The sequence below is a fragment of the Desulfoluna sp. CYM3A genome (genome assembly GCF_056829965.1).
The window spans coordinates 4,498,810-4,609,078 of the sequence record NZ_CP186556.1 but is presented as its reverse complement, the minus strand read 5'-3'; the positions used below and the strand labels follow the sequence as shown (position 1 = coordinate 4,609,078).

The 110,269-nt window shown below is 59.8% G+C and carries 110 protein-coding genes, 1 tRNA gene, 1 other RNA gene and 5 pseudogenes (2 of these 117 running past the window's edge); 55 read left to right on the top strand and 62 right to left on the bottom strand.

The window, feature by feature from the left end; all coding sequences use genetic code 11:
• From cbiM to ACOYW1_RS23350, 5 genes are all read left to right on the top strand, one after another.
• Window positions 1–40, top strand: partial view of a cobalt transporter CbiM gene (gene cbiM / locus ACOYW1_RS23370; protein WP_482419954.1) — the final stretch only. Its footprint begins 593 nt before the window's first position; only the last 40 of its 633 coding nucleotides appear in the window; the start codon falls outside the window, past its left edge; its stop codon occupies window positions 38–40.
• The gene (locus ACOYW1_RS23365) at window positions 37–258 is read left to right on the top strand and encodes a hypothetical protein (protein ID WP_482419953.1); all 222 of its coding nucleotides are present in this window, start codon (window positions 37–39) and stop codon (window positions 256–258) included. Before cbiM ends, ACOYW1_RS23365 begins: the two co-directional genes overlap by 4 nt.
• A gap of 27 nt (window positions 259–285) precedes the next feature.
• Entirely contained in the window at window positions 286–582 is a 297-nt protein-coding gene (locus ACOYW1_RS23360) for a hypothetical protein (protein ID WP_482419952.1), read from the top strand.
• On the top strand, window positions 579–1,349 hold the full coding sequence (locus ACOYW1_RS23355; protein ID WP_482419951.1) for an energy-coupling factor transporter transmembrane component T family protein: 771 nt from the start codon (window positions 579–581) through the stop codon (window positions 1,347–1,349). The genes ACOYW1_RS23360 and ACOYW1_RS23355 overlap by 4 nt, the downstream gene beginning before the upstream one ends.
• A 191-nt stretch (window positions 1,350–1,540) precedes the next feature.
• Window positions 1,541–2,266 (top strand): energy-coupling factor ABC transporter ATP-binding protein, encoded by a 726-nt coding sequence (locus tag ACOYW1_RS23350; protein WP_482419950.1) that lies wholly within the window; start codon window positions 1,541–1,543, stop codon window positions 2,264–2,266.
• Here ACOYW1_RS23350 and ACOYW1_RS23345 read toward each other — a convergent pair.
• Both ACOYW1_RS23345 and ACOYW1_RS23340 read right to left on the bottom strand, forming a co-directional pair.
• Window positions 2,190–2,699, bottom strand: a complete 510-nt coding sequence (locus ACOYW1_RS23345) for a TIGR04282 family arsenosugar biosynthesis glycosyltransferase (protein ID WP_482423804.1) — start codon at window positions 2,697–2,699, stop codon at window positions 2,190–2,192. The two genes, ACOYW1_RS23350 and ACOYW1_RS23345, sit on opposite strands and share 77 nt — an antisense overlap.
• Entirely contained in the window at window positions 2,635–2,916 is a 282-nt protein-coding gene (locus ACOYW1_RS23340) for a hypothetical protein (protein ID WP_482419949.1), read from the bottom strand. Before ACOYW1_RS23340 ends, ACOYW1_RS23345 begins: the two co-directional genes overlap by 65 nt.
• Before the next feature lie 587 nt (window positions 2,917–3,503).
• Between ACOYW1_RS23340 and ACOYW1_RS23335 the strand changes: the two genes are divergently transcribed.
• The 10 genes from ACOYW1_RS23335 (at window position 3,504) to nqrF (ending at window position 11,692) form a co-directional block, all read left to right on the top strand.
• Window positions 3,504–4,220 (top strand): DHH family phosphoesterase, encoded by a 717-nt coding sequence (locus ACOYW1_RS23335; protein ID WP_482419948.1) that lies wholly within the window; start codon window positions 3,504–3,506, stop codon window positions 4,218–4,220.
• Complete coding sequence (locus ACOYW1_RS23330; protein ID WP_482419947.1) at window positions 4,217–4,483, top strand: hypothetical protein; 267 nt, start codon at window positions 4,217–4,219, stop codon at window positions 4,481–4,483. The genes ACOYW1_RS23335 and ACOYW1_RS23330 overlap by 4 nt, the downstream gene beginning before the upstream one ends.
• Before the next feature lie 2 nt (window positions 4,484–4,485).
• The gene (locus ACOYW1_RS23325; RefSeq protein ID WP_482419946.1) at window positions 4,486–5,640 is read left to right on the top strand and encodes an FAD:protein FMN transferase; all 1,155 of its coding nucleotides are present in this window, start codon (window positions 4,486–4,488) and stop codon (window positions 5,638–5,640) included.
• A gap of 361 nt (window positions 5,641–6,001) precedes the next feature.
• Complete coding sequence (locus tag ACOYW1_RS23320; RefSeq protein WP_482419945.1) at window positions 6,002–6,286, top strand: hypothetical protein; 285 nt, start codon at window positions 6,002–6,004, stop codon at window positions 6,284–6,286.
• Window positions 6,205–7,344 (top strand): 4Fe-4S dicluster domain-containing protein, encoded by a 1,140-nt coding sequence (locus tag ACOYW1_RS23315; protein WP_482419944.1) that lies wholly within the window; start codon window positions 6,205–6,207, stop codon window positions 7,342–7,344. Before ACOYW1_RS23320 ends, ACOYW1_RS23315 begins: the two co-directional genes overlap by 82 nt.
• Entirely contained in the window at window positions 7,345–8,508 is a 1,164-nt protein-coding gene (locus ACOYW1_RS23310) for an NADH:ubiquinone reductase (Na(+)-transporting) subunit B (RefSeq protein ID WP_482419943.1), read from the top strand. It abuts the gene before it with no gap.
• Window positions 8,501–9,217 carry an FMN-binding protein gene (locus ACOYW1_RS23305; RefSeq protein WP_482418013.1) on the top strand — a complete coding sequence of 239 codons (717 nt, stop codon included), beginning with the start codon at window positions 8,501–8,503 and terminating at the stop codon, window positions 9,215–9,217. Before ACOYW1_RS23310 ends, ACOYW1_RS23305 begins: the two co-directional genes overlap by 8 nt.
• A gap of 2 nt (window positions 9,218–9,219) precedes the next feature.
• Window positions 9,220–9,843, top strand: coding sequence for an NADH:ubiquinone reductase (Na(+)-transporting) subunit D (locus tag ACOYW1_RS23300; protein ID WP_482418012.1), 624 nt, complete (start codon window positions 9,220–9,222; stop codon window positions 9,841–9,843).
• A complete protein-coding gene (nqrE, locus tag ACOYW1_RS23295; protein WP_482418011.1) occupies window positions 9,844–10,455 on the top strand; it encodes an NADH:ubiquinone reductase (Na(+)-transporting) subunit E in 612 nt (203 codons plus the stop codon).
• A gap of 16 nt (window positions 10,456–10,471) precedes the next feature.
• On the top strand, window positions 10,472–11,692 hold the full coding sequence (gene nqrF, locus ACOYW1_RS23290) for an NADH:ubiquinone reductase (Na(+)-transporting) subunit F (protein WP_482419942.1): 1,221 nt from the start codon (window positions 10,472–10,474) through the stop codon (window positions 11,690–11,692).
• A 469-nt stretch (window positions 11,693–12,161) separates the two neighbouring features.
• Here the strand turns inward: nqrF and fdhF are convergent, their stop codons facing one another.
• From fdhF to ACOYW1_RS23265, 5 genes are all read right to left on the bottom strand, one after another.
• Window positions 12,162–14,990 (bottom strand): formate dehydrogenase subunit alpha, encoded by a 2,829-nt coding sequence (fdhF, locus tag ACOYW1_RS23285; protein ID WP_482419941.1) that lies wholly within the window; start codon window positions 14,988–14,990, stop codon window positions 12,162–12,164.
• Window positions 14,991–15,236: 246 nt separating this feature from the next.
• A complete protein-coding gene (locus ACOYW1_RS23280) occupies window positions 15,237–16,034 on the bottom strand; it encodes a thioesterase family protein (protein ID WP_482419940.1) in 798 nt (265 codons plus the stop codon).
• Between the two features lie 69 nt (window positions 16,035–16,103).
• Window positions 16,104–16,688: a YceI family protein gene (locus ACOYW1_RS23275; protein WP_482419939.1), complete on the bottom strand. Its 585-nt coding sequence runs from the start codon at window positions 16,686–16,688 to the stop codon at window positions 16,104–16,106.
• 38 nt (window positions 16,689–16,726) lie between these two features.
• Window positions 16,727–18,067: a ferredoxin reductase family protein gene (locus ACOYW1_RS23270; RefSeq protein ID WP_482419938.1), complete on the bottom strand. Its 1,341-nt coding sequence runs from the start codon at window positions 18,065–18,067 to the stop codon at window positions 16,727–16,729.
• Window positions 18,064–18,504, bottom strand: coding sequence for a hypothetical protein (locus ACOYW1_RS23265; protein ID WP_482419937.1), 441 nt, complete (start codon window positions 18,502–18,504; stop codon window positions 18,064–18,066). The genes ACOYW1_RS23270 and ACOYW1_RS23265 overlap by 4 nt, the downstream gene beginning before the upstream one ends.
• Before the next feature lie 567 nt (window positions 18,505–19,071).
• Here ACOYW1_RS23265 and ACOYW1_RS23260 point away from each other — a divergent pair.
• The 5 genes from ACOYW1_RS23260 (at window position 19,072) to ACOYW1_RS23240 (ending at window position 22,688) form a co-directional block, all read left to right on the top strand.
• Window positions 19,072–19,629 (top strand): hypothetical protein, encoded by a 558-nt coding sequence (locus ACOYW1_RS23260; protein ID WP_482419936.1) that lies wholly within the window; start codon window positions 19,072–19,074, stop codon window positions 19,627–19,629.
• Between the two features lie 142 nt (window positions 19,630–19,771).
• Complete coding sequence (locus ACOYW1_RS23255) at window positions 19,772–20,215, top strand: YqaA family protein (RefSeq protein WP_482419935.1); 444 nt, start codon at window positions 19,772–19,774, stop codon at window positions 20,213–20,215.
• A gap of 458 nt (window positions 20,216–20,673) precedes the next feature.
• Window positions 20,674–20,988, top strand: coding sequence for a hypothetical protein (locus ACOYW1_RS23250; protein ID WP_180142858.1), 315 nt, complete (start codon window positions 20,674–20,676; stop codon window positions 20,986–20,988).
• 331 nt (window positions 20,989–21,319) lie between these two features.
• Window positions 21,320–21,982, top strand: coding sequence for a TetR/AcrR family transcriptional regulator (locus ACOYW1_RS23245; RefSeq protein ID WP_482419934.1), 663 nt, complete (start codon window positions 21,320–21,322; stop codon window positions 21,980–21,982).
• Between the two features lie 397 nt (window positions 21,983–22,379).
• Window positions 22,380–22,688, top strand: coding sequence for a hypothetical protein (locus ACOYW1_RS23240; protein ID WP_180142862.1), 309 nt, complete (start codon window positions 22,380–22,382; stop codon window positions 22,686–22,688).
• Between the two features lie 33 nt (window positions 22,689–22,721).
• Here the strand turns inward: ACOYW1_RS23240 and ACOYW1_RS23235 are convergent, their stop codons facing one another.
• On the bottom strand, window positions 22,722–23,201 hold the full coding sequence (locus ACOYW1_RS23235; protein ID WP_482418001.1) for a PACE efflux transporter: 480 nt from the start codon (window positions 23,199–23,201) through the stop codon (window positions 22,722–22,724).
• A 218-nt stretch (window positions 23,202–23,419) separates the two neighbouring features.
• On the opposite strand from ACOYW1_RS23235, the gene ACOYW1_RS23230 reads away from it, so the two are divergent.
• The 3 genes from ACOYW1_RS23230 to ACOYW1_RS23220 all read left to right on the top strand — a co-directional run bounded on the left by ACOYW1_RS23230 (window position 23,420) and on the right by ACOYW1_RS23220 (window position 26,425).
• Window positions 23,420–24,319 carry a LysR family transcriptional regulator gene (locus tag ACOYW1_RS23230; RefSeq protein ID WP_482419933.1) on the top strand — a complete coding sequence of 300 codons (900 nt, stop codon included), beginning with the start codon at window positions 23,420–23,422 and terminating at the stop codon, window positions 24,317–24,319.
• Window positions 24,320–24,444: 125 nt separating this feature from the next.
• A complete protein-coding gene (locus tag ACOYW1_RS23225) occupies window positions 24,445–25,767 on the top strand; it encodes an acyl-CoA dehydrogenase family protein (protein ID WP_482417999.1) in 1,323 nt (440 codons plus the stop codon).
• Window positions 25,768–25,828: 61 nt separating this feature from the next.
• Window positions 25,829–26,425, top strand: coding sequence for an N-acetylmuramoyl-L-alanine amidase (locus tag ACOYW1_RS23220; protein WP_482419932.1), 597 nt, complete (start codon window positions 25,829–25,831; stop codon window positions 26,423–26,425).
• Window positions 26,426–26,439: 14 nt separating this feature from the next.
• On the opposite strand, the gene ACOYW1_RS23215 is transcribed toward ACOYW1_RS23220, so the two are convergent.
• On the bottom strand, window positions 26,440–27,438 hold the full coding sequence (locus ACOYW1_RS23215) for a sulfite exporter TauE/SafE family protein (RefSeq protein WP_482417997.1): 999 nt from the start codon (window positions 27,436–27,438) through the stop codon (window positions 26,440–26,442).
• 301 nt (window positions 27,439–27,739) lie between these two features.
• Here ACOYW1_RS23215 and ACOYW1_RS23210 point away from each other — a divergent pair, with 301 nt between their 5' ends.
• From ACOYW1_RS23210 to ACOYW1_RS23190, 5 genes and pseudogenes are all read left to right on the top strand, one after another.
• Window positions 27,740–29,344, top strand: coding sequence for an RNA-binding domain-containing protein (locus tag ACOYW1_RS23210; RefSeq protein ID WP_482419931.1), 1,605 nt, complete (start codon window positions 27,740–27,742; stop codon window positions 29,342–29,344).
• Window positions 29,345–29,347: 3 nt separating this feature from the next.
• Entirely contained in the window at window positions 29,348–29,773 is a 426-nt protein-coding gene (locus ACOYW1_RS23205; RefSeq protein ID WP_482419930.1) for a GNAT family N-acetyltransferase, read from the top strand.
• 139 nt (window positions 29,774–29,912) lie between these two features.
• Entirely contained in the window at window positions 29,913–30,269 is a 357-nt protein-coding gene (locus ACOYW1_RS23200) for an ArsR/SmtB family transcription factor (RefSeq protein WP_482417994.1), read from the top strand.
• A gap of 91 nt (window positions 30,270–30,360) precedes the next feature.
• Window positions 30,361–30,720: pseudogene (locus ACOYW1_RS23195) on the top strand (permease); the annotation flags it as partial.
• Window positions 30,721–30,815: 95 nt separating this feature from the next.
• Entirely contained in the window at window positions 30,816–31,451 is a 636-nt protein-coding gene (locus ACOYW1_RS23190; RefSeq protein ID WP_482419929.1) for a permease, read from the top strand.
• Window positions 31,452–31,462: 11 nt separating this feature from the next.
• Here the strand turns inward: ACOYW1_RS23190 and ACOYW1_RS23185 are convergent, their stop codons facing one another.
• Window positions 31,463–31,933 carry a superoxide dismutase [Ni] gene (locus ACOYW1_RS23185; protein WP_482419928.1) on the bottom strand — a complete coding sequence of 157 codons (471 nt, stop codon included), beginning with the start codon at window positions 31,931–31,933 and terminating at the stop codon, window positions 31,463–31,465.
• Between the two features lie 711 nt (window positions 31,934–32,644).
• On the opposite strand from ACOYW1_RS23185, the gene gcvA reads away from it, so the two are divergent.
• Window positions 32,645–33,541, top strand: coding sequence for a transcriptional regulator GcvA (gene gcvA, locus ACOYW1_RS23180; protein WP_482417991.1), 897 nt, complete (start codon window positions 32,645–32,647; stop codon window positions 33,539–33,541).
• 430 nt (window positions 33,542–33,971) lie between these two features.
• Here the strand turns inward: gcvA and ACOYW1_RS23175 are convergent, their stop codons facing one another.
• The 7 genes and pseudogenes from ACOYW1_RS23175 to ACOYW1_RS23145 form a co-directional block, all read right to left on the bottom strand.
• On the bottom strand, window positions 33,972–34,862 hold the full coding sequence (locus ACOYW1_RS23175) for a hypothetical protein (RefSeq protein WP_482419927.1): 891 nt from the start codon (window positions 34,860–34,862) through the stop codon (window positions 33,972–33,974).
• A gap of 2 nt (window positions 34,863–34,864) precedes the next feature.
• Window positions 34,865–35,200, bottom strand: coding sequence for a hypothetical protein (locus ACOYW1_RS23170; RefSeq protein ID WP_482419926.1), 336 nt, complete (start codon window positions 35,198–35,200; stop codon window positions 34,865–34,867).
• Entirely contained in the window at window positions 35,197–36,045 is an 849-nt protein-coding gene (locus tag ACOYW1_RS23165; RefSeq protein WP_482419925.1) for an outer membrane lipoprotein-sorting protein, read from the bottom strand. Before ACOYW1_RS23165 ends, ACOYW1_RS23170 begins: the two co-directional genes overlap by 4 nt.
• A 284-nt stretch (window positions 36,046–36,329) precedes the next feature.
• A complete protein-coding gene (locus ACOYW1_RS23160; RefSeq protein ID WP_482419924.1) occupies window positions 36,330–37,049 on the bottom strand; it encodes an MMPL family transporter in 720 nt (239 codons plus the stop codon).
• 896 nt (window positions 37,050–37,945) lie between these two features.
• Window positions 37,946–38,548: pseudogene (locus ACOYW1_RS23155) on the bottom strand (RND transporter); the annotation flags it as partial.
• Window positions 38,549–39,382: 834 nt separating this feature from the next.
• The gene (locus ACOYW1_RS23150; protein WP_482419923.1) at window positions 39,383–39,877 is read right to left on the bottom strand and encodes a MarR family winged helix-turn-helix transcriptional regulator; all 495 of its coding nucleotides are present in this window, start codon (window positions 39,875–39,877) and stop codon (window positions 39,383–39,385) included.
• Between the two features lie 187 nt (window positions 39,878–40,064).
• Entirely contained in the window at window positions 40,065–40,532 is a 468-nt protein-coding gene (locus ACOYW1_RS23145) for a hypothetical protein (protein WP_482417986.1), read from the bottom strand.
• Window positions 40,533–40,794: 262 nt separating this feature from the next.
• Between ACOYW1_RS23145 and ACOYW1_RS23140 the strand changes: the two genes are divergently transcribed.
• Both ACOYW1_RS23140 and ACOYW1_RS23135 read left to right on the top strand, forming a co-directional pair.
• On the top strand, window positions 40,795–41,988 hold the full coding sequence (locus ACOYW1_RS23140; protein WP_482417985.1) for a GGDEF domain-containing protein: 1,194 nt from the start codon (window positions 40,795–40,797) through the stop codon (window positions 41,986–41,988).
• A gap of 182 nt (window positions 41,989–42,170) precedes the next feature.
• Window positions 42,171–42,992 (top strand): radical SAM protein, encoded by an 822-nt coding sequence (locus ACOYW1_RS23135; RefSeq protein ID WP_482419922.1) that lies wholly within the window; start codon window positions 42,171–42,173, stop codon window positions 42,990–42,992.
• Window positions 42,993–43,291: 299 nt separating this feature from the next.
• Here the strand turns inward: ACOYW1_RS23135 and ACOYW1_RS23130 are convergent, their stop codons facing one another.
• The 6 genes from ACOYW1_RS23130 to ACOYW1_RS23105 form a co-directional block, all read right to left on the bottom strand.
• A complete protein-coding gene (locus ACOYW1_RS23130; RefSeq protein WP_482419921.1) occupies window positions 43,292–43,999 on the bottom strand; it encodes an ABC transporter ATP-binding protein in 708 nt (235 codons plus the stop codon).
• Window positions 43,996–44,799, bottom strand: coding sequence for an ABC transporter permease (locus ACOYW1_RS23125; protein WP_482417982.1), 804 nt, complete (start codon window positions 44,797–44,799; stop codon window positions 43,996–43,998). The genes ACOYW1_RS23130 and ACOYW1_RS23125 overlap by 4 nt, the downstream gene beginning before the upstream one ends.
• 9 nt (window positions 44,800–44,808) lie before the next feature.
• Window positions 44,809–45,780 (bottom strand): tungstate ABC transporter substrate-binding protein WtpA, encoded by a 972-nt coding sequence (gene wtpA, locus ACOYW1_RS23120; RefSeq protein ID WP_482419920.1) that lies wholly within the window; start codon window positions 45,778–45,780, stop codon window positions 44,809–44,811.
• 235 nt (window positions 45,781–46,015) lie between these two features.
• Entirely contained in the window at window positions 46,016–46,564 is a 549-nt protein-coding gene (locus ACOYW1_RS23115; protein ID WP_482419919.1) for a hypothetical protein, read from the bottom strand.
• Window positions 46,565–47,301: 737 nt separating this feature from the next.
• Window positions 47,302–48,183 (bottom strand): HD-GYP domain-containing protein, encoded by an 882-nt coding sequence (locus ACOYW1_RS23110; protein ID WP_482419918.1) that lies wholly within the window; start codon window positions 48,181–48,183, stop codon window positions 47,302–47,304.
• The gene (locus tag ACOYW1_RS23105) at window positions 48,171–48,371 is read right to left on the bottom strand and encodes a response regulator (protein WP_482419917.1); all 201 of its coding nucleotides are present in this window, start codon (window positions 48,369–48,371) and stop codon (window positions 48,171–48,173) included. Before ACOYW1_RS23105 ends, ACOYW1_RS23110 begins: the two co-directional genes overlap by 13 nt.
• A 656-nt stretch (window positions 48,372–49,027) precedes the next feature.
• On the opposite strand from ACOYW1_RS23105, the gene ACOYW1_RS23100 reads away from it, so the two are divergent.
• From ACOYW1_RS23100 to ACOYW1_RS23080, 5 genes are all read left to right on the top strand, one after another.
• Entirely contained in the window at window positions 49,028–49,603 is a 576-nt protein-coding gene (locus tag ACOYW1_RS23100) for a TetR/AcrR family transcriptional regulator (protein WP_482419916.1), read from the top strand.
• A gap of 343 nt (window positions 49,604–49,946) precedes the next feature.
• Window positions 49,947–51,032, top strand: a complete 1,086-nt coding sequence (locus ACOYW1_RS23095) for a TolC family protein (protein ID WP_482423803.1) — start codon at window positions 49,947–49,949, stop codon at window positions 51,030–51,032.
• A complete protein-coding gene (locus tag ACOYW1_RS23090) occupies window positions 51,032–52,018 on the top strand; it encodes an HlyD family secretion protein (RefSeq protein WP_482419915.1) in 987 nt (328 codons plus the stop codon). The genes ACOYW1_RS23095 and ACOYW1_RS23090 overlap by 1 nt, the downstream gene beginning before the upstream one ends.
• 10 nt (window positions 52,019–52,028) lie before the next feature.
• On the top strand, window positions 52,029–53,201 hold the full coding sequence (locus ACOYW1_RS23085; protein WP_482419914.1) for an ABC transporter permease: 1,173 nt from the start codon (window positions 52,029–52,031) through the stop codon (window positions 53,199–53,201).
• On the top strand, window positions 53,198–54,346 hold the full coding sequence (locus tag ACOYW1_RS23080; RefSeq protein WP_482419913.1) for an ABC transporter permease: 1,149 nt from the start codon (window positions 53,198–53,200) through the stop codon (window positions 54,344–54,346). Before ACOYW1_RS23085 ends, ACOYW1_RS23080 begins: the two co-directional genes overlap by 4 nt.
• 70 nt (window positions 54,347–54,416) lie before the next feature.
• Here ACOYW1_RS23080 and ACOYW1_RS23075 read toward each other — a convergent pair.
• From ACOYW1_RS23075 to proC, 5 genes are all read right to left on the bottom strand, one after another.
• A tRNA-Ala gene (locus ACOYW1_RS23075) sits at window positions 54,417–54,492 on the bottom strand.
• Between the two features lie 229 nt (window positions 54,493–54,721).
• Window positions 54,722–55,720 (bottom strand): HDOD domain-containing protein, encoded by a 999-nt coding sequence (locus ACOYW1_RS23070; RefSeq protein WP_482419912.1) that lies wholly within the window; start codon window positions 55,718–55,720, stop codon window positions 54,722–54,724.
• Between the two features lie 138 nt (window positions 55,721–55,858).
• Window positions 55,859–56,617, bottom strand: coding sequence for an alpha/beta fold hydrolase (locus tag ACOYW1_RS23065; RefSeq protein WP_482419911.1), 759 nt, complete (start codon window positions 56,615–56,617; stop codon window positions 55,859–55,861).
• A gap of 109 nt (window positions 56,618–56,726) precedes the next feature.
• The gene (locus tag ACOYW1_RS23060; protein ID WP_482419910.1) at window positions 56,727–58,145 is read right to left on the bottom strand and encodes a sodium:solute symporter family protein; all 1,419 of its coding nucleotides are present in this window, start codon (window positions 58,143–58,145) and stop codon (window positions 56,727–56,729) included.
• Between the two features lie 308 nt (window positions 58,146–58,453).
• Complete coding sequence (gene proC / locus ACOYW1_RS23055; protein WP_482419909.1) at window positions 58,454–59,308, bottom strand: pyrroline-5-carboxylate reductase; 855 nt, start codon at window positions 59,306–59,308, stop codon at window positions 58,454–58,456.
• 231 nt (window positions 59,309–59,539) lie between these two features.
• Here proC and ACOYW1_RS23050 point away from each other — a divergent pair, with 231 nt between their 5' ends.
• From ACOYW1_RS23050 to ACOYW1_RS23030, 5 genes are all read left to right on the top strand, one after another.
• Window positions 59,540–59,836, top strand: coding sequence for a YggT family protein (locus ACOYW1_RS23050; RefSeq protein WP_482417968.1), 297 nt, complete (start codon window positions 59,540–59,542; stop codon window positions 59,834–59,836).
• Window positions 59,837–59,949: 113 nt separating this feature from the next.
• A complete protein-coding gene (locus ACOYW1_RS23045; RefSeq protein ID WP_482417967.1) occupies window positions 59,950–61,032 on the top strand; it encodes a type IV pilus twitching motility protein PilT in 1,083 nt (360 codons plus the stop codon).
• A gap of 129 nt (window positions 61,033–61,161) precedes the next feature.
• Window positions 61,162–62,331 carry a type IV pilus twitching motility protein PilT gene (locus ACOYW1_RS23040; protein ID WP_482417966.1) on the top strand — a complete coding sequence of 390 codons (1,170 nt, stop codon included), beginning with the start codon at window positions 61,162–61,164 and terminating at the stop codon, window positions 62,329–62,331.
• 21 nt (window positions 62,332–62,352) lie between these two features.
• Window positions 62,353–63,021: a zinc-ribbon domain-containing protein gene (locus tag ACOYW1_RS23035; protein ID WP_482419908.1), complete on the top strand. Its 669-nt coding sequence runs from the start codon at window positions 62,353–62,355 to the stop codon at window positions 63,019–63,021.
• Between the two features lie 5 nt (window positions 63,022–63,026).
• A complete protein-coding gene (locus tag ACOYW1_RS23030; RefSeq protein ID WP_482419907.1) occupies window positions 63,027–63,194 on the top strand; it encodes a hypothetical protein in 168 nt (55 codons plus the stop codon).
• A gap of 92 nt (window positions 63,195–63,286) precedes the next feature.
• Here ACOYW1_RS23030 and ACOYW1_RS23025 read toward each other — a convergent pair whose 3' ends face one another.
• The 7 genes from ACOYW1_RS23025 to tilS all read right to left on the bottom strand — a co-directional run bounded on the left by ACOYW1_RS23025 (window position 63,287) and on the right by tilS (window position 70,495).
• Window positions 63,287–63,874 (bottom strand): LURP-one-related family protein, encoded by a 588-nt coding sequence (locus ACOYW1_RS23025; protein ID WP_180142933.1) that lies wholly within the window; start codon window positions 63,872–63,874, stop codon window positions 63,287–63,289.
• Between the two features lie 226 nt (window positions 63,875–64,100).
• A complete protein-coding gene (locus ACOYW1_RS23020) occupies window positions 64,101–64,784 on the bottom strand; it encodes a type III pantothenate kinase (RefSeq protein ID WP_482419906.1) in 684 nt (227 codons plus the stop codon).
• A gap of 277 nt (window positions 64,785–65,061) precedes the next feature.
• Complete coding sequence (locus ACOYW1_RS23015) at window positions 65,062–65,244, bottom strand: hypothetical protein (RefSeq protein ID WP_482419905.1); 183 nt, start codon at window positions 65,242–65,244, stop codon at window positions 65,062–65,064.
• Window positions 65,216–66,010 carry a CdaR family protein gene (locus tag ACOYW1_RS23010; RefSeq protein ID WP_482419904.1) on the bottom strand — a complete coding sequence of 265 codons (795 nt, stop codon included), beginning with the start codon at window positions 66,008–66,010 and terminating at the stop codon, window positions 65,216–65,218. The genes ACOYW1_RS23015 and ACOYW1_RS23010 overlap by 29 nt, the downstream gene beginning before the upstream one ends.
• A gap of 62 nt (window positions 66,011–66,072) precedes the next feature.
• Window positions 66,073–66,933 (bottom strand): dihydropteroate synthase, encoded by an 861-nt coding sequence (gene folP / locus ACOYW1_RS23005; protein WP_482419903.1) that lies wholly within the window; start codon window positions 66,931–66,933, stop codon window positions 66,073–66,075.
• An 89-nt stretch (window positions 66,934–67,022) separates the two neighbouring features.
• A complete protein-coding gene (ftsH, locus tag ACOYW1_RS23000) occupies window positions 67,023–68,918 on the bottom strand; it encodes an ATP-dependent zinc metalloprotease FtsH (RefSeq protein WP_482419902.1) in 1,896 nt (631 codons plus the stop codon).
• A 119-nt stretch (window positions 68,919–69,037) separates the two neighbouring features.
• Complete coding sequence (gene tilS / locus ACOYW1_RS22995) at window positions 69,038–70,495, bottom strand: tRNA lysidine(34) synthetase TilS (RefSeq protein ID WP_482419901.1); 1,458 nt, start codon at window positions 70,493–70,495, stop codon at window positions 69,038–69,040.
• A gap of 290 nt (window positions 70,496–70,785) precedes the next feature.
• On the opposite strand from tilS, the gene ffs reads away from it, so the two are divergent.
• From ffs to dnaK, 3 genes are all read left to right on the top strand, one after another.
• Window positions 70,786–70,868: signal recognition particle sRNA small type (gene ffs / locus ACOYW1_RS22990), an RNA gene on the top strand.
• Window positions 70,869–71,266: 398 nt separating this feature from the next.
• Window positions 71,267–71,944, top strand: a complete 678-nt coding sequence (gene grpE, locus ACOYW1_RS22985) for a nucleotide exchange factor GrpE (protein WP_482419900.1) — start codon at window positions 71,267–71,269, stop codon at window positions 71,942–71,944.
• An 89-nt stretch (window positions 71,945–72,033) separates the two neighbouring features.
• Window positions 72,034–73,938, top strand: coding sequence for a molecular chaperone DnaK (gene dnaK, locus ACOYW1_RS22980; RefSeq protein ID WP_482417957.1), 1,905 nt, complete (start codon window positions 72,034–72,036; stop codon window positions 73,936–73,938).
• A gap of 120 nt (window positions 73,939–74,058) precedes the next feature.
• Here dnaK and ACOYW1_RS22975 read toward each other — a convergent pair whose 3' ends face one another.
• The 4 genes from ACOYW1_RS22975 to ACOYW1_RS22960 form a co-directional block, all read right to left on the bottom strand.
• Entirely contained in the window at window positions 74,059–74,760 is a 702-nt protein-coding gene (locus ACOYW1_RS22975) for a creatininase family protein (RefSeq protein ID WP_482419899.1), read from the bottom strand.
• Window positions 74,757–75,713 carry a GntR family transcriptional regulator gene (locus ACOYW1_RS22970; RefSeq protein ID WP_482419898.1) on the bottom strand — a complete coding sequence of 319 codons (957 nt, stop codon included), beginning with the start codon at window positions 75,711–75,713 and terminating at the stop codon, window positions 74,757–74,759. The genes ACOYW1_RS22975 and ACOYW1_RS22970 overlap by 4 nt, the downstream gene beginning before the upstream one ends.
• A gap of 101 nt (window positions 75,714–75,814) precedes the next feature.
• On the bottom strand, window positions 75,815–77,356 hold the full coding sequence (locus ACOYW1_RS22965; protein ID WP_482419897.1) for a sodium:solute symporter family transporter: 1,542 nt from the start codon (window positions 77,354–77,356) through the stop codon (window positions 75,815–75,817).
• A gap of 18 nt (window positions 77,357–77,374) precedes the next feature.
• A complete protein-coding gene (locus ACOYW1_RS22960; RefSeq protein WP_482417953.1) occupies window positions 77,375–77,626 on the bottom strand; it encodes a hypothetical protein in 252 nt (83 codons plus the stop codon).
• Between the two features lie 680 nt (window positions 77,627–78,306).
• Here ACOYW1_RS22960 and ACOYW1_RS22955 point away from each other — a divergent pair.
• Window positions 78,307–79,563, top strand: a complete 1,257-nt coding sequence (locus ACOYW1_RS22955; protein ID WP_482419896.1) for a DegT/DnrJ/EryC1/StrS family aminotransferase — start codon at window positions 78,307–78,309, stop codon at window positions 79,561–79,563.
• A 139-nt stretch (window positions 79,564–79,702) separates the two neighbouring features.
• Here the strand turns inward: ACOYW1_RS22955 and ACOYW1_RS22950 are convergent, their stop codons facing one another.
• Both ACOYW1_RS22950 and ACOYW1_RS22945 read right to left on the bottom strand, forming a co-directional pair.
• Window positions 79,703–80,182 carry a hypothetical protein gene (locus tag ACOYW1_RS22950; protein WP_482419895.1) on the bottom strand — a complete coding sequence of 160 codons (480 nt, stop codon included), beginning with the start codon at window positions 80,180–80,182 and terminating at the stop codon, window positions 79,703–79,705.
• A 42-nt stretch (window positions 80,183–80,224) separates the two neighbouring features.
• A complete protein-coding gene (locus ACOYW1_RS22945; protein ID WP_482419894.1) occupies window positions 80,225–80,803 on the bottom strand; it encodes a DUF922 domain-containing Zn-dependent protease in 579 nt (192 codons plus the stop codon).
• A 288-nt stretch (window positions 80,804–81,091) separates the two neighbouring features.
• On the opposite strand from ACOYW1_RS22945, the pseudogene ACOYW1_RS22940 reads away from it, so the two are divergent.
• The 3 genes and pseudogenes from ACOYW1_RS22940 to ACOYW1_RS22930 all read left to right on the top strand — a co-directional run.
• A pseudogene (locus ACOYW1_RS22940) lies at window positions 81,092–81,589 on the top strand (nitroreductase family protein); the annotation flags it as partial.
• Window positions 81,586–81,801 (top strand): type IV pilin protein, encoded by a 216-nt coding sequence (locus ACOYW1_RS22935; RefSeq protein ID WP_482419893.1) that lies wholly within the window; start codon window positions 81,586–81,588, stop codon window positions 81,799–81,801. The pseudogene ACOYW1_RS22940 and the gene ACOYW1_RS22935, both read left to right, overlap by 4 nt.
• Before the next feature lie 147 nt (window positions 81,802–81,948).
• Window positions 81,949–82,416 carry a DUF642 domain-containing protein gene (locus tag ACOYW1_RS22930; protein ID WP_482419892.1) on the top strand — a complete coding sequence of 156 codons (468 nt, stop codon included), beginning with the start codon at window positions 81,949–81,951 and terminating at the stop codon, window positions 82,414–82,416.
• A gap of 6 nt (window positions 82,417–82,422) precedes the next feature.
• Here ACOYW1_RS22930 and ACOYW1_RS22925 read toward each other — a convergent pair whose 3' ends face one another.
• The 6 genes from ACOYW1_RS22925 to ACOYW1_RS22900 all read right to left on the bottom strand — a co-directional run bounded on the left by ACOYW1_RS22925 (window position 82,423) and on the right by ACOYW1_RS22900 (window position 88,713).
• Window positions 82,423–82,734: a response regulator gene (locus ACOYW1_RS22925; RefSeq protein WP_482423802.1), complete on the bottom strand. Its 312-nt coding sequence runs from the start codon at window positions 82,732–82,734 to the stop codon at window positions 82,423–82,425.
• Between the two features lie 96 nt (window positions 82,735–82,830).
• Window positions 82,831–84,672 carry a GspE/PulE family protein gene (locus ACOYW1_RS22920; protein ID WP_482419891.1) on the bottom strand — a complete coding sequence of 614 codons (1,842 nt, stop codon included), beginning with the start codon at window positions 84,670–84,672 and terminating at the stop codon, window positions 82,831–82,833.
• 229 nt (window positions 84,673–84,901) lie between these two features.
• Complete coding sequence (locus tag ACOYW1_RS22915) at window positions 84,902–85,333, bottom strand: hypothetical protein (RefSeq protein ID WP_482417947.1); 432 nt, start codon at window positions 85,331–85,333, stop codon at window positions 84,902–84,904.
• 68 nt (window positions 85,334–85,401) lie between these two features.
• On the bottom strand, window positions 85,402–85,626 hold the full coding sequence (locus tag ACOYW1_RS22910; protein WP_482419890.1) for a hypothetical protein: 225 nt from the start codon (window positions 85,624–85,626) through the stop codon (window positions 85,402–85,404).
• Entirely contained in the window at window positions 85,623–86,516 is an 894-nt protein-coding gene (locus ACOYW1_RS22905; protein WP_482419889.1) for a tetratricopeptide repeat protein, read from the bottom strand. Before ACOYW1_RS22905 ends, ACOYW1_RS22910 begins: the two co-directional genes overlap by 4 nt.
• Window positions 86,401–88,713, bottom strand: a complete 2,313-nt coding sequence (locus tag ACOYW1_RS22900) for an AfsR/SARP family transcriptional regulator (RefSeq protein WP_482419888.1) — start codon at window positions 88,711–88,713, stop codon at window positions 86,401–86,403. The genes ACOYW1_RS22905 and ACOYW1_RS22900 overlap by 116 nt, the downstream gene beginning before the upstream one ends.
• Window positions 88,714–89,045: 332 nt before the next feature.
• Here ACOYW1_RS22900 and ACOYW1_RS22895 point away from each other — a divergent pair, with 332 nt between their 5' ends.
• The 4 genes and pseudogenes from ACOYW1_RS22895 (at window position 89,046) to ACOYW1_RS22880 (ending at window position 91,251) form a co-directional block, all read left to right on the top strand.
• Complete coding sequence (locus ACOYW1_RS22895; RefSeq protein ID WP_180142972.1) at window positions 89,046–89,459, top strand: EamA family transporter; 414 nt, start codon at window positions 89,046–89,048, stop codon at window positions 89,457–89,459.
• A gap of 299 nt (window positions 89,460–89,758) precedes the next feature.
• A pseudogene (locus ACOYW1_RS22890) lies at window positions 89,759–90,220 on the top strand (DUF169 domain-containing protein); the annotation flags it as partial.
• A gap of 58 nt (window positions 90,221–90,278) precedes the next feature.
• Window positions 90,279–90,560, top strand: a complete 282-nt coding sequence (locus ACOYW1_RS22885; RefSeq protein ID WP_482419887.1) for a DUF169 domain-containing protein — start codon at window positions 90,279–90,281, stop codon at window positions 90,558–90,560.
• 100 nt (window positions 90,561–90,660) lie between these two features.
• Complete coding sequence (locus tag ACOYW1_RS22880; RefSeq protein ID WP_482419886.1) at window positions 90,661–91,251, top strand: phage antirepressor N-terminal domain-containing protein; 591 nt, start codon at window positions 90,661–90,663, stop codon at window positions 91,249–91,251.
• A gap of 222 nt (window positions 91,252–91,473) precedes the next feature.
• Here ACOYW1_RS22880 and ACOYW1_RS22875 read toward each other — a convergent pair whose 3' ends face one another.
• The 12 genes and pseudogenes from ACOYW1_RS22875 to ACOYW1_RS22820 form a co-directional block, all read right to left on the bottom strand.
• Complete coding sequence (locus tag ACOYW1_RS22875) at window positions 91,474–92,541, bottom strand: radical SAM protein (protein WP_482419885.1); 1,068 nt, start codon at window positions 92,539–92,541, stop codon at window positions 91,474–91,476.
• A 79-nt stretch (window positions 92,542–92,620) separates the two neighbouring features.
• A complete protein-coding gene (locus ACOYW1_RS22870; RefSeq protein WP_482417940.1) occupies window positions 92,621–92,869 on the bottom strand; it encodes a hypothetical protein in 249 nt (82 codons plus the stop codon).
• A gap of 290 nt (window positions 92,870–93,159) precedes the next feature.
• Entirely contained in the window at window positions 93,160–94,443 is a 1,284-nt protein-coding gene (locus ACOYW1_RS22865) for an FAD-dependent oxidoreductase (protein ID WP_482419884.1), read from the bottom strand.
• A gap of 39 nt (window positions 94,444–94,482) precedes the next feature.
• Complete coding sequence (locus tag ACOYW1_RS22860; RefSeq protein ID WP_482419883.1) at window positions 94,483–95,796, bottom strand: FAD-dependent oxidoreductase; 1,314 nt, start codon at window positions 95,794–95,796, stop codon at window positions 94,483–94,485.
• A 465-nt stretch (window positions 95,797–96,261) separates the two neighbouring features.
• Window positions 96,262–97,080: an MFS transporter gene (locus ACOYW1_RS22855; RefSeq protein ID WP_482419882.1), complete on the bottom strand. Its 819-nt coding sequence runs from the start codon at window positions 97,078–97,080 to the stop codon at window positions 96,262–96,264.
• Window positions 97,081–97,126: 46 nt separating this feature from the next.
• Window positions 97,127–97,402: pseudogene (locus ACOYW1_RS22850) on the bottom strand (MFS transporter); the annotation flags it as partial.
• Window positions 97,403–97,478: 76 nt separating this feature from the next.
• A complete protein-coding gene (locus ACOYW1_RS22845; RefSeq protein ID WP_482419881.1) occupies window positions 97,479–98,558 on the bottom strand; it encodes an aminotransferase class III-fold pyridoxal phosphate-dependent enzyme in 1,080 nt (359 codons plus the stop codon).
• Window positions 98,559–99,072: 514 nt separating this feature from the next.
• On the bottom strand, window positions 99,073–100,215 hold the full coding sequence (locus ACOYW1_RS22840) for a (Fe-S)-binding protein (RefSeq protein ID WP_482419880.1): 1,143 nt from the start codon (window positions 100,213–100,215) through the stop codon (window positions 99,073–99,075).
• 172 nt (window positions 100,216–100,387) lie between these two features.
• Window positions 100,388–100,813 carry a hypothetical protein gene (locus ACOYW1_RS22835; RefSeq protein WP_482417934.1) on the bottom strand — a complete coding sequence of 142 codons (426 nt, stop codon included), beginning with the start codon at window positions 100,811–100,813 and terminating at the stop codon, window positions 100,388–100,390.
• Between the two features lie 122 nt (window positions 100,814–100,935).
• Window positions 100,936–101,772 carry a DUF3786 domain-containing protein gene (locus ACOYW1_RS22830; RefSeq protein ID WP_482419879.1) on the bottom strand — a complete coding sequence of 279 codons (837 nt, stop codon included), beginning with the start codon at window positions 101,770–101,772 and terminating at the stop codon, window positions 100,936–100,938.
• A gap of 12 nt (window positions 101,773–101,784) precedes the next feature.
• Window positions 101,785–101,982 carry a ferredoxin gene (locus tag ACOYW1_RS22825; RefSeq protein ID WP_180142996.1) on the bottom strand — a complete coding sequence of 66 codons (198 nt, stop codon included), beginning with the start codon at window positions 101,980–101,982 and terminating at the stop codon, window positions 101,785–101,787.
• A 156-nt stretch (window positions 101,983–102,138) separates the two neighbouring features.
• Entirely contained in the window at window positions 102,139–102,684 is a 546-nt protein-coding gene (locus ACOYW1_RS22820; RefSeq protein ID WP_180142998.1) for an NADH peroxidase, read from the bottom strand.
• Window positions 102,685–103,314: 630 nt separating this feature from the next.
• Here ACOYW1_RS22820 and ACOYW1_RS22815 point away from each other — a divergent pair.
• Window positions 103,315–104,226 carry a hypothetical protein gene (locus tag ACOYW1_RS22815; RefSeq protein ID WP_482419878.1) on the top strand — a complete coding sequence of 304 codons (912 nt, stop codon included), beginning with the start codon at window positions 103,315–103,317 and terminating at the stop codon, window positions 104,224–104,226.
• 308 nt (window positions 104,227–104,534) lie between these two features.
• Here ACOYW1_RS22815 and msrB read toward each other — a convergent pair whose 3' ends face one another.
• The 3 genes from msrB to lpdA form a co-directional block, all read right to left on the bottom strand.
• On the bottom strand, window positions 104,535–105,464 hold the full coding sequence (msrB, locus tag ACOYW1_RS22810) for a peptide-methionine (R)-S-oxide reductase MsrB (RefSeq protein WP_482419877.1): 930 nt from the start codon (window positions 105,462–105,464) through the stop codon (window positions 104,535–104,537).
• A 198-nt stretch (window positions 105,465–105,662) separates the two neighbouring features.
• Window positions 105,663–106,505 carry a DUF547 domain-containing protein gene (locus ACOYW1_RS22805; protein ID WP_482419876.1) on the bottom strand — a complete coding sequence of 281 codons (843 nt, stop codon included), beginning with the start codon at window positions 106,503–106,505 and terminating at the stop codon, window positions 105,663–105,665.
• A complete protein-coding gene (gene lpdA, locus ACOYW1_RS22800; RefSeq protein ID WP_482419875.1) occupies window positions 106,502–108,640 on the bottom strand; it encodes a dihydrolipoyl dehydrogenase in 2,139 nt (712 codons plus the stop codon). Before lpdA ends, ACOYW1_RS22805 begins: the two co-directional genes overlap by 4 nt.
• A gap of 379 nt (window positions 108,641–109,019) precedes the next feature.
• Between lpdA and ACOYW1_RS22795 the strand changes: the two genes are divergently transcribed.
• Window positions 109,020–109,334, top strand: a complete 315-nt coding sequence (locus tag ACOYW1_RS22795; protein WP_482419874.1) for a hypothetical protein — start codon at window positions 109,020–109,022, stop codon at window positions 109,332–109,334.
• A 189-nt stretch (window positions 109,335–109,523) separates the two neighbouring features.
• Window positions 109,524–110,269: the 5' portion of a YcaO-like family protein gene (locus tag ACOYW1_RS22790; protein WP_482419873.1), read on the top strand. 610 nt of this gene lie beyond the right edge of the window; the window shows 746 of its 1,356 coding nt (coding positions 1–746); its start codon is at window positions 109,524–109,526; its stop codon lies beyond the right edge, outside the window.

Sequence of the window (110,269 nt, the reverse complement as noted above, 5' to 3'; positions counted from 1 at the left end):
GCTCATGTCGCCTTCGGACGGGCGAAAGGAGGGGCGATGAATCCCCTGCGATGTCTCCTTGTTTTAAGTGTTCTCCTTCTGGCGGTCTCCCCGGCCCTGGCCCATCGCATCAACATCTTTGCCCTTGACGAAGGGGGGGAGATCTACACCGAAAGCACCTTTGCCGGAAAGCGCCCCGTGAAACACGGGGTGATCCGGGTCTACAACGCAGGCGGTACCGTGGTGTTCACCGGGGAAACAAATGACAAGGGGGATTGAGTCCGCCCCGAGCCCGGTGCCCTCACCGTGGAGGTGGACGCCGGCATGGGCCACAAGAGCAGCTGGGATCTGGAGCCGTCCGGCGCGGTTGAGGCCCCGGCCGGAGTGACCGGTGAGCCCGCCCCGCAGGCCCACCCCGTGGAGCCGGGTTTTGCGGACCGGGACTGGGAGCGCCTGGCGCAGGTGGTGGACACTGCCGTGGCCAAAGCCCTGCACAGGCAGCAGGAGGAGACGCGGGTTCGGGACGTCATCGGAGGGCTCGGCTACATCGTGGGCCTTCTGGGGATGGCTGCCTGGGTCCGAAGCCGAAAGGGGAGCATATGAACGAAGCCTTTGCGGACATCGACTCCCCCATCCACCACATAGCCCCCACCGTAAGAGTGGCGGCGGCCTTTGCCCTCTCGTTGGTGACAGCCCTTGCCGCGAGCCCAGCGGTGCCCGTGGCCGCCCTGGGGCTGGGAAGCTGCTTTGCCCTGCTGGCGCGGCTGCCCCTTGGCTCGGTTGCCAGGAGGCTTTTGCCCCTGTGCCTGTTCCTGCTGATTCTCTGGGTTGTCCTTCCCTTTACCGGAGAGGGACCGGTGCTTAAAGCCCTGGGGCCTCTGACCGTCAAAGGAGACGGACTGAACCTGGCCTTTTTGATCTCCCTGAAGTCTTTTTCCATCCTCCTGATCCTCATGGCCCTGGTCTCCACCATGCACACCTTTGATCTGGGCCATGCCTTGAATGCCCTGGGCATGCCCGTGAAGCTGGCCTTTCTCATCGTCATGAGCGCGCGGTACATCGCCGTCATCGAGCGGGAGTACCGCAAGCTGAGGAACGCGGCCCGCATGCGCGGGTTTCAGCCCGACACCTCCCTGCACAGCTACAGGACCTTTGCCCACATGGCCGCCATGCTTTTGGTCCGCTCCCACCTGCGGGCAAAGCGGGTGTACAGCGCCATGGTATTGAGGGGCTTTGACGGCCGGTTCAGCCTGCCCGCGGCACGACGTTCCCGGGGGCTGGCCGGTTGCCTTCCTCAGGCCGCCTGCATGGCAGGTTGCGTGGCGGCCCTTGTGGGACTTGACGTGGCCGTTCGGTGGGGGGCTTTTTGAAAAAAGCGAGTGTAACGATTCAGCTGGCCTCGCGGTTGCTCTTTGAAAAAAGCTCCGCAAAAAACGTTTCTAATGTGAAAAAGTGGACATTATTGCGGCGGAGCCTGGAAAGGCTTGCTTAAGACCTGTTTGTCAAACCCGGTTTTATTTTTATCCTGTCCATATATTCAAATACAGGAAGGCGGTATGCGATGGCTGAGCAGTTGATGCATCTTTCAGGATTGACCTACCGGTATCCCGGAGACCGGGAACCGGTGATCAACGGGCTGGACTTTGCCGTGGACAAAGGGGCCAGCATCGGACTCATCGCGCCCAACGGCAGCGGAAAGACCACCTTGTTCCACCTGATGATGGGGCTGCTGAAACCCGAGGCCGGGGTGATCAGGGCCTTTGGGCGGGAGGTTTCCGGCGAAAAGGGGTTCAAGGAGGTGAGGCGGCGGGTGGGGCTGTTGTTTCAGGATGCCGACGATCAGCTGTTCAGCCCAACGGTGCTGGAGGACGTGGCCTTTGGCCCCATGAACCTGGGCCTGGGGCGGCATGACGCCCTGGAAAAGGCCAGGGGCGTTCTTTCGGAGCTGGGGCTTTCCGGTTACGAAGAGCGCATCACCTTTCGGCTCTCCGGCGGGGAGAAGCGCATGGTGGCCCTGGCCACGGTGTTGGCCATGGACCCTGACCTGCTTCTTCTGGATGAGCCCACCACGGGCCTGGACCGTGACACCTTTGCGCGGCTGGTGGCCGTTCTTCAGGCCTCCAAGGTGGCTCGGGTGGTGATTTCCCACGATTTTGATTTTCTGGAGCAGGTGACCGACTCCCTGTGCAGCCTGGTAAGGGGCAAGGTGGTCACGGACGAAGGCCTTCACCTGCATCGTCACGCCCATGTCCATCGCCACGGGGACAGGCCCCATCACCATCATTAAGCAGCAGGCGTGCGGCGTCCCGGTAGAGCGCGGGCACCTCGTCCGTCTCTTCATGGCGCCGGACAAAGGCCAGGAAATCATCGGCCGTGTCGATGTCGTACCAGCCCTCAAGGCGTTTCAGGGGTATGCCGTGGGCCTCAGCCCGCTTGAGCGTCTCTGCCGTCACCGTATCGCAACTCCATCTCATTGTGTCGAAGACAGGCGCAAGAAGGGTTCCTTTGCGCGCCCCCACCAGGCAGTACCCTCCATCTGATACCGGAACCAGCACCATCTGGTGCCCCTCAAGGGCATGAAACGCCTCGCGGATGCGATCCGTGGGCAGATCCGGGATGTCCCCGCCGATGATGACGGCCCGGTGATGTCCGTCGTCAAAGGCCTCGGTGAGGGCGTTTTTCATACGGTCTCCCAGGTCGTCCCCCCGCTGGGGGCGCATGTCGGTATGGTCTGGAAGCCAGTCTTCCATGAGCGATTTTTTTGCTTTCCGGGGTGTAGGCAATGCGGATGGGCCCTAAAGGGGCCAGGCGCTTAAGGGTGGTTTCCACAAAGCGTCGGTAGAGGGCAAGGGCCGTGGCATGTCCCAGACGGGGCGCCAGACGGGTTTTGACCTTGCCGTGTTCCGGGGCTTTGACAAAGAGAATGATCAGGGGCATGGCATCTCCTTTCAACTTTCCACGGTATCATCCTTACCCGGATATATCACGGGCCGAGTGCCCTCGGTTTGCCCGAAGGGGGAGACGAATGAACAGAAAAGCGTGAATGACAATTTGGTCATTAAATCCAAATTGCTCGACAAACCAAGACGTTCTGGCGAGTCGATATATCTTTTGAAACCTGTCGGTCAAACCCAAACCATAAAATCAGGCAAAATCCTGGCCCCCGGCAAGGCCGCCCGGTGCAAAAAAACATATGAGCCGGGCCCGGGAGTGTCCACCTTTCTCCTTGCTTTTGACGGGGCAGGGGCTCCATAATAATTGGTTATGAAACCATCTGATAAAGATGAGGTCCTGTGCCATTGTTTCGGATTGACCCGCGGGGATATTTCCGATGACCTTGCGCGCCATGGAACCTCCACGCTGCTGACGAAAATCACCCGAGCCAAGCTTTCAGGTGAGTGCCGTTGTGCCGAGACCCATCCGGAGAAACGCTGATGCGTCGGCGATGTTCGCCGGGCGGTGAAAGCGGAAACCTTGAAGGCAACCACAAGAAAATCAGACACCTGATACCTGGAACGTGATTCATGAGCGTAAGGATTAAAGAGAAGCTGGCAGGTATTTACTCCCGGTTTAACCGGGACGATCAGGTGTTGATCCTAATCAATGCCGACCCCGATGCCATTGCCAGTGCCGTGGCTTTCAAGCGCCTTTTATGGCGGCGGGTGAGCCATGTGGTCATTGCCTCCATCAACGTCATCAAGCGGCCCGATAACCTGGCCCTGGTGCGTTACATGAAGGCCGACATCAAGCCGTGTTCCCACGCACTGATGCAGGGGTTCAACCGGTTCGTGCTGGTGGATTCCCAGCCCCACCACTCGGAAGTGTTTGAAAAAATCAACTTCGACGTGGTCATCGATCATCACCCCGACGGAGGGCGGCGGACGGAAGACGACATATCTGCTGATGGACGTGATGGTGTCGATGATGCCCACAAGAATTCCCAGGCCGACATCAAGCTGGTCGGTGGCGCGCGCCCAGCCGGCTTTTACGGGATCCTGAAGACCGACACCAGACTTTTTCAGCGCGGCAGAGTCCGTGGAAAGATGTGGCAGGGCCTTTCAATACCTTTACCGCCTCGGCAAGCGCGCAGTAACGCCCTCGAGAAGGCGGAACAGGCGGCAGCGAAAACCAAGTTCCTCAAGCACTCTTTCAGTCCTGCAAAACAGGACATCAAAAGGCGCAAGGCGGACGCATTCCCATGCGGACGCGCCCATGCCGATGCTGGTCCTGATCGCCGTTGAATTTTCATGCAGTGGATCTGGCGAGCTGGAGCATCGTCTCCGGGATCTACGGCAAAAAGCTGGTGGTGATTTTCCGCAACGACGGGGTGAGGAAAAACGCCGGGCGCCTGGCCGAGCAGAGCTTCGGGTGTTATGGGAGCGCCGGGGGCCATAAGGACATGGCCCGGGCCGAGATGGTGGTGGCCGAGTGCGGGATCGAGGCCGTCAGCGAAGACGATGAAAAAATGCAGCGCTGGATTATCAAGCGGATAGAGTCACGGTGACCATGAACACAGCCAACACGCGACACGCGTCAACAAAAATAAGCAGAAACAAGGTCCTTGGGGCCATTGTGGTGGCCTTCGGGGTGTTTGCCCTGGTGGTGGCCGCCGGGGTGACCACGGGGTTCAACACAAAGCAGGAGGTGGTGCTCTCCGGCCGGACCATGGGCACCACGTATCATATCAAGGCCGTGGTGTCTGGGAAGATGTCGGCGGATGCCTTAAGCCTGGCCGTAACCCGGCGCCTTGAGGCCCTCAACCGCAGCATGTCCGTCTACGACCCGGACAGCGAGATCTCCCGTTTCAACCGTGCGGGCAAAGGTGTGGCCGTGCCTGTTTCCGAGGACCTTCTCACGGTGTTTTCCGTGGGAACTCAAATCCATGGCCTTACCGACGGTGCCTGGGACGCCACCGTGGGGCCTCTGGTGACTCTCTGGGGGTTCGGACCTGGCAAAATCGAGGACCGTTTTCCCAGGAAGGACGAGGTGGCTCGCGCCCTGGCCCGGGTGGGCTTTACAGCTGTGTCACGCAAAGGTGACGGGGCCCTTGTCAAAGACCGTGATGGCCTCTTCCTGGACTTCGGGTCCATTGCCAAGGGCTACGGCGTGGATGCCGTGGCCGCTTTGTTGCGTGAGAAAAAGATCTCCCACTTTCTGGTGGAGATTGGCGGGGAGGTCTACTGCGAAGGCCATCGCCTGGACGGAAAACCCTGGCGCGTGGGGATCAACACCCCCCGGCGGGGAGCCATGGTGGGGGACCTTTTCCAGGTTCGGACCTTAAAGGGCCAGGCCCTTGCCACCAGCGGAGATTACCGCAACTACCGCAACGTGGGCGGGCGCATCTGGACCCATGTCATTGACCCCCGCACCGGGTATCCCGTGGAAAACGGCGTCACCAGTGCCTCGGTCCTGGCCGATTCCACGGTCTTTGCCGACGGGCTGGCCACGGCCCTCATGGTGATGGGCCCTGCCAAAGGGATCGCTCTGGTGGATCGGCTCGACAACGTGGAGTGCCTGCTCATCGTCCGTCCTAAACCCATCCACCCTGGAGGTCTCTGCCTCAGAGGGGTGGGTGGATCGGTCCCGCTAACCCGCATTCTCCTGCCTCGGACCTCCCTGAATCTGTCCGGGCCTTTCATTGTCCCCGCCCGGGACGGCTGAGCAGGCCCGGGCATTGAGCCCGTCTCCTTATTTAAACATGGGGTCTTCGTCGGCAACGCCATGCGCCATCGCCAATTTTATCTTATGTTTTGTTTTTGTTCCTTTGGTTGACACATTGTTTTTGCCTGGTGTACTCTGTCAGTCGGACAATGTGTGACTGTCCCATGCCATGGGCAACACCTGAACCTCCCGTTTTTATCTCTTCCCCATTGCCCGTCGCACTCCCTGAACCCATCGCACGCTAAGGGCCGCTTCCGGTCTGATTGCGTGATATCTCCATGGCTTCCATGCCCCTATAACCGACGCGTCTTCCCCTTGATGCCCCGGAGAAAGGCGCCGCATTCCCGAAAGCTGTGTCCCGATGATGAAAACCCTCACCCTTACCAACGGTTTTTCACTCAACATCTCCGGGCGGGTGGCCGAGTCTGTGACCGAGGCCCCGTCCCCGTCCACCGTGGCGTTGATGCCGGGGTGGATTCCCCATGTCAAGCCCCGGCTCCTGGTGAAAGAAGGCGATTTTGTTGGTAATGGGGGGAACACTGCTCCAGGAGAAGCTGAAACCCTGTGGTCACCTACCCGAGCCCGGGGGGCGGGGTGGTGTCGCGCATTGCCTTCGGGCCGCGTCGCCGCATTGACGAGGTGGTGATTACCCTTGACGCGGAAGAGGGGTGGGAGCGCTTCGAGCCCGTGTCGCCCCAGCGCATCGCGTCCACGGACGCCGATACACTTCGCCACATGCTTCTCAAAGGGGGGGCCTGGCCCCTGCTTCGGGAGCTGCCTTTTCGGGACCATGCCGATCCGTCCAGCCGTCCCGCCCACATTATCGTCACCCTGGGATGGGCCGGAGGGCACCTTGCCCTGCCCTCCCTGGCCCTGGCAGGGGAGGAGGCCGCTTTTCAGCACGGCCTGGACATCCTCGGAAATCGGTCCCGCCCATCGGTGCATGTCATCACCCCGGTCCACTCCGGCAAACTCCCGGAACCCATCTTGAAATCCGTCACCGCCCACATCCGCGGGGGCTACCCCGCCGGTGATCCCGGCCACTACCTGTACCGTATCCGCAAAGACCCCGCGGAGAACCACAGCTGGTACATTGAAGGCCAGGACCTGGTGGCCCTGGCCCGATTTGTCACCGAAGGACGGTTTTATCCCAAGCGGGTCGTGGCCGTGGGGGGCAACGGGGCCACCGTACGCCAACACATCCGGACCCGGGTGGGCGCCCCCGTCTCCACCCTGGATCCCCAGAAAGAGCGCAGGCGTCGCATCGGCGGGACCCCCTTTGCCGGGCTTTTTCTGCCGGCCACGGGCTACATGAATTTTTTCGACAAGGGGCTGACCCTGTTGCCCGTGGGCGACGAAGAGGACCTCTTCGGTTTTTTAAGGGCTGGGTATGCCCGGCCCAGCCAGTCCCGCACCTTTTTGTCCGTGTTCAACAAAAAGCCCCTGAACCTGGACTGCGGCATGCACGGCGAGGAACGGCCCTGCATTAACTGCAGTCGGTGTGCCCGGGTTTGCCCGGTGGGGATCCTGCCCCAGTACACCATGAAATGCATGGTGGCAGGAGAGGTGGAGGAGGCCCTGGCCCACGGGCTCCTGGACTGCATCGAGTGCGGGCTCTGCAGCTATGTCTGCCCGTCAAAGATCGAGCTGCTGGACACCCTGAAAACCGCCAAGGCCCAGTACCGGAAGGAGCGAGACGGATAGATGAAGAACGTCAAAGACGCCCTGGATCGTTTGGGCACCTATTTTCAGGAAGGCACGAAGCTCCACGCCCTGCATCCGGTCTACGATGCGATCCGTACCATTTTCTATCTCCCTGGGGAGGCCACGGTGCGCATGCCCGCGGTACGGGACAGCCTGGATTTGAAGCGATTCATGTCCCTGGTTATCGTTGCTCTGATTCCCCAGACTCTTTTCGGGATGTACAACACCGGCGCCATGGCCCTGCTGGCCGAAGGGGCGGACCCCACCTGGGGCCATGCCTTTTACCGGGGTGCCGAGGCCTTTTTGCCCATGCTGGTGGTCTCCTACGGGGTGGGCCTGACCTGGGAGGGGCTCTTTGCCGTGGTCCGGGGGCACAAAATCAGCGAGGGCTTTCTTGTGACCGGCCTTCTGTTCCCGTTGACCCTGCCCCCCAGCGTGCCCCTCTGGCAGGTGGCCGCCGGGATCTCCTTCGGGGTGGTTGTGGGAAAAGAGGTGTTCGGGGGCACCGGCCGGAACATCCTGAACCCGGCCCTGACCGCCCGGGCGTTTCTTTTTTTCTCCTACCCTGTCTCCATGAGCGGGGACTATGTGTGGGTGGCCACCAAGGCCGTGGACGCCGTTACAGCGGCCACCCCCCTCTCCCTGGCATTGGGGGCCAAAGGGGAGGCGGTGCCCGAGGCCCTGGTTCGCAACGGGTACACCTTCTGGACCATGTTCTCCGGCCAGATTCCCGGAAGCGTGGGGGAGACCTCGGCCCTGCTCTGCCTGGTGAGTGCCGTCTTCCTCTGCGTGGTTGGGGTGGCGAGCTTCCGCATTATTGTGGGGGGCGTGCTGGGGGTGTGCGCCATGGGCGCTGCCGTGGTGCTCCTCTCCTCGGAGCTCTCCCCCTGGCACTGGATCAACCCGGTGAACCACCTGATCATGGGGGGCTTTGCCTTCGGCATCACCTTCATGGCCACGGACCCGGTGTCCGCTCCAGGCACGGACGGGGCCCGCTGGGTCTACGGGTTTCTCATCGGGGTGCTGACGGTCATTGTCAGGGCCTACAACCTGGCCTACGCCGAAGGGGTGATGCTGGCCATCCTGTTTATGAACCTCTTTTCTCCCATGCTGGAGATTATTGAGATCAAACTCCGGACAGGAAAGCGGGTGCCCAATGTCTGATACGAAACAGGCCGTCGGGTTTGCCGTGATTGTAGCCCTTGTGTGTTGCCTCTGCATCACGGCGGCATCCACGGGCCTCAAGGCACGGCAACAGAACAACATGCGCATCGACCGCCAGAAGAACATCCTCAAGGCGGCCTCCATCGACTATGACCCGTCGACGGCGTCCCCCGCCGATATCGAAGAGCTTTTCAAATCCCACATCTTCCAGGTGTGGGCCGGCTCCGACGGAAAGCTGCACCCCGACCCCGCCGAGGGTGACGAGCAGAGACTGCCCCTCTACCTGACCCTGGACGACGGAGAGATTATCTCCTACATCCTGCCCGTGGACTCCCGGGGGCTTTGGGGGCGCATCAAGGGGTACATGGCCATCGAAGCCGACGGCACCACCATTAAGGGCTTTACCGTTTACTCCCACCAGGAGACCCCCGGCCTGGGCGGAGAGATCGAAAGCGACTGGTTCCAGAAGAACTTCGTGGGCAAGAGGATCGTGGGAAAATCCGGTGAATTCGCCGCCATCAAAATCGCCAAGGGCAAAGCCCTGGGAGACCCGGAAAACGAGGTGGACGGTATCAGCGGGGCCACCCTCACCGGGAAGTATCTCAGTGAGGGGCTGGCCACCAACCTGGCTACTTATGAGAGGGTTTCCCTGAGGTTTCGCCAGAACCTCATAAAAAAACACCTGGATAACCTGAAATCCCTGGAGTGATCATGGGCTTTACCCGAACTCGATGGTTTCGTACATTCAAGGCGGCCCTGTGGGACGACAACCCCATTTCCCGCCAGATCCTGGGGATCTGCTCGGCCCTTGCCGTGACGGTCCAGATGAAAACCGCCTTTGTCATGGCCCTGGCCCTGACCGGGGTACTGACCTCCTCCAACGTGATCATCTCCATCCTGCGCAACCACATTCCCCGCAACATCCGCATGATCGTGGAGCTGACGGTCATCGCCTCCCTGGTGGTGGTGGCCGATGAGATTCTGAAAGCCTACCTCTACGACATCAGCAAGCAGCTCTCCATCTTCGTGGGGCTGATCATCACCAACTGCATCATCATGGGGCGGGCCGAGTCCTTTGCCATGGCCAACCCCCCGCCCCTTGCCCTGGCCGACGGCCTGGGCAACGGCATGGGGTACGCCATCGTGCTGGTGGGGGTGGCCTTTCTGCGGGAGTTTCTGGGGGCGGGCAAGATCTTCGGTGTTCAGGTGGTGCCCCAGGCCCTGTACGACGCAGGATTTATGAACATGGGCCTCATGACCCTGGCGCCGGGGGCCTTTATCGTCATCGGGCTCCTGGTCTGGATCCAGGGTGGCATGCCGGAGGAGGAGGATTAGATGATGGGTGACCTGTTCGACCTGTTTTTCAACTCGGTGTTTGTGGGCAACATCCTGCTGGCCTATTTTTTGGGCATGTGCTCCTTTGTGGCGGTCTCCAAGACCCTGCGCACGGCCGTGGGGCTTGGGCTTGCCGTGGTGTTTGTCCTGACCATCACCTCCCCTGCCAACTGGTTGATTTACCATTTTCTCCTGGCCCCCGGGGCCCTTTCCTGGGCGGGCCTTCCCGACGTGGACCTCAATTTTCTGAAGTACATCACCTTCATTGCCACCATCGCCGCCATGGTGCAGGTGGTGGAGATGATCATCGACCGCTATTCTCCAACCCTCTACACCAATTTAGGTGTGTTTCTTCCCCTTATCGCCGTAAACTGCGCCATTTTGGGCACCTCCCTGTTCATGGTGGAGAGGCACTACACCTTCACGGAGTCCCTGGTTTTCGGCTTCGGGTCCGGCACCGGCTGGATGGTGGCCATCATCACCATGGCCGCCATCCGTTTCAAGATGCGGTATGCCCATGTGCCCCACGGGCTCGAAGGGTTCGGCATCACCATGATCGTCAGTGGCCTCATGGCCATGAGTTTCATGATCTTTTCGGGCATGGGGACGTAAACCCAAGGAGGCACCCTTGATTTACCTGGTGAGCTTGGCCGTGTTTGTCGGCATCATTCTTTTTCTGGTGATCGTGTTGATTATCGTGGAGCGGCTCGTCACGATTCAGGGAGAGCGGACCATCGTCATCAACGACGACACCGGCAACCCCATCCGGGTGGAGGGCACCCCCACACTGCTTTCGGCTCTTCTGGGAAGCGGGGTGCTGCTGCCGTCCGCCTGCGGGGGAAGCGGATCCTGCGGGATGTGCAAGTGCGTGGTGGACAAAGGGGGAGGGGAGCTTCTGCCCACGGAGCTCAGTCATGTTTCGCGAAAGGAGCGCATGTCCAACGTGCGCATGGCGTGCCAGCTCAAGGTGAAAGACGACCTGGAGATCCATGTGCCCGACGAGATCTTCAGCATCTGCAAATACGACGGCACTGTGGTCTCCAACGCCAATGTCTCTACCTTTATCAAGGAACTCATCATCGATCTCGATGAGGACAAGACCATGTCCTTCCAGGCGGGGTCCTATATCCAGATCGACATTCCCCCCTACGACATCCGGTTTACGGATTTTGACATCGAAGAAGAGTACCGGGAAGACTGGGATGCCCAGAACCTGTGGTCCCTCTCCCACAAAAACGAGGAAAATGCCTTCAGGGCCTACTCCATGGCCAATCCCCCGGCGGACAACCGACGCGTGATGCTTAACGTCCGCATCGCAACGCCCCCTCCCAACGTTCCGGACGCCCCCCCGGGGGTGGGAACCACCTACCTGTTTAACTTAAAGCCCGGAGACAAGGTGACCCTTTCCGGGCCCTACGGGGAGTTTTTCGTCAAAGAGACGGAGCGGGAGCTCTGCTTCATTGGCGGCGGGGCAGGCATGGCCCCCATGCGCAGCCATATCTTCCACCAGCTCCATGCCCTGGACTGCAAACGGACCATGAGCTTCTGGTACGGGGCGCGCTCCAAACGGGAGATGTTCTACGACGAGGAGTACAAGCAGCTGACCGAGGAACACACCAACTTCGACTACCATGTTGCCCTGTCCGCACCTCTTCCCGAAGACGACTGGGATGGTTTTCGCGGCTTCATCCACAGCTCGGTCTATGAAAACTTCCTGAAAGACCACCCCGACCCCGCCGAGATCGAGTACTACCTCTGCGGGCCTCCCCTTATGATCGACGCGATCCTTGCCATGCTCGAAAGCCTCGGCGTGGAAGAGGAGATGATCCTTTTCGATAAATTTTCGTGAGATGCAAGCCTGTCTCACCAGCCAAATTCGGATGCGCACGGGGCCGGAGCTAGAGAAAAACCAAAAAGATGCCTCCGGCGGCAAGGTGTGCCACCTTGAAATCACATCCGCCTTTCAAACAGACATAACCTGATCATCGTTTGGGCCATCGGCTTGTTTACATCCCCACCCTCCAATGCCCTTGTCCCCTGGAGCGCCGCACTCCAGTGCGGCTTGGGTAGCGACGGACTAAAAAGCCGCACCGGAGTGCGGCGCTCCGTTTCGGTCGATTTTTCAATGTTTTTTCGAAGGGCGTGGTCAAACGATAACCAGGATCTTAACTTCATTCAAGAACGCTTAAGGCTTGTTTATCAAACCCGCTTTAACCATAGAAGGCCAGCAGTACAGTTTGAAACAAAAAACCCTTTGCACGGATACGTGCAAAGGGTTTTTCAGGTTTAACGGTTCGGATGTGACCCCCGTAAAGGGATCAGGATCCGGCGGCGGCCGTGAGGCTTTCCGCGGTTTCTACGGACCCGTCAGCCGCAGGGGCGACTTTTTCCACCTGCACCGCACAGGCTTTGTATTCGGCGGTGAGGGTTTCCGGGTCGTAGGCCGGGTTGGTGAGCCAGTTGGCGTTGCCTTCCCGGAAGTGAAAGGCCATCCAGATCATGCCTTCGGGGATCTCCGGGGTCACCCGGGCCTTCACCGTGACGGCCCCGCGCTTGGAGGAGACCCGGACGGGCTCTGCCTGCCGGATGCCAAGGCGTCTGGCGTCAGCCGGTGAGATGTCGCAGGTCTCTTCGCCCAGGAGGTCGTTGAGTCCGTCGCATCGGCCGGTCTGGGTGCGGGTGTGGTAGTGGTAGAGGCGCCGCCCTGTGCTCAGGACAAAGGGGTAGTCCTCATCGGTTACCTCGGCGGGCGGGGTCCAGGCCGTGGGGTTGAAGATCCCCTTGCCGTGGGTGAATCGCCCGTCCTTGTGGAGGAAGGGGGTGCCGGGGTGGTCTGCACTCGGGCAGGGCCACTGGAGCCCGTCCCCTTCGATGCGGCCGTAGGTGATCCCCTTGAAGTTGGGGGCCAGGGCCGAGATCTCGTTGTCCCAGATCTCCCGGGCGCTTGCCGAGGGCCACTGGTGGCCGAAGCGCTTGGCGATTTCCCGGAAGATCCACCAGTTGGGCCGGGCCTCACCCGGTGGGGTGGAGGCCGTGCGGACGCGGTTGACCCGGCGCTCGCTGTTGGTGAAGGTGCCGTCGTTTTCGCTCCAGGCCGCTGCCGGAAGGACCACGTCGGCGAATTTTGTGGTTTCGTTGAGGAAGATATCCTGGCAGATGAGGAACTCGGCCGAGGCGAGCTCATGCTCGACTTTTCGGATATCGGGCTCGGTGTTGGCCAGGTTCTCCCCGAAGATCCAGAACGCCCGGACTTTTTTCTCCTCCAGGCCTTCCATCATGTGGGGGATCATGAGCCCCGGGGTCTCGGGAAGGCCCGTGACGTTCCAGGCTTCCTCGAATTTTGCCCGGGCCGCGGGGTCGGTGACCTTCTGGTAGCCGTGGAAAACCCCGGGAAGGGCGCCCATGTCGCAGGCTCCCTGGACGTTGTTCTGGCCGCGCAGGGGGTTGACGCCCCCGCACTCCACGCCCATGTTCCCCAAAAGCATCTGGAGGTTGGCCACGGACATGACGTTGTTTTTTCCGCAGGTGTGCTCGGTGATGCCCAGGGTGTAGCAGAGCATGGCCGGGCGCACCGAGGCAAGCATGCGGGCGGCCCGCCGGATGGTGTCGGCCTCAATGCCGCAGATGGGGGCCATGGCCTCGGGGGTGGCCTTGGAGACCTCGGCGGAGAGGGCCGCAAACCCTTCGGTGTTCTCTGTGACAAAGTCGGGGTCAAAGAGCTCTTCTTCGATGATCACATGCATCAAGGCGTTGATCAGGGCGATGTCGCTGCCCACCTTGAGCTGGAGGTGAAGGTCCGCGTAATCCACCAGCTTGTGGCGGCGCGGGTCCGCCACGATGAGTTTTGCGCCCTTTTTCACGGCGTTTTTCAGGAAGGTGGACGCAACAGGGTGGGCTTCCGTCATGTTGGAGCCGATAACAAAGAACATCTTGGCGCGATCAAACTCCCCGAAGGAGTTGGTCATGGCACCGGAACCAAAACTTGTCGCCAGACCGGCGACGGTGGGGGCATGTCAGGTGCGGGCGCAATGGTCTATGTTGTTTGTCTTGAACACCGACCGGAAGAGTTTCTGCATCTGGTAGGAGTCTTCGTTGATGCTCCGTGCGCAGCTGACCCCTGCCACGGCATCGGGTCGACTCCGATTTGGATCGATGGTTTTGAGCTTGTCGGTGACCAAATCCAGGGCTTCGTCCCAGGAGGCCTCCTGGAGCTCCCCGTTTTTCCGGATAAGGGGGGTCGTGAGCCGTTCGTCTGAGTAGATGAAGTCGTAGCCGAACCGCCCTTTCACGCAGAGGCGGCCCTTGTTGGGCAGGGCCTCCTCGTCTCCGGTGACTTTGACGATTTTTCCGTCCTTGACGTGGAGGGTCTGCTGACAGCCCACCCCGCAGTAGGGACAGGTGGTGCGGACGGTGGTCACATCCCACGGCCTCCAGACACCCTTGGATTTCTTTTCCACCAGGGCCCCGGTGGGGCAGGCCTGGACGCATTCACCGCAGAAGACACAGGCCGATTCGGACAGGGGCAGGTCCCCCAGGGCGACGATTTTGCTTTCGGCGCCCCTGTACCCGTAGCTGATGGCCTCGTTGACCTGGACTTCGTTGCAGGCCTGGACGCAGCGTCCGCAGAGAATACACCTGGAAAAATCGCGGATGATCAGCGGGTTTTTGAGTTCGGGGGGATAGGTGGGCGGGGTTTTCGGGTACGCGGTGCCCGTGGCTCCGTACTGAAGGGCGTACTCCTGGAGTTTGCAATCCCCCCAGGAGGGGCAGAGGTGCTCGGAGTGTCCGTCTGCTTCTGCCCTGGCATCGAAGAGGGCCTTGGCGTCTTTGAGGGACCCGTCGCTTAAGCAGTCATGGTTTCCCGACGTGAGGAGGAGTTCAAGGGTCATTTTTCGTGACCGGACGACCGTGGGGGACTCGGTCTGGATCTCCATTCCGTCTTCCGCCGGAGTGGAGCAGGACGCCAGAAGGTTCCTGGCTCCCTTGACCTCCACCACGCAGAGGCGACAGGCGCCGGTGGGTGTGGTGCCCTTTAAGTGGCAGAGGGTGGGAATGGGAATTCCCGCATCTTCCGCCGCCTCGAGAATGGTCTGGCCGGGTTTGAAGGGGTGGCTGTTGCCGTTGATCACAATGGTGCCGTCAGACATGGGATGAACCTCCGCTGGATGATCCGCTCGGCTGCGGGGCGCCCGCTGCAGATTCGGAGAATAGGGTTCTTCTGGGACGGATGTCTCTTTTCGAAACGCTCGTGTGTGGCGCGATGCATGGAGCGCCGGGACAAGGCCGGGTCCATGGTGCCGTAATTGTCATAACGGTTAATCGGATTATCACCAATTGTCAATATAAATATCCGGGATAAGTCCCAAATTTCAGGTTGATTCACGGGCCGGGGATCAACCAAACACCGTGACCACCTGCCTTGAGATTCCCGCCAGTTTTCCGTCGGGGGCCCAGAGCCTTGCCTCCTCGCCCACGTATCCGTGTTCCGCGGTGTCCACGCGGGTCTTAAATCGCCAGCTGTCGGTGGTGGCGAAATCGCAAGGGGCATCGCACATTTCCAGATGCCAGGTGAGGGTGCTGGCCGGTGCCACGGTGTCGAGCATGGACAGGGAGGGAGAGGGCCAGGCGTCCATGAAGGCGAGCAGATGGGCTTCGCGAGTTTTATGCGCCTCGCCCCGGCAGCTGATCCAGCCACCGTAGGATCCTTCGGAGCGCCCCTCAAAGGGGTAGGGCCCATCGGCCCAGTGGTAGCGGAAGTATCGGGTGAAGCTGGGTGTGAGCCCTTCCATGAAGGGGAGCTCGGTGAGGGCCTCCGGGGCCGGCCAGTCAGGCGCCGGGGGACCGGGGTGGCGGATGCGTGAGGGACGGCTTGTGCCGAAGCACCCGTGGAGGGTGGCACACGGCTCGTTGTCTGAGGTGAGCACCCGGGCCTGTACGTGGGTGACGGAGTTTCCCTGCCTGAGGAGGGACGCCTCGGCCCGGATGCCGTCGGTGCCCGTGGGGCCCACAAAGGCGGTGAGGAGGTTGCGCAAGGGAAGGTCCCCGGGCACCTTGCGGCGCATGGCGGCGAGCCCCGCTGCGGCAACGAGGCCGCCGAAGGCGGTTCGGCCCTGGAGCCAGGTGGAGGGGATGGTGAGGTGGACGCCGGTGTCGTCGGCTGTGAGGGCGTTGAAGAGGGCGTGGATATCCATGGGGTCTCCCTGGTGAGGTGTCTGTGGTGGCGAGTATCGGTGTCGGAGCCGCGGGCCCTGTTCAGCCTGTCACTTTAAGGCTTCAATGGAGATGGTGATGTCCACATCCTTATCTATGACGCCCATCTTGTAGAAGGTACCGTCGCCCACCTTGAAGTCGAGGCGGTTGATGGCAAATTCGGTGGTGAAGCCCGCCACCTGCTGGGACGGTTTGAAGGGGTTGGGCTTGATTCCGTGAAAGGTCATGGGGGCTGATATTGTTTTTGTGACACCCCGGATGGTGAGGTCCCCTTCAATGAGGTATTGGTTGTCCCCTTTGGGGATGACCCGGGTGCTCTGAAAGGTGAGGGTGGGGTACTCTCCTGTGTCCAGCAATTCATCGGACCGCAGGTGGGTATCCCGTTTGCGGTTGAAGGTGGTGATGCTTTTGGCTTTGACGGTGATGAGGCATTGGGAGTTTTCCATGGCCTCCGGGTCGATGGTGAGCGTGGCCGAGAAGTCTTCAAAATGGCCGCGAACCGTGGAGAAGATGTGTCGGGCGTCGAAATAGATTCCCGAGTGGGCGGTGTCCAGCTTCCAGTCACTCGGTTTGGCCTGGGCGGTTGCGGTGAGGCAAAGAAACAGTATGGGGATGACAAGGTGCCTGGTTTTCATGGTGATGGTCTCCTTTTAATATAGACTCGTGACATATATCAAAAACCGAAGGTTTCGGTATGGATTCGACTTGCCGGGATGCCCATCTCCCTGAGCATGGCCTCAACGGCAGTCATCATGGGGGGCGGACCGCAGACAAGGACCTGGGGCGCCTGGAGGTGGCCCATGAACGCGTGCAGGGTCTCTGGGGTGAGCCGCTCCTTTTCAGGGGCCCCTGTGAAGAGAAGGTGCACCGAAAGTGCCGGGTGGTTGCGCTTGATCCGGACCAGCTCCTCGGCGTTGAACAGGGAGTCCGGGGTGCGGTTGCTCCAGATCAGGATGACGGGCCGGTTGTCCCGGGTATCGTTCATGTATCGGAGCATGCTGAGCATGGGGGTGATGCCGATACCCCCGGCAATGAAGACCAGGGGGGCGTCGTCTGCACGCACCAGATGAGAGAAGCTGCCGTAGGGCCCGTCGATGAAGACAGGCTCCCCTTCCCTGACGCAATCCATGGCACGGGTCCAGTCTCCGCTCTTTCCGATGATGAACTCCAGGGCGTTGGGTTGGGTGGGGGACGAGGCGATGGTAAAGGGGTGCTCCTCGGGAGACACCACGGAAGAGGGAAAAGAGAGAAAGGCAAACTGTCCGGGAAGGTAACGAAAAGGGCGCTTTCCTTCGGGCTGCAGGTGGATGCGGGTGGCGCGCTTGCCGGCAGGGGCGACCTTCTCGACCCGCCAGGGGGAGAGGTGGCGCAGGGCAGGGAGGTGGCGACGGATGACCACCCCGAGGCAGAGGGTGCCGAAGAGCAGGCCAAGGGCTCGGGGAAGCCCCTCCTCAAAGGTTTCGCTGGAGAAGAGGAGGTGGACAAAGAGCAGGACCAGCACAAGGCCTCCGCCCAGCTGGTGGGCTCGCATCCAGAGGTGGAAGGGAAAGCCCAGGGCCTTTTTAAACAGGGCGGATGCGGTCTGGTAAAAGAGGCCCATGAGAAGACCGGCCCCCACGATTTCCGGCCAGTAGGCGGCCTTCAGGGGCAGGGAGGTTACCTCTTCGGGGCCGAAGACAAGGAGGGGGTGGGCCAGGGCGAGAAGGGCGATAAGCAGGCCGTTGGCCTTGTGCAGGGTCAAAAGCCGGTCCATGCCCACCAGGCGATTGAGCCATGTGAGGCGGGAGGCGAGGACCAGTTGCACCATCAACAGGAGGGCTGCTGCCATGCCCGCCAGCTTTCCTGCCCGGAGAAGGAGCTTGGCAAGGCCGAATTTGTATTTGATGGAAAAGGATTCAAAAAGAAAAGGGATGGCAAGGGCACCGCAGAAGAGGAGAAATAGAACGACCAGGCTCCCCATGATGATGCCGTACCGGGCACCCCGGGCTTGGATGGGAGCCGTGCGGATGGTCATGGGGCCTCCTGTTTCATGACCATGAAGATGGCCTGGGCCAGCGGGAGTTTTCCCAGGAGGATACAGACGGGGGCCAGGGTGGAGTGTGACAGGAGGGTCCCCGGGGTCAGGGGAACCGGAGGGTTGAGAAGGGAGAAGTACACCATGCCCACGACCCCTGCGGTGACGGCAAAGGCGTTCATCAGGACAGCCACGCCCACGGTGGCGGGCCGCAGGAAAAGGGGAGGCAAAAGCAGGAGGCTGAACACGCTGACAGGGGCGGCCCACCAGAAGAAGAGGCTCTTGACGGGCGGGTGAAGGCCGGCATGGAGGCAGAGGCCCCCGAAGCTGAGCAGCATGTGGGAACAGACAAGCATGTGGGCAGGCTTTTGCAACATGGCAAGACCCGGGCTGTTGGATGGTGTGAGGTTGGCACCGGCGAGATTGCGGAGCACCATTGCCGGAGCATCATGGGGCGTTGACGGGTGACCGCCGCGGTCGCCGTTTTGATGCCGGCGAAAAAAGGCGGCGATTTTTGTAATACGCTTATTTTTAACAGGTTATGCCCAGGGTGTAAAGGGCGCGCCAAGGCTCGGGGGCAGGGCGCTTTTTCTCGCGTGGACCCATTTCTCATCGCCGGGAAGAACAGGGACGGTGATTTCGGCGATGTGGTCTTTATATGGTGGAAAGACAGTGTGTTATTGTTGACAGGATGCGCGATTTGGGAGAAAATGAACCATCGTCAGGCTTACAGGATTTTTCATCATTAGTCACCCATCGTTACCCGCTTGTCTTTATTGCCTTCATTTCGTTACGTTGGTTCCCTCCGCTTTGTCCTGCTTGCCTTCCATCCCGGATTGCTGTGGACATCACAGGCTCCGGGTATCCCCATCATCATTGATTTCATGAATTCGGTCCACGGCGCCTCAGGAGTTGTCGGCGCCCGTGCCTTCCGCGTGTTGTCCTGAGGGTTTTTGTGTGTGCTCCCAGTGATTCGGCAGCCGGGTTTTGTTTGGGAGGACGCCATGAAGCGCATCCTTTTTTTCCGTTGGATCCCCTGGATCTGTCTCCTGGGGCTGTGTGCAGCGGTGGGCACGGCTTACGGGGACGTGGGTTCCATCGAGTTGTCGGGCGGGGTTCTGGCCCCCTATGACGTGTCCGAGGGCGATACCTCGGTGGGCTGGCAGATCGCCTATGCCGCCGGCGTGACAGATCATGTGGAGATTGGCGCCATATTTATGAAGACGGGCAACTTCGAAGCCGATAATGACATCACCGACGGAGAGGTGGAGATCTCCACCCTGATGCTCCAGACCCGCTGGCTGTTCAACCCGGAGAGCACCACCCGCGGTTTCATCGATCTTGCCGGCGGCATGATGGACGTGGACCCCAAAGGCACGGCCTATGCCTCCAGCCGCTCCGGCGGGGCCGCGAGGCTGGGGATCGGGTTCGACCAGGCCCTCAACCGCCACCTTGCCCTCCGGTTCAGTACCGGTTACACCACGGGGATCGGTCGCACCAGTGAGATCGATATCCTTGATGTCTCCGTCTCCCTGGTCTTCGGGGTGCGGCTGCTTGAGTGAGGATGGGGCCCTGCACGGGCCGCGTGAAAGCCTTTTGCGTTGTGGGACCGGGTGATGTATCTTGTGTCTCCGGCGCCGGTTCTGCGGCGAGAAACCAGCGCGCCCGTGCGCCCATCACACCAAGGAAAGGTCCCCATCCCACATGCTGGAATTTTTTGTCGAACACGGCGTCCTGTCTCTTTTTGCGGTGAGTTTTCTTGCGGCCACCGTGGTCCCTCTGGGGTCAGAGTGGCTGCTTGTGGCCCTGCTGGCGGAGGGTGGGCAGCCCGGGATGCTCCTGGCGTCGGCCACTGCGGGCAACGTACTGGGGGCCCTGACCACCTGGGGCATCGGGGTCTGGGGCGGTCCTTTTCTCATGGAGAGGGTGTTGCGCATCGATCCCGCTGCCCGGGGCCGGGCCCGGGCTCTGTACCGGCGGTGGGGAAGCTGGTCCCTTCTGCTCTCCTGGGTGCCCGTTGTGGGGGATCCCCTTTGCCTTGTGGGAGGGCTTTTTCGGGTGCCTTTTTTCCGGTTTGCTTTGCTTGTCTTTATCGGGAAGCTTGGTCGCTATGCCTTTGTTGTGGCCATGGTGGGAACCGTGATGTAAGTTTGCGATGGCTTTGCCTGGGAGGATAAACTGAAATCAGCATAATTGCCGTTAATTGCTGGTTTTTCTTGTTGACTTACTTTCGCGCCTGATGAAGAATAGAGGCAGATGTGACCGGCCGGGCAGCCATGCTCATCATTATCAATTTTTTCGGAGTGAACCCGCCTGCGGAGCCAACAGGCCCAGACCCCTGGCCTTGGCCCAGGAACGATCCTCGTATTTTAACGCCTCTTCCCATGCACCCTGCCGCAACCTCACGACGGCCCCTTATGCAACGCATCACCATGTCCCCTTATTCTCTCCTAAGGACCCGGGCACATCGCCAAAGAGGACGCACGCGAAAATCAAACGGGCGTTTTGTGTGACGGCCAGGCCGTCTGGCCTTCAGGGCCACACCGCGTCGGCAGGCACCATACGCGGGCGACGGTGACCTTGACGCTGAAAAACAAGGAGGGGCTATGGACACCAAGCAATACTGTGCCAACCTGAGTCTGGAACTTCAACGGTGGCGGGATGCCATCCACAAGGAAAACGAAATTATTTCCAAGATGTCCTCGGCGGACAAGCTGCCCATGCAGGCGTTTGTGGAGGACCTGAGGATGCTTGAGGCTGAGATGGACGAACGCATCACTCAGCTGAAAACCCAATGCCCCGCCTTCTGGGGGCCAGAAAACGCAGAGAGCGTCATGGAGCCCGGCGGTGTGCTCACCGGTTTTGATTACAACCCGGATGACAGCGACGGCATCATCGGGGGCGGAAACTTCGGCGGGTAGGAAAAAGGGGTGATGCTTCCGGGGAACAGGGGCATCACCCGTACTGAATTTTCAAGGGCCCGGCTGTACCGCCGCCATCAGCGAAAGCTGCGCAGATAAAGGCCCGTGGGGAAAACCGACCCGTGACGCGGGTCGGTTTTTTTTGCTCGCGCCGCAATGGCGGCGAGTTGCCCACGACCCTGGGTTGACATCTGAGGGTGAACGATGTTAACGTAAGAGAAATTCGATCAGCCGTTTTGTCAACCTGATGGTCGGATACCCGTTCTGCGATCTCCTCAGCCGTAACGCAGGGGCCTCCCTGCTTCCACAGATACGACGATGCCGTGTATTCATGCGCCCAAAAGGAGACCCATGGCCCAGCCTGTCCGAGCTGGAAGTAGTAGCGATTCGCGTCCAGAGTACGCATGCCGCCGTGCGAACCATCGCCGACAAAGGGAGCACCAACGTTCGCATGGACGATATCGCTCACCGTTCCGGCCTCTCAAAAGGAGGCATCGCCTACTACTTCTCCTCCAAAGAGTCCCTTATCAAGGCGGCGTTCACCGCATACTTCGATGCCGTCTTCGACGCCGTGCAGCGGGAGCTTGAGCAGGAACCTTCGGTCTTTTCCCGCCTTGCCCGTATCCACGTGCTGTTCGACAGGGAGCGGGAAGAGGTGGAAACGGGCTATCCCCTTGTGGCCGATTTCATGTACCAGGCCATGCACCACCCCGAGTACCGTCCCCTGTTCGCCCGCTGGGCGGAACGCTGCGTGGCGCTCCTGACCGGGACCCTGCAGGAGGGCATGGCCCGGGGGCTCTTTGTGGGGATGGAGCCCGAACCGGTGGCCCGCTCCATTGCCGCCATCTACCAGGGGGTGGGGCAGCGGTGGTTTCTGGCACCGGAGACCCACACCAGGGCCTGGGCCCTGACAACCCTGGAGTATGCGGTGGTGGGGGTACTGGTCCCCTTCCTTGCCCCCGGGGTGGAACTGACCCGGGAGCCGTCCGGATGACACAGGGCGCCTGTCGAGCCATGGATCAAAGAGATAGCAAAGGCCCGGTGTCCCCGGGCCTTTTTTCTCCTTACTTAAAATAGGGAGAAGGGAACACGGCCTGCCTTTGGGAGGAACGTGAAGATGTTTGGCAGACGGTGGCCTTCGGATATGGTAACGGTTGGGGATACTGCCTTTTTTCTTCTCTGAAAAGTCATCTTGTGCTATGTACCCATTTCCCTTGGTGGGGGGGACCGGGCACGACCGGGCACATGAGCAATGGATCGCCATTTTGCAGAAGGACCATTTCAGCGGCAAATCATCCGCCTCGTTATGGCGGCGATCTGTGCTTTTCTTGGGAACGTTGATTGGTGATCCTTCCCCACGCTCCGTAACCCGATACAATTGACGAGTGACGATGAAAAAATACCGTTTACTGATGAACGGCAGCAATTATCTGATGGCGGTGGATGGAAAAACCGTGCGGCAGGGCTTTTTCCAGAACATGATCATCAAAGCGGACAGCCCCAGGCAGGCCGAGCTCCAGGCCATCTCACGAATCTGGCACGACGGTGAGCTCCGGGCAAAGACCCTGAATACGCCCGAGAACCCCCAGAAGGTTGCCATGCATACCCTCTGGGAGCTGGACGTGACCTATGATGACTCGCGCATCGACATGGAACGGACCTTCTACCCTGAAAAGCGGTGGTGGGAGTTCTGGAAATAACCCCTCCGGCCGTCGGCCACCTTCCAAGCCATTTTATCCCCCAACCCCTGCCGGTTTTCCCGCCATCTTTCCGTCTTTGCCGGAAAGCCCACCCACCGGAAAGATCCGATCGTAGAGCCCGTTGTAAAGAATCGTGTAGACGGGCACCATCACCAGAAAAGCCAGGTCCAGCATCAGGGCCTTGAAAAAGGAGAGGTGGAGCCACCACATCACCAACGGGATGGTGGCGCACATCAGCCCGGCTTCGAAGAGCAGGGCGTGGGCCGTTCGCAGTCCCAGCCCACGGGGGTACAGGGGCCTGCCCGCCCGAAGCAGCGCATGGTCGAAGAGGATGTTGTAGAGGTAGTTCCAGGCCATGGCCATGAGGCTCATGGTGATGCTCAAGGCGCCCATTTTCTCCATGGGGGAGTGCATCACCCAGGAGAGAAGGGGGACGCAGATTATGAGCAGGGTGATTTCAAAGAGGAGGGCGTGCCGTAGCCTGTCCTTTGTGCTTCGCATGGTGGTGTTCATGGTTCTTCCTTCGGTTTAGTTGCCGTATGGGGTGGCGGCACCGCCGATGTGCGGTGCCTGTGTGGTCGTTTTGGGTGTTATATAATCGCATTTTCGGTTGGATAAAAGTTTGGTACTATCCGATATTCGGATAGATTGGTGACGGCAGGCGGTGGCAGGGCTTACGACAGCGCACTGGCCTTCAGTCCACGGGAAATACGCTTTCAATGGGAGACATCATGGGATTCAGCCTGGAGTATATAGACGCGTTCATCGCCGCGGTGGAGACCGGGTCGTTTTCAGCGGCGGCGCGGCGGCTTGGCAAGGCCCAGAGCCGTGTGAGCACGGCCATCGCCAACCTGGAGATCGATCTGGGGGTGGTGCTTTTCGATCGTTCGGGCAAGTACCCCTCCCTGACCCCTGAAGGGGAGTCTCTCCTGCGGGAGGCCCGGGAGATCCGTGAGCGATGCCGGGCTTTTTCAGAGCATGCCGACCGCCTGGCCGGCGGGGCCGAACCCATGATCCGTCTTGCCGTGGATGAGCTGGTGCCCTCCTCGATCCTCTCCGATCTTTTGGAAGGGTTCTCCGGCGCTTTCCCCGACACCGAGGTGGAGTTGCTTACCGGGGTGATGGGGGATGTGGGGGAGATGGTGGCCTCGGGACGGGTTGACGCAGGCATTGAGCTTCCCCTTACGGCTCCCGGTGATGCGTGTGACTGGCGCCTTCTGGGGCACATGGAATTTGCGGTGATGGCGGCTTCCCACCACCCTCTGGCCCGGTTGGAAAAGGTGACCCCCGGGGACATGGCTCCCCACAGGCAACTGGTGACGGTGAGCCGGAAAGGGGAGCGGGAGCCCGAGGCCTTTCGGTTCGGGCGGCGGATCTGGCAGTGCGAGAGCAGCCATGTGATCAGGGAGCTTGTTCTTAAAGGGCAGGGCTGGGCCGCCCTTGCGCGGCACCAGGTGGCCGAGGATGTCCGGGCAGGGCGTCTGGTGGAGCTCCCCGTGGTTTTTGGCGGGGGCAGCTTTCAAAGCGATATCTACTTTATCCGGGAAAAAGGGAGGCCCCTGACCCCTGCGGCGGAGTGGCTGGCCGATTCCCTTTCAGAGCTCCTCAGACGCTCCTTCCCCCAGGCCTGACAGGGGCGGGCTTTTTCCACGATTCCTTGCTCCCGGCTTTGCACAGGGTCTCTTGCCTGTGGTATACTTTTTTCATTTTTATCAGGCCCTTTTCCTCCCCTTCAACCCATGACAGGAGACGATTCATGCTCAATTTTCATCTGACGGACGCTCAGCTGGCCCTTCGGGAACGGGCCCGGAGATTTGCTGCGGACCATGTGCTGCCCGTGGCCTGGCATTACGATGAACAGGATGAGATACCGGTGAAGGTGCTGGAAAAGGCCCTGGACGCCGGGTTCATGAATGCGGATATCCCGTCCGAGTATGGGGGGCGTGGGTACGGCCTTGTGGACGCTGCCCTTGTCACCGAGGAGCTGGCCGCGGCATGCCCCGGTATTGCCACCAGTGTCTTCGACAGCTCCCTGGGGCTGGAGCCCCTGATCCTGTCGGACAACGAGGCATTGAAGAAAAAAATTTTCGCCCAGGTGCTGGTGGAGGGGGCCCGGGTGAGCTTTGCCACCTCGGAGCCCACCATGGGTTCGGATGTGTCGGCCATCAAGTGCCGGGCAACGGACGCCGGGGATCACTACCTGCTCACCGGTACCAAGTACTGGATCACCAACGGCGGCGTCTGCGATTTCATGTCGGTTTTTGCCACCGTGGACCCCAAGGCAAGCCATGAAGGGATCTGTGCCCTGTTCGTGGACATGCGGTGCAAGGGGATCACCGTGGGCAAGCCCATCCCCAAGATGGGGCAGCGATGCTCCAACACCGTGGGGGTCCGCTTCGACGGGGTCAAGGTGCCCAAGTCCAATGTGCTGGCAGACCCGGGCAAGGGCTTTGTGCTGGCCATGAAGACCTTTGCCCGCACCCGCCCCATGATCGGCGCCTTTGCCGTGGGCGCGGCCCGTTCCGCCATGGAGTTTGCCCTGGACTATGCCAAGAAGAGGCACGCCTTTGGCTCGCCCCTCTCCGGATTCCAGGCCGTGCAGTTTAAGCTCGCCGAGATGTACCAGAAGGTGGAGACTGCCCGGCTCCTGACCTGGAAAGCCGCCTGGAAGGCCGATGAGGGAAAAGACCCCACCATCGCCGCCTCCATTGCCAAATTTTACGCCACGGAGGCCGCCTGGGAGGTGGTGGACGAGGCCATGCAGATCCTGGGGGGATACGGATACACAAAAATGTTCCCCGTGGAAAAATTCATGCGGGATATCCGCCTGCTGAGGATTTATGAGGGCACCAGCGAAATCCAGCGCCTCATTGTTTCGGGCTGGCTCCTGTCCGGCTACAAGCCGGCCATGCCCCCCTTGGAGGACCTGCCTGTTCAGCGCGATACCGATCCCCTGGAAAACCCCGGCGGCAAAACCTTCAGGTGCCGAGTCTGCGGCTACGTCCACCAGGGAGACGAGCCCCCGGAGGCATGTCCCTACTGCTTTTTCCCGGCTTCTGCCTTTAAAGAAACCCCATAGTCGGAGAGTCAGTCTCTCATTTTGTAACACAACGGTTTTTCTGGTGGGAAGGGAGAGAAAGATGCTGATTTTGTTGGATGCGGGCCATGGCGGTGTGATTGATGGTGTCTACCAGACCTCGGGGAAGCGGTCGCCCCGATGGGAGGACGGGAGCCAGCTTTTTGAAGGGGAGTTCAACCGATGGATCGTCAACGGGCTGTCGGAGCGCCTGAGCCAGAGGCGCATTCCCTATGTCCTCATCGCCCCGGAGCAGCGGGACGTCACCCTCGGGACCCGGGTCTCACGGGCGAACCGCTACAGGGGCAAGTCCTCTCTGTATGTGAGCGTGCACGCCAACGCAGGGGGCGGCTCCGGGTTTGAAGTGTACTCGTCCAAAGGGACGACGAAAAGCGATGCGGCGGCCCATTGTTTTGCCGAGGAGTTTGTCCGCGAGTTCCCGGACAGGCCCCTGCGTGCGGACGTCAGGGACGGGGATTTTGACAAGGACAGGAATTTTTTCGTGTTGAAGCACACGGCCATGCCAGCCGTCCTCACGGAAAATTTTTTTATGGACAACGAAGAGGAGTGCCGTCAGATCCTGATGAGCCCGGAGGGGCGACGTCGCATCGTGGACTTTCATGAGAGGGCCATTGTGCGATGCGCGGAGGGGCATGTGTAGCCGCAGCGGGCCGGTTACGGTTCGTCGGGTTTGAACCCGCCGCAGCGCTGGTCAAGATCCTGATAGCTCAGCTTGAATATCTTGACGTGGATGACCAGAAGATAGGTGACCAGGACGTAGGTTAGGACCATTCGGATGGTCTGGCTCATGGGGATCGTGTCTTGAGTCCACAGGGCCATGAAAAAATCGGCGCTCATCAGAAAGGCAAAGAGCAGGAGGATGTTCTTGGGCCCGATTTTCACCGCAAAATACGATGCCAGAAACAACCCGGCGACGGTGACGCCCGGCACTGCAGCGTACCACAGGGAGAAGGGAACCTCGTAGAGGGCGATATTCAAAAGGGTGCCCACCGCCGAAAGGGCCGCCATCAGCGAGATGCTCGTGACAATGGCAACGGCGGGGTTCACCCTGAACAAAAAGGTCAGGATAAAGTAGAACAGGGTGTCGATGCCGAACCCGATCCAGCCTGAAATGAGGCCTCCGATGAGTGAAAAAATAAAAAGGATGGCCGAATTCAGTGCGGTCAGGTCAATGCTCAGGTTTGGGTAGTGGTGCTTGCGCAGGATGGAAAAGAAGATGATCTGGGTGAAGACAAACCCCATGGTATTGAAGATAAGGGTGAGCAGCTCGGGGTTTTTTATGGGGACCACCACAATGCTGGTGACAATGCCCAGGATACCTCCCAAAAGGCATAGCGGAATGACATTGGCGATGAACAGCCTCTTATTGACGCGGTACCACTTGAAGGTTCCAAGGCCCATGCCGTAGGCCTGGATAATGAGGCTGAACTGCACGGCGCTGGCCGGGGTGATGTGGAGCCGTGTGAGAACCGGAAAATAAACGATGCCCGCCGCTGCCGGGGTGGTGTTGGCAACCGTTGCTGCGATGACCCCCAGAAACGGCATGTAGTAGAATTTGTCGAGGAACTCTTTTTGGAAATGGGGGAACATGAAGAGCCACAGGCACAGAACCGTGAAAAGAATAGCATACAGCGGACGTTTGTTGGTACGCATGGGGGGCGACTGCTCCGTATAGGCCCCAAGCCCACCGTCGAATGGCCAACGGAGGTTGGGGGGAGGTTGATGCCCCGGGATTTTTGAGGATAACGGAGCGTTCAGCGAAATCGGCCGGTGACCTGGTCATGGGGGCCTGGTGGGTCTTCTCCAGCCTTGTGAGCTGGTCGTTTCCCTATCATATGAGGTGGTGGGAGGCAAGATCACCCCGGCGTGTGCCCGGTGAAAGGTTTTGAGTCCCGGATTTTTATGGCATACTGCCCCTTTTTGTATGCACTCGAAGGAGAGAAAAGGGTTTCTCATGATTAAAACATTGCTCAATCCTGCGGGGACACGGCAACGGCTGCTGCGCGACCTGATCGTGGTGATCCTTCTGACCACCGGGGCCATCACCGCGGTGACCCTGATCCAGGGGGCCAACATACGTAAGGAGATCGCCCAGGAGCATATCCGCCAGAACCTCCGGGCCACATCCGACGCCATCTTCCAGTTTTACGACCCGGTGCGGAGCAACGCTCTGCTGATCCAGAAATGGGGGGTTGCCGGGATCTGGCAGATGGACGACATCGCCTCCATCACCACAAAGCTCATTCCCATGATGGAGAACATGCCTCAGGTGGCGGCGGTGAAGTTCGGGGACACCGAGGGGCGCTCCTACCTGCTTACGGCCAACGAAAACATCTGGATCACCCGGACCGTTTCCCCCCATCGCCCCAAGGTCATCACCTGGAAGCAGTGGGTGAACGGCCAGCTCATCGATACCCGTGAGGAAGAGAAAACCTACGACGTGACGAACCGCTTCTGGTACAGGGAGGGCCTCTCCCTGACCTCGGATAAACAGGATGATGTCACCTGGCTGCCCCCCTACATGTTGGACTACAAGGAGGTCCCCGGTTTGTCGGCGGTCATGGCCTGGACCTCGGAGGGAAAGGACCCCCTTACGTCGGTGCTGGCCCTGGACGTGCCCGTCAATGACCTCTTCAACCGGATCACCGAGACCGATGTCGGCCCCAACGGCACGGCGTTTCTCTTTGACGGGGACGCCTCGGTCTATCACCCGGTGAGCGGAGAAGAACGTGCCGAGACCCATCAGTTTTTCCTGCATCATACCGCCGTGGAAGCCCCGGACGTCCGGGAGGCCATGGGGGCCTGGCACGCCAAGGGAAAGCCCACGGGGGCCTTTACCTTTACCATTGAGGGCCGAGCCTACTGGGCCGGTGTGCAGCCCATCACGGCAGATACCAAAGAGTTCTGGATCGGGGTTGTGGTGCCCCAGTCGGATTTTCTGCAGAAGGTTCTGGAGCGGCGGTGGGGCATCCTGTTCATTGGCTTGATTATCCTGGGGGCGGGGTTTGTCATGGCCGGGTTCCTGACCTGGAAATACCGGCACCAGCTCCGGGATATGCCGAACCGGGTGATCCGGGATGATCATTTTGAAGACGATGTTCGCCGCCTGATTACCCGCGGTGAGGGATCCTCCCTGGAGTTCAAGTCCACCATGCGCATGAACCTCAAGACGGAGAAGAACGATAAGCATATTGAGATCGCCTGGCTGAAAACCGTGGTGGCCTTCATGAACTCGGCCGGGGGGATCATCGTCATCGGCGTGGACGACGACGGACAGGTCGTGGGCACGGCACCGGACGGGTTCGAAAGCGAGGACAAGTGCCGGCTCCATTTCCGAAACCTGATGAACCAGCACATCGGCCTGGAGTTCACCCAGTACCTACACCTCTACATCGGTGTCATCGACGGTCACACCGTTCTGGTCATCGAATGCGAGCGGGCGGACCGGCCCGTGTTTCTCCTGAACAAAAAGGAAGAGTCCTTTTATGTGCGCAGCGGGCCTTCCAGCCTGAGCCTGACCATGCGCCAGATGCTGAAATACCTGGAGTCCGGGAAATAACCCATGAACGAAACGGTGTTTGACACCGGGGGCAAAGAGCTCCTGGGGCGGGTGGCTCCCCTGTGGGAGAAACTCAAGGCTCACCATGCAGCCCATTCCATCCATTTTTCTGAATTTCTTGCGGCACGGTCCTTTGCCGATCGCTCCGCAGATATCCTGTGCCACGGCGGCATGGTCCGGGTGGACCTTGCCGTCCGGGGGGCCGTGGACGTGGGGTACTGCGTCTGCACGATTTCACCCTCCGGAGCGGGGGAGATAGACTCCCTCTATGTGGATGTGGGCTGCAGGGGCTGCGGCCTGGGGGAAGCCCTGGCCCGCCGGGGGCTTTCCTGGATGGATGAAAAAGGTGGCCCGGCGTTCTCTTTCCGTTGTGTACGGCGACGGGGACGCTCCTGCTTTTTACCGTCGCCTGGGGTTTTATCCCCGTAACATCCAGTTGGACCAGCTGCCGCCTTCGGCGTAGGTGGCAGGGCGTTTTTTTTCGATATTTTCACGGCTATCCCCGGATTGTGTTGACAGGGGTGCGTAATGGAATATGTGAACATATATTCAAATGTAAGGAGCCTCAATGGACAACAGACCCGATGCCTGTCAGACTGAGTGCATGAATCCCGAAATCGCCGCTGCAGTGGGCGCCAGGATGGAGTCTGAAGAGACTCTGTTTCACCTGGCGGAGCTTTTCAAGGCGCTGGGGGACTCCACAAGGGTTCGGATCCTTCATGCCCTCTCCTTTTCAGAACTTTGCGTGTGTGCCCTGGCCGATATCCTGGACATGAGCTCATCGGCCGTGAGCCACCAGCTTCGGGTGCTTCGTTCCCACAAGCTGGTCAAGTACCGAAAAGATGGGAAAAACGCGATTTACAGCCTGGACGACATGCATGTGCATACCCTCTTTGAACAAGGGCTTCAGCATGTGAACGAATAGCAGGGACAGATCGAATGCGGGAGGGCTTTCTCCCGCTTTTTTTTAATACAACATGTGAACATGTGGTCACACATGAGTTAAAGGAAGCGATATGATCTTACTGGAACGGATTCTTTTCGAAAGCTGGACCGTCCTGTGCCTTTCAGCTCCTTATGTGCTGTTTGGATTTTTTGTTGCAGGCCTTCTCAAGGCCTTTATCCCGGATGATTTTGTGGCCCGCCACCTCGGGCGTGAGAACGGATCGAGCCTGTTGAAAGCCTCTCTTTTCGGGGTACCCATTCCCCTGTGCAGCTGCGGGGTGTTGCCTGCTGCTGCGGGTCTGCGCAGGCAGGGGGCCAGCAAAGGCGCCACCACCTCCTTTCTGATCTCCACGCCGGAAACCGGGGTGGACTCCATTGCCGTGACCTGGGCCCTTCTGGACCCCCTGATGGCACTGCTGAGGCCCCTTTCCGCCTTTCTGACCGCCATGGTCACCGGGCAGCTGGTACGTACCCTGGACCCGGACGTAAAGGAGACGACCGACCCAGCCCCCCGGCGGTATTTCCCATGGCCCAGACAAACGACGAGCCCGTGGCCTGCGGATGCGGGTGCAGCGCTCCGGCCAGCAAGCCCACGGTCATGGAGCGGCTGCGCACGGGCATGGGATTCGCCTTTGGAGATCTGTTTACCGATATTGCCGGATGGTTTTTTGTGGGGGTGGGCATTGCAGGGCTCATCACCGTCTTTGTATCGCCTGATCTTGTGGAGACCTACCTGGGGAGCCCCCTGGTGGCCATGTTGGTGATGCTGCTGATCAGTACCCCCCTGTACGTGTGTGCCACCGCCTCCACACCCATTGCCGCTGCCCTGGTTCTCAAGGGGTTCAGCCCCGGAGCTGCCCTGGTGTTCCTGCTGGCAGGACCCGCCACCAATGCCGCAGCACTTTCCGTGATCACACGCATTTTGGGGAAAAAGTCCATGATCCTTTATCTGGTGGGCATCATGGTCTCATCCCTTGCCCTTGGGTTTGCCGTGGACGCCATTTATGCGACTACCGGCCTCAGCGCCGGGTGGCAGGCAGGCGCCGAACATGCCGGGCGGACCTTTGTGGGCACGGTGAGCGCATTGGTCCTCTTCGGCCTCGTGCTTTTCGGCAGGGGGGGCCACGGGGGATGCTCTGATCCGGCCTGTGAGTGCGGGTAAGGCCCCTTGTGTCAATGGCCCGTCATGGTGCGGTAGAGTGCCCGGTAGGCCTCGGTGGTCTCCTTCAGGGACTTGACGTGGGCAAGATCCGTGGACTGTTTGGCCTTCATGGCAAAAAATACCAGCTGATGGACGTACTTCAGGCTCTCCACATAACCGGGCATCTCTTTGGTGTCCTTGGGGGGCTTGATCCGCTGGGCGAGAAAATACTGGGTGGCGATTTTCTGGATCTCTTCTGCATGGTGCTCTTTGTTTGAGACCCACCTGACGATCTGGTTGGTGTTGCCCTTGTCTGAGAGGGCGAGTTCGTTGATGGCCTTCATGCTTTTTTCGATGGTGGCGATGTGCTCGAAAATCATCTCAAAGCGCATCTCATCGTTGTAAATCCCGCAGGGAACCTGGCAGTGGGCGAAGGCGGACGGGGCCGAAAGGATAACGGCCCATGCCATGCACAGCCCGAAGATACCGGAAAAACGTTTCATGGTTTTCTCCTTGAAAATGCGTTGGGAGAACCCTGAGACGGGAAAGTGTGGGCTCGGGGGACGGGTCCTCACGGATGGTGGGTAAACGATGCCCGACAGGCTCTGGGAGCCTGTGGCTTTTATCGCTTTTTTCAGGGGGATATTATACCATAGCTGCCATGGTGGGAACCAGGGTGAAGGACGGGGACGACCTTGGTCGGCATGGTGCCTCCGGCGGGTCGCTTTTTTAAAAAAAAGCTCCGCAAAAACGTTCCGGTAAATAAAAAAAGAAGAGGGGCTATGCCTTGTAGGGACGCATCCTCAAAAAACAAAACCTGTTTGTCAAACTTTTCAAAAGATTGTCCCCCGGAAGGGCTGCCGGAGGCAAAAATTTAAATGCGTTAACCCTGGCCTCCGACGAAGTGAGTGTACACGGATCGCGTCCTGTTGTATGTTGCCACGATTTGCATGCCCTTCAGCGGTACCGAACGACATCTATGGGATAAAAGAGAGAAACATGAAGGGGCAGGGCAAAAAAAATTTCTGGCCGCCGCCGGCGTTGCCGGCGGCCAGAAATCTACTTAGGAGGAGAATCAATCCGTTCTTGACCCCTGCCGGCAAAAGGATGGCTGAAGCCGGCAGGGGGTGTTACATGTTGGAGTGACAAAAGAGATACCTCCCGGGCCGAAAATTCACAAACCATTAATACTTAACGAACTATTAGAAAAACTAATGCCTCACAACCTACCCCCCTTAAACGCCCTGGTCGTGTTTGAAACGGTGGCCAAACACCTGAGCTTTACCACCGCCGCAGGCGAGCTCTGCATCACCCAGGGAGCGGTAAGCCAGCAGATCCGAAAGCTGGAAGATTTTCTGGAGCTTCCTTTGTTCCGACGGGGACACCAGTCCCTGAGTCTGACCCAGGCCGGTGTGGATTACCTGCCGTCCGTCACCGAGGCCCTGGACAAGATCCGTATCTCCACGGCGTCACTTTCCCGAAAAGATGCCAGGGGCGTTTTGTCCGTGAACGTTTCCCCGAGCTTTGCCAACCAGTGGCTGCTCTCCCGGTTTCACCTGTTTTGCCAGGAGTATCCGGATATTGACCTGAAAATAAACGCCACCGCGGTGCGGACGGAGTTCGGCAAAGAGGATGTGGACGTGGCCATTCGCTACGGTGCCGGACCGTGGCCCGGGGTGCATTGCACCAAACTGTCCCACGGCAGGGTGTATGCGGTCTGCAGCCCGGAACTCCTGGAAGGGGCCCACGGCCTGACAACCATCCGGAACCTGAAGCACCACCTGCTGATTCGCAACAGCGAGCTCTGCCTTTGGCCCATGTGGCTTGAGAGCGTGGGCATGAATCTCATGGAGATGCGGCAGGGGCCCACCTTCAACCTTCTCTATATGGCCATCCAGGCCGCTGCCAACGGCCAGGGCGTGGCCCTGGGCAGCACCATCCAGATCCATGACCACGTCCAGTCCGGGACCCTGGTGGTCCCCTTTAAGGTGGGGGTCATCTCGCCCATCTCCTACTGGTTCCTCACCCCGGAGATTAAGGTTCAGGACGCCAAGGTCCTGGCCTTCAAGAAATGGATCACGTCCGAACTCCAGGCCCAGAATCAGATTTGACGGAACCCTTCCGTTACTATTCAGCCCCTATAAACCATCCATTTAGCCCGCGTAGAAGGCCCTTGCGCTTTGCCCTGAGGAACGAAGGGCAAAGCGCAAGGGCAATAAGCTTTCGAGGTGTTTTCGCTATTGTGGCTTCGCCACCCTCGCCGCCGGAGGCAGCCAGGTTAAAGACGCCTCCAGTGGCCCTGCCGGGGGCAAACTTTTACCAATTTAGATGCCTTGGGTTTCACAAACAGGTTTTGCTCAATTTGACGAAAATCTTCGCGGAAGCTCTTCCCCTGAGGAACGAAGGGGGAGGGCTTTCGCAACCTGGGGTCCAGGGGATTTATTCCCTGGCCGCCGGAGGCACGCTTTTTGAGCTCACTTTAACCATAGAAGGCTCGTTTTGTGACCTGACTTTGACCGGAATAGCTCCGGCGGCGTTGTTTCAATAGGCAAACCGGATTGAGGTGTAGATGTTGGTGTTGTCTTCCAGTTGCCCGAAAAACGTGGTGTTGCTGCGCCCCAGAAATACATTGGCCCCGGTGGTGACCTGCACGCGGTCCGACACCTTGTAGACAGCCAGGGGCCGGAGATAGGCGTCCTCATCCGTGGGGGACCAGTAACCGGAAAATCCAAGGCTCAGGGTCTGGTTGAAGAGCTGCTGCTCCATGCTGCAGGTGAGCACCTGGCGAAAGCGGTCTCGGGTGGCTCCGGGGGCGTTGGCGTATGCCCCGTGATCGAGGATCTCTTCCACGTAATACTGGAGGCTTATGGTCAGCTCTCGGCCCATGTCCCGGGCGTAACCCAGAAGGTAGCGCCGTTCCGAGTTGTTCACCAGGGGGTCGGTGCCCGAGCGGTCCTCCATGGAGCGGTACCAGGCCACCTCCAGGTTGGCGATGCCCGGGCCAAACTGGCCCCGGGCACTGGCGCCGTAGACCTCCAGGGCCGGGAAGCGGTCCACGCCTTCGGGCGTGGTGCCTGAGGGCTGTTTCCAGAATCCTTTGTAGCCGTAGGCCGCCACCTCCCAGGTTCCCACCCGCCTGTTGAGTCGCAGGGCGATTTCATCATCTCTGAACCAGCCATCGGGCGTGTCCACAGGGCTTGTGTTTCCTGGCGAAATATAGGTGCCGTCCGTGTAGCGGTCCGGGTCAAAGCGAGGGGTGTAGACCAGGTCGACACCGGCCAGGGGCGTGAAGATGCTCACCTTTGCCGCGTCTGACGGCGCCTTGAGGTAATCGCCGTCCCGCCCGATGAAAAAGGCCTGCCAGTCCTTGGGGAAGAGGTCGTTGAGAAAGACCAGATCCCCGGTGCCCCAGGTGAGGATCTGGCGTCCCACCGTCAGGTCGGTGGCGCCCCCCCTACCCTGGCCAACACCCAGGCCTCCCGCAGGTCATCTTCCACCGTTTCGGTGACCCCGTCCGCCCAGATATCCCCTTTCAGCTTCAGCTCAAACCCATCGTACATGGCCGAGAGGTCCCCTTGAAAACGGGCTTCCAGGGGAGACCACTCCGTCTCCTCCGGGCCTTTTTCAGGTCGCCAGCCCGCCCGGGCTTCGGCGTAGCCGTGGAACTCCACGGGGGCGAGCCAGGCAGGCAGGGCCTGTCCTGCGCGGGCCGTAACGGCCAGGCAAAGGAAGAGGAGGATTAAACCTGCGATGCTGCAGAATCCCTTCATCTCAGGAGCCTCCGCGGGGGGCGGCGGAGGTACCGCTCCGTGAAGAGGGTGTCGGACACCCCGGTGTTGAATCGGACGTTAGAGACCCTCATCTCCGTGACACTGCCCGAGGCGATGTTTGTGGCCACAGAGCAGGTGATGACGGGGTAGTGACGCTCCTGCCCGTTTTCTATGGCGGAAATGCTTTCCATCCGGGTGGCCTCAATGATCCGGGCCACGGCACCGGTTTTATCGAAGAACGCCTGTTTGACGGGGAGGAACGATTCTTTGTCGATGGTGGCGGTGTAGTGGGAAAAGGCGACGCTCTCAGGGCGCAGGGGGATGTTGTCGATGACATAGTACCGGTCGGTGACCTCCTTTAGCACGTGGCGGTCCTCGTGGATGTTTCGCCCGGAGATGTCTTCGTAGAGAAAGTCGGAGCCTGCAAAGCTGGTCCGCTTGTCCCCTGCGGCAATGCGTTTCACAAGGTCCAGGTTGGGCAGGTAGAGCCACCGGTCGTCGTCTTTGGCCGGGCTGTCGTGCTTGTGCACCAGAAAGGTCATCTTGCGCACGTCCGCCGGGGACTTGAAGCAGATGAGGTAGAACTGATCGCCGTTTTCGGCCGGGTGGTTCTTCCTCAGGGTGTTGAAGGCCCGCTTCCGGGTTCGGCCGAGCTTGTCCGTGATGACCATGCGGACGCTTGCACTGGTGTCGTCTCCGGGGTAAAGGGCGGCATGGTTTGCCCGCCGGACGATTTCATCGGCATTGGTGAGGTCATCCGCCAGGGCCGGGCCACAGGGGATGGTGAGGATCAGGATCCACAGGGCCAGGAAAACGGCCGGGATTGTCTTGCTGTGTGTGTTCATGGTGTCTCCTTCGTAAAAGATGCCTTGTCTGGTCAAGGTCGATTCAAAAAACAAGCCTTCTATGGTTAACGTGGGCTCAAAAAGCGTGCCTCCGGCGGCCAGGGGATTTTTAGCCTAAGTGGCTTCGCCACCCCTGGACCCCAGGTTGCGAAAGCCCTCCCCCTTCGTTCCTCAGGGGAAGAGCTTCCGCGAAGATTTTCGTGAAACCCAAGCAAAACCTGTTTGTCAAACCCAAGGCATCTAAATTGGCAAACGTTTGGCCCCCGGCAGGGTCGCCTTGAACGCTACTTGCGGGTGCACCCCGGATGCGCGTTTTTTTTCTTTATCTCCATTATGGGAGGCACCTTTCTGGGGTGAATCCGAGCCGAGGCACCGGAGTGGATCCTTTGTTTCCCGGGGAAGAACCGTTCTTCCCAGACGGTGAGGATCGCAGGCAGAACCACCAGGGTGATGAGGCCCGAGGCGGCCATGATGGCAAAGAGCATGGCTCCGGTGGTTTTGTAGGGCACCAGGGAGGCGACGAGCAGGGGCAGAAAGCCGAAGGCGACGACCAGGACGTTGCGGCTGATGGCCCGGGCGGGTTCGCCGAAGACGAGTGGCAGTGCCGCCTCCCAGCTGCCGGTGGCGGCAACGGCCTTTCGGCTGCGCTCCAGAAAATGGATGGCAAAGTCCACGGCCATGCCGATGGACAGGGCACTCATCACGGCAATGGGCAGATCGTAGTCTTTGCCCGCAAGGCCGGTGGCCCCGTAGATCAGGGGCAGGGTAATGGCCAGTGGGACCATGCACAGCATCGCCCATAAGGGGGATCGGAAGAGAAAGGCCATCATCACCAGCACCATGAGGAAGCTGCCGGCAAAGGAGCGAAGGAATCCCCCCACCAGTTTGATTTCCAGGACGCGGTTGATGTAGTGCAGGCCTGCCCACTCAAAGGAGAGGGGCACAGGGGGCGGGTGGATGGCCGTGTAGGCGTTGACGGCCTCCACGGCTTTGCGGGTCGCCATGCTGTCCCCGCAGTTGAAGTGCAGGCGGATGATGGCGTTTTTGTAGTCCGGGGTGACCAGGTGCCACAGATCGTTGGGCCGATGGCTCTGCTGGAATTGCAGGTAGCACTCGGCCACCTTGGGAAGGGTGTCCGGGAGGGTGAAGTCTTCGGGCGGCCCGTGGTGAGTTCCTGGTTGACCTTGCGGACCACATCGGCGGCAGACTCGGTTTTTCCGATATACGGCTTTGCGTCCATGGCGGCCTGGAGGTCCGCCACATAGGCCAGGAGATCGGGCCGCTTGAAAATCGCGTGGTTCTGGAGCTCGACCTCCAGAAAGGTCTGGATGTCGAGCCAGGCATCGTATTGGGCGTCGTTGGCCGCGGACGATGCCGTTTCAATGGACCCGACAATGCGTTCGGACAGCTCAGGGGCGGACGGGCTCCCGTGACCCAGTGCCGGGAGCTTTGACCTCATCTGTGTTGCCAGGGATCGGACCAGGGGATTTTCGTGTCCCTCTGCAAAGCGGCCCAACCGGTGTGCAAGGTCCTGGATATCCTGCTGGTCGAGGGCTTCGTTCCGGGTGTCGCCCAGGACCAGGTAGGCGGTGTAGGTGCCTGAAAAGTGCCGGTTCAAGGCGGTGTCTGCCTGGCGAATGGGGTGGCTGGTGTCAAAGCGTTTGGCGTAGTTGTCGTTGACCTGGATGCGGGTGATCCCCCAGACGGAGACGGCCACCACCAGGCAGAAACCGGCCAGGATGACCTTGGCGTGGGCAAAGGTGAAGCGGCCCAGGGCCGAAAGGAGGCGTGCCAGTCCCTTTGCTTCCCCGCCGGATTGGTGAGTATGGCCAAAGGATGCAAGGCGCCTTTCCGGTATCATCATGACGTACGCCGGGACAAAGAGAACCGTCAGCAGCCAGGCCACCATGACCCCGATGCAGAGAAAGCCCCCGAAGACCTTTGCCGGGGGGATGGGGGCCAGGGTCAGGGAGAGGAAACCGGCGGCCGTGGTGAGGGAGGTGTAGAGCATGGGGGCAAACAGGGTCTCCATGACGGACCGGATGGTGTGGGCCCGGCCGGCCCTGGGGGTGTATGTGTCGAAGAATTCGGACAAGACGTGCACCGAGTCCACCATGGCGATGGACATGAGGAAAATGGGCAGCATGGAGCTCAGGATATGGACGGGATACCCTGCACCGATCATCAGGCCCATGGTGATGACAATGGAGACCGTGGCGATGATCATGGGAAGGATGATGAGCTCCCATTTTCGGAAGAACAGGGCCAGAAGGCCCAGGATCACCACCATGGCCAGGGGGGAGGCTGTGCTCATCTGGGTGAACATCTCCACGCCCACGGCGCCTTCGGCAACGGGCAGGCCGGTGATGTGGAAGACGTCGCCTTCCGGGGAGGTGTTGATCTCGGCGATCTTTTCCCGGAGCGCCGTGTAAACCTTGTAGCTGATGAGTTTTTTGGTGAGGGGCAGGTAGAGGCTGATGGCGCGCCCGTCCTCAGAGACCATGCGGCCCTTGAGAAGGGGGTTGGAAAGGGCTTTGTCCCGGATGGCCCGTGCTGCCTCCCGGGTCGTGGGGGGCTCGGGCATCAGCCAGTCAAAGCGAAGGGAGCCCGGGGCGTCCTGGCTCATGTGGTCCACCAGGGAGGGGGCCACAAGGTCTGCTGCAATGACCCCGTGGGTTGTGGCCGGGTCCGATTCATCGGGCCACCTGAGGGTTTCTGCGAACCGGGTGAGGGTGTGAATCTTGGACAGGGTTGCGGGGTTGAAGACGCCGTCGGGGTCCTCCTCGTTGACGATGCCCACGATGACAATTTCACTTAAGGCGAAGTTCTTTTTGGTCTCATCGTTGAAAAGACGTGCCGGTTCGGTGGTCTTGAGCATGTTTTCCGGGTCGGTGTCCATGACCACCCGGGGGAAAAAGGCCGCCGCCGCAAGGGTGGCTGCCAGGATGAGCAGGGATACCTTTTTGGCGTGGATAATGGCCGCGTTGATCAGGAATCGTTTCAAGCCGTTCATGGGGATCTCCAAATCCTTGAGGGTAAAGGGTTCTGGTCTGGGGCAGCCCTGGATAAGGCTGCATCATGGAACTAAAAGGTTAATCTGCTTAACTAATAGGGTGCACCAATCGGGCGCAGGGGTACCGGGGTACCCGGCACGTTCGTGCCGACGGATGTTGGGGCTCAGAAAATCTGGCGCACTACTGTCAGGCTAAGCTGTCGGGTTGGGCCTGTGTGACGATCTATTTTGTTAATCTACTTAACTATTTTGTTGTAAAAAATACAAGGCGCATCCGCTCAAAGCCCCCTTCGGCTCAGGCGCTGGGGGCGCCGACGCAACGTGTTACGCTTTTTTGATGTCCGCCTGTTTGAGTCGTGCGTCCAGGGTTTTTTCGAACATCCCCAGGATCTGCGCCGTTTTTTTCAGGTCGGAAATAGGCACCCCCGAGAGGTGCTTGAAAAGAACCTCCCGGTCCTCACCGTGCATGCGTTCATGGGTGTGGTACGCGGCCCAGCCCTTGGGGGTCAGGTAGAGCCAGTACTCCTTGTTGGAGTGGGTCGACTGGCGACGCTCTACAAAACCTCTTTTTTCGAGTTTTGCGATCATCTGGGACGCCCCGCTTTTGGTGATGCCGAAGTGTCCGGCCACATCGGTGATGTTGATCTCCAGGTGATCGCCGATGACCTCGATGGTGTGAACCTCCTTGGTGGAGACGGTCAACGTGGCGCCTTCGCCTGCGTCGACCACAAGGGGAAGCTTTTCCATGCGCTCGTACTTGTGCAGGACCTGGGTGATCTTCTGGATCAGGTCCTTTATGGGGGGCTCTTGCTTTTTCATGGGATAATGGTAAAGCTGCTTAACTATTTTTGTCAAGAAAAAAAGCGACGATCCTTACTCATCGCTTTTGTTGGTCTAAGGCTTTGGCAAACCCTCGGGATTGCTGGGTCCCACGGTCAGGCCGAACCAACCATCATGAACCGGGTGGGGCAGGGTGCATCGGTGACTGGGCCGACATGGTTTACCATCAGCTGTTTTTCGGCCAGACAGGTTCGTCATTTTCGAACCTGTATCCGATTTCGATTTCCACCAGGGTGTCGGCATCGAACCAGAGAAAAAGGCTCTGGTCCACGTATTCCACCAAAAGGTAATCCGGGGCGTCGTCTTCGGTGTGAAGCTCTTCCTGGGGCGCTTCATTGATATGGCCTGCAAGGTGGGTGAGGACCTGCAGTTTGGTCAGGCCGAACAGGTCTTTGCCGAACAGGGTGTGGCCGGGCTCGCGAACGGCGATGGTGGAGAGGCGGAAGTCGTCGTCGGAGTCGAAGTTGAAGACAAGGCCGTCCCCATAGTACCCAAGGACTTTGGTGCCGTCGCCCAGGGCATCTTCGAATTCGATGTACTCCCGGGATTCGGGAAGGCCCAGGTGTTCGGTGACGCTCTCTTCTTCCTGGCCGAACCGTATAGGGCCGATGCCGATGCCGATATGTATGTCCATGATGCACTCCTTGGTTCTTCGGGGGGTATTTTCTTACCATACTCCAGCCCTCTTGTCCCTGCAATGCGAATCCGTGTCCGCCCGGTAATTCCCTGGAAAACCTGGGGCTGCATGGCGGGTTTCATTCGAAAGGTCATGGGATTGGGGGCTGCTGCCGAACCGGTGTATTTTTTGCGGGGGGCCATGGAAAAAACCTTCTTATGTTCCGTGAGCATTCATCCGATAGGGTTGACAATATCCGGTAAAAAGAAGGGGGAATGCCATGGGGTGCAACCTGAAAAGCAGCAAGGACATACCGCCGGGGGAGGTGCCCGGTTTCAATCGCCGCACGGCCAGAGACAACATTGTCCGGGAGCAGGTCATCGCCCTGCTGGTGCTGGGTCAGTACCTTCTCTCCCTGGTGTGGGTGGGGGGGACAGAGGACCTTGGGGCCCTTTTATCCGGGATGGTGCCCGCCATGCCCCGGGGCCTCTTTTTCGGGGCTGTTTTCCTGCCCCCCCTTTTAACTCTGGGGATTTCCTTTTATGCCCGGAGGTTCCTCGTCGGATCGATTCTGCTCTTTGGTTTTCATCGGGCGAACCTGATTCTTCTCCTGTTCGGGGCGGCCCTGGCAGCCATCCTGATGCAGACCCCCTTTGTGTTCGAATCGGTTCTTCTCCTGAGCTCCCTTCTTGTGGTGGTGACCCCTGTGTTTTCCCAGGGGCTTTACCTGGGGGCCCTGCTGTTTTTTTTCCTGGGATCTGCATGGGCAGGGGGGTGGCCGGGCTTTTCCTGGTTTGATATCGGGGATGTGGTACTGACGACCCTGGTGGGGCTGATCATGGTGCGATTTCGGTTTTCCGATCGCGTGGGACGGTATTTGACGAGTCGGACCATGGAAGAGCAGCACCGTCAGCTTAAAGAGACGAACCGGGAGCTTTTAAAGGCCAACGGCAGGCTCCAGGCCATTACGTATGTGGACGGCCTCACCGGAGTGAGCAACCGGCGTGCTTTTGACGAGGCCCTGGAGGGGGAGTGGCGTCGGGCCATGAGGGTGGGAGCGCCCGTTGGTCTGTTGATGCTGGATATCGATTTTTTCAAGGCCTATAACGACACCTACGGGCACCAGGCCGGAGACGATTGCCTGAAACAGGTGGCAGGGTCCCTGGGCGCCGGGGTACGGCGCCAGGGTGAGATGGTGGCTCGCTACGGTGGCGAGGAGTTTGCCGTGATCTTTCCCGGTGCGAATGCAGATGCCCTGGCTGTGCTGGGGGAGTCCCTGAGGCGGCGTGTGGGGGCTTTGGGGCTGATGCATCCCTCCCTGCCGTGGGGCCATGTGAGTATCAGCATCGGCGGGGCCGTGGTCTGCCCCCGACCGGGGGAGGACAGGGAGTCCCTGATCAGGCAAGCTGATAAAGCCCTCTACGCGGCAAAGGAGGCGGGGAGGAACCGCGTGGTGATTCGAAAGGCCCCTTGAGACGCGGCAGCGCCGGGGTGGGTGAATCGCTGCGTGCCAGATTGGTAAAGGGTGGCATGCGGCCGGGTAGTGTGGTATATCAGATATCAAAAAAGAGGAGGATGGTCGGGGTTGCCCGCCTCTTCCGGCATGATTGATTTTCCGGGCCCCGCAAAGGGCCTGCCATGTGTGAGGAATATCTCGTGTTTACCCAACGCTCTCAACTGTCCACCCTGAGCCACTCCCGGGCTTACGGCCATTTTACGTACATCTATCCTGTTATTTCCCGCCGATCCCACGGCCTTTCCATCGGGGTCAACCTGAGTCTGGACAACCGCTGCAACTACAACTGCCTCTACTGCGAGGTGGATCGAAGCGTGCCGGTTTCCCGTGTCCGGGTGGATCCGGAAGCCCTGGGCCAGGAGCTCTACCAGATGCTCTCCGACCTTTCTCCTCATTCCCCGGCCCTGCGGGACGTGACCTTTGCAGGCAACGGCGAGCCCATGGCCGTCGGCGTCCTGGACCGCTGCATCGATCTGGCTGCGGAAACCCTTGGTACCCTGGGCTTCACCGACGTTCCCGTGGTGGTCATCACCAACGGCACCTTTATCCACCGCCCCTGGGGGCAGCGGGCCCTGACCCGGCTGGCCGCCGCAGGGGGCGAGGTGTGGATCAAACTGGATGCCGGGGACCAGGAGACCATGTCCCGCATCAACAGCACCCTGTTTCCCCTTGAAAAGCTGGAAGAGAACATCTTTGACGCCAGCCGGATCCTTCCTGTCACCCTCCAGTCCATGTTCATGAAACGCTGGGGCAGGCCCCCGGCCACGGAAGCCGTGGACAGCTATATTGCGTGCCTGAAACGCCTGAGCCAAGCCGGGGCGGCCATTGATGGCGTCCAGGTCTACACCGTGGCAAGGCAACCCCGACTGTCCCATGTCACGGCCCTTGACGCTCCTTCCCTTGAAGCCATCGCCTCCCGCATCCGCACCGAAAGCGGCCTGCCCGCCACATCCTTTGCCTAACCCGGGTTCGCAAATGCTTGCCTCCGGCGGCCCTGCCGGGGGCCAAACTTTTAAAAAGTTTGACAAACAGGTCTTGCGAACGTCCCTGGCCGGTCGAAAGATATCAGCCAGCCGAGTGTTGTAAACATATCGGACATGCATCGTCTTCTGTCGTTCAGTCCAACGGTGCTGTACGGCCGAAGAAGACACGACCGGAACGGGCGCAGCCCGTCAGAAAATGTGACGTCCCTGAGGAACGAAGGGGCGGAGCATTTGCGAACCTGGGGTGCAGGGGATTTATCCCCTGCTCGCAGGAGGCATCACAGAGTAGCTTTGAGGAATCGGGCCACAAAGGGTGTTTCGGGGTGGTGGAAGAGGGTCTGGATCGGGCCGGACTGTTCGATGCGGCCGTCACGGATCACGGCCATGGACTGGCCGAGGTAGCGGGCCTCGTCAAAGTCGTGGGTGACCATGAGGCAGGTCATGGCCTCGTCCCGGTGAAGGGTTTTAAGAAGGGTTGAGATTTCGCTCCGCGTGGCCGGGTCCAGGGCGGAGAGGGGCTCGTCCAGAAGCAGGACGTCGGGTTTGACGGCCAAAGCCCTGGCCAGGGCCGTGCGTTGTTTTTCTCCCCCGCTTAACGTCGGGGGTTTTCGAGTCTTAAGGCGGGTAATGCCCAGGCGGTCCATGAGGTCATGGACCGTCTGCCGGGCGTTATCCGCCTTTTTGTTTTGATAGCGCAGGCCAAAGGCGATGTTCTCTTCCACGGTGAGGTGGGGAAACAGGGCGCCGTCCTGGTAGACGATGGCGAGGTGGCGTTTTTCCGGGGGCAGGTGGGTGATCTCCGTGCCGTTTAAGTGCAGGGTCCCGTGGGTGATGGGCGCCAGCCCTGCCAGGGCCTCTAGGATCAGGCTCTTCCCGGCGCCGGTGGGCCCTAAAAGAATGAAAAACTCCCCGGGGGCGACGGACAGGGAGACGTCCCGGACGGCAAAATCGGGCAGGTGGATGGAAAGGTTATCGATTTTTATCATTCCGGTGTTTCTCCGCGCTGGATAAGGACCCTCAAGGCCACAAAGAGAAGGAGGCTTGCCGCAATAAGCCAGAAGGCCACGGGCTGGGAGTAGGAGAGGCCGTAGGCGGTGAATCGCTCGTAGACCATGACTGGGGCGGTCATGGGGTGGTAGGCCACGATGATGACGGCGCCGAACTCGCTCAAGGCGCGGGCCGCGCTCATGATAAAGCCCACGAGGATGGAGCGCCAGCACAAGGGCAGGGTGACCCGCAGGAAGGTCTGGGGAAAGGAGGCGCCCAGACTCCGGGCCACGTTTTCCAGGCGCTGGGGAACCTTTTTGAACCCGCTCACCGCACTGCCGATGAAAAAGGGCAGGCCCACAAAGGTGAGGACCGCCACAATACCGGTGGTGGTCCCCATAATGCGGATGCCAAGGCCGTGCATCAGGTCGCCGATGACATGCCCTTTGCCGGCGATGCCCAGAAAGGCGATGCCGATGACCGGATGGGGGATCATGATGGGAAGATCCACGATGCTCTCCACCAGGTGTTTTCCCGGGAAGTGTTTCCGGGCCAGCAGGTAGGCAAAGGGGGTGCCGAAGACCAGGCAGATGGCGGCCGCCCCAAAGGACGTGGCCAGGCTCAGACCGATGGCCCCTCGCACGTCGGGGTCTTTCAACGCCTCTGCCAGGTTGGCAAGGGTGGGCCCGGTGATCATCTGGACCAGGGGCAACAGGATCATCAGGGCCACCAGCACGCTGGCAGAGACCATAAGCCAGAGTGCCGGCCCTGAATGAACGCGGGAAAAAGATCGCTTCACGAGCACCCCTTACATGCTGACTTCAACTCGTTTCTGAAGGACGGCGGGCAGCTTGCTCAAGGCGGCATCGGAGGCAACCCGGCAGGGGACAAAGGGAGGCTGGCCCATCTCTTTAAGGGTTTTCAGGCCCTCTTCGGGGTTCAGGAGGTAGTCGAGGAAGAGAACGGCCGCCTCTTTGTTGGGGGCGTCTTTGACCAGGGTGATGCCGTAGGTGCAGGATTTTCCCCTTCGGGTGATGAAGGTGCCGGGTTTTTTGCCGGAGACCTTGACCTCAGCGGTTTTGTAGGTGTCGTCGTAGCGGTAGTCCCCTAAGTTGACGGCGCTGGGGAGCTCCACGTATTTCAGGCCGTGCTGAACGGCCACGGAGAGGTACTCAAAGGCGTAGTCCATGTTGCCGGTGTTGAGCAGGGAGATGAGCTCCACGGATTTGGGGCGGATGTTCTTTTTGGGGCGATTGGCGACGAGGGCCTCAAAGAGCCCTTTTTCGCCGTAATGGGTTTCCGCAAGCTTAAGGGCCATGACGCTGCGGTAGCCGCAGGGGTCGAGGTTGGGGTCGGAGTGGCCCCACACCACGTCGGTGCGTTTTAAGATCTCATGCCAGTTGGTTCCGTTGATCTCGCCTGCGTAGCGGCTCTGCGGCGTGTAGCAGAGGACCAGGCGGTTGGTGGCAAAGCGGATGTTCCAGTCCGCATGGGCCGGGATAAGGCCCTTGTCGATGACGGCGTAATCGGCGGAGGCCATGATGTCGGCGGGCTTGCCCAGCTCCGAGATCATGCGGGCCATTTTGGTGCTGCCCCCGGCTTCCCGCTGGATGTCGATGTCGGGGTGGAGGGCTTCAAAGTCCTTTTCGATTTTTGCAAAGGGGACGGTGAGGCTGCCTGCGTGGAAGATGGTCACCTTGCCTTTGGGGGCGGCCCAAAGGGATGCCGGTAGAAAACAGATAAGTGCCGCAAGAAGGATCGGTCGAAAGAGTCGGTTCATGGGTGGGTGTCTCCGTTTGAATGGGGGGGTGAACATATGACGATTGGTGCGTGTAACGATAAACTCATATCTTTGGGAGATAGAAATATCAAGGGGGAATGGGGGCGGTGGCAGGGATGGGGGAATCTTGGAGACACCGGTAGGGGCGGTGTCTGCACCCGTGGCATGCACGGGTGCGTTTCACCTTGTTGGTGTTCTTACAAAAAACGGAGAGGTATCGCGGACGGTGGAACCGTTATACGTGAAGCTCGGAGTTCTTTCGAAGGTACGGCGAGGCCGCGTCGGGCGTCGTTGCCCGGGGTACTGCATCGGCCGTAATGTGGCGGGCCTTTTTCCGGGCCAGGAGTGCCTCGTGGAGAAATTCCAGGGTCCCGAAGAGGATCAGGCAGTAGCCCAGGAGTTCACAGCCCTCTTCCACGGCATTTTTCACCGAGCGCATGTAGCCTTCGTGCATCACCGCCTTCCAGAGTACCTGGCGGCCCATGAGGCGTGAGAATACCAGGACCGTGAGGGCCCCTGAGGCCATGACGCCGAAGCTGGGACGGCTGAGAAAGCTGAGGACCGCTGCGCCCAGTGTTTTGCCGGGGTATCCCAGGCAAGGGCCATGGTGAAGATGCCCACACCAGGGCCAGGGCCTGCCAGGCTCCGTCGAAGACATATTCGTCCAGGGCAAAATCAAATTCGCGGATAATGGCAATGCAGGCACCTCCACCAGGAGCGAGGTCAGGGGGGCGTCGGGTTTGTTGATGTGGCCTGCCAGGTAAGCCGATACCGCCATGAGCATCAGGAGAGTCACCTCAAGGCTTTCAAGGAGAGAATTTTCAGAGAAAAAAGTATCCGGAGTGTTGTTGGGCTTCCCTGGTCACCAGAAGGACCATGGTTCCAAGAAAAAGAATATAAAACGTAAAACGAAGGGCAGCACTTGCCATTGGGTTGAGTTGTTTAGGAGTCATGTTTTCAGTAGCCGGGGTTTGAGTTGTTTTCGAGTCTCTGCTGTCGATCGTTTATCCAGGGGGGACCAATTCGTTGATTTCGTTACTTATAAATGCACCCTCTTTTCGGCGGTGCATTGGATGGCTCATATACCAATCAAAAGCGCTGTGATTTGTAAACCATATAGTACAGCGGAGGATATGGGAACGCAAATGAATAGTTGGTATGTGGCTGTTTTTCAAGGGGGTTATGTTGGTAGTGTGTGATCCGGGATCGTTGATACGAACGGCGTTAACCGCCTGCCGGCACGGGGGCAGAGCAGTTGTTCGTACCATGGGGAGAGGAGATGATCGTATCGATGGAAGGGGCGGCGAATACACCCAAAGGCTTCCTCGCGGCTCACCACCCCCATGGGGGACCGGATCGTTCATGGGAAAACAGCCGGGATGAGATCCACATGATGCATTGCCGCCTGCCATTCACAGTTACCTGATTGATTTTGCCGCCCTTGGGGAGAGCCGAATTCACCCTGCCTTCTGCGCTCTGGTGCCTTCAATACGGGTGTACTCGGCTCGTGAAAAATCCGGTCTAACGCATCTCCGCTATATCCCGCTCGCTCAGGCGGAAGAGATCCGAGTCTCCGGGGTAGGGGTCGGTCTGGTTCAGGTTGGCCAGGGCGATGAAGTGGTCGAAGTTGTCCAGGATAAGGGTGGCCAGGGCGGGGTCGAAGTGTTCTTCGCGCTGTTTTTCAAAGAATTCGTAGACCACATGGGGCGGGTAGATGGATTTGTAGGGGCGTCGCGACGTGAGGGTGTCGAACACGTCGGCGGCGCAGACGATGCGGCCGGCCAGGGGGATGGCCTCGCCTTTGATGCCTCTGGGGTAGCCGGTGCCGTCCCAGCGTTCGTGGTGGGACAAGGCAATGTCCCGGCCGAGGCGGATGACCTCGGAACTGGAGTTGGCAAGGATCTTGGCGCCAATGGTGGTGTGGGTCTTTATAATATCGAACTCGTCGTCTGTGAGGCGACCGGGCTTGGACAAAATGGCGTCGGGGATCCCGATTTTCCCGATGTCATGCATGGGGGACGCGTAGCGCAACCGCTCGATGAAGTCATCGGAGAGGTCCATCAGGCTGGCCAGGAGAACGCAGTAGTCGCCCATGCGGACGATGTGGTCCCCGGTGCCCTCGTCTTTGTGCTCGGCTGCCACCACGAGGCGTCGTACCGTATCGAGGTAGGAGTGCTTGATGGTGGCGTGGGCCATCTCCAGCTCGCGCATGAGGCGCCGCTCCCGGATCACCCGTTGCAGTCTCAAGACCACCTCGTTGAGTTCCAGGGGTTTGACCAGGAAGTCCACGGCGCCCATGTGGATGATGGTGTCGTATCGAAACCCCTTGATGTCTCCGGTCATGACCACCACGTCCACCGGAATCTCTTCCTTGAGCTGCTTCAGGAAGCTCAGCCCTCCCATGCCCGCATGTAATATGAGGTGAGCACCAGGTCCATGGGCGTCGTGCGCATGACGGTAAGGGCCTCCTCCCCGGAGGTGGCCGTGAGGCACTGGGCGCCCTGTTTTTCAATGGTTTTTTTGAGAAGCAGGAGGGTTGCCGGGTCGTCGTCCACGACCAGGATTCGGGTGGTTTTGAGTTGCATCTCCATGGTGCGTTCCTTCAAAAGGCCTCAGGATTGTCGCGCGGCGTATGGCGGTGATGGCCTTGGGAAGCCTGAAGCGGTGTCTGTCGCTTCTCCGCTGGGTACGGTCACGAACGGCGAATAATCCACCAAGGTGCCCTTGAGGCATTTCGGGCACCGGCGTCGGGGAGACCGCATCTGAATCAGGCGCACCATTGTTGGGTGAAACCGTCGGGTTTCGTCCCTTCCGAAACCAAGGAGAGGGGGCGTGGCGCTTTCAGTAAAGGTACGATTTATCATACCACAGGCCGATGGATTACAAAATGGTTCCCCGTAGGGAGTGAAGAGAGAGAGAGGGGGACACGGATCAGGGAGCCGAGATCCAGAAAAAAAACGCCGTTCGCCCCTTTACAGGGGAAGTGGATGACCTTAGATTGAATCATGATTCAAAGTTCAATGACGCCTCCACAGCCTCAGTTATGGTGAAGACCATGGGGGCCATGGATCACGTTTGAACCTACAGAACCTTAATTATGTAATAAAATGGTGCGCCCTTGACAGGGCTTCATGGGGCCCTTACAGCCGAGCCCATTGGGGCGATGGGGGCGTGGTGCCAGCGATCTCTGGACAGCGACGGTTCAAAATTGGGGCCACACAGCCCCATCCGTCGGGAGGAGAGAAACGTGGCAGTCAGTGTCGACAAAGAGCAGGCCATCCACAAGGCGGCCATCGAGGTGATCAGCGAGTACGGGTTCCACAAGGCCAAGATGGCAAAGATCGCCGAGGTGGCCGGGGTGAGTGCGGGGAGCCTCTATACGTACTACAGCGACAAGGACCATATCCTCGACCGGATTTTCGAGGTGCTCTGGAAAAAGGACTGGGCCGGTCTCATGCCCCTGGCCACCCAGGTGCAGCTGGAGAAGCTGGAAGCAGCCATCGACCTGATCTTTGACGTGCTTACCGAAGATCGGAATCTGATCATCGTGTTTGCCAACGAATTCAATAATTTCATGAAAAACAAAGAGGTGAGCTTTGCTCGTCATTACACCGAGTTCCAGGGGGCCTTTCTCTCCATACTGACGGAGGGGCAGGCCCAGGGGGTGGTGAATCCCCACCTTCCCGGGGAGGTGATCTGCGATTTTATTCTGGGGGGCATCCGAAAGATCCTGTACGAGCGGGTCACAAGTGACCGGGAGAACGACTGGGCTACCCTGCGCACCCACATCAAGGCCATGATCCGGCGGGGAGTGCTGGTGTGATGGGACGGTGGCGACGAGGTTTGAAATGGATCCCGTGGTTTCTGGCGGTGGGGTGGTGCTGGGCTGCCGTGGCCGCAGCCGGTGACTTGACCCTGGATGAGGCCCTCTCGCGCATGGAAGCGGGCAACGACACCCTGGCCGCGGCCCGAGAAGAGAAAGCGGCCAAAACTTATGAAAAGGAGGCGGCTTTCGGCCTTCATCTGCCCTCGGTGAAAGCCTCCATGCGCTGGACGCGCATCGATGAGCCCATTGAGATTGATTTGTCGGGTATCCATGACGCCATGAGCTTTCTCCACGGGCCGAATCCTGCCACAGGGAGCCCGGAGACCCCCGATTGGCATATGTGCCCGCGTTTACCATGCCGGTCCAGGACGACACCTTTGTCGAAGGGCATATCACCACCGCTTCGTTGCCCCTGTTGCGCAGGAGGCGTCCGGCGGCCAACCAGGCGGCCTCCTCCCGGGTCCAGGAGTCGGCTGCCCGGCTTCGGGAGACAGGCAGCCGGTTGATGCGGGATATGGTGACGCGTTACTACGGCCTTCGTTTTGCAAAAAAGGTGGTGGATGCCCGTGCCGCGTATTTAAAGGGGATGGAGCAGCATGTGTCTGAGGCCAGGCAGCTGGAGGCCCAGGGGATGATTTCCCGTTCGGAGCGTCTTCACGCGGAGGTGGCCCGGGCCGAAGCCGATCGCCTGTTGAAGCGGTCTGTGCGGGACCGGGACATCGCAGAAACAGCCCTTGCGAACCTCCTGGCCGAAGAGCAGGGAGGACCCGGGGCGATTCATCCTGTCTCCCCTCTGTTTCTGACCCGAGACATTGAGCCCATGGATTACTTTGTCTCTGCGGCCCTTCGCTTGAACCCGATGCTTCAGCAAATCGATGAAAAGGGTGTGCAGGCCAGGGCCGGGGTCAAGGCGGAGAAAGGGGCCTTGCTCCCCAAGGTTTATCTTTTTGCCAGGCAGGAGCTGGTGACGGACGACCTGACCATGCTTGAGCCCGAGTGGGCGGCGGGTGTGGGGATGGAGATGTCTCTTTTTGAAGGGTTCTCTTCGGTGAATCGCCTTCGATCGGCCCGTGTCCAGACCTCCCGGGTGGCGCACATATCCGCCCAGGCAAAACGGGACATCGCAACCATGACGGAGAAACTCTACTGCGAGGTGCTGGCCCAGGTGGAGCAGTACGACGCTTTGAAAACCTCACGGGCTCTGGCCAGGGAGGCCGTTCGAGTCCAGACACGGGCCTTTGAGGAGGGCTATGCCACCTCCCTGGATGTGGTGGATGCCCGGCTCACCCTGTCCGGGGTAGTGATCACGCAGCTCCTGGCTGTTTACGAATACGACGTGGCCCTGGCACGGCTCCTGGAAACGGCGGGGCTGACCCAGGCGTTTCATACCTATCGCAACGACAAGGAACTGGAGGTGACCTTTTGATGGAGAAACCCTACGCAGCATGGACAATGGTTCTGGTGGGGCTGGCGGCCACCGTGGGGGCTGTGTGCCTTTTGGGCATGAACCCCGCTCCCCTGGTGGTTCAGGGGGAAGTGGACGCCACTCGGATTGATGTGGCTTCCAAGGTGCCGGGGCGTGTCTCCGAGGTCTTTGTTGCCCGCGGGGAGCGGGTGGTCAAGGGACAGCCCCTGTTTGTCATCGACAGCCCGGAGATAAGGGCCAGGGTTCGCCAGGCCCGGGCCGCGGTGGAAGGGGCCAACGCCCAGCTCACCAAGGCCAACCGGGGGGCAAGGGAAGAGGAGGTCCGGGCGGCACGTAACCTGTGGCGCAAAGCCGAGGCAGGGCTGACCCTGGCCAAAAAGACCCATGCCCGTGTGGCAAAGCTTCACGCCGACGGGGTCCTGCCTGCCCAGAAGCTCGACGAGGCCTTTGCGCAGCTCGAAGCGGCACGTCGCAGCGCAGAGGCGGCGCGTGCAGCCTATGAGATGGCCGAGAAAGGCGCTCGGGAAGAGGACAAGGAGGCGGCCCTGGCCATGGTAAGCAGGGCCTCAGGTGCTTTGGCCGAGGCCGAGGCCTTTGAGGAGGAGACCCGCCTTGCGGCGCCGCGGGCCGCTGAGGTGTCGGATATCGTGGTGGACCCCGGGGAACTTGCCGCCACAGGCTGTCCTGTGGTGACCCTGGTGGACCTGGCCGATGTGTGGGTGACCTTCAACCTGCGGGAGGACCTGCTGGCAGGGGTCCGCATGGGCAGCACCCTGCGTGCGAAGATCCCCGCCCTGGGCAACCGGGAGGTCACCCTGACGGTCAATCACATTGCGGCCCTGGGGGCCTTTGCCACCTGGCACGCCACCAAGGCCACCGGGGACTTCGACATGAAGACCTTTGAGGTGCGGGCTGTGCCCCAAGACGGGGTTGAGGGGCTGCGCCCCGGCATGAGCGCGGTGGTGGACTGGGACATGGGCAGCTGAGGTGAAGGCCATGACGCGTGTTGCAAAGGTGGTGGCCCGGGAGCGGGACGCCCTTCTCAGCGACCGGCTCTTTCGGCTGCTGACCGTCGGGTTTCCCCTTGCCGCCCTGATTCTGTTCACCGCCCTGTTCCGCCAGGGAAGCCCGGAAAACCTGCCGGTGGCCGTATGCGATCAGGACAGGACCGTCCTCTCCCGTTCGATGGTTCGTATGGTGGAGGCCACCTCCTCCATGGCCGTTGTTCCGGTGGCCGACCCGGAGGCGGGTCGCCGTGCCATCCTCTCGGGCAGGGCCTATGGGCTTCTGGTTCTTGCCGAGGGCATGGAGAGGGAGGTGGTGGCCGGAAGAGCGCCGGTGTCCCGGTTTTACATCAACAACCAGATCATGCTGCCGGCCGGGGTTATCAAGCGGGCCATGCTGAAGGTCTTCTCCGGGGCCTCGGCCGGGGTGAAGCTGAGGGTGAACCTGGCAAAGGGGATGCCCGAGGCCCGGGCCAGGGAGCGCCTTGACGGCATCCATGTGGCCTCCCGAGTCCTTTATAATCCCAACCTTGATTACCGATGGTATCTGTATGCAGCCATCTGCCCCTTTCTCATGAAGATTTTTATCATGAGCGCCACGGTGTGGAGCGTGGGCAGGGAGATGAAATCGGAGACCGTACCGGCCTGGCTCCGGGCATCCGAAGGGCGGGTTCATGCAGCCCTCTTTGGAAAGCTTGCGCCCCAGACGTTCTGGTTCACTCTGGTGTGCTGGGCCATGCTGGCCTTTTTTTTCGGGGCCATGGAGCTTCCTCGCCCCCAGCGGGTGGCCACCCTCATGGGGGGCACCGTTCTTTTTGTTGCGGCCTGCCAGGCCGCCGCCCTTTTTCTGGTGGCCTTTACCGGAGGCCTTGCCAAGGCGGTGAGCATGATGAGCCTTTACGCGGGCTCGGCCTTTGTCTTTGCCGGGGTCACCTTTCCGGCGGCGGCCATGCCCCTTCCTGCGCGGGTCTGGCACGCCACCTTGCCGCTGACGCACATGGTGCGGCTGATCAACGAGCAGGCCTTGAAGGGCCTTGCCTTTGACGGGTCCGCAGGCACCCTCTTGGCCCTTGTGGCCATCGGGCTGGCGTGCGGTGTCCCGGCCTGGGCCAGGCTTTGCCAGAGGCTGTCGGCAGCGGGCCAGGCACCGGGAGGGTTGTCATGAACTGGTTTCGATTGATTGCAGGCGAGTTGAGCCTGGCCTTGGGGGATTCCGCCACCCGTCTGTTGCTGCTGGGCTCGGTGGTGCTGTACGCGTTTTTTTATCCTTACCCCTATTCACCGGAGGTGCAGGACCATGTGCCGGTGGTCGTGGTGGACCTGGATCACACCAGCCTCTCCCGCCAGTTGATCCGCATGGCAGGTGCCGGGGACAGGGTGCGGGTGGCTGCCCGGGCCCCCACCCTTGACCGTGCCAAGGCCCTGTGCCGGTCCGGGGAGGTTCAGGGGATCTTCCTTGTGCCCGAGGGGTTCCAGGGCAAGGTGCTCAAAGGGGCAAAGGCTGAGGTGGCCGTCTGGAGCGAGGCCTTGAGCTTTTTCACCTACCGCCAGGTGGCCACCGGGCTGCTGGTCGCTTCCAAGACCCTGTCGGCGGGCATCGAGATGAAGCGCCTGACGGCGGCAGGGCTTAGCGAAGAAGCGGCCTTTTCTGCCATGGAACCCCTGCCGCTTCAGACGGTGCAGCTATTTAACCCCGCAGGGGGGTACGGCACCTACGTGGTGCCCCTGGTCTTTGCCCTGATTCTCCAGCAGACCCTGCTCATGGGGGTGGGGATGGTGGCCGGTGCCCGGTCCGAGGCCGGGGACAGCTCCTGGTTTTCCGCAGGGCCAGGGCTTTTGGGGGCCGTGCAGGCTGTGTCGTCCAAACTGGCAGCCTACCTGCTCCTCTACAGCATCCACGCCCTGGTCTATTTCGGGGTGCTGCATCGGTTCTACCGGTTTGTTGCGCGCGGGGCGGTGTGTGAGATGGCTGTGGTCATGGCCCTGTTTCTCGTATCCGTCATTCTGTTTGCCCTGACCCTTTCGGTGCTTTTTCCCCATCGGGAGACCAGCCTCTTTGTGCTCATCGGCACCTCCATGCCGCCGATTTTTCTCTCCGGCATCTCCTGGCCGGTGGAGGTTTTTCCCCTCTGGCTGAGAATCCTTTCCTATGGAATCCCGAGTACGGCAGGCATCGACGGGTTTTTGAGGGTCTCCACCATGGGGGCGGGCCTTGGGGATGTGGCAAAGGATGTCGCCATCCTGGCGGGGCTGGCGGTGGTCTACTTTTTCTCTGCGGTGTGGGTGTTTTTCAAAAAGAGCGGGGGCTGAGGCCCGGGGCTGTGGGTGGCTTCAAACAAAAAAAGCCTGCTGATCGTCTGATCAGCAGGCTTTTTGTATTTGGTGGAGCTGAGGGGGATCGAACCCCTGACCTCATGACTGCCAGTCATGCGCTCTCCCAGCTGAGCTACAGCCCCGAAATCGGGTGGCGTCCATGATGATGTTCCGGTGACGCGTGGCTCTTTACATAGGGAAAATGGGGTGGGTCTGTCAATCGGAATTTTTGCAGCCAGAGCTTGAAATGCCGTGGTGGCCACTGCGGAAACGCCAAAAATCCCGTTCCCACAGCGGGTTGCCCGGCAAGACGTGGCACGTGATTTTTTTTGTCGCGCCTTCGGTTTTGCCCCTTTAATGGGACCCGGGACCTCACGCCAGGGACTGGGTGACCGAGGCCACCGCCTCTTTGGCCTTGTCCGCGATCTCTTCCAGCTCTTCGGGGGTGAGGCCGAGCTCTTTGACCGAGTCGGGGCTCATACGGCTGTGGGCCCCTGTGGGGTCGGGACTCTCCATGGTGCGCATGGCCAGGGCATCGGCAACGTGGATGATGTGGGCCAGGGGGCTGTTTCCCTCATCCGGGGTGTGCTGGAAGCGAATCGCTTCGGTCTGCACCCTGGGCAGGTTCCATTTTTGGAAGAAGAGGCCGGCCACTTCGGCGTGGGTGAACCCGAAGAGTTCGTTTTCCGCGTCGCAGAAGGTGGTGTGGTTCCGCTTCATGGCTTCGTCGAAGGCGGGCTTGAGCATGCCGATGAAGGGATCAAGCATCAGCAGGCCGGAGTCGTGGATTAACCCGGCGTTGAAGGCGTCGTTGGCAAGGGAGGGGCTTTTTGCCTCGGCAATGAGCCGGGAGGTGTAAGCGCAGGCCAGGCTGTGTTCCCAGAGGTGGCGGGAGGAGAGGCGGTAACCCGCCAGGTTTTTTCCCAGCATCCTGGAGGTGCTGACCACGGTGATCAGGTCTGAGATGGCCTGGCAGCCCATGATGGCGGCCGCCTGTTTGACCGTGGAGACCGGGACGCTCAGGCTGTAGTAGGCGGAGTTGGCGATTTTCAGGACCCGGGTGGCCAGGGCCTGGTCGGTGTTGATGACCGCACCGATTTCGTTGAATCCGCAGGTTTCGTCGGACAGCACGCGAAGGGCCCGTCCCATGACCTCGGGCATGGGGGGCAGGGCCCTTGATTCACGGACGATTTTTTTGAGCAGGGCTTCGCCGTGGTCGGGCAGGCCGTGGTGTGTGTGAGCGGTTTCCTGTTTTTCCACCACGATGGGGGTGCTGCATCCCGGGCAGGGAATGTCGATCCGTCGTCCCTCCGGGATTTTTTCATCGTTTACAGTATAGCTTTTGCCGCATCCGCTGCATGTGACTTTCATTGACTCGACACTCCAGGGTGATCAAAAGAGGACGACGCCGCAAGGGGGGGACATCATGGTGTCGCCCGGGGATGGAAACGCTCGGAAAAAGAGGCGGTTCCGGGGCCGGGCTGAATGTGCCGCGAACCTTATGCCGCATCAAGCGAGAAACGTCGCAATGTGATTATTGAACTCCTCCGGGGATTCCATGGGGGAGAAATGGCCGCACCCTTGAATCACTTTCATGGATGCATCGGGTATCTTATCGCTCAAAAGGCGTCCGTACTTTAGGGGGGTGGAGATATCTTTTTCTGCGGCAAGGACAAGCACACGGCTTCGGATTTCCAGGAGACGGTCCATCACGTCAAAGGCGTCGCAGGCCGACAGGTCGGCCACGGCCGCGGCGTTGCCTGTCTCCGTGGCCACGTCCAGGGCGTCCTTGAGCTTCGGTGTGCGCCGGGGTTCGGGCACGACAAAGTGAAACAGGGCCTTTTGGTAGGCGTCGTAGTTGGACCGGGCCGCCTCGAGAATGTCGGGCAGGACCCGAAGGCGCGCCCCGGTGTTGGCCAGGATGGCTTCGGGAAATCGGGACGGATGGTCCAGGAGAAGCTGAAGGACGATGCCGCCCCCCATGCTGAGGCCGCAGGGAACCACCGAGGGGAGCCCGGCCCCATCCATAAACTCCAGGACGGCTGAGGCCATCTCCTCAACGGAGGTGTACAGGGGACCCTGGCTGCGGCAGTGGCCGGGAAGGTCCAGGGCCACGGTGTTGAAGCCCGGGGCCAGCCCGCTGACCTGTGCCTCCCAGAATCGGCTGTTCTGTGCGGCACCGTGAATGAAGAGAAGGGTTTTGCGCTGGGGGTCGGGGTGGGGTTGTCCGGCAAGGAAACCAAACCCGTTGAGACGTGACGACATCATGGGGGCTCCGTGGTGCGGTAAGGGGTTTTTGCCTGTGAGAACCTGTTTGTTATAAGGCCCCCGGCCGGTCCGCCGGAGGCCAGGAATAGCAGAATCGTGTCCGTAATGGTTACTTTTCCGGCAGCAGCAGTCCCAAAAGGGGCGTTGCAGCCAGGGAGCAGAGCATGCCCAGGGTGCCGGCTTCCGGGGAGCTGGTCCCGGTGGCGTAGAGGCCGATACACAAGGCAAGGGAGAGCAGGGCCGCGGCCATGGCACCCCTGCCGTGGACCGGGGATCCTTTGCACAGAAGGCCGAGGAAGAGGGAGCCGATGGCGCCCCAGGAGATGCCGAGGATGGCCACGATGGTGGCCGGGCGTATCCAGGCCAGGGCCACGGAGACCACCACAAAAAAGATGCTGGCCCCGCGCATGAAGAGGGTCAGTCCTTTCTCGGTTGCGTCGTTGTTGAGAAACCCCTGGTAGATGTCCTTGACCAAAGAGGAGCTGGAGATCAGCACCAGGGCGGCCAGGGTGCTCATGGAGGCGGAGAGGACCAGAAGGAGCATGAGGACCGACAGGGAGTCGGGAATGACGTTGGCCAGGAGCTCGGGCATCAGGGCATCGAAAAGGGGTTTTCCGCCTTTGAAGGCCCCGGGGGTGTTGGCAGGGGTCAGGAAGACCCGGGCCGTGGCCCCGGTGAAGTAGGCGATACCGCCGATGAGCAGGGCAAAGAAGGTGGAGGCCACCATCCCCACCTTGATGGCTCGGTCATCCCGGATGGCGTAGAACTTCTGGACCAGCTGGGGCATGCAGAAGGGGGCCGCACTGGTGAGAAAGACCAGGCAGAAGAGGGGCCAGGCACCCGGAGGGCCCACAGGGGCCGTGAGCCTGGGGTCGACGGCGGCAAGGGAGGCGGTGAGGCTTTCAAGGCCGCCCCCTGCCTTGACGGTAAAGCCCAGGAGGGTGAGGACCCCGGCCAGCATGATCATGCCGAAGAGCACGTCCAGGGAGGCCATGGCACGATACCCGCCCATGCTCATGTAAAGGGCGGTGAACCCGCCCATGAGAACCAGGGCCAGGGTGTAGGGCAGCTGGAAGTTGGACTGAAAGAGGTAGCTCAGCCCCATGAACACCGCCGAGGTGTAGGGGATGAAAAAGACAAAGACGGCGCAGGAGGCCAGGAGCTTGAAGGTCGGGCTTTTGTAACGGGCCTCGAAGAATTCGGGCATGGTGTGAACGCAGAGCTCTTCGGTCATGCGGCGGATGCGGCTGCCCATGAAGTACCAGACCCCGAAGACCCCCACAAAGGCGTTGCCCAGGGCGATCCAGAGGCCGGAGTAGCCGAAGCCCCATCCGATTTTTCCGGCAAAGCCGATGAAGAGCACTGCAGAGAAGTAGGCGGTGGCATAGGTGAAGGCGCTCATCCACGGGCCGATGGCCCGCCCGCCGAGGAAGAAATCCCCGAAGGAGCTGTTTTTCTTGAGGTTGATGATGCCCACAAAGGCGATGACGGCCGCGTACACGGCGATGACTGCCACTTTGAATCCCATGGTCGATCTCCCGGAGTCCCTGATGAAACACTAATAACGGTGTGCGAACACGCTCAATTCGGTCCGGGGATCATATAGAAGGCCGCACTTTTTGGCAACAGGGCCGGAGGATAAAAGGGCCGTGCCTGTGCCAACCCTCACATCCCGTGGCCTTGTCTGCATTCGGTTCTTGGCGGAAACCGCAGGAAAAACCAGGCACACACCATTGACAGGCCGCGGCAGATGAGATTTACGCCCTTAGCCCTTAGCCCTTAGCCCTTAGCCCTTAGCCCTTAGCCCTTAGCCCTTAGCCCTTAGCCCTTTAGCCCCTATCCTATCTCTTCTTTTAATTCTCGGGACCTTCGTGCCGCGGCGAGCATCCCTTCCCGAATGCCCTCTGCCACGCCCCGGGCTTTCATCTCGTTGATGGCTGCCTCGGTGGTGCCCCCGGGGGATGTGACCTTCCGGCGGAGGTCTTCGGGTTCGTCGTCACTTGCCAGAAGCAGCTTTGCGGCGCCGTTGATGGTTCCTAAGGCCAGTCGCTTGGCGGCTTCGCCGTCAAAGCCCATCTCCCTGGCGGTGTTGATCATGGCCTCCACCACGTAGAAGAAGTAGGCGGGCCCGGAGCCGGAGACGGCGGTGACCCCGTCCATCTGGTCTTCGGAGACGCGCAGCACGTCGCCCATGGCCGAAAGGACTTCCTCTGCCAGGTCCATGTCTTCGGCGGTGGCGTGGCGATTGCCGCAGAGCCCGGACATGCCGGCCAGAACCAGGGACGGGGTGTTGGGCATGACGCGCATGATGGGCAGGAGAGCGGCGAAGGCATCGGGGAGGCTGTCATAGAGGGTTTCTTCATAAAAGGAGAGGGGCAGGCCTGCGGCGATGGTGATGATCTGTTTTCGCTCGCTGACCCGGGTGAGCCCTTTGTCCTGCAGTTCCTTGAGGAGAGGCGCCATGCCCTGGGGCTTGACGGCCAGGACCACGGTGGTGGCCTGGGCAAAGGTATCTGCGGCCGAGGTGGAGGCGTGGACGTTGTACTGGGTTTCCAGAGAGCGAAAGTCGCCGCCGAGGTTGAGGGTGAGCTGCCGGCTCTGCACGTTTCCGGATGAGATCAGGGCGCCCGCCATGGCTTCGGCCATGTTTCCTGCACCGATGAAACCGATGCGACTGTCAGATGTGCTCATGGAACTGCTCCTTGAGAAGGGGTTGCTGAAGGTGGAAAGGGAATAAAATTCCGGGAAAAAACCGATGCTTCACGGCGTGGAAGGTGGCGGTGGAGCCTGGCGTTTTCGGACAAAATACCTTGACTTATCGCCGATATATAACATATTTTTATCAAGATATCTATTCACTCCGACCCCGCCAGCGGGGTCTTCCCTGTTTGAGGCTTTTTCGAAAGGTGATGTCAATAATCTATGTTTATTTTAGCCAATTTTATCAAAGCCACGGCCGTGGTTCTTGACATGGCCCTGACCCTTTACCTGTTTGTCGTGATCGCCCGCGCTGTCCTGTCCTGGGTCAACCCGGATCCATACAACGCCATCGTTCGGTTTATCCACAACGCCACCGAGCCGGTCCTCTACCGCGTTCGTTCAAAGATTCCGTATCTGGGCGGGATCGATCTTTCCCCCCTGGTGGTGATCGCCGCGATTTATTTCTTGAGAATTTTTCTGGTGGATTCCCTGTATCATCTGGCACGAGGCATGATGTAGGACCCCCCTGGCTAGTAGCCGCATTTTTATTTTAGCGTCTCTCAACGGGCGGTGGGTATCAAAGGGGCCCCGGCGGTATGACGTGGATTTGACACAATCAGGAGTGATTATCCATGGCAAAAATCGATGCGTTCTTTAAGCTGATGCACGATCAGGGTGCGTCCGACCTGCACCTTGCGGCGGGCCAGCCTCCGGCCCTGCGAATCAATGGCGAAATCGAGCGGGTCAAGTACAAGGTGCTGGACAACAACACCCTGAAGGGGATGATCTATGAGATCGCCCCGGAGAGCAAGATCAAGGTGTTTGAAGAGACGGGCGACGTGGATTTCGGCTATGAAATCCCGGGCCTTGCCCGCTACAGGGCCAACTTTTTCATGCAGCGAAACGGGGTCGGGGCCGTGTTCCGGGAAATTCCCAGCCAGATCATGACCGCCGAGCAGCTGGGGCTTCCCCCGGTGATCTCCCGCCTGGCCACCCTGCCCAGGGGGCTGGTTCTCGTCACCGGGCCCACGGGCAGCGGCAAGTCCACCACCCTGGCCGCCATCCTGGATGTGGCCAACCGCATGCGCCAGGACCACATCATCACCATCGAAGACCCCATTGAATTTGTCCACCAGAGCAAAGGCTGCCTCATCAACCATCGCGAGGTGGGCAACCACACCCAGAGCTTCAGCGCCGCGCTCAGGGGGGCCCTGAGGGAGGACCCGGACATCATCCTCGTGGGCGAATTGCGGGACCTGGAGACCATCAGCCTGGCCATTGAGGCGGCCTCCACGGGTCACCTGGTCCTGGCCACCCTGCACACTTCCAGCGCCCCCAAGACCGTGGATCGCTTGGTGGAGGTCTTTCCTGCCAACCAGCAGGCCCAGGTGCGTTCCACCCTGTCCGACAGCATCCGCGCGGTGGTGGCCCAGACCCTGTTCCGGCGCACCGACCGCAAGGGCCGCTGCGTGGCCCTTGAGATCATGATCGCCACCCCGGCGGTGCGGAACCTCATCCGGGAGGGCAAGACCCATCAGATCCCCTCGGCCATCCAGGTGGGACAGAAGTTCGGGATGCAGCTCCTGGACGATTCCATCATGGAACTCTACAACAAGGGCATGATCAGCTCCGAAGAGGCCTACAGCAAGTCCTACGACAAGCAGCGGTTCAGGCCGCTTCTTGCAGGGGCACCGGATGATTTCACCGACGGTTGAGACAGGCTGCGAGCCATGCCGTCGCTTTAGATGCTTCCCGGTTCCTTCCGCGGCCCTCGTTTTTTTCCGAGTGGGCGGTGGGAACCGGGGCGCCGTTATCCAAGGCCATCATCTACAAAAGGGTAGGATATGAGAAAACAGGAGATGGACTACATCCTTTCGCGGATGCTCGATTCTCACAACAACGTCTCGGACCTCAACCTGACCGTGGGGCGTCCCCTGCAGGTGGAGAGTTCGGGCAAGCTGCTCAAGGTGGACCTGGAGCCGGACATCAAGGAGCTCACCCCGTTTCAGACCGAGCAGATCGCCATGAACCTCATCGGGCAGGACAGACGCTTGACCGAGGTCCTCATTCGAACAGGCTCATGCGACCTTTCGTACAGCCTCCCAGGCAAGGCCCGCTTCAGGGTCAATATTTTTTCCCAGTCGGGCAACTACTCCATTGTGCTGCGTCGCCTGGAGACCACGGTCCCTTCGGTGAAGGAGCTGAACCTGCCCAAGGCGTTTTACGAGGTCCCCAAGCTTTTAAACGGCATCGTCTTTGTGACCGGGGCCACGGGCACGGGCAAGACCACCTCCCTTGCCGCCGTGCTTTCCGAGATCAACGCCACGCGGCCTGTGCACGTCATCACCCTTGAAGACCCCATCGAATACCAGCACGCCCACAAGATGGCCACCTTCAACCAGCGGGAGCTGGGCAGCGATTTTGAAAACTTTGCAAGCGGCCTGAGGGCGGCGCTTCGCCAGGCCCCCAAGGTGGTCCTTGTGGGGGAGATGCGGGACAAGGAGACCGTGGAGATCGGGTTGCGGGCGGCCGAGACCGGGCATCTCGTCCTCACCACCCTGCACACCAACAACGCCGGTGCCACCATCAACCGTATCCTGGGGATGTTCGAATCCGAGGAGGAGAAGCAGCTTCGTTTGAGGCTTGCCGATTCGGTGCGCTGGATCATCTGCCAGCGCCTTTTGCCCAAGGTGGGCGGCGGCCGGGTGGCGGCCTTCGAGATCCTGGGCACAAGCCTGAGGGTCAAGGACCTGATCCTAAACGGCGAGTCCGACGGCAAAACCTACGACGACGTCATGGAGCAGGGCAAGCACTTCGGGATGTCCACCTTCGACAATTACATTGTCCAGCTGTATGAGCAGGGCCTGATCACCCAGGAGACCGCCATGGTCTACGCCAGCCACAAGGCGGTGGTGGGGCGCGGCATCGATTCCGTCAAGAGCGCCCGGGGTGAAAAAACCACCGACATCGACTCCCTTGAGATCGATCACGGGTACAAAGAGAAAATGAAGTGAGGCGTTCCGGAGAACGGAAAGATGAACATTACGTGTGAAAAGTGCGGCGGCAAATTCAATTTCCCCGATGACAAGGTCCCGGAAGACCGGACCCTGACCCTGAGTTGCCCCAGGTGTGGAAACAAGTTGTCTGTGGGGCCCCGTGGAGGGACGCCCGTGGGTACCGCCATGGGGTTTGAAGAGGATGACGAGCGAAAGCCGGCCATCCGGTTCGACGAAAAAGAGGCAGACAGCTACGATGACGATGAGAGGCCATTTGACTTCATGGAAGAGGACGGGCTCACGGCCATTGTCTGCATCAAGGATGAGGAGAGGCGTGAGAAGGTGCGCATTGCCCTGGACCTTCTGGAGTACAGCGTGACCCAGGCCTCGGACACCCGGGATGCCCTCAAGAACATGCGGTACCACAGCTACGACGTGGTGGTGCTGGATGCCATGTTCGACACCCGGAACCCGGACGTAAACGGCGTGATGATCTACCTGAATCGCCAGCCCATGGTGACACGGCGTCACATGACGGTGTTCCTGATGTCCGACACCCACCGCACCCGCGATGAGATGGTGGGGTTCCATAAGAGCGTGAACATGGTGGTGAACAACCGGGACATCGATAAAATCGACATGATTCTGCAGAAAGGGGTGAGGGAAAACACCCTTTTTTATCGGATTTACAACGAATTTTCAAGGTAGGTGATATGGCGCTTCGCAAACCCGGAACGCCGTATACCTGCGGCGACTATCGCCAGGAGATGGTACTCCTGGGGCTGAAAAAACGTCTGGCTCAAGGCGGGCTTGCCCCGGATGAAAAGAAGGAGCTGGAAGAGGAGATCGCACGGCTGGAAAAGGAGATGGGCATGGACTGACCGCACCGTGCCTGAGGTTATGTTGCAGAAAAGAGATCAAGACGCCGCCCCGGGGAGAGTCCTCCCGGGGGCGGCGTTTTTTGTGATGCCCCTTACTCTTTGAGGACCAGGTCGATGCACATGACCGCTGCCAGGATCAGCTTGCGGGAGATGTGGCCTTGGGGAACCGAGTCCGAGATCTCAAGCATGTAGTTATCGGCGCTGGTGAAGAGCTCTTTGCCGATGCCCGCCCATTTTTTGCTGACATGGGCCAGCTGCCTGTCTTCCATGAGAAAACGGAAATCCCAGCCGGTCCATTTCCCCTTGAGGGTACAGACGGTTTCATCCTTGGCATCCAGCACGTTGAAGGCCCCGCCGATGGAGAGGAACTTCTGCTTGAACCCGCCAATCATCTCATCGTTTTCATCAAAGACCGTTACCTTGGACAAAAAGAAGGAGACCCCCCGGGAGACTCGGATGAGCTGGTTTCCTTCGGTGTCCCGGATGATGATGTTAAAGGGGGTCATGGTCTTGTATTTGGTGAATCGGAACATTTTGGTGAAAAAGCCCAGTCCCTCTTCCCTGCACTCCATCCAGGTGTCGCCGTTTTCGGGGTCGAAGATATCAAAGTTGCTTGCGGCCTTGAACATGCCTACATGCTCTTTGACAAAAAACAGGTTGTTGCTCAGTACGTCGGCCATGGTCTTTCCTTCCGTGTATGGTTTGTTTCTATGGATCGGTTGGTTTAGGCGGGGTGCTTTTTAAAAAAGCTCCGCAGAAATTTTCGGGGGTTATCCCGTTTCAGATGAGCAGCCCCTGCGGGGCTGAATCAATACGGTTTGCTTTGGTTTTCCGGGGACAAGGGGCGGCCGAAAGGGGCTCTTTCGGCCGATAGGGTATGGCGGGGAGGCGCTGCGCTTCCCCGGGTTAAAGGCGTTCGCTGATGATGCGGAGGCCCTCCAGGGTGAGCTCGGGCTCAACGGACTCAATGGTGGAGGAGACGTGGCTGATGAGGGTGGCAAGGCCGCCTGTGGCGATGACCTTGGGCGTGCAGCCCAGCTCCTTTTTGATGCGCTCCACCATGCCGTCCACGAGGCCTGCGTATCCGAAAATAATGCCGGACTTCATGCTTTCGGCGGTGTCCAGGCCGATGACCCGCTCGGGCGGAGAGCAGATCTCCACGCGGGGCAGCTTGGAGGCGTTTGCAAACAGGGCCTCGGAGGCGATCATGACGCCCGGAGAGATGGCGCCTCCCATGTATTCCCCTTTGGGGGAGATGATATCAAAGGTCGTGGCCGTGCCGAAGTCGATGGCGATGATGGCGCACCCGTATTTCTCGTAGGCTGCGATGGCGTTGACGATGCGGTCGGCTCCCACCTCGGCCGGGTTCCGGTAGAGCACGGGCATGAGGTCTTTGGTGGTTTCGTTGTCCACCCAGATGGGGGCGTGGCCGAGGTATTTGGTGCAGAAGGTCTGGAGGATGTCCTTGACGCGGGGAACCACGCTGGAGATGACGGTCTTCCGGATGCTTTGGGGGGTGATATCCCGCTCCTTGAACAGGCCGTTGACCAGCAGGTTGAACTCGTCCTCCGTCATGTTTTTCTGGGTCATCTCGGTCGTGGATCAGCGTTTTTCCTTCAAAGAGGCCCATCACCGTGTTGGTGTTTCCCACATCGATAACCAGTACCATAGTCTCCTCATCATGGCGGCTTTATGGCCTTTCGGGCGCAAGCCGCCGCTGCCGTTTCTTTCTATCGTCGTTTCTCAAGGGACGGCAAGGGCGAGGGGCCCGACTGCCGGAACATACAAACCCCGGCATCCTACCCCATTTGACGGGCCTCGGCAACACTTCTGCGCGAAGGCTGCGGGCTTCTTGCGTGGACCGGGGTCAGGACCCGGGAATGGTGACGGTGAAGAGTTCGGGGCTGGCGCTGATGAGGTCGACCCCCCGGGGGAGGGTGATGGCCGCCCTGCGGACATAGATGCCGGAGGCAAGGCCGCGGGTATCGATGACGGCGGAGACCCCTGTGGCTGTCTGGAGCTTATCCACAAGCCGGGCCGGACCCGTCACCGAGATGTCCACGGTGGAAGGTGTGATGGAGATGTGGCGGGATTCGTCCGGGCCGGTGGTGATGGGGATCCCGGCAAGGCGCCTGGTGGCGTGGATCTCTTCTACCTGAACGCGAACGGTGAAGAGCTCGGGGCACAAGGTGAGGTGGCTTTTTCCGAGGTCGTGTTCCGCAGGCACCTTGACGGACAGGGGGGCCGTTGCATCGGAAACCGAGACGGCGGTGGTGCGGATGGGGTACGGCTGGGGCGGCGTTTCGCACCACCTCGGACGGGCCGGAGACTCGGGCAGCGGCGGGGGTCACCGTGACCTCGCCCAGTCGGAATCCCGGGGCGGGGCTGCCCTCCAGGCGAACCGTTACCGGGATGTTTTTCTGGACGGATTCGGCCAGGCGGATATGGACCTCGGACGGGGTGATTTCAAGGATCTCCACGGGGGGGGCTTCTTCCTGGCGCAGGGTGACGGGGTAGGAGCCGTCCATGGCGGGGTGGTCGGGAAGGGTCACCTGGAGGCGGAGCAGTTCCATGTGGTCGAGGTCTGCGGGCATTCCGCTCACTCGGATCTTGGCCCGGGCGTGGGATTGCCGGACCATGACATAGCCTTCGGGAATCCCGGTGACCTCAATGGGGGAGACCAGGGTGTGCTCCTCCCGCCGGAGCCCTGTGAGAAGGACAAGGGAGAGGAGGATCAGGGCCAGAAGGGCTGCAAGGCCAAAGCCCAGGGCGAATCGGTACAGGTGTCTCCGGTTGTGATGTTCCTCTGCGGTCACCGTGGTCTCCGGGGCTCTTGAAGGTGGGGGAAAAGGGGCTTCGCCGGGAAGCCCCGGCTCGGTTATCGGGCCGCCGTGACGTTGTCCATCACCTTCACCGTGACGGCCGTGGATTTGACGTCATGGACGCGGACAATGTGGGCGCCTCCCATGATGGACGCGGAGACCGTGGCCTGGGTGCCGATTTCGATCTCGTCCATGGGAGCGGTGCGTATGCCCTCTTCCAGGGTCTTGCGGATGAAGGATTTACGCGATGTGCCCATGAGTACGGGTACGTTCAGGGACTCCAGGTTTTTCAGGTGCTTGATGATGGTGTAGTTGTGGCCCACGGTTTTGCCGAAGCCGATGCCCGGGTCCACGATGATCTTGTCCCGTGCGATGCCCGCGGCCTCGGCCCGCGCGATGGCTTCTTCCAGGTAGGCTTTGACCTCCCCGACGGGATCGTCGTAGGTGGGGCTGTTCTGCATGGTGCTGGGGGTCCCTTTCATGTGCATGAGGACCACGGGCACATCAAACTCAGCCACTACCTTGGCCATCTCCGGGTCGCCGGTGAGGGCGGTGATGTCGTTGATGATGGCGGCGCCTGCTTTAAGGGCCTGCCGGGCCACCTCTGCCTTGACCGTGTCCACGCTGATGGGCACGTCGATGTGTTTGACAAGCTCTTCAACCACCGGCACCACGCGTCGCAGCTCTTCTTCCAGGGACACGGGGTCGGCGTTGGGGCGGGAGGACTCGCCGCCGATGTCGATGATGTCTGCCCCCTCTTCCACCATCTGGCGGGCCCGGTTGACGGCGTTTTGCGCGTTGAAAAACTGGCCGCCGTCGGAGAAGGAGTCCGGGGTGACGTTCAAGATACCCATGATGCAGGTGCGGTGCCCGAGGTTGAGTCGGTGGTTTTTCCAGGAGATGTCGAAGGGGATCATGGCAATGGGAGGTCCTTTCGCCCCGGAACGGGGCCGGGCAGGGGCGACGGGGCCTTTAAAACAAGGCCCCATCACCTGGAAGCGTCGGTTTAAACGGTTGTGCCGGAGTCGTCCTGGCTGTCGGACTCCAGGATCACCTCGTCGGGTGTCTCGGCATCGTCGCCTGAGTCCAGGGGGTTGGAGGGGAGGACGATGCCCGGGCGCATGGCAAAGATGAGGTCGTCGAGCTCTTTGCCCATGATGGTCTCCTTGTCCAGGAGGAGTTCGGAGAGGGCGTGGAGCACATCGATGTTCTCGGTGAGAACCTCTTTTGCCTTGGTGTAGCTGTCGGTGATGAAGCGGGAGACCTCTTCATCGATGAGCCGGGCCGTGTGCTCGGAATAATCCTTGTGCTGGGCGATCTCCCGGCCGAGGAAGACATGGTCGTCGGAGTTGGCGTAGGACAGGGGACCTAAGTCGCTCATGCCCCAGTCCCGGACCATCTTGTTGGCAAGGCCCGTGGCCTGCTTGATGTCGTTGGACGCCCCGGTGCTGATGCGGTTGAAGATCAGCTCTTCGGCCACGCGTCCGCCGTAGGCAACGGAAAGCTCGCTGACGAGCTGGTCCTTGTACTTGAAGTCCCGCTCTTCCGGGAGGAACCAGGTGACGCCTGCGGCCCTGCCGCGGGGGATAATGGTGACCTTGTTTACCGCGTCGGTGCCGGGAAGGAACCGTGCCACCAGGGCATGGCCCGCTTCGTGATAGGCCGTGGTTTTCTTGTCCTCTTCCTTGATGACCTTGGATTTGCGCTCAAGGCCCATGTAGACCTTGTCCTTGGCGTCTTCAAAGTCCACCATGCGGAGCTTGTCCTGATCCCGTTTTGCGGCCAGGAGGGCGGCTTCGTTGACCATGTTCTCCAGGTCGGCACCGGAAAAACCGGGGGTTCCCTTGGCCAGGTTCAGGGCGTGGACGTCGTCGGCCAGGGGGGTCTTGCGCATGTGGACTTCCAGGATCTTCCTGCGGCCGTTGATGTCGGGCAGGTCCACCACCACCTGGCGGTCGAAGCGACCCGGGCGCAGAAGGGCAGGGTCCAGAACATCGGGGCGGTTGGTGGCGGAGATGAGGATAACCCCTTCGTTGCTCTCGAAGCCGTCCATCTCCACGAGGAGCTGGTTCAGGGTCTGCTCCCGCTCGTCGTGGCCGCCGCCGAGGCCTGCGCCACGCTGTCGGCCCACGGCGTCGATCTCATCGATGAAGATGATGCAGGGGGCGTTTTTCTTGGCCTGGGCAAAGAGGTCCCTCACACGGGATGCGCCCACGCCCACGAACATCTCCACAAAGTCGGAGCCGCTGATGGTAAAGAAAGGCACCTCGGCCTCTCCGGCCACGGAGCGGGCCAGAAGGGTCTTGCCCGTTCCCGGAGGGCCTACAAGGAGGACACCTTTGGGGATGCGGCCGCCCAGGCGGGTGAATTTTTTGGGGTCGCGCAGGAAGTCCACCACCTCGGTGAGCTCTTCCTTGGCCTCTTCCACCCCTGCCACGTCGCGGAAGGTCACCCGCTCACGGTCTTCGGAGAGAAGACGTGCGCGGCTCTTGCCGAAGCTCATGGCCTTGCCGCCTGCCCCGCCCTGCATCTGCTTCATAAAGAAGATCCAGATCCCGATGAGGATGATCATGGGCAGCCAGGAGGCGATGATGGAGACGAGCCAGTGGGCCTCAGCCGGGGGCTTGGCCTCAATGATGACGCCCTTGTCCCGCAAGGTGGGGATCAGCTGGAGGTCGTTGGGGGCAAATACCTTGTAGGTGGCGTTGCTGCTGTTCGTTACCAGGAGATTCTGGTCCTGGATGGTTACCCGGGACACATTCCCGCTTTCCACCTGCGAGATAAACTCTGAGTAAGGGACAGTCTGGCCTCCGGGCTGGTTCTGATTGAAGATGTTGTAGAGCATGATCATCATCAGAATGATTACCAGCCAGAGGGAGAGATTTTTATAGAATGGGTTCAAGAAATGGGTCCTCCATGATCTTTCGTCATCGGTTCATCCCTGAATTCAGCGCAGGGTTACCCTCATATTAATCATCATTGCAATTTAGGCAAGACATAATGAGACGCATCCGGGGGGATTTATCCTTTTTTATACGGGTGGAACACCATCTCAAGGGCAGGGGCACCGGGAGACGGTGGGGTTGCAGCCTCGTCCAGGCGGTATCCCGCCACCCAGATGAGGGTGTTTTTTGAGAATACCAGGGGAACGCGTGACCGCAGCGACGCTTCCAGGCCGCAGTCGGAGAAAAAGCGGCCGAGCTTGCGGCCCCCGCTGCCGCCCTGGGGCCGGAAGCGGTCTCCGGGGCGGGGGTTTCGGATGGTCAGGGGAAAGCCTGCGGCCCCGGGGGCCACGTATACCCGAAGGGCGTTGCGGCTGGTGGTAAGTTCCTCCGGGGCCTGGGCCCAGCCGATGGTCAGGCGGTCCCCTGTCTCGGTGATGTGCACGGTGCGGGACTCTCCGGGGTCAGGGCGGGGCACCTCATAGGAGAAGGCCGGTACCCCTGAAAGGAGCTGCGGTCGGGTGTGCCTCAGGTTGCCGGTCTCCGTGGTGAGGTGAAGGGCCCCTTGGGTGAAGATACCGCGGAGACCCCGGGAAAGGTCCGCGTAGTGACCGGATTGCCCCTGGTCCAGAAGCTCGGTGAGGCGCTGGATATGGGCGGCGCTGAGGGTCCGGGTGGAGCCGCAGAGGGCGGCCGCCGAGCGGCGCAGCACCCGGTTCCGGGCCGCCGGGTGAAGGGCCCGGAGCTTGGGGGCGGAGAGCTCCAGGTGCCGATCCCCCCGGGAGACGGCACAGTCGTCGAACAGGGACTCGGTCAGCTCCCGGAGCCAGGCCTCCTCGTCCCTGAGAAGGCTCGCCGTCCGTGCCAGGGTGTCCACGGCCGAGGGGTTGAACTCGGCTTCGAGCATGGGGATGAGCCGGTGGCGGATCCGGTTGCGTGTGTAGGCGGTGTCGCTGTTGGAATCACGGCCGATGCCCCGGGCGCTCAGCCAGCCTGTGATTTCGTTTCTGGAGAGTTCCATGAGGGGGCGGATGATGCCGTCGGAGGTCACCGGGGCCATGCCGCCAAGCCCCTTGAGGCCCGATCCGCGCAACAGGTTCATCAACACCTGCTCGGCCATGTCCCCTTTGTGGTGGCCCACGGCAATGCGTCGGGCCCCGCAGGAGAGGGCTGCTTCACGGAGAAAGGCGTGGCGGGCGTTTCTGGCCGCTTCCTCCAGGCCCGTGCCGGACTGGCGGGCCTGGGCCGGGACATCTGTGGTCTCCGTCACAAAGGGAAGGCCCAGGGTTTCAGCTGCCTGCCTGGAAAAGGCCTGGTCCCTGTCCGCGGCCTCGCCCCGGATGCCGTGGTTGAGGTGGGCCACCGAAAGGGTAAGGTCCAGCTCGGGGGCCAGCAGGTAAAGGATATGGAGCAGGGCCATGGAGTCGGGGCCGCCGGAGAGGGCCACCAGCAGGTGATCGCCCGGCAGGCACATGGCGTGGCGGGCCAGAGTGTCGCGGACGGTCTGTACGGGCCCTGTCTGAAGGTGTCGTGTCATGAACTGTTTTTTAGGGGGTTGGGGTTAGGGCGTTTGGCCGCATTGTGAGACGCGACCCACCGGGTGATGCTGAGGGTAGAATACCCCCTGTCCGGTGTCAACCGGGGAGACGCGTGAAGATTGGAATAAAATGTGTCTTGTCGTTTGATTTTAAAAGACATGTGCCGGGTCGGGGCGCTTTCGGGGCGGGGCAAAGATTCCTTCAGACCTCACCTTTGGTTAAAAAGGGGCTTGAAAAGGTCCGTCGTTCGACGTATATGTATCTCTCCTGGCCGTGTCCTGCCGACCGGCCGCCATGCAACAGCCCCGCTCGAACCGTGTCAGGTCCGGAAGGAAGCAGCACTAAGGGATGTGGTCTGTGTCGTGGATCGATCCCGGTCGGCGGATGCGGTCAGGTTTTTTTTTGCCGTATTTTCCCGGTGATCTCCCCCTTGGGCCCCCCTTCAGAGTCCTTTTCCCCATTTTTTTGCGTAAATCCCCCATTGACAACTGATCAATACGTATTACTTTTTTCTCGAATCGCATGATGCAGACGGTTCACCAAATGGTTTAGGCAAAAAGTTCGACTGTTTGTCCTTTATAAATATCCGGGTGAGAGACCCGGTTCAACTGCGTGGCCCCGAATCCCCATATTCATGGGACTGTGAATTGGTTGCTTGTGAGACGCGGCCGTCCGGCTGAAAAACCGGATGGTTTTTGGAGATAAACCCAGTCAGGTGGTTTCACGGAGCGTAGCGGAGTTTTCCGGGTCGAGAGAATCAGGAGTGAGCATTGGCCAAAAATAGTCAGAACCATACAGAAGCAAAAGGCGCGACGCCTGAAGAAGAAACCGTATCACAGGCGGATGAGGCCGTTGAAGAGGTCGCTGGAGACGAGACCGCTGTTGACGAGGCCACTGCCGAAGACGCTGAGGCCGGAGAGGTCGCCAAAAGCCCTGAGGAGTTGATGGAAGAGAAAGTCAAGGAAGCAGAGGCCAAGGCGGCTGAGAGTTACGACCGCCTGCTTCGGTCCACCGCCGAATTTGAGAATTACAAGAAACGTTCCGCCCGGGAGTTTCAGGAGTCGAAGAAGTATGCCAATGAGGCGTTTATCAAGCAGCTTCTTCCCGTCATCGACAACCTCGAAAGGGCTGTGGAGTCCACCGGGGATGGCAGTGACGAGTCCGGACAGGGCGTCATTGAAGGGGTCAAAATGACCCTGACTGAAATAACGAAAGTGTTCGAAAAGTTTCACCTTAAGCCACTGGAGTCCGAAGGCAAGCCCTTTGACCCCAACTTCCACCAGGCGGTGATTCAGGAAGAGACCAATGCGGTCCCTGAAAACACCGTGGTGAAAGAGATGCAGAAGGGTTACCTGCTCCATGACAGGCTTATTCGCCCGGCCATGGTAGTCGTCTCAAAGGCGGCTGCTCTCAGCGCAGGTGAAAACGAAAAGGCCGAGGCCGAATAGACCAAGTCCCGGGCCATACACATCAGAACAGTTATCAGGAAAGACTTATTTGGAAGCCTGCTCTCGGATGCACAGGCATGGAGGAAAAAATGGGTAAAGTAATTGGTATCGATCTGGGAACAACCAACTCGTGTGTCGCGATCATGGAAGGCGGAGACGCCAAAGTCATCACCAACACCGAAGGGGGGCGCACCACACCGTCCACCGTTGCCGTCTCTGAGAGCGGCGAGCGCCTCGTGGGCCAGATTGCCAAGCGTCAGGCCATCACGAACCCCGAAAACACCGTGTTTGGCGTGAAGCGCCTCATCGGACGCAAGTTCGACTCCGGCGAAGTACAGCGTGACGCAAAGATTCTGCCCTACGAACTGAAAAAAGCAGACAACGGTGACGTGCGCATCGATCTGCGAGGCAGCCTGCACAGCCCCGCAGAGATCTCCTCGTTCATCCTGGCCAACATCAAAAAGACCGCCGAAGAGTACGTCGGGGAAGAGGTGACCGACGCCGTCATCACCGTGCCCGCCTACTTCAACGACAGCCAGCGCCAGGCCACCAAGGACGCAGGCCGCATCGCAGGCCTCAACGTCCTTCGTATCATCAACGAGCCCACGGCAGCTTCCCTTGCCTACGGCCTCGACAAGAAGTCCGAAGAGAAGATCGCTGTCTTCGACCTCGGCGGCGGTACCTTCGACGTCTCCATCCTCGAGATCGGCGACGGGGTGTTCGAGGTGAAGTCTACCAACGGCGACACCCACCTGGGCGGCGAAGACTTCGACCTTCGCATCATTGATTTCCTGGCCGACGAGTTCAAGCGTGAGCAGGGCATCGACCTGCGCGGCGACAAGATGGCCCTGCAGCGTCTGAAAGAGGCTGCTGAAAAGGCCAAGATGGAGCTCTCCTCCGCCATGGAGACCGATATCAACCTGCCCTTCATCACCGCCGACGCTTCCGGTCCCAAGCACCTGAACGTGAAGCTCTCCCGCGCCAAGCTGGAGTCCCTGGTGGCTGACCTCCTGGAGAACCTGGCCAAGCCCTGCGTCACCGCCATGAAGGATGCCGGCCTTTCTGCTGGCGAGATCAACGAAGTCATCCTGGTGGGCGGCATGACCCGTATGCCCGCTGTTCAGGACCGCGTGAAGTCCATCTTCGGCAAAGAGCCCCACAAAGGCGTGAATCCCGACGAGGTGGTTGCCCTTGGTGCCGCCATCCAGGGCGGCGTCCTCAAAGGCGACGTGGATGATGTTCTCCTGCTGGACGTTACTCCCCTGTCCCTGGGCATCGAGACCCTGGGCGGCGTGATGACCAAGCTCATCGAGAAAAACACCACCATCCCCACCCGCAAGAGCCAGGTTTTCTCCACGGCTGCCGACAACCAGCCCGCCGTGTCCATCCACGTGCTCCAGGGTGAGCGCGAGATGGCTGAAACCAACAAGACCCTGGGCCGCTTCGACCTGTCCGACATTCCCCCCGCACCCCGCGGCGTGCCCCAGATCGAAGTGACCTTTGACATCGACTCCAACGGCATTGTCTCCGTTTCCGCCAAGGACAAGGCCACCGGCAAAGAGCAGTCCATCAAGATCACCAGCGACAGCGGTCTCTCCGAAGAGGAGATCCAGCAGATGGTCAAGGACGCTGAGCTCCACGCCGATGAAGACAAGCAGAAGAAGGCCCTTGTGGAAGCCCGCAACACCGCAGACGCCCTGGTCTACCAGACCGAAAAGGCCGTCAAGGAAGTGGGCGAGGGCGCTGACGAAGCCACCAAGGCCAATGTGGCCGAGGTGATCGAAAAGCTCAAGAAGGCCATGGAAGGGGAAGACGCCGAGGAGATCACCAAGCTCACCGAGGAACTGACCCAGGCCTCCCACAAGATCGCCGAAGCCGCCTACAAGAAGGCTGCTGAAGAGGGCCAGGCCGGTGCCGAAGGTGGCGCCGGGGCCGCACCCGCCGACGATGACGTGGTGGATGCCGACTTCGAAGAGGTCAAAGACCAGAAGTAAAAAAGATCCCGCGGCCTGCCACGGCTGGCCCGTGACTCCATAGAAAAACCCCGCCTTTTGCAAAAAAGGCGGGGTTTTTTTGTGGGGGAACAGCCCCCTGCAGGGGCGGGGGCGGGACGGTCAGTTCTCCCACCCGGTGTCCAGGAGCCGGGTGGTCTCGGCAACGGCCGTGCGCCAGATGGCGAGCATGGCGTCGTCATCGGCCTGGTAAGCGCCCATACCTGCCCATCCCCGAAGGGAGCGCACCTCAGTGGGGGGAAGCTGCCTCAGGTTGGGGGGATCGCACGGAGCCTTCTCCCGGGAGGGAAGGGAGACCCTGGCAAGGCGGGTCCAGGGGAAGTTCTCCATCCAGGAGGCGTGGGAGGCGTTGGGGCTCACAGCGTGGACCGCACCCATCACATCCTCGGACGACCACCAGTTGTGGAAGAGGATTTGGCACTCGGGCACACTGTCCATGCGGGACCGGATGGTCTCCTCCACCGGGCTGTTGCCCCCGTGGCCGTTGATGATAAGCACGCGTCTGAAGCCGCTTTTCACAAGGCTGTTGAGGATGTCCGTCACAAAATCGCCATAGGTCTCAGGGCGGATGGTGACGGTCCCCGGGTAGGCGGAAAAGTAAGGGGCGATACCGTAGGGCAGGCCCGGGTAGACCGGAACCCCGCACCCCTCACCGGTCTCTACGGCCAGTTTGTTTGAGAGGATGAAATCGGTGCAGAGGCTCAGGTAGGCATGCTGCTCGGTGCTTCCCAGGGGAAGGACCACCCGGTCGTCGGTTTTCAGGTAGGATTCGACCTGGAACCAGTTCATGTCGGCGATCTTCATATCTGTACTTCTTTTTGGATGTGTTGGACCGCGGGGACCAGGATCTCCCGCAGGTACCGTGTTTCTGGGGTGTGGGCGTACTCGAACATAACGCGTACGCCCGTTAAGGCTTTGGCTGTCCCCAAGCTGCTGGTGCTGTAGATCAGGACGTCGGTGACGTCGGCGAGCTCCTGCAGCTTCGGGCTGCTGGCCAGCTCCATGCGGATGGTCCCCACCTGGGGGGCAAAACGCCGGATTCCTTCGGCCATGGCCGGCACAAAGGATGCAAAATGGGAGATGGCTCCCACGGTGGTGCCGGGGGGCAGGGCGGCGAGGGCTTCCCGCGTCTCCTTGGAGGGAATGAGGTACGGGGCCATCACCGGGACGGTATCCCCTACTTTAAGCCGGATTCGGGCCATGCAGTGGGGGATGGTAAGGATGAGGTCGTAGTTGCGGGCCCTGGTGTCCGTCAACGTGTTGAATTGGGCGAAATCCATGTTATCGAACCGGGGCTCCCGCGAGGAAATCCCGAATTCTCCGGATGTAGCACTCGTTGATGCGCCGGGAGTTCCCCACCATGAGAATGCGAAGGGGCACCGGGGCTTCCACCTCGGTTTCCCGCTGGTTGAACATGCCGATGAAAAGCGCGGGGTCCACCTCCAGGACCCTTGCTTTTTCCAGCAGGGCCAGAAACTCCCGGCGAAGGATCTCCAGGCGGTTCTGGTGTTTGAGTTCCCTGGTGCCACCACGAAGGTCCCCCTGCCTGTGACCGACTCCAGAAGGCCTTTGGCCTTCAGGGATTTGTATGCCTTGGTGACGGTCATGGGGGCCACCCCGAGTTCGCTGCTCAGGGCACGCACCGTGGGCAGCTGGTTGTTCTCACGATAGGCTCCGGCCATGATGCCGAACTCCACGGCACCCTCGATCTGGACGGATATGGAGACTGGCAGGGTTTTGTCAATGGTGATCTTCACAACTCCTCCCGGGAGACTGAGCCCGGCGGCTCGAATGGTTTCTGTGCTTTATCATGGATGACAGTGCGGGAGGGCGCTGTGGCCCTCCCGCGAGGTTATTGTCAGGCGACGTGGGGTTGCGGTGTGGCTGCAGGCTCTTCCGGGGCCCCGGCCGTTGGGACCAGCCGGTCAAAGTGGCGCTCAATGGTCTCCTGGCCCGCAGGACGGGTAAAGAGGCTGATGAGAACCATGACCCACATGGTGGCGGCCCAGCAGACGATGAGGGGGTCAAAACCAAAGGACCAGGTTTTGAACCAGAGCTTCATGGCGATGTAGAGGGCCTCCCCGAAGATCACCGCGGCAATGGCCCCGGTGCGGGTGGCTTTTTTCCAGTACATGCCCAGGATCACGGGGGCCACCCAGATGCCCAGCCCACCGAAGGCGAACTTGATGAGGCCGAAGATGGTGGTGGGCTTGATGATGCCGATGGCGATGCCGCAGGCGCCGATGACCACGGTGACCCAGCGGGAGAGGGCAAAAATCTGGCCCTCGGAGGCCTTCGGGTTGATGAGGTTCTGATAGATGTCCCGGGTGACGCCGCCCGTGGCCACCACGAGCAGGGCGTCGATGGTGCTCATACCGGCAGAGACCACTCCTGCAATGAGGATGGAGGCCAGCACGGGGTTGAGGTTGCCCTGGAGGAGCATGGGCACGATGAAGTCCGTCTGCTTGCCGGTCAGCCCGGGCACGGAGACGATGGCGTTGGCCCCGGCCCACTCGATGAGGGTGGCGGAGAGCAGCATGCCCAGGGTCCCCAGGATCACCGCCTTGAACATGGTCTCATAGTTTTTCATGGTGAAGAACTTGGTGAAGAGGGTGGGCTGCCCGATGGTGAAAAAGCTCCACATGACGATCATGGACATGTAGGAGGCCCAGGGGAAGTTGCCCTTGGCGCCGGGGTGGGTAAGGTAAGCGGGGTTGGCGTCGGCAAGGGAGGTGGTGATCTGGCTGAGCCCGCCCCCGGCCTTCACCGAGACGATAAAGGTGACGATGGCTGTGGTCACCATGAGAAAGCCCTGGAGGACGTCGGTCATCATGGCGCCTTTCATGCCGCCGGCCATGCAGTAGCAGATGACGATGATTCCCATGCCCACCACGCCCATCCACTGGGGAAGGCCGGTGAAGGTGTTGAGGATAACCCCTGCGCCCACGGTCTGGGCACCCATGATGGCCACGAGAAAGGCGATCATCATCACGGCGTGGACCGCCCGGATGGCGTTGGATTCGTAGCGGTCCGAGAGGTAATCGGTCATGGTGAGGAAACCGTATTTCTTACCCATGATCATCAGCTTGCGCCCCACAAAGAGGGCGGGGATGATCATGGAGAAGGCAAGCCCCGGCACCGAGATGCTCATGCCGGAAAAGCCTGTGGAATAGGTGACGGCAGGCACGCCCATAAAGGTGCTCATGCTGTACTGGGAGGCGAAGTAGGCAAAACCGCCCACCAGGGCGCCGGCTTTGCCGCTCATGACGAAAAAATCGCTCAGGGTTTTGGTGGATTTGGCCGCTCTCCAGCCGATATAGCCGATGAGGGCAAAGTAGATGGCAATGGATACGAAAAACGGGACCGGTGTGGGGGTCACCAATGTTGCGGGGTCAGCCATGGTATTGCTCGCTCCTTTCTACTTCTCAGGTTGAATGTCTTCGAAGTTCCGGTACTCGGGGCGCTTCAGTGCCTCGCGGCTGAATCGCCAGACAAGGATCAGCACGGCGATGCCGTGAAGGACCCAGGCGTACACAAACAGGGGGACCCCCCCGAAACCAGGCACGTAGGTTTCGTTGAAATACCAGGGAAAGGGAATCATGATGAGGCCGTACATGGTCAGGATGATGGCGGCCCATCTCATCTCGAAACGGTTGCTGAAAATATCCACAATCTCCTCCTCAAAAAATAGTGTGACATGCGACAACCGCTTATCACGTCATGATTTTCGGGGCTTGGCAGGATCGTTTTTTTGCCTGCATGGGCGGTTGGTCGCCTTTAAAAACGGTCCGGTACGGCATTGCGGTGCCCGACGCTGCGTCGCCTTTCAACTCCCATGATGCAGCACGTAAGATGTGATGATGGCGTCGCGAATTGAGGACATGGCCCTTTTGAATCGCTTCCTGTCGCGTGGGTGCGAACGGCGGGATATCGCGTCGTACGATACGAATCGTCATCGAAATATTCGCAGGGCGCGGACGATTCACGTGTGTGCCTGTCCCTTCAAATCGGTTGTATGACAATGCAAAGGCAGGTATCGGGGAACATTTTGAATGTCTACCGAAGAGTAAATGGCGTTGGCATCGTGATACAAGCCGGGTACTGATAAGTAATTTGATATAGAAGCGTGACACAATTGTCCATAACAAAATATTATCCTGAATTTATTTGGTGATATGAAAAAGGGATTGTGACATTCAGAATCCTCTTGGATTTTAAAGATCTATGATGATGGAAGTAGATAGGAAAATAGTTTTCAGACGATATTGTGATAGTTGAGTATCCCGGTTTACTGTGCTACCCCATGAGAACATGAGATGTTTGCTTAGTGCTTAGCGAAGGAGGGTGATCATGGAAAGGCTGGGACACACGATCCGATGCCTGGCCCGCCAGCAGGGGATCAATGTGAAACGACTCAAGCGCCGCCAGCGCGTGATGCCGGTGCCGCTGCTTTCGGCCACCTTGCGCATGGCCGATGTGATTCTGGCGGCAAGGGCCCTGATGCATCCGGGAACCCGTTCAGGCGGGGAGGGGCTGCAGCGGCTCGCCCGGGCGGTGAAGGCGCGGTTCAGCGTGGCCCACGCCGGGTTCTACATGGGGGGCAGGGCGTCTTTGTGTGCGGTGGTCCGCGCCCTGGGGCTTACCCCGGGGGACGAGGTGCTTATTCCTGCCTTTACCTGCCAGTGCGTGGTCAACGCCCTTCGGTATGAAGGGATCGAGCCTGTCTACGTGGACATCGAACTTGACACCTACGGCATGGACGCCTCCCTTGTGGAGCGGGCGCTGACGGGCAAGACCCGCGCCATACTCATTCAGCACACCTTCGGCATGCCCGGGCGGGATTTGGAAAACCTCCTTGCCCTTGCCAGGGGCCGCGGGCTCTATGTCGTTGAGGACTGCGCCCATGCCACGGGCGGCCGCTGGCGCGGCAAGCTCCTGGGGACCTTAGGGGACATCGGGTTTTTCAGCAGTGAGCGCTCCAAGATCATCAACACCATCCACGGCGGGTTTGTGATCACCGACAACCCGGAGATCGGCCGCCGCCTGGAAGAGGACGCGGCTCGCCTCACCCCGGCTCCGCCGGAGTTCACCCGGCGGATTCTCTGGACCCTCATCCACAGCTATTTTACCCACAGCTGCCCGTTTCGGTTTGTGACCTCCGGCCTGGCCGAAGGGCTCCTTTCGGACCGGCTTGTGCCCCAGATGCACGATGAAGAGCTGGCAGGCGCTCCGTGCAGCCAATACCACTGGAGCCTGCCCCATGCGGTGGCGCCCTTGATGATGCAGCAACTCTCCCGGGTGGACCGCCAACTGGCCGAGAGGCGGCGGGCAGCAGAAAAATGGGCGGTCTGGTGCCTGAGAAACGGTCTGGAGCCCCCGAATCCATCGCCGGATGCCACCCCCACCTGGCTGCGGTTTCCCGTGCGCGTGGATCCGGCCATCAAGAAAAATTATGCATACCTGGAGAAGCGCCTGGGGGCAGATGTGGGGGTCTGGTTTCAATCCGCGGCCCATCCCCTGCCCATGGCCCTTCAGGAGTGCCCCAGGGGCATGGAGGCGGCGGCAACCTGCATCAACTTGCCCACCCTGGACCCCAGCAGGGCCTGACAGGGGCCGTTGGTCCCTTTGTTTAAGGAAGGACCGCGCAGGTCAACCCACACATTCCGATCTGCCTGCGCGTGAAAAAACCCCAATCCAGTGCCATGGATTGGGGTTTTGTATTGAATGGTTACGGATTTTTTTACCTTCAGGCTCGGGACATCACCTCCAGGATGCGCCGGGCAATGGTGTTGCAGGCTTCCCGTCCCCGTTCCCCCTGGGAGTAGAGATCGGACAGGGGAAAGGGGGCACCTTTGACCACAAATTCGATGCGGTAGGATGTGCGTTTTCCACTCCCGCGGTACCCGATCCGGACATCCTCCACCTCGTCAAAGGTGAGGCCCCCTTCCAGGGCCGACCCAAAGAGCTTTTTTCGTCGCCAGGTAACGGTTTTGGCGGTGCGGTCAAAGGTGAAGGTGACCTCTTCGGTGAACCGCCATCCGGCAAGGGCCGCCACCGCCGCCAGGAAAATCCAGTGGAGGTAGTAGGCGTACTCAAGGCCGAAGGTGTGCACCGAAAAGGCGGTGCGGATCAGGCAGAAGGCGATGGCGATCCCTGCGATGGCCACGATGGTGCGGTTCTTTTCCTCAACCTTCAGGGTGTGTTTGTCGTCTTGTGTGATGTTCATGGGGTTGTCCTGCCCGGGGATCCGCTCCCCGTGTTTGGTGTGTCAGGGAAACACAGCTCCCTGGGTTTTTCCGTGACCGGTTTTTTTGTCGTAGTCGGCTTCCCGGGCCCTGTAGGTGTCCAGTACCTCTTCCGCCAGGGCATTGGCCGCGGCTTCCAGCTCCCGGCAGCTGCGGTGAGGTGGCATTTGCCGGATGGCCTTACCGATGGCTGCGGTTGCCGCGATGCCGATGCGTTTGTGACCGTCTTCATGGGTCTTGAGGTTTTTCATGTAACGGGTCCAGCGATTCTGCAACTCGGGGGCCGCCTCATCCTGATTTGCCCATCTGGGGTATCGGTGCAGTACTTCCACCGAGGTCTCAACGCCTGTAATCCGGCAGCTGTCGGGGCCGGATTCCCAGGAGAACCACCACCTGGCCATCCAGGTGGTCAGGGCATCGTAGGTATTTCCGTCCCGCCACACAGTTCCCAAGCGCCCCATCTCCTCGCGCAGCTCTTGCCCCGTGCCTCCGTAGATGTCGTAGTACTCCGTCTGGACGGTAACGGCGGGCTCGGCCCGGACCGTGGCCGTCAGGCAGAGGATTCCGAGCAGTATGAGAACGCTGAGTCGTGATCTTTGCATGATATCCTTTATCCCGTTATCCGCGGGTCAAATCAACCGCAGAATTCACCAAAGGACCCGGGCAGAAAAATGCCGTACAGGGGCGATCAGCCCCTGGCTGAGGTTTTTTTAAATGATTTACTGCGATGGGGCAAAGGTTCAAAGTAGTTTATTTTTTTGAAAAAGCACCTTTGATTCAGTATACTTGAGGATAAGCAACCATTCCATTGAAAGATCGCCGTGTTTTCCCTCCATTCATGACATCCGGATTCAAGACATGTCTGTGCTTCAGGCCTTGCCTGGAGAGCGTTTTCCCATCATCACATCAACCCATGGGACTTTGGATTTATTATGGACGATCATAAGGATACGGATATTGCCAAGGACGCCGTCGCCGAGTTTGCCAAAGAAGAGGCCGAACGGGAGCAACAGCAGCAGGAGAAAAAAAAGAAAAAAGACCGCCGCCTTCTCTATTATGCCCTCCTGGCCCTCAGCATCGTGGTTCTGGCCTTTCAGGTGCCCAGGATACTCTCCCTGCGTGAGGAGCATGCCAAACCCCTTCGTGTGGGTACGGCCGACACCGACATGCAGACAGACGCCTGCATCCACAACCTGTGGAAGGTGGTCCGGGCACTGCAGCTCGGGGAGACGGATGTGGGGGGCTTTACCTGTCCGCTCAGCGGAGTCCCCTATGAGGTGCATCAGGTGAAGGGCGGCTATGTTGTGGAGTGTCCCAATGCCCATCGTCACGGGTTCTCCCATGTTCGTATCAGCACCGCCAAACCCATACCGGAGCTTGTGCCATGACCCCTCAAACCACGCACAATGCGGGATTTTCGCTCCTTGAACTCATGGTGACGGTGGCCATCGTCGGGGTGTTGAGCTCCATCGCCATTCCGCGATACCTCAACTACAAGGAGAAGGTCTACGCCGCCAACTGTCTCCTGCTCAGAAGAGACATCGAGACCCAGACCCAGAGTTACTACTTCGAGCATGAGCTTCTTACGCCGCGTAATTGATCAACTCTCAACCAGTGCCCCCGGGGTGGCGTTTATACCTGGTCCAGCTCCTCCATCGAGGTGCCCGAGTACGGCCAGGTGCAGTGCTCGTTGCACCATACGTCGGCATCGCAGGTTCAGTCCGACATCCCCGCCGGGGAGAACCTTTTGGACAACTCGACCTTTGATTCGGTGAACAGGAACGTGAGGCGATGGGCCCCGGTGCCCACCGGAAGGATCAACGGATGGGAGTCCAACACAGGGGCCATTGAAATCTGGAAGGATGGGTTTTTGGGGTACAACTCCCCCAACGGGGGGCATATCGTGGAGCTGGACGGCGGCAGGGCAAGCGACACCATCTCCCAGAGCGTTGAGACCGAAGCGGGAAGGGTCTATGAAATCAAAATCACGGCCCGGGCCAGGCGCGCCAACTCATCGGATTTTTCCGTGGGGTGGGGTGGGGATGAGGTGGAGACCTTTACGCCGCCCACCAACGAGTGGAAAGAGTACACGGTTGAGGTGACGGGAACCGGCGACTCCATGGATCTGTCCCTGTCGGAGATCGCCGGGCAAAGCAACGGGCTGGGAACCCTCATAGACAAGGTCGAGGTCATTGCAACAGATACCTTCGAGTAGGGCGTTTCACCCCTTGGTGCTCTCCAGCCGTCGTTGAAGGAGCCTGTTGACCCTTGCGATGAAGCGCTCGTAGTTGACGGGCTTGGTCATGTAATCGTCCGCGCCGACATTGAGCACCTCCACCTCGGATTTGAGGTCCTCGTTGGCCGTGAGCATGATCACGGGAATCATGCGGGTGGCAATCTCCTCTTTCAGCTTTTTGATGAGGGTGAACCCGTCCATTTCCGGCATGACATAATCTGTCACGATGAGGTCGGGCATGGCCTGATAGACAGACTTCAAGGCTTCCGCACCGTTGTAGCCTGGCCGCTCCCAGATGAGTACGATAGTTCTGGGTTTTAAGGAGGTGGGACATCATTTCCAGTTCTATTTCGTTGTCGTCCACCACCAGGACCGTGGGATGACCTACCACCGTTACATGGGATGTGGGGTCAAAGGCCGGAACCGACGTGACGGCATCAGGGGCGGGGGGGGCTGCCGAGGCCGCGGGGCTGCGGTTTCTATATGTGGGGTGTCCGGGCCGGCCACCCGGAGAACCTCTCCTAAGGTGGTGAGGCCTTGCCGGGCCTTCATGACACCATCCATGAAAAACGGCTGGAACCCCTCCTTCATGGCCTGGGCCTTGATGGTGGCCGCCGACACGTCTTTTTTGATGAGGGACTGGATCGACGGGGTGATGCGCAGGATTTCGTAGATGCCGATCCGTCCCACATACCCTGAATACCGACATGCTTCGCATCCTTCCCCTTTGTAGTACCTGACATCGTTATCCCCGTTTTCCCCCGAAGGAATCTTTTCAAGCAGCTGGGCCGACAGGTTGTCCGTGGTTTTGCATTTATCACAGATGCGCCGGACCAGCCTCTGGCCGATGCATGCCACCACCGAGTCCGCCACCACAAAGGCATCCACTCCGAGGTCCAAAAGCCGGGTGACGGCCGAAGGCGAGTCGTTGGTATGCAGGGTGGAAAGGACAAGGTGCCCGGTCTGTGCCGCCTGGCACGCGATGCCTGCAGTTTCTCCGTCCCGGATCTCTCCTACCATCACAATGTCCGGGTCCTGCCTCAGGATGGACCGCAGGGCCGCGGGAAAGGTGATGCCCGCCTTGGGATTGATCTGGCCCTGGTTGATGCCCTCCACCTTGTACTCCACAGGGTCCTCCACCGTGATGATGTTGACCTCCGGAGAGTTGAGGCGGTTCAGGCAGGCATACAGGGTGGTTGATTTTCCGCTGCCCGTGGGCCCGGTGACCAGGATAATGCCCTGGGGCAACTGAATGCTGCTTTCCAGATCTTCGTAGTGCGTCCCCTGGAGCCCCAAGTTTTCAAAGCTCATCTTGGCGGATTCCGGGTTGAGGATCCGTATGGTGATCTTTTCTCCGTAGGATGTGGGAAACGAGGAGACCCGCAAGTCATAGGCAATCCCCCCGTACTTTACCTGGGCACGACCATCCTGGGGCTTGCGCCGGATGGAGATGTCCATGGAAGAGAACACCTTGATGCGTGAGACCAGGGCAGAGTGGATGAGTTTGTCGGTCTTGAGGATTTCACGCATGATCCCGTCGATGCGGTACCGGATGATAACCGATGCCTGTCGGGGTTCGATATGGATGTCACTGGCCTTGAGCTTTACGGCATCGGCCAGGATGCTGTTGGCAAATCGCACCACGGGCGGGTCTTCTGCGATGGAGGTCAGGGCACCCTTGTCCAGCTCTTTCTCATTGGCTTCGGTGGTCTTGATCACCTCAATCTGGACTTCGTTCTGAATGGCTTCATCAAGGTGGAGCCCTTTTTTGGGGTAGTAGGTGTCAATGGCGGTGAGCACCTCGCTTTGGGGCGATACCGCTATCTTGATGCGTTTCTGGGTCATGAAACGCAAATCGTCCAGGGCGTAGAACTCCAGGGGGTTGGCCATGGTGACCACAAGCTCGTCGTTTTCCTCTTTGGTGGGCAGGAGCAGGTAGGTTTCGGCGATTTCCGCGGAGACCTGGGAGATCACCTCCGGCGCGATCTTTATATCGGGCAGGTGGAGGTAGGGGATATTCAACTGCTCGGACAGGGCCCGGGCAATCTGGATATCATCCACGATCCCCATGTCCATGAGGATCTGGCCTATTTTTTTGGGTGACGTGGCTTGGGCGTGCAAGGCTTTCTGAAGGTCCTTGGGCTCAATGACTCCGGCCTCGATGAGGATGTCCCCAAGTTTTTTGTGGCTGTGCGTATCGGCGAGCTTTTTAGGGGCGCTGTCGGGTTTTTTCATGTCTCCTCCTGGCAAAGGGGCACGCAAGCCGTCTTGGGCTCGGCGTTTCATGGCTCGGTCGGAACACTCAGGGAAGGGGCTGGGTTGAACACGGGGGTGATACACGAAAGGATGGTAATGTATGAATATACTTTCTCATACATGGCAAAAAAAGTACACAGGGCACCCTTTTGATGTTTACCGGAACAAAGGGAGCATGGCTATTGCGAAGGACGGTTTTTCCCCAGGGTCAATGGGGAACCTCGGGTTTTCGCCAGACGCTTTTCTTGGTGATGCCTGCTTCCGGTTCGAGGACGGCATTGAAATCAAAACCGGGAAACCGGGCCTCGATTTCGTCCCAGAGACGGGAGAATCCCTGGGCCTCGGTGGGCACGGAGCATCCCTTGCCGTCACCCACGAAGACCAGCCAGTAGGGAGGGATGGGCGGGGCTTCCTGGGCGTTGATGAGAACGATTTCGTGGATCTCCTCCCAGGGAACCGCTTCCCGCTCCCGCCTTGGGTGCTCGCAGGAGAGCTCACTGGGGGTGATGGTTACCTGAAAGGGGGCTTCTTCCTCTTCATCGTCCTGGCCGGTGAGGGGGCCGTCCGGGGTGTAGATCAGGCGCAAGGCAACCAGGGCGGTGACGGTACAGACCAGCAGAACAACAAAGGCTGTAAGCATGGGGCCTCCTGATAAGGGATGAGGTCTCAATGACTCAGCAAAAAAGTGTCCGGGCTTTCCTTATGGTCTCACAGGCAGGAGAAAAAGTACATATGGCGTGGTGGCCAGGGCAGGGCCAATGCATTCAAAAATTCAGTTGCCTCCGGCGGGTCGCTTTTTGAAAAAAGCTCCGCAAAAACTTTTCGGTAAAATAAAAAATGAGAGGGGTTATGGGCGGTTGCGACGCGTCCATAAAAAGAAAGCCTGCTTGCCAAAATTTTTAAACGTTTTGCCCTGATGGCCAGGGGAGTCACTCCATGTTCCAGGCCTGAAAGAGTCCTGCACCGAAGCCGGGGTGGTGCCGTGCCTGGGTGAGGTAGCGTGTTGCCTCATCGTGGTTTTTCGAAAGGGCCGAAACAGACGCTTGGGCAAGGGTTAAGAGCAGAAGAAAGTGGGTTTTGTGGACCTTTGGGGCCAGTTGGTGGGCCTGGGCCAGGTGGGTGGCTGCGGTTTTTCGGTCTTTGGCCCGGCAGGCGCAGAAGATCATGCCCAGGTGGGCGGAAAACCGGGAGAGACCCGTTTCCAGTACCGCTTCAAGGCAGGGGCGGGCCTTATCCGGGGAGCCGGATGCCATGAGGATGAGGCCTTTTAACGCCTGGGCTCTCTGGTACCTGGCCCTGGCAAAGCCCGAGGCCCTGGCGATGGTCAGGGCTTCTTCGGCAAGGGCTGAGGCCTGTTTCAGGTCTCCTTTCAAAAAAGCAATGAGCCCCAGCTCTTCGCAGGAGATCACCATGCCGATGGGGGCGTTGAGCTCTCGAAATGCGGTTGCGGCCTCTTGAAGGCAGGTCTCTGCGGTGTGCAGGTCCCCCAGGCACAGGGCTGCGGAGCCGATATTGCCCATGGCCCAGGCGGTTTTGATGCGGTCTCCCGTGCGGGTTGCCCATTGATGGCTTTCCCGGAACCGTTCCGTGGCCTCCTCGATCCTGCCCAGGGAGCGCAGGCACAGCCCGATGCGGAGGGATACCCAGAAGGCGTGCTCAATGCCGGGGTGGGCCGTAAGGCTCAGGCGAAAGAGCCGAAGGGCCCGCTCATGGTGTTTCCGGCGGTGGGCCAGGGCCCCAAGCAGCAGAAAGGCCCAGGCCCTGCCGCGGGTGTCTCCTGTTGAGACGGCCCACCTTAAGGTGCTGCGGGCGACCGTTTCCACCCGGGCCTCTTCCTCCCCGGGGCAGGGGGCGTTGCCTTGTGTTTTTGGGGGAAACCCTTGGGTCTGCATATCGAACCAGCACAAGAGGACCAGGCACAGGCGGGCATCCGTTCGGCTTGATGAGGCAGTCATCACGTACTCTTTGGCCGGTCGGAACAGGGCCTCCCCTTCGTGATACCGGGTGTGCATGTCGAAGTAGGCATACAGGCCGGTGGCTGCACGGCCAAGGGCGTCTTAAGGCCCCTGTGGCTGCTGCGCGAAGCCATGCCTGGCGGATGTTGGCCATGTCCCCATCCATGGCACGTCTGCAGGCGGGCATGTCCCGGCTCGTCAGCTCTTTTTCGCGGCTCTGGACCAGGGCGAGGTAATACCCCATGTGGGCGTCCTCCATGGGATGGCCATGGCCGGGGTCTCCCTGGTGATCGTCGGTGTACTGCCTCAGGAGTGGGTGGATGCCGAACCGGCCGGTTTCCGGCTCGGCCCTGAGGATCGATTTTCTCGCCAGGCTTGCCGTTGTCTCGGCAGCCGTCCCTTTTTCCATTCCCGTTACATTTGCCACGGCGTCCAGGGTAAATCCGTCCCGAAATACCGTGAGCCTTTGCAGGGCCTTTTTTTCCTTTTCCGTCAACCGTTTCCAAGAGGAGTCAAACACCGCACGCATGCTCCGGTGGCGCGGGGGCAGGTCCTGCATCTTTGCGTTCAGAAAATCCAGGTTGCCTCGGATCTCACCTGCAATGTCCCAAGGCGTCAGGGTGTCCATCCACCCGGCGGCCAAGATCAGGGCCAGGGGCATGCCTGCGGTCATGTTGCAGATCTCGGCAAGGGCAGGGTAATTTGAGGCGGTCAGCTGAGTGTCCGGGTTGAGCATCCTGGCCGTTGTAAGGAAAAGGGCCAGGGCATCATAGGTCGTCTCCGCGTTTTTCAGGCCTTCAGGGGCCGGGGGCTGATCCGAGGGGTCGGGATGGGACAGGCCCGACAGGGGAAACAGGTGCTCTCCCTTGAGCATCAGCCGGGTCCTGGAGGTGGCCAGGATGGTGAGGTGGGGCGCCGCCTCCAGCAGCTCGGAAACCACCGGGGCTCCTTCGGCAGGTGTTTCAGTATCCAGAAGCAACAGAACCTCCCTTGCTCGAAGAAAACCTGTGATCCGTGCCATGGGGTTGGCTGTCTCCCCTTCGCTGAGCCCGAAGACCCTGATGAGTTCTCGCACCAGGGCATCTTTGGCGTCAAGGTCTGCAAGGGAGATGAAAAAGACGCCGTGGGCAAAGCGGTTCGCCGCCACGGTGGCCACCTGGAGGGCCAACCGGGTTTTTCCCATGCCCCCCGGGCCGGTGAGGGTCAGCAGCCTTACTTCCGGGGAGGTGAGTCGTTCCACAAGGCCGGTGACCTCCCCTGTTCGCCCCACAAAGGCCGTGGCCTGGGCCGGCAGGTTGGATATTGGCAGGTTTGGCTTCTGTTTTTTGACGGGTTTTTGGTGGCTTCGGAGGGATTCCGCCAACGCCTCGGTCTCTTGATCCGGGTCGACGGCCAGCTCAGTTCGGAGCAGCGCCCTGCACGTCTCATACTGACGCAGGGCGGCATCCCGCCGACCGGCCTGCTCAAAGAGCGCCATGAGTCGCCTGTGGGCATCTTGGTCCAGGGGATCCAGGGCCACCAGGCGTCTTGCAACCCCCAGAGCCTCTCCGTCTCTTCCCAGGGCTATGTATCTTTCGGACAGCTTTTTCATGATCTCGGCGGCCTCGCGGTCGAGGCCCTCGGCCTGCTCCAGCCGCCAGTGGTCGAAGTCGGGTGCGCCACTGAGGTGAAAGCCCGAGAGAAAAGAGCCCGTGTAGAGGGATAACGCTTCTTCCATGGCCGAAAGGCTCCCTTCTCGGCCCATGCCCAACAGGGTACGGAACCTCTCCACATCCACCTGGACCTGGTCGCTGGCAAGGGCACCGATGGTCTCCCGGTCCGCGGCCAGCCAGGACCTGCCCAGGGACTGTGTGATGTCCGACAGGGCGCGCCGAAGGGAGGCTCGCCCCTTGCCCTGCTCCTGGTCCGGCCACAGAAGGTCGGCAAGCTTTTCCCGGGTGTGGGCCGTGCCCGTGACGGCAAGGTAGATTGCCAGGGCAGCGGATTTGCGCCGGGGAATCCTTACGGGCTCTGTGTCCACCGTGAACCGGGGTGCCCCAAAACAGTGAATGTGCAACATCGTCATGGTCTTTTCTCCTGTGGAGAAGGTAGCTTAACGATCCGCGTTACACAATTTTTTTCACGTCCTTGTTTTGCTTTCCATGCCCAAACCCTTTCAACCCGGCTCGCCCGAAGGGTGAGAAAATCAAACAGCAAACCCTCATTTACATTTTGCATGTTCAAAATAACGGACAGTTTCGTTGTAGTGTTCTGAAATCATATAGCTTTCATCTTGGCTGTTCGTTTTGTCATGAAATATCGGGGTCAGGGACGTTTGGGGGACGGTGGCCTGCTAAGGTGGGAGTAAACGGTTCAACACGACATCATCGTACACAGACATGTAAGGAGGGGAATCCGATGAGTGCCAACTGGATAGCACCTGCGCTTGTGACCCTGGTGTGCTGGGGATTGTGGGGATTTATCCCCAAGCTGACCACCCAGTACATCAGCCCCATGAGCGCCATGATCTACGAAACAATCGGGGCCGCCATCGTGGGGCTGGTTGTCCTCACCCTGGTGGATTTTCGGCCGGAGGTCCATGTGAAGGGTGTGTGCCTCGGCATCACCACCGGGATCATCGGCCTCACAGGAGCCCTTGGCTTTCTCTTTGCCGTGAAGTCCGGGAAGGTGGCCGTGGTGGCGATGTTTACCTCCATGTCCCCCATCATCACCGTGGCCCTGGGGTGCCTTGTGCTCAAAGAGCCCGTGACCCTCAAGGAAGGCCTGGGCATCCTCAGCGCCTTTGCGGCCATCTTTTTCTTTGCATCGTAACCATGGCCTGGCAACAGGGGCAGCCTTCTATGGTTAAAGTCTGGAGCAAAAGCAAGCCTCCGGCGGCCAGGTGGGGCACCTGGAAACCCTATGGCGAATGCATGGAGGTAGTACACATCCCGCAAACGGTTTCGGGGCATTCGCGTGATGGCTGACATGTGGCAACCGGTTTTGCAGGAGAGGCCCGTTTAACACACTTTGAAAGCAGGGTGCGGCTAAAAACCTGTTTGTTAAACTTTTTAAAAGTTTAGCCCCGGCAGGGCCGCCGGAGGCACCTCGTGACGGCTTAGGGAGGAGAAATGAAAAACAAGACGATACACAGCGCAGAGTTTAAGGAGAGGCTTCGGGCGTTTATGGACGTCCTTGGTTTGAACGAAGAGCCCATGGGGCTTTTTTATACCGAAAGAAAACCGCCTGGCGCGGTGTCTCCCAAGGCACAGGTACCGGTGAGTCGCCTGCCGGAAGAGTCAGACGGGGGCATCAACTGGCTGTCGTGCGCCCTGGGTACGGTGAGGCGTGCGCGCCGGAACAAGGCCCCGGCCTGTTTTGACGAGACTCATTACGGGTGCCTGGGTGCCGCCTTTTACATGGGGTTCAAGCCTTATTACGAGCCCTTTGAGCCTGCCTTGATCTCCACGGGAATCCCCGGAGAGATGCAGGGCGAGTGCTATCTGGACTCCCCGGAAAAGGGAAAGGCCTTTTACGAGGAGATCAAGCCCCCGAAGGCCTCGGGGGCAAATCTCGTGATCCAGCCCTTAGGCCTTTTTGAGGACGGAGAGGTGCCCGAGGGTCGTGATTCTGTTTCCCCAGCGCGAGGCCATGATCGCCTTAAACGCCCTGACCGTTTTCTTGACGGGAGATACCGACGCCGTGCGGGTGCCCTTTGGCCAGGGGTGTTGCGGGATGATCACCTGGCCACGGCGTTACCGGGAGGAGGGACGGCAGTGGGCCGTCATCGGAGTGTTTGACACCAACGGCCTGCGTTACCTGGGCAAAGGCGAGGTGACCTATGCCGTTCCCGTTGAATTGTTTACGGCCATGGTGGACCGGTGGGAGGAGGGCATGCCGGGGACCCGGAGTTGGAGGCAGGTAAGGGGCTGACGGCCCGGGCGGGGCTGAGAAGGGAAATGAAAACGCAGGCGATTTGTGATAGGAACACCTCTCGATAAGACCTTCAAACGCCTGCAAGGAGTGATACCACATGGTAACAGTTGATTCACCGGACCTGTGCCCCGCCCTGGTTACCCATATTCTGGATGGGGCTCCCCTTTCCCTTCTCCGACAGGATGAGCTGGACTGGGTGCCTTTAAAACCCCTGTGCGAGGGGTTGGGCCTGAGCTGGGCCGGGGAGCGGAGCCGCCTGAAGCACGATTCGAAGCTCACATGCCGTTTCCTTGCCATGGACGGCACGGACGGCAGGACCCGGGAGTTTCTCTGCCTGCCGTTGTACCAGCTCAGCGGATGGCTGCTCTCCGTCAATGCCGACAAGGTGGCTGAAAACGTCCGGGAGAAGGTGCGGGCCTTTCAGCAGGAGAGCCTGGAGGCGTTGTTTGGGTACTGGCACGGGTCTCAAGGGGGAGCAGAACCCGTGGAGATCCCTGGGGCGGGTTATGAAAACATGGAAAAGGACATTGAGGATGCGGCGACAGGCCATGGTGATGGCCATGGGCCTCAGGAAAATCCCTTTGAAGAACCCTCTGCATCATCAGAGTCCGGAGATGAGGCAGAATCCCTTGAAAGCCGTGTCTCGAGCGTCATCGAGCAAGTTTTGGGGACCCTGGGGCGGCATTGATTTGATTTTATCGTAACTATTCAGATCAAAAAAGCCTCCGGCGGCCCTGCCGGGGGCCAAACTTTTAAAAAGTTTGATAAACAGGTCTCAAGTAATCATTCATAGGCTCCGCCGAAACAATTCCGATATTTTCGCACCCGTGCTTCGAAACGTTTTTTGCGGAGCTTTTTTCAAAAAAGCAACCCGCCGGAGGCATTGGGTTTGGGGTCGTCATTTTTTTCTTCACTCTTTGGGAAGGGTCTCCTGAAGCTGGCGTGATTCCTCTTTGGTCAGCCAGCAGCGCGGATCCGAGCCCAGGTAGTCACCGGTGGCGTAGGCCGCACCCCGGCAGCCGCCGCATGCGAATTTGTACCGGCACTCACCGCACTGGCCGCTTAAAAAGGAGCGGGAGTAGCGGAAGGTGTTGAATTTTTCGTTTTCAAACCAGATCTCTTTAAGGGGGCGGTTCTGGACCCGGTCCACCACCACGGGGAAGTAAGGGCAGAACTGCACCACCCCCTGGGGGTTGATGTACATCAGGGAAAAGGCCACGGAGCACCCTGTGACGGCCACACCGTTAAAGAGCTCCTCGTCGGACTCCACTTCGCTCAGGCGACCGGGGTTTACGAGGAGTTCCGGGAAGGGGTCGCTGAAGCCCACGGTGAGGCCCAGGTCATTTCCCTTTTCCCACACAAAGCGGCTGACGTCCCTGTGCTCCAGGGGATCGGAGACGGCCCCGGTGGCATTGCCCACGGGCACCACGTAGCGGAAGTTGAATGTGGTTACGCCGTGCTCCTTGATCATGACCAGAAGCTTTTCCACCTCCTCTTTGCCCTGGCCGAAGTAGGTCATGCGAATGGCAAGGGGGACCCCACGGGCGGTGAGAAGATCCACGGCCGAAAGGGTTCGTGCAAATGAGCCCTTGCCCCTCACCGGATCGTGCACCTCCGCCGTTGACCCTTCCATACTGATATTGAATCCGTCCACATACCGGCACAACTCCTCCTCGTTGTCCTTTGTGATGAGGGTGGCATTGGTGAGCAGCTCGATGGAGAGGCTGAGGTTTGTCTTGATGTGGTCCATCAGGGCAATGAGGTCGTCCCGCATCAGGGGCTCTCCACCGGCCATGGCCAGGGCTGCGCCCGGGGCCATTTCGTCTGCCTGGTTGAGCATGTCCACGGCCTCGTCAAAGGAGAGGTCCCTGTCGTTGCGATCCAGGTTGCTGGCTCGACAGTGGCGGCAATTGAGGTTGCATGACGAGGTGGTGTCCCACTGGAAGATTTTTGGCGGATGGGTCCAGTTTGCGTCCATGGCGGATCCTTTCTAAGGAAGGCGGGTGGTTGGTATAAGGATTTGAGCTGCCCCGGGTGTTGCTGGTGATATCAATGTACTACAGGGTTTTCATCAGGTCGCATCCGCCGCAGGGGCCCTCGGCCTGATTTTTTGGCGGGGTCACAACATCGCACCCGCCGCAGGGCCCTTCAGCTGTTTTTACAGGTGTTTTGATAACAAGGTCGCAGCCACCACACGGTCCTTCGGCCGGCATGATGGGAATATTATGATTCTCCGCTGCCAGTATCATGTTCTTCAGCTCCGAAAGGTTCAGAGCCTCGGCGTTTTCTATGATTTTCTTTGGCATCACATAGCCTCCCCATGTGTGTCATGGTTTACGGGTATGCGGGGCAGCTCAAAGAGGGCTCATGAAAAACGGATTTTTTAGTGATTGAACATTGCCTGTTTTGTAACGGCGGGGTGTGGCCGTTGAGGCGGAGAACCATTTGGGAAGGCATGGAAAGCCCGGCCGATGGAATCGGCCGTCACAACGCGTGATGCCGGATGAGGGCGCAGCGTAATCTCGTGTGTTATGTATGAATATATCTTAATTTCAATGTACTATCAACGCAATGTTGGCTGCGAAGGCCCGGCTTTTCAACCGAGTCTTCCGGCAAACTGCCTGGCCAGGGCGATGAGGGTGAGGACCGGGGGTGTGCCCCCTGAGACAGGCATGATGCTGTTGTCGCAGATGTAGAGGTTCTCGACGGCTGTCTGCAGGTCGGGACCCACCACCCGGCCCATGGCTGCGGTGCCCCCCGGGTGGCCGCCGATGCCCTTGGCCACCGCGATGGTGTCGGCCCGGACCCCTGCTTGCACCATGACCGCCTTTGCCGCCTCAATGCCTTTGGCCATGAGGGCCTCATCCTTGGGGGTGAAGGCCTTGTGAAAGGAGCCGTCGGCCCGGATTTCGCCGGAGGGCTCGTCGCAAAGCTTGACGAACATGCCTGTCAGTTTTTTCATTCGGACGCCCCGGGGCCAGGAGGAGATATTTTTTGCGGCCAGCTGGGCCACAAAAGCGTTGACCGCCCCCACGTTGCCGAAGACAAACTCCCCTTTGCGGGATTCGTCGGCAAAGGTGTAGGTGATCTCCCGAAAGGTGCCCGGACCCTCCCTCATTTCGCCGAGGAGCACGGCCATGGGGTCGGTGAAAAAGTGGGTGCCGGCACCCTTGATGCCGGACCGGTGGAGGATTTCAGGGGTCCCCATGCCCCCTGCCGCAAGGACGACCCGGCGGCTGAAGACCGCAAGGGGGCCTCGGTCGGTTTCGGCCGCAACCCCGTTGGCTGTGCCGTTGACATGGAGGATCTCCCGGACGTCGCAGCCCGTCACAAGGCGGGCCCCGGCATCCACCGCATCGTTGACGTAAGATCGGGCGGTCCACTTGGCGCCCCGCTTGCACCCGAAAAGGCACCTGTCGCAATGGGGATCGCAGAGGTCGGAGTCGATGAACCGTGCCTGGGGTTTCATGGCATGGCCGAGCTCCCCAGCGGCTTCCACGAGCCTCCGGGTGCCCGGGTAGTGCTGGTAAAAATGGTCGGGAACGGGGCGGATGCTCAGCTCTTCTTTTATGTCGGCCACCTCGGTGGCCAGGTCGATGCCGAAGTCGCTTTTTAAAAACGACGGCGGATCGTAGGCATTGCCGGAGTAGATCATGGTGGAGCCCCCCGGGGTGATGCCCCGCCGTACCAGGATCCCCTGCCTGGACCTGCGGATGTCGTACATGGCCGCATAGGCCAGGGGGTTGCCCACGGACCAGTCCCGGGCCTTTCCCTTCTCCAGAAGCACAACGCTTTTTCCCTTTTTCGCAAGCTCCCGCGCCACCGTCGCTCCCCCCGGCCCGGTTCCGATCACCACCGTCTCGGTTTCCATGATGTGCATGCTTGGCTCCTGTTGTTTCTTGCATCAGGTATGGCGCTTTTACGCATTTTTTCCGTTTACCAGGTGATCCACCAGGCGTTTGCCGAAGGCGATGAGGGTAATGACCGTGGGGCGATCCAGGGCTTCGGGGAAGATACTGGCGTCGCAGATATAGAGGTTGTCGATGGCGGTCTGGAGGTTGGTGTCCACCACGCTGCCGATGCCGCAGGTGCCGCTGGGGTGGGCTCCCCGCACCGGGCTTGCCACGAGGGTCGAAGGGTGGCATCCCGAGGCCGTGAGGATCTCTGAGGCGATCTCTTTGCCCATGGCAAGCTTGTCGAAGTCGGCTTTGGTGAGCTCTTTGGAGACCTGGCCGGAGGCGTCCACCCAGCCTCCGGGGGTGTCCTTGATTTTGATGAGGATGCCCACCATGTGATGGTAGTGGCGGCCTTTGGGCAGGTGCCTGAGGCCGGTTTTTCCCAGGCTGATGAGGGTCATGAGTTTCGGGTCGATGAGGGTGCCCATGCGGACGCCGTGGCTGTCGCAGAACTCCCAGGTGTCCACGCTCACCAGGGGGTCGGTGTGGGATCCTTCAAAGGGTGAGATACCGTAGAGGAGTACGGTGGGATCGATGACGCACTGCCTGCCCGCACTTTGGATGCCCGCCTTGAGGAGAAGTCCCGGTGTGGGGATGCCCCCTGCGGCGAGGATGATTTTGTCTGCGTAGAATTCCTCGGTATCTCGGCCCGCAAGGTGTACCCGCACGCCCGTGGCTTTTCCGCCCTTCACCAGAACCTCGGTGCACTCGGCCCGGGTTCGTAAGTGGGCGCCGTGGGTCACCGCATCTTTGATGTACTCCCGGGCCGTCCATTTGGCGCCGCAGGCACAACCCAGGGAGGTGCCCGCCCCGCACCGGCACCCGGATTCCACCTTATCCCGGTCATACAGCTTGGGGGTGGGGGTCCAGTGGTACCCCAGGTGGTTGGCTGTTTCCATGATGCGGCGGGAGGCGTTTCCCAGAAGGGCTTCGGGAAGGGGGGCTGCCTTGAGTTCCGTCCAGGTCTGATCGGCATAGGGGCCAAGGTCGATGTGGTAGCGCTCTTTGAGCCAGGGGGGCGGCATGGCTGCCGAGGCCGAGTAGACCGTGGTGGCCCCGCCCGTGGAGGAGGCCATGAGCATGGCAACGCCCTCTTTGCTTTTGAAGAAACCGGCTTTTTCCACAATGCTCAAGGCCCCTGCGTAGGTGCCCAGGTTCCGGTGCTCCTTTCCCTTTTCAAGGATCGCCACTTTTTTCCCGGCCATGGCAAGGCCCCGGGCCACGGTGGCTCCGCCGGGGCCGGACCCCACCACGACGGCATCGTAGGTGTGCTGCATGGATATTCCTCCTGAGAGCATAACGGGTAACAGGGGGTGCATTGCCGGTGAGGTGGCTTCGGCATATCACCAGAAAAATATCAGGGTATGACGTGGGACTCCCCGTGGGGCGGCGCCTTGCCGCAGGTGGGTGGCTCTGGGGAGACCATGGTGCGTGACAAAGACGCATCAGGCTGGGTGATGATAAGTGATGTCGACGATGTGAAGGGGCCCACCGAATCAGAGATGGCCCTTGCGGATGCCCGGTGGGTGGGACTCAGAAAGGTAGTGAAGTGGTTGTTGCTGATATCTTTACTTATACTACGTGAGTTGCGGGACGTGTTCAACAGGTTTTTTGCAACGGTTCGGGTAACGGTCCCGTTGCCTCCGGCGGGTCGTATGCGCAAGGGCAATATGCTTTCGAGGTGGCTCACCTCGCCGCCGGAGGCACTCTTTTTGTCGGTCGCTTTAACCGTAAGCCACTGTTTACTTGAGGGGCAATGGCACGGTCTCCGCATCCTCGCCGTGGTGGGTCTCCCGACTGGCCAGGGTGCCCAGGACTCCTGCTGCGGCGGCCAGGGAGAGGGAGCAGGCAACGGTGACGCCGGTCCAGCCCCAGTGGGCCCAAACCGGTCCCAGGACCATGGAGGAGAGGCTGCCGCCGCCGATGCACACGAGGATGTACAGGGAGGAGGCGCTGCCGAGGGCGGAGTCCGGGACGCTTGCGCCTATGAGGAGAAAGATCAGGGGCTGGCAGCAGTAGGCACCTGCAAAGAGCAGAAGCAGGCCCAGGGTGATGAGGGGCACGGACTGGGACCAGCCCATGAGCTGCAGGGCCACCAGGCAGATGCCAAGACCCGGCAGACTGATCCGGTACGGCCCTGCTTTCTGGGAGAGGCTGCCAGCAAAGGGGGCGATGAGGGCGGTGACCCCGGCCAGGCTGATCCAGCCCACCTCCCCTGCGGTGAAGAGAAAGGGCGGGGCCGTGAGACGGTAGGTGAGGAAGGTGACCATGCCGAGGAACCCGAAGAAGAGGAAGAATCCGGTGGCCAGAAGGGCCAGGGGCCGGGGACGGCACACGAGGCGAACGGCGTTGAGGTAGAGATCCCAAAGGGGATACCCCGGGAGTTTTTCCTTTTGGGCGGGCTCTAACAGCCGGGTATAGCCTGCCGCGGAAAGGATCAGGAGGAAAAGGGCGACGATGCGAAAGGCCACGCGCCAGCCCAGGTGGGCGGTGAGGAGTCCCACGGCCACGCGTCCGAAGACCGGGCACTCCCCAGGGGCGCAGGAGCACTGCCCCCACATAGAGGCCCCGCTTGTCCGGAGGGGCCAGCCGGGTCATGTGGGGGATCATGGAGGCCGGCACCAGGGCCGCGCTGAAGCCGATGAGCCCCATGGCTATGACAAAGGTGGCAAAGCCCGGGGCCGTTGAGGCAAAGAGGATGGCAGCCAAAAGGGCCCCAAGGCCGGTGAGAGCCATTCTGGGCAGGTCAAAGCGGTCTGCCAGGGGGCCGATGACGAAGAAGGCCGCCGCATAGCACAGGGATGCCCCGCTGAAGGCAAACCGGGCCTTTGAGATGTCCATGTGAAAGGCCTGGGAAATCTCCAGGAAGATGGATTGGGTCATGAACACCGTGGCAACGGCGGTCATGACCATGAGGCAGGCGATACCGGCCTTTGTGCGTAAAGGTGTTCGGGGTGTGTCAGGCATGATCCGTCTCTTCTGCGGCGAGCAGGGCGTTAAAGGTTGTGAGAAATCCCCGGAGGTCCTTCTTTTCGATGGTAAGGCTTGGGTCGATGCGCAGGGTGTTGGTGCCGGGCCTGCGGCCCACGACATAGCCCTCATCCAGGAGGCGGCGGTGGATTCTGTCGGTTACAGGGGCGCCGGGGAGATCCTCGATATCCATGGCGACCATGAGACCCCTGGCCCGGAAGGCCTGGAGACGGCGTTTTTTCCGCATGGCCAGTAACTCCTGGGTAAGGAGTGTCGAAAGCTCGGAACTTCGTCGAATGAGGTTGTCGTCATGGATGATGCGGATCACCTCACGTGCGATGGCGGCCCCCAGGGGGTCGTTCTGGTGGGATTGGGCGTAGGGGACGGGGGTGGCGTTCAGCCGTTTCGTGACGGTGCCTGAAAAGGCGGCGACGCTGACCGGGTAGCCGTTTCCGATGCCCTTGCCCATGGCCACGATATCCGGCGTCACATCGTAGTGCTGGTAGCCGAACCAGCGGCCTGTGCGGCCGATGCCGGTGGTGACTTCGTTGACGATGAGCAGCCCACCGTTCTGGCGGACGGTTCGGGCAATACCGTTGATGAGCTTTTCCGGGGGAAAGCGGACAAACCCCGAGGAGCTGCCGGGTTCGAAGAGAAAGGCTCCGATGCGGCCAAAGGGGATTTTTTTCCAGGTCGGGCACGTGCTGCCGCAGGGACCGGCATGGGGGCAGGTGTCGCACCCGGACCAGTCAACGTGGGTCCAATGGTCCGTGCTCCGGGTACTGGCCGAGCCATAGGCGCCGAAGTAAGAGTCGGCCATGGTGAGAAAGAGGGGGCGCTCCGAAAGTTGCCTTGCCGCCCTGACCCCGTACTCCACGGCTTCGCTGCCCGAGCAGAGGAAGGTGCAGGCCCCGCCTTCAAATCCGTGGAGGGCAAGAATCTCTTCGGCGGCTGCTTCCACCACCCGGGTTGAATAGCTGAAGCCCGTGTGGGCAAGGCGAGCGGCCTGTTCGGCCATGACCCCGAGGTATTCGCGGGTGGGCGTGTCCCACCGAGGTGCACCACACACCGGACTCCAGGTCTGTGTACCGTTTGCCGTTCTCGTCGAAGAGGCTGCAGTTTGTTGCGCTGGCGATGGTGCCCAGCTGCTTTTCATGGCCGGGGAACCAGATGACAGGGCCCATGGTTTTCTCCTCCATCGTTGGCCCGGATATTTCATGGGAAAACAACCAGCTAAAATAAAGATGCTATAATTTCAAAAGGCTACAATGAAAATATCAGCTATTTTTAAAACTCAAAATGTAAATTAGCGTTTGCTGTTTGTTTTTCTCACCCATCTTCTGCGTTCTCAGAGCTTTGAGGTAAACCACTACATCTGCAGCTTTGATGCCTTGAATATGGGTGCACTCGACTCGTGAAATATCCGGGTTAGGTGTGAGCCTGTCACCATACTGCGGGACGCTTCGGGAGAAAAGACACAATTTCCGGGATTTGGTGTGGGCACAGTTTTGACGTGCAGGGCCAGTCATGGGCACAGCAGGGCGGAGACGAGCCCCCGTAAGGGGCCCGTCATCGTTTTTTCTCTATTGGACCATGGCCGATTGGACCAGGGTTGCGATATGCACGGCTTTTTTGCCGGCCTCTGTTTTGCGGGAGGTGTAGTTCATGTTGAAGATGCAGAAGGGGCAGGTGGAGACCAGGGTGTCTGCCTCGGCCGTGTTCAGGACCTTGCCTGCGATCTTCATGGAGAGGGGAGCGTCAAGGGAGCGCACTCCGGCACCGGAGCCGCAGCAGAGTGCCTGATCCCGGTTTTCGGGAAGCTCCGTGAGGGTAGCGCCGCAGGCGGCCAGGAGCTCGCGGGGGATGTCGTAGAGACCGTATTTTCGACCCATTTTGCAGGCGTCGTGGACGGTGACGTTTTGGGTCTTCGGGGCCAGGGTGAGGCGGCCAGCGTCCAGGAGCTCTTTGATCACTTCGGCGATGTGCAGGACCTTGATGTCAAAATCCTCCAAAAGCCTCGGGTAGTAGCTGGAGAAGGCGCGGTGGCAGCCCGCACAGGGCACGATGATGCGTTTGATCCCGGATTTCCTGAAGGTCTCGGCCATCTCCGTGAAGATAATTTTTGCCTCGTCCCATTTCCCTGCGTTGTACGGGTAGATGCCGCAGCAGTATTCATCCCGCAGGAGTTTTACGTTTTCTCCTGCGGCCAGGAGGATCGTCAGGGAGGCGGCGGCTGTTGCCTTGTCCATGTAAGAGGAGAGGCAGCCCACGTACAGGAGAGTGTCCCCTTCGGCGTCTTCGAATTGGACTTTATCCTTGAGGTGCTCGGGAACCCAGTCCAGGCGTTCTTCTGCGGGTTTGCCCACGGCGTTGCGGTTTTTAAGGAGGCCCGCGATCATTTTTTCGTGTTTGGCCAATGGGCCGAATCCTTTTTTGACCATCATCACCTTTCCGTCGGCAATGGTCTGGGAGATGGGAATCTCCTGGGGGCACACCGTGTCGCACCGTCCGCATTCGGTGCAGTAATAAAGGGCCTTCACCTCGTCGGGCAGGGGCGCATAGCCTTTGAGGCTCCGGTTTATGACGGTGAGGCGCTCCATGGGGTTCATGGCAGGGCCGTCCGCGGTGTCGGAGGTGCAGCATACCTCCAGGCAGGCCTCGCACTGGATGCACTGGTTGGTGGAGTCAAGAAGGGCGGGGACATCGATGAGATCGAAGACGGACATGGCACAAACCTCCGGGTAAAATCAGTGATGGAGAAAGACGCGACGGCAAAGGTCATCATCAGGAATCTGTCTTAGATTTCTATGCCCGGAACGGCGAGAAATGCAAACAAAAATTGATGGGGGGCCCGGGCGCGGCGAAATGAGGAGAGTTTGTCGGTTGGAGGTATTTTGCTTAAGGAAGGGGGCAGCCGATGTTCAGGAGATGGTTCATGGCCCCGGGGTCTTTCCCGAGCCATGTGAGGGCAGAGGCCCAGTCCCTGAACACGCCCACCTTGAAGGGGACGAACCCGTTGGTCAGCTGCTCGAACATGCGGCTGGTGCCGAAGGTGCGGTCCGCAGGGGCGACAATGGCGTTTTTGGTGGATTCTGCGGCTTGGGGGCGCGGGAGATTTTCGGAGTATCGTGCCATCTGGACGATCTCCTGCCGGGTAAAGTCTGTTGTCAGGTCCGTGATGTCGGTGAGGGTGTCGAACCCATGGGAGTAGTTTGGATCCCCTCGCATGATGTCCAGTTGTTCGATGGTCTCCTCAGGGGTGGTCTCGCCCCGGTTCCAGATAAGAATCAGGGCGAGTTCGGGGCGAATGGTGTAGTCGAGCATGGTGTTCTCCATTGCTTCATGAAAAGAGTACGGGTGGCTTGAAGAATCCTCAAATTCCACCGTATTGCGTTTACTCTAAATGAAGTCAATGCACAACTTTTTTTAATGAAAGAAAAATGGGGCTATAGTTCTTTTGGCTTTGATTCCACCAGCCTCCCGGCAAGTTCTTCTCCCAGAAAAACGATGGATTCGATGTCCAGATGGTCGGTGACGGTTTCGTCGAACATGAGTTTTGCCTTGGCTTCAAAGCCCTCGTCCATGTCGGCATCCCAGAAGAGGAGAATGACCGGGACCTTGGGAAAGGCAAAGAAGCGAAAGGCGATGTCTGCTGAACCGGCATGTTCGGTCTCCACGATGCCCCCTAAGTCCAGGGCCCTCTCCCTCAGCAGGAGGAGGTTGTCGGAAAACGCTCTGGAAATGGGGACTTCCACGCTGTCCACCATGTTCTTGATTTTGGAGGTGGTGTTGGGGAGTTCAATGAATCCTTTCCATTTTCCCGTGGGGGATGTCGTGCCGCCCTGGGCGAGGTGGTTGAGGATGAAGACCTGCTCCCAGCGGGTGAGGGGAAGGTCTGTTCGGGTGGCGATGGTCAACTCACGGATACGGAGGGTGTCGGAAAAATAGGGGAGATGAAACACCGGTCCCCCTTCCTCCATGGTCAGCTTGCCGCCGAGCCGGGCAGGAAAGGTGGCGGGGTCCATGTTTGAGGCGCGCTCCCTTGCCCAGGCCAGGGCGTCTTCGGCCATGTCTCTTCGGACCCACTTGCCTATGGCGTATTGTTCCTTGAGCTCAACGGTGCAGCGCTCCACGGTTTCGGCGGAGAGGTAGGGGCATTCGGAAAGGGAGAGACCATCTGCAACCACCTGGCCCGCAAAGGCGATGCAGGTGGGGTGGCCGCACTCCCCGCAGTTTGTTTTGGGCAGGATATCACGGTACAGATCAACAACGGAAAGAGCCATGGGGTGCCTCCGTCAGGGTTGTTCTTCCCACGTGATGCAGTCCGCAGGGCAGTTCTTGATGACGTCATCAACCTCTGCCTGGGGGTAGGTGTCCAGGTCCGTCACCTGCACGTAATCGTTGGTGTTGATAACAAAGACCTCGGGGCAGAGGTCGGTGCATAATTCGCAGAGGACGCAGTCGGAAAGCTCGACAGTCGGGACACGCTTCATGGATAAACCTCCATAGGGTTAAAACGGTATTGCGTAAAACTTTCGGGACTATATCACGTAATTCGAAATAGTTCAAAAGATGGTTGGGCCTGCGGCCGGGGAAGCCGCAGGCCCTTTTTCTGTTCCGGGTCTGGGAGAGGAAAGGAACAGGGATCGTTAATCGAAGTAGCGCTTCAGCAGGCCTGCAAAGGCCTGGCCGTGGCGTGCTTCGTCTTTGCACATCTCATGGACGGTGTCGTGGATGGCGTCGAGGTTGAGCTGCTTGGCGCGGGTGGCCAGGTCTTTTTTGCCCTGACAGGCGCCGTGCTCTGCCTCTACGCGCATGGTGAGGTTGGTCTTGGTGTCGCCGGTGACCACTTCGCCCAGTAGCTCGGCAAACTTGGCAGCGTGCTCAGCTTCTTCAAAGGCGATGCGCTTGTAGGCTTCGGCCACTTCGGGGTAGCCTTCACGGTCGGCCTGGCGGCTCATGGCCAGGTACATGCCGATTTCGGTGCATTCGCCGGTGAAGTTGGCGCGGAGGCCTTCAACGATTTCAGGGTCTACGCCTTCGGCCACACCGATGACGTGCTCGTCGGCCCAGGCCAGGGGACCTTCGGCCTGTGCCTTGAACTTGGCGGCGGGGGCTGCGCACTGGGGGCATTTTTCGGGAGCGTTTTCACCTTCGTGGACATAACCGCAGACAGTGCATACATACTTGGACATGGTTCATTTCTCCTTCAAGAATTCGAGATCCAATGGTCAAAAGTTGATTTCAGATCGTTTTGGTTTTGTTTGCATCATTCATGCGAGCTTGGCAGCGTCGCGTTGTGTCTGGGTAGTATGCGAGTGCTGTGCCAAAGTGAAATAAAAAATGCGGTGGAGGTGAATTTTTCTGGGCGTATGAAGCATAACTTATTGAATATGAAGAGATGCTGCGATTTGGGCTCGAGGGCTCAGCCAATGGGGGCCGCACATCCGTATCGCCGCCCTGCCCCCTCGCCGTGGCACTCCGACACGGTGATACGGCAGGTGTGGCGGGCGAAATATAAAAATAGTTTGAAAATACAGGGGAAAATGTGTGTCTCAGGTTGAAAATGAGACAGGGGTGGCCCAGGGGAGGGGGGGACAGGGAGAAAAGGCGAAAGGTTAAAGGGCTAAAAGGGGGAAGGGGAAAGATTGAAAGGTTGAAAGGTAAAAGGGCTAAGGGGCTAAAGGGGAAAGGCTAAAGGGATAGAGGTGGGGGGCGTGTTTTTCTTCTTTTTATCAAGGGGCTGGCGCGGGATGTGCAACTGTGCAAGGATTGTGGTTTGATGTTTACGACTCGGTAACAATGATTCTGCGGAGAAAAAAGCCATGTCCCTTATTCGACCTGTCCTGAGCCTGTATGATACCCTGGAAACCTGCTGGGAGGGGCCTTCGGGTCATCGCCTGGCCGGAAGCCTTCTGGTGGGAACCTTTCTGGTCTGCCTCATGAGCGTGGAGCTGGGACGCGTCCTGGAGCTCCCCGAAGCCCTGGCCCACCTGGTTCCGAAAAATCATCTGGCTTCCATCGGCATCGCCCTGACCCTGCTTCTCATCATCGAGGTCATGGGCCTTGTCTTCAGCATGGTCCACTCGGTGAGCACCTCGGTGGGGCGTCAGCTGGAGATTCTCTCCCTGATCTTGTTGCGAAACGTCTTCAAGGAGATCTCCCATCACAACCCCCTCTCCTGGGAATCCCTGCGGGGCGGATTGCCCGGCATTGCCGCCGCGGTCACCGGAGCCCTGGTGGTGTTCGCTCTTCTCTCCCTCTATTACAGGATCAAGACAAGCTCGACCCTTTCCGAGCATGAGGAGGACCGGCAGAGCTTCATCGCTGCCAAGAAGTGCATTGCACTGGCCCTGCTGGCGGCGTTTCACCTCATCGCCCTGCGCAGCCTTATGGGCTATTTTTCGGGCGTTCCCACCCCGCCTGCCTTTGAGACCGTCTATACCCTGCTTGTCCTGAGCAACATCCTCATTGTGCTGCTCTCCCTGCGCCACGGGCACAATTACCGGGTGGCCTTTCGCAATTCCGGTTTTGCCGTGGTGACGGTCCTGATCCTCATTGCCCTGGTGGCCCCTCCCCTCTGGAGCGCAGCCATCGGCACCTTTGCGGCCCTGTTCGCCCTGGCCACCTTCTGGGTGTTCGGCAGGTTCCACGAAACCTCTCTCCCAGGCGAGATAACCCCTTCGGAACACGGCCACGAGCCGATCCTCAAAGCCATGCCCCAGGCCAGGGGGTAAGTCGATTTGCGCCATACCGCAAATGGTGACGCATCACTATGGAGCGCCGCACTCCGGTGCGGCTTTTTTTATCCCGGAATTTCGTTGAAGCCGGGAGCATAGCGATATCGGTCGCTGAGCGACGACCCGCAGGGTGCACTCTGTCCACCATGGTTGGCCGGTACATGGAGAACGATGGTTTCTGATTTGCTTTCGGGGGCTGCTACGCTTCGGTTTGGTGCGTGGAACGCACCCCACGGGCTGACGGCATGCAGCCTATTTTATGGGGAGAGCCTCCGGCAGGGTTGCCGGAGGCAAAGGTTTGGGAGTTATTCAAAGAGGGGCAGGTAATGCTCGTAGCCCTCTTTTTTCAGGTCCTTTTTAGGGACGAACCGCAGGGCCGCGGAGTTGATGCAGTAGCGAAGGCCCGTGGGGGCCGGTCCGTCGGTGAAGACATGGCCCAGGTGGGAGTCGCTGTGACCACTGCGGACCTCCACCCGTTTCATGAAAAAGGAGGTGTCCTCCACTTCGTCGATGTCGGCGGCTTTCAAGGGGCGGGTGAAGCTGGGCCACCCGGTGCCGGAGACGAATTTGTCGGTGGAGCTGAACAGGGGGGCGCCGCTGATGATGTCCACATAGATGCCCTCCTGCTTGTTGTCCCAGTATGCGTTGTCAAAGGGACGCTCCGTGCCGTTTTTGCGGGTCACCTTGTACTGCAGGGGAGTGAGCCTCTCTTTGAGCTCTTCCTCTGTCCAGGTGGTCTGCTTGATGCCTTTTCCGTCTTCGGTCCAGTGTTTTTCAAGGAACGCATCCCTTCCGGAGCGGCTTCGGTAGAACTTATACCGGATGGGGTTCTCCTTGTAGTAGTCCTGGTGGTACTCCTCGGCCGGATAGAAGGTGGTGGCGCGGGTGATCTCCGTGACAATGGGTTTCCCGAAGATTCTTCTCTTGCTCAGGGCCTCTTTTGAAGCCAGGGCCGCTTGTTTCTGGGCATCGTCGTGGTAGAAGATGCCGGTGCGGTACTGGCTGCCCCTGTCTACAAACTGGCCGCCGCCGTCGGTGGGGTCCACCTGTCTCCAGAAGACCTCAAGGAGCTCTTCGTAGGATATTTTACCCGGGGCGTAGGTGATTTCTACGGCCTCGGCGTGGCCGGTGCTCCCTGCGGAGACCTCTTTGTAAGTGGGGGCCTCCTTGTGGCCTCCGATGTATCCGGAGACCACGGAGAGCACGCCGTCCAGGGACTCAAAGGGGTGCTCCATGCACCAGAAGCAGCCGCCGGCGAAGGTGGCCTTTTGGGTTTCTGTTGCCTACTACGTGCGAGGTCCGTGACAGAAATTCCATGAGATTGCCAGGGTGGCGGCAAAGGTTTTTACTATCGATTTATCGAGGTTCATGGGTCACCTCAGTGTGTTTCATCATCTTGCTTATCTCTGTAATGTTATGGTGATGTTGCGTTTTCAGGCATCCGGTACGTTCAGGGACCAGTCGTATGCCATGAAGGATACCTTTAAGTCCCCTTGTGCCTGGGCCATGGCCGCTTTGAGGGGGCCTTCGGCATATCGGCCGATGTAAGCGGCAATGTCGTCTCCGAAGTCATCTTTGTACCATTTGAATATTCGGCTGACGACGAGCCGGTTTCCCTCAACCCGGGTGTTGGCGCTGTTGTTGATAAAATCGATGGTGGCCGCGTCAAGCTGGGCGTCCAGGGTATCGCCCAGGTAGGCCTCCGGCAGCAGCGGGGGGCAACTCCTGGAAGCGCAGTTGACGGCAAAGTGGATCCGGGGGTCCTGGTACTTTTCCCTCAAGATGGCGTGTTCGATCTCATTCAAGGTGAGGGTCTTGCCTCCGATCTTGACGAATTCTTTTTTCCAGGGAGAAGAGAAGACCGAGCCCAGATCCTTGATGGATTCGATCTCCGGGTATTTGGTGAGGATGAGCTTCAGGGTCCAGGCATTGTACATATTGATCCAGAAGGCCATGGCCTCGTCCCGGGAGAGGCCCTCCGCGCTGTAGGAGGCTGCCGGGGCCAGGTAGGCGTCCAATTTGTCTTCCTCGTCTGCCAGGCCGTCGTAGTCGATGCCGCCGCCGCGGACGTGGGCTGCCAGGAGGTTGTCAAAGGGGGCGTGGTCGTACGTCTCGGCCCGGGCGCTTGTCACCAGGACAAAGACCAGGGCCGTCAGGAGGACCGCCCAGAGGGCAAGGGCCGGTGAAGGGCCGGGCCTTGCCTGGGCCAGGGACTTGGGCGTGTGGTGCCGGATCGGGTGAACGGGTCGTCTGGTGTGTGTGTGATGGCTCATCATGCGCGCCTCCATGCGTGGATTTTCTGTAAGGTGTTGAGGACCTTCTCCGGTTTATGGGCGTTCTTCCAGGTGCCGGCCGTGCCTTTGACCATCTCAGAGAGGGTTGGGTAGATGTGGATGGTGCCCAGGATCTTGTTGAGCCCGAGCTTGTGGCGCATGGCCAGCACAAATTCGGCAATGATGTCTCCTGCGTGGTGGCCCACGATGGTGGCCCCCAGGATGCGGTCGTTTCCTCTGGCGGTGATCACCTTGACAAAGCCATGGTCCTCGGAGTCCGCAATGGCCCGGTCCACTTCGCCGATTTCGTATACTGTCACCTCGTGGGGGATGTTCTTCTCCTGTGCCTCGGTCTCGGACAGGCCCACCCGGGCCACCTCCGGGTCGGTGTAGGTGCACCAGGGGATCACGCTGTAGTCGGCCTTGAATCGCTTGATAAACCCGAAGAGGGCGTTTACCGAGGCGTACCAGGCCTGGTGGGAGGCCGTGTGGGTGAATTGATAGGGCCCTGCCACGTCCCCGGCGCAGAAGATGTTGGGCACGGAGGTGGCCAGGAAGGGATCGGTCTCCACGGTCCCCCTGGGATCAAGGGTAATGCCCAGCTTTTCCATGCCAAACCCTTCGGTGTTGGGTTTCCGCCCCACGGCCACGATGATTTCGTCAAAGGGAACGGTTACGGCCTGCCCTCCGGCGTCACAGACCAGGGTCTTCTCGCCATCCTCCACCCGGATTTCCGTGGCCGCGTGGCCGGTGAGGACCTGGATCCCTTCGCGCCGGAATTTACGGGCAATCATCTCTGCCACCTCGGGGTCTTCACGGCCCATGAGCTTTGGCGCCATCTCCACCTGGGTGACGTCGGAGCCAAAGCGGGCAAAGCACTGGGCCAGCTCGCAGCCGATGGGGCCGCCCCCAAGGACCACAAGACGCTTGGGAAGTTCGGTGAGGCCCCAGACCGTGTCGCTGGTCAGGGGGGTGATGAGGTCCATGCCCTTGATGGGGGGCACAAAGGGCCTGGCACCCGTGGCGATGATGATGCTCTTGGTGGTGAGCACCCGGCCGTTCACCTGCACCTCAAAGGGAGAGATGATCTCGGCAGCGCCCTGGACGCACTCCACCCCGAGTTTGGTGTAGCGCTCGATGGAGTCGTGGGGTTCCACCTTGGAGATAATGGTGTGGACCCGCTCCATGACCTCGGCAAAATCAAAATCAACGTTGGCTTCCTTGAATCCGAACTCCTTGGCTCGCCTTGTGTAGGCAAGCATCTTGGATGATCGGATCAGGGCCTTGCTGGGCACACAGCCGGTATTGAGGCAGTCCCCGCCCATTTTGTGCCGTTCCACAAGGGCCACCTTCGCCTTGACCGCCGCCGCGATGTAGGCCGAAACCAGGCCCGCCGACCCAGCGCCGATGACCACGAGGTTGTAGTCAAAGCGCTTGGGTTTGTCGTAGGCCTTGAAGACCCGCCTGGCCTTGACGGCATCGATGATTTTCCGTGCCGCCAGGGGAAAGATGCCCAACAGGGCAAAGGAGAAGAGCAGCCCCGGCGAGAGGATCCCGGACAACGAGTCGATGCGGGCGAGCTGGGTTCCGGCGTTAACGTAGACCATGGTGCCCGCCAGCATGCCGAGCTGGCTAACCCAGTAAAAGGTGAGGGTGCGGATGGGGGTCAGGCCCATGACGAGGTTGATGACAAAGAAGGGAAAGATGGGCACCAGGCGCAGGGTAAACAGGTAGAAGGCCCCGTCTTTTTTCATCCCTTCGTTGATGGCTCCCAGGCGGTCGCCGAATTTGGTCTGCACCAGGTCCCTCAAGAGAAACCGGGAGACGAGAAAGGCCAGGGTGGCACCGATGGTGCTGGCAAAAGAGACAGCCACAAGGCCGGTGAGAAAGCCGAACAGGGCCCCGCCCGCCAGGGTCATCACGGCCGCGCCCGGAAGGGAGAGGGCGGCCACCGCCACGTAGATGAGAAAGTAGACGGTGAGGGTGAAGAGGGCGTGTTCCTTGTAAAAGGCCCCGAACTCAGCCTGCTTTGCCTTCAGGGACGACAGGGTAAGCAGCTCTCCGACATCGAAGGCGAAAAAGAGCACGACCAGGATGGCGATGATAAGAACAACGATGAGTTTCATGTGGCGGTTCATGCGGCAGGCTCCTTTGGTTGATGCGTTGTGGTGTTGTCCCCTGAAGAGGGGCTGCGGCCAAAGCGCGTTCGTTAAAAATGGTGAAAGCAAAGGCAGTGCCAGAAGACGTAATTCGGCGGTATTTTTCTTGAATGGCCCCTGAAGGCTTGACTATAATCATGAAATGGAGCGTTTTTTTGCTCTGGTGGGACGCTTTTGTTTCGTGACAGGGGTCGGGTGCCCGTGATCGGCAGGCGGGTGGGCCGTATTGAGACGGCTCCGTGGGACGCCGGGCCTGCGGTGAGGGCCGTGATACGGAGCTCTTTTCAGGTGGTAAACCCCAGTGGGCCGCGTCGTTCATTAAATTACCATACCTGCAAAAAAAATGGGAGACCGGGACATGCCGCTCTATCGCCACCTGTCGGACACCTTTGCCCGGCACGCCGTCATCTACTGGACGGGTTTGTCCCACCTCAACGCCCTTCTGGTGGTGGCCAACCTCTCTCTTTTTTTTGCAACGGGCCTTGTCATCGACGAGGGCTACTATTACACCTTCTATTCCCTGTTCTGCCTCATCGTGGTGGCCGCCGGGATCCTCTTTCCCCTGGGCCTGGTGACCCGCCTCTGGTATTACCTGATCTTTCTTTTTTTCGAATGCCTGGCCGTCTGGTTCATCGTGGTGAGCGTCTGGTATTGGGTGAGGGTGAGCAGGTAAGACAGGTGATAGGGCATAGGTGAGAGGGGATGGGGAGTGGAGATTATTCGGCAGGGGTGGGGAATAGTGGGTAGGGGATAAGGGCTAAAAGGCTAAGGGGGAAAGGCTGAAGGGGAAGGGCTGAAGGGGAATGTGGCGCAATGTGGTGGTTCCGGAGGGAGCCGGTTATTTATGGGACGAGACAGAGATATGAAACACGAGACAATGACATTGCCCCTGGGCAAGGACGCCGGCTTTGAGGTGTCCATTGATATGATGCGGGCAAAGCTCCTGGACCTGGGGATTGCCGTTGAGGAGCGTGCCTGGCTTCACCCTGTGGACGGAGCGTGGTCCGTGAACCTGCGCCTTTCGGATTGCCCGAACCTGTATACCAACGGAAAAGGGAGCTCCGAAGGGGCGGCCCTTGCCAGCGCGTACGGAGAGCTTTTTGAGCGCCTGAGCACCGGGTACCTGCTCTCGGATCTTTACCTGCCTGAGCCGCCTGCGAACGGCGGTTTTTTTCATGGCCCCGGGGAGGTGTGGCTCTCTGCGGACATGGAGACCCTGAAGCAAGATGCGCTTTCCCCTGAGCTCTGGGATTTTTACGACCCGGAGGAAGAGCTGGGCGCACGCCATTTCATGGATTTCAACACCGGTGGTGCTCGCGGGGTGTGCTGTCTTCCCTTTGAAAAGGAGAGCGGTGCTCCGGTGCTCTTTCCCGTGGCGGTGCTGGAAAACCTGTATGTCTCCAACGGAATGTCCGCGGGCAACACCCTTCTCGAAGCCAAGGTCCAGGCCCTTTCTGAGGTGGTGGAACGCTATGTGAAAGCCCGCATTATTGCAGAGGGCCTTGCCTTGCCGGATATCCCCCGGGAGGTGCTGGGCAGGTATCCGGTGGTGCAGGCCGCCCTGGCAGAACTGGAAGCCCGGGGCCTTGTGATTTATGCCCGGGATGC

What these genes read in the sequence shown, in the direction of transcription:
- ACOYW1_RS23090 (WP_482419915.1), top strand. Translation starts at nt 51,032, where the DNA reads ATGGAGAAACCCTACGCAGCATGGACAATGGTTCTGGTGGGGCTGGCG.
- ACOYW1_RS23150 (WP_482419923.1), bottom strand. Translation starts at nt 39,877, where the DNA reads ATGAAAAAGCAAGAGCCCCCCATAAAGGACCTGATCCAGAAGATCACC.
- ACOYW1_RS22965 (WP_482419897.1), bottom strand. Translation starts at nt 77,356, where the DNA reads ATGGCTGACCCCGCAACATTGGTGACCCCCACACCGGTCCCGTTTTTC.
- ACOYW1_RS23115 (WP_482419919.1), bottom strand. Translation starts at nt 46,564, where the DNA reads ATGCTCATGGCGGTATCGGCTTACCTGGCAGGCCACATCAACAAACCC.
- ACOYW1_RS23020 (WP_482419906.1), bottom strand. Translation starts at nt 64,784, where the DNA reads ATGACCCAGAAAAACATGACGGAGGACGAGTTCAACCTGCTGGTCAAC.
- ACOYW1_RS23300 (WP_482418012.1), top strand. Translation starts at nt 9,220, where the DNA reads ATGGGCTTTACCCGAACTCGATGGTTTCGTACATTCAAGGCGGCCCTG.
- ACOYW1_RS23305 (WP_482418013.1), top strand. Translation starts at nt 8,501, where the DNA reads ATGTCTGATACGAAACAGGCCGTCGGGTTTGCCGTGATTGTAGCCCTT.
- ACOYW1_RS23245 (WP_482419934.1), top strand. Translation starts at nt 21,320, where the DNA reads ATGCGCCCAAAAGGAGACCCATGGCCCAGCCTGTCCGAGCTGGAAGTA.
- ACOYW1_RS23270 (WP_482419938.1), bottom strand. Translation starts at nt 18,067, where the DNA reads ATGACCATCCGCACGGCTCCCATCCAAGCCCGGGGTGCCCGGTACGGC.
- ACOYW1_RS23335 (WP_482419948.1), top strand. Translation starts at nt 3,504, where the DNA reads ATGAGCGTAAGGATTAAAGAGAAGCTGGCAGGTATTTACTCCCGGTTT.
- ACOYW1_RS22945 (WP_482419894.1), bottom strand. Translation starts at nt 80,803, where the DNA reads ATGCAAAGATCACGACTCAGCGTTCTCATACTGCTCGGAATCCTCTGC.
- ACOYW1_RS23280 (WP_482419940.1), bottom strand. Translation starts at nt 16,034, where the DNA reads ATGGATATCCACGCCCTCTTCAACGCCCTCACAGCCGACGACACCGGC.
- ACOYW1_RS23165 (WP_482419925.1), bottom strand. Translation starts at nt 36,045, where the DNA reads ATGAACACACACAGCAAGACAATCCCGGCCGTTTTCCTGGCCCTGTGG.
- ACOYW1_RS23170 (WP_482419926.1), bottom strand. Translation starts at nt 35,200, where the DNA reads ATGAAGGGATTCTGCAGCATCGCAGGTTTAATCCTCCTCTTCCTTTGC.
- nqrE (WP_482418011.1), top strand. Translation starts at nt 9,844, where the DNA reads ATGATGGGTGACCTGTTCGACCTGTTTTTCAACTCGGTGTTTGTGGGC.
- ACOYW1_RS23265 (WP_482419937.1), bottom strand. Translation starts at nt 18,504, where the DNA reads ATGGTGCTCCGCAATCTCGCCGGTGCCAACCTCACACCATCCAACAGC.
- ACOYW1_RS22865 (WP_482419884.1), bottom strand. Translation starts at nt 94,443, where the DNA reads ATGCACATCATGGAAACCGAGACGGTGGTGATCGGAACCGGGCCGGGG.
- ACOYW1_RS23080 (WP_482419913.1), top strand. Translation starts at nt 53,198, where the DNA reads ATGAACTGGTTTCGATTGATTGCAGGCGAGTTGAGCCTGGCCTTGGGG.
- ACOYW1_RS23255 (WP_482419935.1), top strand. Translation starts at nt 19,772, where the DNA reads ATGCTGGAATTTTTTGTCGAACACGGCGTCCTGTCTCTTTTTGCGGTG.
- msrB (WP_482419877.1), bottom strand. Translation starts at nt 105,464, where the DNA reads ATGGAGCACCCCTTTGAGTCCCTGGACGGCGTGCTCTCCGTGGTCTCC.
- ACOYW1_RS23235 (WP_482418001.1), bottom strand. Translation starts at nt 23,201, where the DNA reads ATGAACACCACCATGCGAAGCACAAAGGACAGGCTACGGCACGCCCTC.
- ACOYW1_RS23340 (WP_482419949.1), bottom strand. Translation starts at nt 2,916, where the DNA reads ATGCCCCTGATCATTCTCTTTGTCAAAGCCCCGGAACACGGCAAGGTC.
- ACOYW1_RS22875 (WP_482419885.1), bottom strand. Translation starts at nt 92,541, where the DNA reads ATGGACGCAAACTGGACCCATCCGCCAAAAATCTTCCAGTGGGACACC.
- ACOYW1_RS23050 (WP_482417968.1), top strand. Translation starts at nt 59,540, where the DNA reads ATGTTTATTTTAGCCAATTTTATCAAAGCCACGGCCGTGGTTCTTGAC.
- ACOYW1_RS22855 (WP_482419882.1), bottom strand. Translation starts at nt 97,080, where the DNA reads ATGTGGGGGCAGTGCTCCTGCGCCCCTGGGGAGTGCCCGGTCTTCGGA.
- ACOYW1_RS23030 (WP_482419907.1), top strand. Translation starts at nt 63,027, where the DNA reads ATGGCGCTTCGCAAACCCGGAACGCCGTATACCTGCGGCGACTATCGC.
- ACOYW1_RS22895 (WP_180142972.1), top strand. Translation starts at nt 89,046, where the DNA reads ATGAGTGCCAACTGGATAGCACCTGCGCTTGTGACCCTGGTGTGCTGG.
- ACOYW1_RS23140 (WP_482417985.1), top strand. Translation starts at nt 40,795, where the DNA reads ATGGGGTGCAACCTGAAAAGCAGCAAGGACATACCGCCGGGGGAGGTG.
- ACOYW1_RS22815 (WP_482419878.1), top strand. Translation starts at nt 103,315, where the DNA reads ATGTCCCTTATTCGACCTGTCCTGAGCCTGTATGATACCCTGGAAACC.
- ACOYW1_RS23105 (WP_482419917.1), bottom strand. Translation starts at nt 48,371, where the DNA reads ATGGAGATGCAACTCAAAACCACCCGAATCCTGGTCGTGGACGACGAC.
- ACOYW1_RS23220 (WP_482419932.1), top strand. Translation starts at nt 25,829, where the DNA reads ATGCTGATTTTGTTGGATGCGGGCCATGGCGGTGTGATTGATGGTGTC.
- ACOYW1_RS23040 (WP_482417966.1), top strand. Translation starts at nt 61,162, where the DNA reads ATGAGAAAACAGGAGATGGACTACATCCTTTCGCGGATGCTCGATTCT.
- ACOYW1_RS23145 (WP_482417986.1), bottom strand. Translation starts at nt 40,532, where the DNA reads ATGGACATACATATCGGCATCGGCATCGGCCCTATACGGTTCGGCCAG.
- ACOYW1_RS23355 (WP_482419951.1), top strand. Translation starts at nt 579, where the DNA reads ATGAACGAAGCCTTTGCGGACATCGACTCCCCCATCCACCACATAGCC.
- ACOYW1_RS22920 (WP_482419891.1), bottom strand. Translation starts at nt 84,672, where the DNA reads ATGAAAAAACCCGACAGCGCCCCTAAAAAGCTCGCCGATACGCACAGC.
- ACOYW1_RS22915 (WP_482417947.1), bottom strand. Translation starts at nt 85,333, where the DNA reads ATGCTTACAGCCTTTGTTGTTCTGCTGGTCTGTACCGTCACCGCCCTG.
- ACOYW1_RS23230 (WP_482419933.1), top strand. Translation starts at nt 23,420, where the DNA reads ATGGGATTCAGCCTGGAGTATATAGACGCGTTCATCGCCGCGGTGGAG.
- ACOYW1_RS22825 (WP_180142996.1), bottom strand. Translation starts at nt 101,982, where the DNA reads ATGAAGCGTGTCCCGACTGTCGAGCTTTCCGACTGCGTCCTCTGCGAA.
- ACOYW1_RS22805 (WP_482419876.1), bottom strand. Translation starts at nt 106,505, where the DNA reads ATGATGAGCCATCACACACACACCAGACGACCCGTTCACCCGATCCGG.
- ACOYW1_RS23160 (WP_482419924.1), bottom strand. Translation starts at nt 37,049, where the DNA reads ATGGCGACCCGCAAAGCCGTGGAGGCCGTCAACGCCTACACGGCCATC.
- ACOYW1_RS22885 (WP_482419887.1), top strand. Translation starts at nt 90,279, where the DNA reads ATGATCGCCTTAAACGCCCTGACCGTTTTCTTGACGGGAGATACCGAC.
- ACOYW1_RS22795 (WP_482419874.1), top strand. Translation starts at nt 109,020, where the DNA reads ATGCCGCTCTATCGCCACCTGTCGGACACCTTTGCCCGGCACGCCGTC.
- ACOYW1_RS23185 (WP_482419928.1), bottom strand. Translation starts at nt 31,933, where the DNA reads ATGAAACGTTTTTCCGGTATCTTCGGGCTGTGCATGGCATGGGCCGTT.
- ACOYW1_RS23130 (WP_482419921.1), bottom strand. Translation starts at nt 43,999, where the DNA reads ATGATAAAAATCGATAACCTTTCCATCCACCTGCCCGATTTTGCCGTC.
- ACOYW1_RS23065 (WP_482419911.1), bottom strand. Translation starts at nt 56,617, where the DNA reads ATGATGTCGTCACGTCTCAACGGGTTTGGTTTCCTTGCCGGACAACCC.
- ACOYW1_RS22820 (WP_180142998.1), bottom strand. Translation starts at nt 102,684, where the DNA reads ATGTCCAAGTATGTATGCACTGTCTGCGGTTATGTCCACGAAGGTGAA.
- ACOYW1_RS22840 (WP_482419880.1), bottom strand. Translation starts at nt 100,215, where the DNA reads ATGTCCGTCTTCGATCTCATCGATGTCCCCGCCCTTCTTGACTCCACC.
- folP (WP_482419903.1), bottom strand. Translation starts at nt 66,933, where the DNA reads ATGATCCCCTTCGACATCTCCTGGAAAAACCACCGACTCAACCTCGGG.
- ACOYW1_RS23215 (WP_482417997.1), bottom strand. Translation starts at nt 27,438, where the DNA reads ATGCGTACCAACAAACGTCCGCTGTATGCTATTCTTTTCACGGTTCTG.
- proC (WP_482419909.1), bottom strand. Translation starts at nt 59,308, where the DNA reads ATGAGCACATCTGACAGTCGCATCGGTTTCATCGGTGCAGGAAACATG.
- ACOYW1_RS22835 (WP_482417934.1), bottom strand. Translation starts at nt 100,813, where the DNA reads ATGCTCGACTACACCATTCGCCCCGAACTCGCCCTGATTCTTATCTGG.
- ACOYW1_RS23240 (WP_180142862.1), top strand. Translation starts at nt 22,380, where the DNA reads ATGAAAAAATACCGTTTACTGATGAACGGCAGCAATTATCTGATGGCG.
- ACOYW1_RS23025 (WP_180142933.1), bottom strand. Translation starts at nt 63,874, where the DNA reads ATGGCCGACGTACTGAGCAACAACCTGTTTTTTGTCAAAGAGCATGTA.
- dnaK (WP_482417957.1), top strand. Translation starts at nt 72,034, where the DNA reads ATGGGTAAAGTAATTGGTATCGATCTGGGAACAACCAACTCGTGTGTC.
- ACOYW1_RS23205 (WP_482419930.1), top strand. Translation starts at nt 29,348, where the DNA reads ATGAACGAAACGGTGTTTGACACCGGGGGCAAAGAGCTCCTGGGGCGG.
- ACOYW1_RS23200 (WP_482417994.1), top strand. Translation starts at nt 29,913, where the DNA reads ATGGACAACAGACCCGATGCCTGTCAGACTGAGTGCATGAATCCCGAA.
- ACOYW1_RS22950 (WP_482419895.1), bottom strand. Translation starts at nt 80,182, where the DNA reads ATGAACATCACACAAGACGACAAACACACCCTGAAGGTTGAGGAAAAG.
- ACOYW1_RS23070 (WP_482419912.1), bottom strand. Translation starts at nt 55,720, where the DNA reads ATGAAAGTCACATGCAGCGGATGCGGCAAAAGCTATACTGTAAACGAT.
- ACOYW1_RS23275 (WP_482419939.1), bottom strand. Translation starts at nt 16,688, where the DNA reads ATGAAAACCAGGCACCTTGTCATCCCCATACTGTTTCTTTGCCTCACC.
- wtpA (WP_482419920.1), bottom strand. Translation starts at nt 45,780, where the DNA reads ATGAACCGACTCTTTCGACCGATCCTTCTTGCGGCACTTATCTGTTTT.
- ACOYW1_RS22860 (WP_482419883.1), bottom strand. Translation starts at nt 95,796, where the DNA reads ATGCAGCACACCTACGATGCCGTCGTGGTGGGGTCCGGCCCCGGCGGA.
- ACOYW1_RS23320 (WP_482419945.1), top strand. Translation starts at nt 6,002, where the DNA reads ATGATGAAAACCCTCACCCTTACCAACGGTTTTTCACTCAACATCTCC.
- ACOYW1_RS23085 (WP_482419914.1), top strand. Translation starts at nt 52,029, where the DNA reads ATGACGCGTGTTGCAAAGGTGGTGGCCCGGGAGCGGGACGCCCTTCTC.
- ACOYW1_RS23035 (WP_482419908.1), top strand. Translation starts at nt 62,353, where the DNA reads ATGAACATTACGTGTGAAAAGTGCGGCGGCAAATTCAATTTCCCCGAT.
- ACOYW1_RS23365 (WP_482419953.1), top strand. Translation starts at nt 37, where the DNA reads ATGAATCCCCTGCGATGTCTCCTTGTTTTAAGTGTTCTCCTTCTGGCG.
- ACOYW1_RS23210 (WP_482419931.1), top strand. Translation starts at nt 27,740, where the DNA reads ATGATTAAAACATTGCTCAATCCTGCGGGGACACGGCAACGGCTGCTG.
- ACOYW1_RS22955 (WP_482419896.1), top strand. Translation starts at nt 78,307, where the DNA reads ATGGAAAGGCTGGGACACACGATCCGATGCCTGGCCCGCCAGCAGGGG.
- ACOYW1_RS23060 (WP_482419910.1), bottom strand. Translation starts at nt 58,145, where the DNA reads ATGGGATTCAAAGTGGCAGTCATCGCCGTGTACGCGGCCGTCATCGCC.
- ACOYW1_RS23350 (WP_482419950.1), top strand. Translation starts at nt 1,541, where the DNA reads ATGGCTGAGCAGTTGATGCATCTTTCAGGATTGACCTACCGGTATCCC.
- ACOYW1_RS23325 (WP_482419946.1), top strand. Translation starts at nt 4,486, where the DNA reads ATGAACACAGCCAACACGCGACACGCGTCAACAAAAATAAGCAGAAAC.
- tilS (WP_482419901.1), bottom strand. Translation starts at nt 70,495, where the DNA reads ATGACACGACACCTTCAGACAGGGCCCGTACAGACCGTCCGCGACACT.
- ACOYW1_RS23310 (WP_482419943.1), top strand. Translation starts at nt 7,345, where the DNA reads ATGAAGAACGTCAAAGACGCCCTGGATCGTTTGGGCACCTATTTTCAG.
- ACOYW1_RS22975 (WP_482419899.1), bottom strand. Translation starts at nt 74,760, where the DNA reads ATGAAGATCGCCGACATGAACTGGTTCCAGGTCGAATCCTACCTGAAA.
- ACOYW1_RS22870 (WP_482417940.1), bottom strand. Translation starts at nt 92,869, where the DNA reads ATGCCAAAGAAAATCATAGAAAACGCCGAGGCTCTGAACCTTTCGGAG.
- lpdA (WP_482419875.1), bottom strand. Translation starts at nt 108,640, where the DNA reads ATGAACCGCCACATGAAACTCATCGTTGTTCTTATCATCGCCATCCTG.
- gcvA (WP_482417991.1), top strand. Translation starts at nt 32,645, where the DNA reads ATGCCTCACAACCTACCCCCCTTAAACGCCCTGGTCGTGTTTGAAACG.
- ACOYW1_RS23045 (WP_482417967.1), top strand. Translation starts at nt 59,950, where the DNA reads ATGGCAAAAATCGATGCGTTCTTTAAGCTGATGCACGATCAGGGTGCG.
- ACOYW1_RS22880 (WP_482419886.1), top strand. Translation starts at nt 90,661, where the DNA reads ATGGTAACAGTTGATTCACCGGACCTGTGCCCCGCCCTGGTTACCCAT.
- ACOYW1_RS23250 (WP_180142858.1), top strand. Translation starts at nt 20,674, where the DNA reads ATGGACACCAAGCAATACTGTGCCAACCTGAGTCTGGAACTTCAACGG.
- ACOYW1_RS23260 (WP_482419936.1), top strand. Translation starts at nt 19,072, where the DNA reads ATGAAGCGCATCCTTTTTTTCCGTTGGATCCCCTGGATCTGTCTCCTG.
- ACOYW1_RS23110 (WP_482419918.1), bottom strand. Translation starts at nt 48,183, where the DNA reads ATGGGAGGGCTGAGCTTCCTGAAGCAGCTCAAGGAAGAGATTCCGGTG.
- ACOYW1_RS22900 (WP_482419888.1), bottom strand. Translation starts at nt 88,713, where the DNA reads ATGACGATGTTGCACATTCACTGTTTTGGGGCACCCCGGTTCACGGTG.
- ACOYW1_RS23190 (WP_482419929.1), top strand. Translation starts at nt 30,816, where the DNA reads ATGGCCCAGACAAACGACGAGCCCGTGGCCTGCGGATGCGGGTGCAGC.
- ACOYW1_RS22830 (WP_482419879.1), bottom strand. Translation starts at nt 101,772, where the DNA reads ATGGCTCTTTCCGTTGTTGATCTGTACCGTGATATCCTGCCCAAAACA.
- ACOYW1_RS23225 (WP_482417999.1), top strand. Translation starts at nt 24,445, where the DNA reads ATGCTCAATTTTCATCTGACGGACGCTCAGCTGGCCCTTCGGGAACGG.
- ACOYW1_RS23345 (WP_482423804.1), bottom strand. Translation starts at nt 2,699, where the DNA reads ATGCGCCCCCAGCGGGGGGACGACCTGGGAGACCGTATGAAAAACGCC.
- ACOYW1_RS22935 (WP_482419893.1), top strand. Translation starts at nt 81,586, where the DNA reads ATGACCCCTCAAACCACGCACAATGCGGGATTTTCGCTCCTTGAACTC.